Origin of the sequence: uncultured Parvibaculum sp., assembly GCF_963975745.1 — a bacterium.
Lineage (GTDB): Bacteria > Pseudomonadota > Alphaproteobacteria > Parvibaculales > Parvibaculaceae > Parvibaculum.
On sequence record NZ_CAXBIB010000017.1, the window covers coordinates 1 to 83,806 of the forward strand.

Sequence of the window (83,806 nt, forward strand, 5' to 3'; positions counted from 1 at the left end):
AACTGTTGCACTTCAAATGTGAATCCACACCCCGGCTTTCGCCGGGGTGACACTTTTGGTTTTGGCAAACGCATCAACACTATCCGGCGCGCAGCGCCAAAATCCTTTTCTTCTCTGCGTCTCTGCACCTCTGCGTGAACCATTCTTCCCTTCTCCGCGCCTTCCTCCTGCGCTGCTTCCACCTACGCTCCTTCCTCCTGCGCTGCTTTGCAGCTTCGGAGGACAGGTCGGAGCTTCGGCGGACGGGTCGCAGCTACGGCGGACAGGCCGCGTCTCCGCGTGCCAATTTCTTCCTTCGCCGCTTGCGGCGACGTGGATTGGGCCCCGGCTTTCGCCGGGGTGACACTTTTATTCAATGGTGAGAAAGAGGCGCGGCTCAGGCTTTTTGCGTGGCCTGCAGCGCGGCCAGCGTTTCCTCGGCGACGGGGGCTTCGAGGGCGCCGGCGATTTCGTCGAGGAGGTTGGCGACGAAGAAGGCGCGGGCCGCGGCGTCGGCCGTGGCGTCGCCGCGGCGGGTCCAGATCGCCAGCGAGGTCAGCGCCATTTCCAGCATGAAGCGCTGGCGCTGGACCGCGATTTCGGGCGGCAGGTCGCCCAGCGCCGCGACGACGAGCGCGTTGGCGCGGGAAATGCCTTCATAGCCGCTGCGCAGCGCGACCGAGGGCAGGTCGAAATCCGGATCGTTGAGCACCTGGGCGGCGAAGCGCACGAAGCGGACGCCGTCGTCGCTGTCGAGCAGCTCGGTGATGGGCTCGAAGGTGGCGCGCAGCACGGCGCGCAGCGCCGGCGCGGCGCCGGCGGCGGCCAGCGCGTCGAGCTTCTCGACGCGGCGGCGGTCGATCTGCCGGGCGCGGTGGGAAAGAATGGCGTCGACGAGTTGCGGTTTGGAGCCGAAATGATAATGCAGCGCCGATTCATTGCGCTGGCCGGCGGCCGCGTTGATCTCCTTCAGGGTGACACCATGCAGCCCGCGCTCGCCGAAAAGGCTTTCGGCGGCCTGCATCAGGCGCAGGCGCGTGTCGTTGCGCCGGCCCGGCTTCTGCGCGGTTTCGGGATCGTTCATGGGAGAGAGGGTAATGCGATGCATTAGGGGGGTCAAACGGGGCTCAGTCGAAGGGCCAGAGCCCGCGATCCCTTGCCGGCAGGCCGAGCCATTGGCGCACCTTGTCCTCGGCGGGGCGCGTTTTCTCCCAGACCGGCACGGCATCTTCGATCAGCTCGCGGGCCGAAGGCGAAAAGACCGAGGCGGCGAAGGCGAGGCCCAGAACCGTGACCAGGATTGTCAGCAGCGGGCGGAAAGCGCGGGCGATCATTTCGAGCCGTCTTTCATGGTGTTCTCCCGGCGGCGCTTCCGCTTGCCGGAGGGCGCCGGGGGCAGTGTCGCCTATCGGGGGATTGCCCGCCAGCGGAGAATGGGGGAACGGGGGGAAGCTGCTCACGCGGGAGGCGGAGAAAGGTGGATCGAGCGCCGGAGAGTGAAACGTTGGAAGGGAGGGCCGTTGTCCGGTTGTGACCCGAAGCGGACATACAGCATGCTGCATCTTCCTCAGAATCTCCACGCCAGTCTACCGGTGACGGCGTTGTCGCGGGAATGGCTGGACAGGAAGCCGTCGTAACCGAGATGCAGGCGCAACGAAGGTGCGATGAGAATATCCGCGCCGAGATTCACGGTGAGCGCATCCTCCGCAAGCGGGGTTCCGTAGAAGACGTAGGCCTGTCCCGTGTTGTTGACCGTTACGCTCTGGCGGGGACGGGACAGGCCGAAACCGCGCCGCCAGCCCAGATCGAAGCTCGGCCTCACCTTGAACGGTCCGGCCGGAATGCTGTCGACGAGCGCCCGGATGCCGAGCGTTGTAAAGGTGGCGGAGGCATCGCTGCCGGCGCCCGAGAAATTCGAGAGAGGTCCGCCGGTCTCCTGAAAGGAGCCGGTCGAGGCGCGAACATGCTCAAGGCCGAGATGCGGTTCGAGGCTCGCGCCCGCGATGTCGAAGGCATAGCCCGCATCCGCGAATACCTGTTCCGTCCGGAAGGGCCGGTTGCTTGTGTTGGTTTCGCCCACCGAGGAAACGCTGCGCGTGACATCGCTGCTGCCCCAGCCGAGCGCGGCGCCGCCACGCAGTGCGAAGGGCCCCTCCGTCCAGCTTGCATAGACGAGTACATGACCGGCATCGCCGTCGGCGCTGCCGTCATGGGCCGGGACGGAGGTGTCGGCGCTCGTATAGGCGGCGGCCACACCGGCGCGGAGTCCGTTGTCGAGCGGCAGATCGAAACCGGCGATGGCGCCGCTGTGGTGATGGTCGATCGTCAGCCCGTCGTCGAACTTGTTGTAGCCGCCGAAGCCCTGGCCCCAGAGCACCGTGCCGTCTCCCGGCGCAAGCAGGTGGTCCAGAACGGCGTTGCGGAGCATCCGCTGATCGGCGATGGCCGCCGTGGTTCCGCTCGCGTAGATCTGTCCCTCGCCGGAATCGAGATATTGCGTCAGGGTCACGAACACATTGTTCGGATCGTAGCTCACATCCGCGATGAAGCCGTAGGGCAGGTTCGTCGAGCTGACGCTCGCGAAAGTACCGCTCAGCCCGCCGACGGAACTGAGGAGCGTGTATTGGGTCCCCGCCGTATAGCTGCCGCCGGAATAGGTCGTGGTGAGGGTGCCCGCAATCGTTGCCGTTCCCGTCACGATCGTCATGTCGGCCGCGCTCGGCGAGACCTCCACGGCATAGGTTGAGCCGGAAGACAGTGTGAGATTGCCGGCGACCGTGATCGTGCCGATGGAGTTGCCCGGCGCCAGCGTGCCGCCGCTGGCGATCACGGTGTTTGCCACCGCGCCCCTGCCGCCAAGTATGCCGCCTGAATTGACCGTCAGCAGGCTGGAGCTGCCGAGCGATCCGTCGACGAACAGCGTTCCGCCGTTCACCGTCGTTGCGCCGGTGTAGGCGCTGGCGCCGGAAAGGGTCAGATTGCCGGTTCCCTCCTTGGTCAGCGAGCCGCCTGTGTCGGAAACGTAGCCGCCGGTATCCTGTATCGTGCCGGAGAAGGTGGTGTCGAGATCGTTGCCGCCCACCGTGAGGGTCTTGGAACCGAGATAAACAATGCCATCCCCCTCGATGGAGCCGACGGTCGTGCCACTGCTTGAGAGACCGGAAATGTCGAGATTGCCGGTACCGTTCAGAATGAAGCGCGCGGTGCCACCGCTGGCGGTATCGTAGAAGTTCGCGGAGGCATCGTTGTTGGTGATCGTTGCGTTGTCGGCCGTACTGGTGTTGGCAAAGGACAGGTTGTGATTGTTGACGATGGTAGCGTTGCCGGCCGTGCTGGAATCGCTGAAGTCCATGAACTGGCCGCTGGTGATGTTTGCGCTGCCGGCCGAGCTGGAGTCGTGGAATCCCAGGCTCCAGTTGTCGATGATGGTGGCGTTGGCGGCCGTGCTGTTGCCGTAGAAGTCAATGCTGTAGAGGGTACTGGTGAGGGTGGCGCTGCCTGCCGTGCCGGAGCCGATATACCGCAGAGTGCCGCCGCTTGCAGTGATCTGGCTTGACGCCAGCGATCCGCTGATCGCGAGGTTGCCAGCATTCACCGTCGTATCGCCGGTAAAGGTGTTCACGCCCGACAGCGTCAGCGTGCCAGCGCCCTTCTTGGTGAATGCGCCATCGCCGGAGATCACGCCGGAAAGCGTGGAGCTATAGCCGTTGGTATCGAAGGTGCCGCCGCCGCTGCCCAGAGCGATGTCGCGCGCAGAATCGAAAGCCGCTCCCCATTGCAGCGTGCCGTCGTCGAGCGTGACGCCGCCCGAGGAATCGCCGAGCCCGCTATCGGCCAGGACATTCAGCGTGCCGCCATTGACGATGGTGCCGCCGCTATAGGTGTTGATGCCGGTCAGCACGAGCGTTCCATCGCCCGTCTTTTCAAGCGCGCCGGGCGTCGCGCCGCTGTCGGAGATCACACCGGAGATGGTGTCGGTATTGCCGGTATCGACAAAGAAGGTCGGCGTGCCCGTCAGGCCGAAATTGTTGGCGAGGGTGAAAGTGCCGCTGGCAAAGCCGAGCGTCGCCGCTCCTGTCATCGTCACATCGCCCGTGCCGAGCGCATCGTCGTCGGCAACCGTAACCGTACCGGCATTGATGGCCGTGCCGCCCGTATAGGTGTTGGCGCCGGAGAGCGCCAGCGTGCCGCTGCCCGACTTGTTCAATACACCGGGCGTGACGCCGGTGTCGGAAATGATCCCGGAGAGTGTGCTGGCAGAGCCAGTAACGACGTTGAAGTAAGTATTGCCGGTCAGCCCGAAATTGTTGGCGACGGTGTAATCGCCGGCGAAGAACATGTTCGCTCCGCTCGCCATCGTGACATCGCCGGTCCCGAGCGCGCTGTCGTTGCCGATCACGACCGTGCCGCTGTTGATCGCCGTTCCGCCGGTATAGGTGTTGGCGCCACTCAGCGTCAGTACGCTGGCGCCCCCGTCCTTGGTCAGCGAACCGCCGGTGCCGCCGCCGTCGCCGCCGTCCTGGATCACGCCGGAAAAAGTGGCGACCACGCTGGTGCCGCCGAATGTCAGGTTCTTCGAACCGAGAAAGATGTCGCCGCTCCCCCCAAACAAGCTGACGGTGGTGCCGCTGTTCGCAAGGCCGGAGATGTCGAGTGAGCCTGTGCCATACATGTAGAAACGCGCGTTGCTGGCGCTGGCGGTGTCACCGATGTAGGTGGTGCCTCCGCTGTTGGTGGTGATGGTGGTGCTCAAGCTGCCGCCGCTCACTGAGCTGGCGCCGGAGAAGTCCAGCCTGCCCTCATTCGTGATGGCGAAGCTGTCGACGATGTTGGCGCCATTGTTGATGATGCCGGCACCGTCGAAAGTGAGGTGCTGACCGCTGCCGATCGTGAAATCGTAGTTCCCGCTGTTGAGCGTCCAGCCACCGACGCTGATCGGGCTCGATGAAAAAGTGACGCTCTGGTTGGTGGCGGTATTGTCGAAGGTGGCGGTGTCGCCCGAACCGGGGACGGTGCTCGTGTCCCAGTTGGTGCCGGTGTTGTAATCGGCCGTTGTGCCGGTCCAGGTGGCATCCGCCGCCGAGGCCGTGCCGGACATGACCGTCAGGGTCAGGCCGAGTGCCGTGAGCGACTGAACGAACCAGCGATTGTCCAAAAATTTCGCCCGGCGCGCCTTCCGCCGCGCCGCGAGTGCATTCAGATTTGCCATTGCCCCATTCGCGAGCCGCGATACATGACGACCCGTCACCCCCCGTTTGAAATTGCACGCGCTCTTTTCACGCGATCTTTTAAAGAGCGGACGCCCCCTTCCGCCGGATGGCGGAGCTCAAAGTCACGATGAACACTTCACTAATTTTGCATACTAGAGAAAATAATTATTTTTGTTCAAGAGTAAAAATAGTATCTGGTTAATTCGGGTGCCGACTCTGATAGTGTCTTGCGTCAAATGACCTTGCGTTCCCCCAAAACGCGCCAGAGGGCGCAGCAGAAGCGTGCCGAAGAGACCCGCCAGCGATTGCTGGCGGCGGCCATCGAGATGTTTGCGACCGTCGGCTTCGAGGGCGTGACTGTGGCTGCCCTGGAGGAAGAGGCCGGTGTCCAGCGCGGTTTGTTGAGGTATCACTTCGACAGCAAGGACGCGCTGTGGCGGGAAGCGGTGGATCTGGCCTTCGCTCAGTCGGAGACCGCCATCCGGGAATTGTTCGCAGATGAACTCCCCAAGCGCGGGGGCGACCAGCTGGCCGCGCTCATCGCGGCCTATATCCGCGGCAGCGCGCGCCATCCGGAAATGCTGAACTTCATCATGCGCGAAGCGAATGTGGAGTCCGGCCGCCGCGACTACATCGCCGAGAAGCATGTCAGCCGCTTTGCCGACATGATCTCGCAAGCGAGCGGCCGCCCGAAAAGCGTCTACGACTTTTATGCGCTGGCGGGAGCGATGAACTTCGTCTTCGTCTCGCCCGCCGGTGCGCGGCGCATCTGGAAGAAAGAGCCTTTTTCAGATGCCTTCGTCAAACGGCACATCGAAGCCGTCATCGGCATTTTCCGCCACGGCTGGGGTGAGAGCTGATCGCCTTAGGCCGTCGGCAAAGTGCTCGCGCGGATGGTGCCGGCCTTACCGACGAGCCGGGCGAAGGAAAGTCTGCTTCTGGCGCATAGGCGCCATGCGCCTTTTTCGCCCCGCCCCGCCCCCCTCCCCGCGCTTTTCTGCCATGATGGCCGCTTGAGCCGTCAAGGCGCGCGCTGCGGCGCCGGTTGCGGGCGGCGCGCGGGAAAATGAAACACGAGGAGCTTCCGATGACGAACACAGGCGCGATCAACCGCCGTCACCTGATGATGGGCGTGGCCGCGGCCGCACTGGCCGCCGGCGGCGCGCGCGCGCGGGCCGAAACGGCGGCGGCGGCGCCCGACCTTTCGGGCAAGTCGATCCTGATCACCGGCTGTTCGTCGGGCTTCGGCCGGCTGGGCGCCGAGCATTATGCGCGGCTGGGCGCCAAGGTGTTCGCGACCATGCGCAACCTGCCGCGCGCGGAAGCCGACGAGCTGCGGGCGCTGGCGGCCAGCGACGGGCTCGACATCAGCGTGATCGAGATCGACGTGACCTCGGAGGCGCAAGTTGCGGAAGGCGTGGCGCAGGCGCTTGCGGAAGCCGGCGGGACGATCGACGTGCTGGTCAACAATGCCGGCATGGCGCTGTCGGGGCCGATCGAGGTCCAGGACATGGAAGCGACGCGGCTGATCTTCGACACCAATGTGTTCGGCGCGCAGCGGATGTGCCGGGCGCTGCTGCCTTCGATGCGCGCGGCCGGCGCGGGGCAGGTGTTCAATGTCACCTCGCAGCTCGGGCGGCTGATCGTTCCGGGCGTCGGGCATTATTCGCCGACCAAGTTCGCGCTCGAGGCGCTGAGCGAGCAGCTCGCCTATGAGACGGTGGCGCAGGGGATCGAGGTGACGATCATCCAGCCCGGCGGCTATCCGACGAAAATCTGGGAGAAGCAGCTGGCGCCGACGGCGGCGCTCAAGGCGCGGACGCCGGAGGCGCTGCTGGCCGCCTATCCGCAGATGACGGCGCAGATGGGGGTTGCCGGCGGCGGCGGCGGCGACACCGACCCGATGGATGTGCCGCGCGCGATTGCCGATATCATCGCGATGCCGGCCGGCACGCGGCCGTTGCGGCGCGCGGTGCACCCCGTCGCGCGGCCGCAGGAGCCGATCAACGATGTCTCGGCGCAGCAGCAGCTGGCGATGCTGGGCGGCTCGCCTTACGGGCCGCTGGTCAAGGCGGTGCTGAAGCGCTGAGCGGGGGCGCCGATGCGGCGCGGACGGGGGGCTTCATGACAGCTTCGCAACCGGCACCGGTGGCCGTCGGCGCGATCGGCGGCAGCGGCACGCGGGTGGTCGCCCGCTTCCTTGACGATGCCGGCTACTACATGGGATCGGACCTCAACCGCGCCCATGACAATCTGTGGTTCACGCTGCTCTTCATCCGCCCCGACGTGCTGGTCGAGCCGCCGCATGTCTTCGAGCGCCTGGTGCGCATCTTCTATCGCCGGATGACCGGCGGCCTCGATGCCGATGCGCGCCTGTCGCGCATCGTGGAGGCGCTGGCGGCGCGGCCGCGCCCGCAGCACAAGGCCGACTGGCTGCGCGCGCGCGCCGCCTCGCTGCTCGACACGGCCGACATGGCGGTGCCCGCCCGCTGGGGATGGAAGGCGCCCAATACGCATATCGTCATCGACCGGCTGCTCGAACTCGACCCGAGGCTGCGCTATGTCCATGTCACCCGCAACGGACTCGACATGGCGTTCAGCGAGAACCAGAACCAGCTGCAGCTCTGGGGGCCGGTTCTTCTCAACCGCGACATCGCGCTCACGCCACGCGACTCGCTGGCCTACTGGTGTGCCGCGCATCGGCGGATGCGCGCCATCGCCCGGCGCCATCCCGAGCGCGTGATGTTTCTCGACTTCGACCGGCTGTGCCGCGAACCGGCGGCGGTGTGCGGCGCGCTCTGCCGCTTCCTGGGGCACCAGCCCCCCGAGGCGGTCATCAGCCGGTTCGCCGCCACGGTCGAGACCCCCGCCTCGAGCGGGCGCTTTCGCCGGCAGCCCGACGCCGCCTTCGACCCCGGCGATGTCGGCTTCGTCGCCCGATGGGGATATCCGACCTCATAGAAGCGCCCCGCGCCGGCGGCGAATGCCCCCTTGCCGCCATTTTCTGCCATTATGGCCCCTTAATGGTGAATTCGGGCGCCGGCGGCGCACGGCAAGTGGAGTGGCAATGAGCGCGGGCGGTGCCTCGGCGGCGGAGCGACCATGCGGGTGAGGGATGCCCGCATATGGGGCCGGCGCGGCCGGATGGCGGTGCCGGCCGCCCGGACGGGGCTGCGGGGCCTTTCGGCCTGGTTTCGTGCGGTGTGGTTTCCGGCCGGCGCTTCCCTCGGCAGAGATAAAGAAGCCATGCATCGGCGCCGCGCCGGGGCACGAACAATTCCGGCAACAAGCATCGACGTGGATTGGGTCCCGGGAATAAATCCCGGGATGACACTGAATGGTTGGGACGGGAACGGGCAACATGACGCCCGCCAATCACCGATAGCGGAGTCCCCCGCCCCAAACGATCTGCGATCGTTTGACGGCCCGGCCCTGCGCTTGCGCTCCGGGCGTTCGGCGCTCGAAAAGGTCCACCGGACCTTTTCGTTTGCGTGCCGCAAACCGCGCCTCACCCCACAAGGGGAGGGTGGGAAGAGAGGTGCGGTTGTTCTGGCGCTGGTCGCGCTGATTGCCTTTGCGGCGCCGGATGTCGCGCGCGCGGCAGACGCGGCCGAAGCGGCGGAGGCGGACAAGGAAGTGGCGCGCGACGCGGCGGCGGCGGCGCCTTCCTGGGAACGGGTGCCGGGCGAACTTTCCTTCACGACGCGGGTCAGCGGGCGGCGGGTCCCCGACGATCTGCGGCAGATGCTCGAAGACGCACGCGAACTCGACGCCGAGGCCGAAGACGGCGTGCCGCCGCCGACGACGCTGGCGCAATTGCGCCGAAGGGCCCAGGAAGACAGCCGGCGCCTGGTCGAGGTGCTGCGCTCGGAAGCCTATTACAACGGACGGGTGACGCCGGTCATCCGCGAGGCGGCGGGCGGCGGCTTCGAGGTGATCTATCAGGTGGTGCTGGCACAGCGGGCGATGATCCGCCGTTTCGAGATCGTCTATCCCGATCTGCCCGAGGGCGAGGCCGAGGCACGCGGGCTGCCGCGCGACGGGGCGGCGCTGGGCCTTGCGCCCGAGCGCGCGGTGCGGGCCGCGCGCGTCATCGACCTGACGCGGGCGGCGGTCGCATATCTGCACAATCACGGCTATCCGCAGGCCGAGCTTGCCGAAAGGCGGGTGGTGGTCGATCTCTCGTCGAGCCAGGCCGATGTGACGCTGACCATCACGGCGGGCCCGCGGCTGCTGTTCGGGCCGCTGCTGGTGCGCAACCCCGACGGGCGGACCGAGGCCGACTATGTGACCTCGCTGGCCAGGATCACGCCCGGCGCGCCCTACGACCGGCGCGCGGTCGATGCGACGACGGCGGCACTCAGGGACAGCGGCCTGTTCGAGAGCGTGTCGGTGACGTCGGGCGCGGTCGACGCCGATGGCCGCGCGGTGCAGGAAATCGAACTTGCCGAGCGGGCGCCGCGCACGGTGCGGCTGGGTGCCGCCTGGTCGTCGAGCGAGGGGGCCGGCGTGCGCGGCAGCTGGGAGCATCGCAACCTGTTCGGCCGGGCCGAGAAGCTGGTGCTGGGGCTGTCGATCGCCGAGATCGAACAGAAGGGCACGGCCGAGTTCCGCAAGCCCAACTTCCTGCGGCCGAAGCAGAGCCTGCTCGTCAGTGCCGAGATCGCCAATGCGCGCACCGATGCCTATAACGAATATCGCTTGCGCACCGGCGCCTCGCTGGAGCGCCCGTTCGGGGCGCGGCTGACCGGCAGCGCCGGCGTCAGTTTCGAGCTGACCGAGACCGAGGATGCCAACGGGCGGACCGATTATCAGCTGATCGGGTTTCCGGTGGTCATGCGCTACGACAGTTCCGACGATCTGTTCGACCCCGGCGAAGGCGTGCGGGCGACGCTGGCCGGCGCGCCCTATTTCGGCGGCGCCGACCGGGAAGCGACCAGCTTTGCGCGGCTGGAGGCCACGGGCGCGACCTATTTCCGCTTCGGGCCGGCGCTGACGCTGGCGCTCCGGGCGCGCTACGGCTCGATCCTGGCCGATGCCACCACCGATGTGCCGGGCTCGCTGCGCTTCCATGCCGGCGGCGGCGGCTCGGTGCGCGGCTATGGCTACCAGCTGGCCGGGCCGCTCAGCGCCACCGGCACGCCGCTGGGCGGGCGCTCGGTCGCCGAGGCCGGGGCCGAAGCGCGCTACCGCGTCAGCGAGACGATCGGCGTGGTCGGCTTTGTCGATGGCGGGCAGGCCTATGAGAGCCTGGCGCCCACCTTCGATGACGGGCTGTTGTGGGGCGCGGGGCTGGGCCTGCGCTATTACACGCCGATCGGGCCGGTGCGCTTCGACGTTGCGGTGCCGCTCGACCGGCGGCGCGGCATCGACGATGCCTTCCAGATCTATGTGTCACTGGGGCAGGCATTTTGATGGAAAGGGGCTGATGGCGGACACGACTCAGAATTTCGGCGGGATGCTGGCGCGGCGGGCGCTCGCCGTGCTGCTGTTCGCGCTCGGGCTGGGGCTCGCCGCGATCGCGCTGGGGCTGGGGCTCGTCAACATCGCGCCGCTGCGCGAGCGGCTGCTCGATGCCGCGCTGGCGGCGGCGCGGGACGGCGAGACGCAGATCGAGATCGGCCAGCTCGACGGCGTCTGGCCCGGACGGCTCAGGCTCGGCGATATCCGCGTTTCCGATGCCGAGGGCGTCTGGGCGACGCTCGAGAGCCTCGAACTCGACTGGCGGCCGCTGGCTCTGTGGCGCGGCGAGGTTCACGTCACGCGGCTCGACCTCAGCGGGCTCGATGTCGCGCGGGCGCCGCTGGCGGCCGAGAGCGGAAGCGAAAGCGAGGATTTCGTGCTGCCGCGCCTGCCGGTGCTGCCGGTCACGCTGCGGCTCGACAATTTCAATGCGCGCGACATGACGTTCGGTGCGGCGCTGGCCGGCGAGGAGATCCGTTTCACCGCGCAGGGCCATCTGCTGCATGGGCGGCGCGAAAGCGACATCGCGCTGCTGCTGCAGCGGCCGGATGGCGGCGCCGGCCATGCCGATCTGCAATACCGCTTCCTCGCCGGGCCCGAACGGGGCTTGCTGAAGCTCAGCCTTGCCGATGGCGAGGCCGGGCGGCCCAGCGCCCTGGCGCGGCTGGCCGGGCTCGACGGCGTCGGGCGGCTTGCCATCGAGATCGACGGGCAGAGCCTGGCCGGGCTGATGACCGGGCGGGCCGCGGTCGATGCCGGGCCGGCGCTGGTGCTCGAGGCCGATGCGCATGGCGCGCTGGGCGAGCGGGCCAATCTCCGTTTCCGGCTCGCGGCCGAGGGCGACACGGTGGCGCGCGAACTCGATTTCCTCGATGACGCAAGGGCGCTGACCGCCAGCGGGCGGCTGGCCCAGACCGGTTCCGACAGCTACCGGCTGGCCGAGGCGCGCGTGGCGGCCGGCGGGCTGACGCTGGCCGGCGATGCAACGGCGGTGCGGCGCGGCGGGCATTACGACATCGAGGCGGCGGGGACGGCCGAGGGCCTCGCGGCGCTGTTCGACGGCGCGGGCGGCGATGCCGGACCGGGCGGCTGGCAACTGACCGGCCAGGCCGATGCGGCGCTGAGCCAGGCGACGATCGCGACGGCGGCGCTGAGCGGGCTCGGCGGCACGGCGCATTTCGCCGGGCGGGCCGGGATCGATCTCGGCAGCGGCGCGGCGGAAGCCGACGGCGATATCGAGGCCGTGTTCGCCGATCTGGCGCCGCTCGGGATACTCAGTGGACAGACAATGTCGGGCGCGGTCGAGGCGCGCATCGAGGGGTTCCGTTTCGCCGATGGCCGGGGCAGCGGGCGGCTGACCTTGCGGGCCGGGCCGGTCGCGACCGGCGATGCGGCGCTCGACCGGCTGCTGGCGGCCGGGCTGACGGCCGAAGGCGATGCCGGGTTCGATGCAGGCGGCGGCTGGTCGCTCGGCGATGTCGCGGCGGCGGCCGGCGACAACCGGCTCACGGGGCGCTTCGCGATGACCGCGGCCGGCGCGATGGACGGCGCCGCGGTGCTGACGCTTGCCGAGATCGGCGATGTTGCCGGCGATGTGGCACGCGGCGCGCTGACGGCCGAGGCGCAGATCAGCGGCGCCCCGGGCGCGGCGCGGCTGGTGCTTGCGGCCGAACTCCGCGACGGCGCGGCAGCCGGCATCGACATCGCGCGGGCGACGCTCGACACGACATTGACGCAAGGCGGCAGCGGCCCGGCGCTGCTGCTGCTCGAGGGCGATGACGGGCGGGCGCGGATCGCAACGCAGGTGACGCTGCCCGCGGCCGGCGGGGCGCGTTTCGCCGCGATCGAGGCCGACATGTTCGGCGCGGCCCTGACCGGCGCGGTGACGCTGTCGCCCGACGGGATCGCCGCGGGCGAGATCGCCGGGCGGCGGGTGGCGCTGGCGCCGCTCGGGCGGCTGGCCGGGCTGGCGCTCGAAGGGCGCGGCGAGATGGCGCTGACGCTCGGCGAGCGGCAGGGGATGCAGGATGCCAGTCTGTCGCTGACGGCGCGGCGGATCGAGCTCGATCTCGCGGCCCTTGCCGGCGAGACGCTGTCGCTCGACCAGGTCGAACTGACGGCGGCGCTTCGCGACCTCCATGGCGCCGGCCGGATTGCGGCGCGGCTCGGCGCGGCGGGCGGCGCGGCCGGCAACACGGTCTTCAATGAAATCGCCGCCCGTGCGACGGGCCCCTTCGACGCCATTGCGCTCGAGGCCCGGCTCGCCGGCGAGCGGCTGACGCTGCGCAACGAGCCGGTCGCGTTTTCGGCCGACGGGATCTGGCAGGCGGACGCGCTGACGGTGACGGCGCTGTCGCTGACGCTGGGCGAGACCTCGATGGCGCTCGCCCAGCCGCTGCGGCTCGGGATGCCAGCGGGGGGCGGGCTCGAGATGCCGCAACTGGCGCTTGCATTTGCCGGGCCCGACGGCGCCGGGCGGCTCGACGGCGCGATGCGGCTCGGCCGCCGCGCGGTGCAGCTTTCCTTCGAGGCCGAGACGCTGCCGCTGGCGCTGCTGACGCCGCTGCTGCCGTCGGATGCGGCGGGGGGCACAATGAGCGGCCGGGTGCGGCTCGACAGCGGGCGCGAAAGCGGCGAGATGGCCTTGCGCTTTGCCGGCGTGCGGCTGACCGATGCCGGGCTCGACACGCAGCCCGCCTTCGATGCGACGCTCGACGCCACGTGGGCGGCGCGGCGGCTGACGCTGACGGCGCTGGCGCATGGCGTTTCCGAGGAGCCGTTCCGGCTCAATGCCACGCTGCCGCTGGTGCGCGATCCGGCCGGCGCCTGGCCGATGCTGGCGGCGCGCGGCGCGGTCAGCGGCGACCTGACCTGGCACGGGCCGATCGCCTCGCTGATGGCGCTGGCCGATCTCCCCGGGCAGCGGCTGACCGGCGATGCCGCGATCGCGCTCGGCGCCAGCGGCGATATTTCGGCGCCGCTGTTTTCGGGCCGCGCCACGCTCGACAAGGGCACGTTCGAGAATTTCGTCACCGGCACGGCGCTCCGCGACGTCACGCTGCGGATCGAGGGGGCACGCAGCGAGGTGCTGGATTTCACGCTGACGGCGCGCGACGGCGGCGCCGGGCGGCTCGATGCCGGGGGCACGATCTCGCTGGCGGCCGACCGCGCAGAGGCGGTGCGGATCGCGGCACGGTTTTCCGGGTTGCAGGTGGCGCGGCGGCGCGACCTGACGCTGGCGATCAGCGGCGATCTGGCCCTGACCGGCGCTGCGCTGCCGCCGACCCGCGAAGAGCCGTTCCGGCTCGGCGGCGCGCTGACGACGACCGACGCGCTGTTCGTCATTCCCGAGCAGCTGCCTTCCGGGGTGCCGCATATCGCCGTCATCGAGATCAACGGGCCGGACGACGGCGCGGCGCGGCGGACGGTCGAGGAAGCGGTGCCCTTCCCGGTCGCGCTCGACCTGGCGCTTGCGATCGGCAATCCGCCGGCGCAGCTTTCGGGCCGCGGCGTCAACGCGTTGTGGAGCGGCGATCTGACCGTCGGCGGCACGGCCGATGCGCCGCGCATCAGCGGCGTTCTGCGCAGCCTGCGCGGCACGCTCGACTTCGCCGGCAAGAGCTTCACGCTGTCGCGCGGGATCGTCACCTTCCGCGGCGCCAGCCCGCCCGATCCCGAGATCGACATCGCCCTCGATTACGGGCGCGGCGATTTCAAGGCGACCGTCGCGGTCAGCGGACGCGGTTCGGCACCCGTCATCGCGCTGCGCGCGCAGCCCGACATGCCGCAGGACGAGATCATTTCGCGAATCCTGTTCGAGAAGGGGGTCGGCGAGCTCAGTGCCTTCGAGGCCGCGCAGCTGGCCAACACGGCGGCGCAGCTTTCCGGCGCCGGCGGGATCGGCGGCTTCGGGCTGCTGGGCGAGATGCAGCGTTCGCTCGGGCTCGACGTGCTGCGCGTCGATGCCGGGGCCTCGGGCGGGACAACGGTGGCGGCCGGGAAATATCTGCGCGAGGGCTTCTATGTCGGCGTCGAACAGGGCGCGCTGGCCAGCGATTCATCGGTCAAGGTCGAGATCGACCTCAACGAGAATATCAGCGTCGATACGCGGATCGGCCAGGACGCCTCAAGCGGCGGCGGCATCAACTGGAAATGGGACTATTGAGACCGGTCAGTAGCGCGACCCGTCGGTGATGCCCTTCGTCGTCCGCGCACCGCTGGTGAAGTCGTTGATCTTGTCGAGCTGCTCGCGCTTGCGGCGCTCTTCCTCGCGCTTGCGGCGCTCATATTCCTCGGCATACATCTCCGCCTCGTGCAGGCCTTGCGTGTCGTATTCGGCGTCGTAGCCCGAACGGTAGTTGACCGGCGGCGAGTCGACCGGGTCGGACAGTTCGTAGTGGATGTCGCCATCGGCCGGCGGCGGCGCCTCCTCGGCCATGGCCGCCGGCGCGGCAAAGGCCGCAAGGGCCAGCAGCAGGGCCGCGATGCGCCCGAGCCCTGCAGGGGCAAATTCAATTCCGTTCATCCGACACCACTCTTTCTGCAACGCCCCCGACCGCGGCGGACCGTTCCGGAGGAGAACTATACAGGAAAGCCCGGCGGCCGACACAGCCGGATTCGGACCCGAAACGGCCAGGGTTAACGGCCCGGTCCGGCCCGGCCGACGTGCCCTTCTTCCGTCTACGGAGGGTCCGGCGGCGGCGCTTTCTTCGCTGCCGCACAAGAAATTCCTGCGCAAGTGCAGCAAAAAGGGCCGGACGATCTGCCGCACCCCGGCAAGCCCGGGCGGACACCTTGTCGCGGCGCCAGCGCGCCCGAAATAGGTACATTTTTTCTAGGGGCTTTGCCCTAATCCCGGCGCCGCGCCGGGAGCATCGGGAAACGACCGGCGGCGAGGAACATGACGAAGGTCACCTATATCGAGTTCAACGGCACGGAACACAATGTCGATGTCGCCGACGGGCTGTCGGTGATGGAGGGAGCGGTGCGCTACACCATCCCCGGCATCGAGGGCGATTGCGGCGGCGCCTGCGCCTGCGCGACCTGCCATGTCTATGTCGAGGAGGGCTGGTTCGAGAAACTCGCGCCGATGGACGAGCTCGAACGCGACATGCTCGATTTCGCCTTCGACGTGCAACCGAACAGCCGGCTTTCCTGCCAGATCAAGGTCGAACCATCGCTCGCGGGGCTCGTCGTCAAGACGCCCGCGCGCCAGTACTAGCGAGAACAGAGCACTAACGAGACCAGGAACCACCGGCCGCACAGAAGAGAAAACAAGCGGCCAACTCAGGAGGAAGACCATGAGTGCCAATGCCGGAGCAAAGGTCGTCTCGAAAGGCGACTGGAAAGTCTCGATGACGCCGGACGACATCTACCGCAATCCGATGGATATCGCTTGGACGTTCAACTACATCTTTTCGGAAGACAAGGTCGAGGATCTCTACAAGCGCGCCAAGCAGAATCAGTGGGATTCCGACGATCTGCTGCCCTGGGACACGGAAGTCGATCCGTCGCGCCCGCTGATCGCAAACGACAGCGACATCTATCACAAGATGCCGTTCTTCAAGAAGCTGTCGAAGTCGCAGCAGGAAACCTTCACCGCTCATTCGACGGCGCAACTGCTGTCGCAGTTCCTGCATGGCGAACAGGGCGCGCTGATGACGGCAGCCTGCGTCACGCATTCGGTGCCCGACGAAGGCGCCAAGCTTTATGCCGCAACACAGACCATGGACGAGGCGCGGCATGTCGAGGTCTATTCGAAATATTGCGACAAGATCGCGCTGATCTATCCGATGTCGCCCTGGCTCAAGCAGCTGATCGACGTGACGCTGCAGTCGGACCGCTACGAGAAGGTGATGATCGGCATGAACATGATCGTCGAGGGCCTTGCGCTCGGCGCCTTCAACAACATGTACCGCACCACCACCTGCCCGCTGCTGAAGCAGTTGACCTTCAACGTGATGCGCGACGAGAGCCGCCATGTCTCGTTCGGGCATGTGTTCCTCGGACCGGTGTTCAAGAAGATGCACAAGGACGATCTGGAGGAACTGGCCGATTTCGCCTTCCAGGCCGTCAACATTCTGGTCAAGGCGCAGACCGCCGGAACGATCGCCAACAAGGTCGATCCGGGTTTCATGGAAGTGCTGACCAATAGCGGCATCGATGCCGACGACTTCTTCAAGGGCCTCAAGGAGGCCGAGGAGCAGGGCATCACCCGCGACCTGCCGCCCGGACAGGTGCATGCGCTGAAGGACCTGATGATGCCGGCGCTGGCCCGTGTCGGCCTGCTGACGCCGACAGCACGCAAGAAGTACGATGAGGCGGGCATTCCGGTGTTCGACGACATCCGCGTGCTGCAGGCGATGGAAGGCGGTCATCCGACCGGCGAAGCGGCCGCCTAGGCGGCGCGAAGCGACAGGAGGTTCCGGCGGCGCGATGCCGCCGGAATCCTCACCCCCCGGGGGGCCGACGACGCGCAGCATACGAGGGAGAGAGAACGACATGAGCCAGACACCCCAGAGCGGTGCGCGCGACGACGAGTTGCCGGATTTTCACCGGGCGCTGGTCGAGGGCATTCCCGAGGCGATCATCGTTTCGACGCCGGACGGCGAAATCACCTATTTCAATCCGGCTTCCGAACGGCTGCTCGGCTACACGGCCGCGGAAGTCGTCGGCCGGAGCATCACCGTGCTGGTGCCGCAGCAGCCGGGACGGCGCGCCGACCCGGTCAAATGGCTGGCGCGCTGGGCGGCCGAGCCCGAGCACGAACAGTCGCGCTTTCTCGACCTGATCGGCCGGCGCAAGGATGGCCATGAAATGCCGGTCGATGTGCGCGTGGTCGAAGCGCGGATCGGCGGCGCGCCGCGCTTCCTGATCACCTTTCGCGACAACAGCGTCAGGCGGCAGGAACAGGTCGCCTACAAGGAACGCAACCTGCTGTTCTCGCGCATCCTGATGGTGGCCGAGGACGGCATCATCTCGGTCGATGCCGATCAGCAGATCACATTCTTCAACCTCAAGGCCGAGAAGATGTTCGGCTACCGCGCCGAAGAGGTGCTGGGACAGAAGCTCGACATGCTGCTGCCCGAACGCTTCCGGCGGCCGCATGCCGGCCAGGTCAAGGCCTTCGGAACGTCGAAGGAGGCCTCGCGCTGGATGAGCGACCGCGGGCCGGTGACCGGCCGCCGCAAGGACGGCACGGAATTTCCGGTCGACGCGACAATCACCAAGGTCGAGACCGGCGGCAAGATCACCTATACGGCGCATCTGCGCAGCAATGCCGGCAAGACGACCCGCGTCGCGCGAGGCGAGCCGACCGGCGCACCGCAGTGAGGCGTCAGGGTGCGTCGGCGACCTTGACCACCAGCTTGCCGATATTGCCGCCGTCGAAGAGCTTGTTGACAGCGGTCGGCGCCTGTTCGAGACCGTCGACAATGGTCTCGCGGTGCTTGAGCTTTCCTTCCGCCACCCATTGCGCCAGTTGCATCGTACCTTCGGCGAACTTCGCCATGAAGTCGATGACGATGAAGCCGCGAACCGTGATGCGGCGCATCAGGATCGGCGAAAAATCGGCACGCATCGGCTCGCCGGTGTTGTAGCCCGAGATCATGCCGCAGAGCGGCATGCGGCTGAAAAGGTTCATGCGCGCCATGACGGCTTCCATGATTTCGCCGCCGACATTCTCGAAATTGACATCGATGCCGTCCGGCGTCGCCGCCGCCAGCTGGTCGCGCCAGTCGGCGCGCTTGTAGTCGACGGCAGCATCGAAGCCCAGATCCTCGACGATGTGGCGGCACTTGTCGGGACCGCCGGCAATGCCGATGGCGCGGCAGCCCTTGATCTTCGCGATCTGACCGACGACCGAACCGACGGCGCCCGCCGCCGCCGAGACGACCACCGTGTTGCCGGGCTGCGGCTCGCCCAGTTCCAGCAGGCCGAAATAGGCGGTCAGACCGGTCATGCCGCAGGCGCCCAGCATGGTCGGCAGGCCGACCGGCAGGCCCTTCGGCAGCACGCTCATCGCGTTGGCGCCTTCATCGGCAATGCAGTAGTCCTGCCAGCCGGTCAGGCCGCTGACATGATCGCCTTCCTTGTAGCGGGCCGAGTTCGACTTCACGACGATTCCGATACCGCCGCCGCGCATCACCGCGCCGATCTCGACCGGCGGCATATACTGATCCATGTCGCTCATCCAGATGCGGTTGGTCGGATCGAGACTGAGATAGAGGACACGCACCAGCGCCTGGCCGGGGCCCGGCTCGGGGATCGGCTCCTTCGCGAGATCGAAATTCGAGGTCTCGATGCGGCCCGTCGGGCGCGACTTGAGGCGGAACTGGCGGTTGACGTCGTTTTTCATTTTCCCTCCCGTGCGCCTCACGGCATCACGATTTCAAACCAGAAGTCGAAACGATCGAGCAGCGACAGAAAATCGCCGAATGGTTTCGCATCGCCTTCAATCGCGACCTTTCCCGCTGCGGCTGCCGCCTCGAGCGTCGTCTCGCCGATCACCAGATCGGCCAGCGCCGTGCGCGTCAGCACAACTGCGACCGCATTCGGCAAGTGCCTGTCCTTGTAGTGGTGCAGCACCGCATTTTCCAGCACCAAGGCGAAGCTTTCGCCGCTGTCGGTGAAGGTCAGGTTGAAGGCCAGTTGGCGCGCACCGGCCTTGCCGCCATTGAGGCGCACCGAGAGCGAATCCAGCAGCTGCTCGGCCGGCAGCGTGCGCATCTGCCCGGCCGCACCCTGACGTGGCACGTCGGAGGGCGGGCGCGGATTGCGAAGTTCCATCGCCGCCGTCAGATAGAAGGCGCGCCACGGGCCCGACTCGGCCTGGTAGCCCATCTGTTCCAGCGCATCGGCCTGGAGATGGCGCGCCGCGGCATTGGCCGGATCGGCAAAGACCAGATGATTGGCGATTTCGGCGACCCAGCGATAGTCGCCCTTGTCGAACGCGGCACGCGCCTTGGTGAGCAGCGCATCGGCACCACCCGCCAGATCGACATAGCGCCTGCCCGCCTCGACCGGCGGCAGCTTGTGCAGATTGGCGGGATTGCCGTCGAACCAGCCAAGATAGCGCTGATAGACGGCCTTGGCGTTGTGATTGAGCGTGCCGTAATAGCCGCGTGTGTACCATTCGCTTGTCAATGTCGGCGGCAGCGTCAGTTCTTCGGCGATCTCGAGCGGCGTTGCCCCGTGATTGGCCATGCGCAGCGTCTGGTCGTGGACATATTTGTAGAGGTCGCGCTGCTTCTTCAGGAAGGCGACCGTCGCCTCGCCGCCCCAGCGCGGCCAGTGATGGCTGGCGAACATCACAGCCGTATGCGGCCCGAAAAGGTCGATCGCTTCATCGATATAGTGGCTCCAGGCCTTCGCGTCGCGCACCTGGGCGCCGCGCGGCGTGTAGAGATTGTGAAGATGGCAGGAGCAGTTCTCGGCCATGCAGAGCGCCTTGAATTGCGGGAAATAGAAATTCATCTCGGCCGGCGCCTCGGTGCCGGGCGTCACCTGGAAGACGATCTCGATGCCGTCGACCACCAGCATCGTGCCGGATTCGGCGATGCTGACGGTTGGCGGCACCAGACTGACCGAGCCCATCGAGACCGTCTTGCCGAGACCGGCATCGACATGGCCCTTCGGTCCGCGCGGCAGCAGCGCGCCATACATATAGGTGGCGCGGCGGCCCATCGCGTTGCCGGCCAGCACGTTTTCGCTGACGGCTTCCTCAAGGAAGCCCTCGGGCGCGATGATCTGGAGGCCGCGCGCGATGTCAGCGTCGCTCAGCACGCCATAGATACCACCATAATGATCGACATGGCTGTGGGTGTAGATGACGGCCGTGACCGGCTTGTCGCCGCGATGCTTGCGCATCAGCGCCAGCGCGGCGGCCGCCGGCTCGGCCGAGATCAGGGGGTCGATGACGATATAGCCGGTATCGCCCTCGATGAAGGTGATATTCGACAGATCGAAGTTGCGGACCTGATAGATGCCCGATGTCACCTCGAACAAACCGTGGATCGCGTTGAGCTTCGCCTGACGCCAGAGGCTCGGATTGACGGTGTCGGGACAGCCGGCGCAGCCATCATGTTCGGTGTCGATGAAATCGAAGGTGCTCATGTCCCAGACGGCGTGACCCGATGCATTCAAGACCTTCGCATCGGGAATCGTGCCGATGAAACCCTTGCGGGCGAGTGCGAAATCGTCGGGTGTGTCCGGCGGCAAGGTCGCGCGCAATGCTTCGTGAGCACGGCGCGTTGCCGCGGTTGCGTCTTTCGGAGTTTCCATCGTCCCGTCCCTGTCCTGCCTGCCGTTGACCGGCGGCACATCATGTTGGGGAGAGACTACAGCTTTGGCGGGCGGCGGCAAAGGCCGGGGCACAGGCGTCCGGCGGCGACGGATCAGGCGCCGATTTCGCGGCGCATCGAGAAATGCGAAACGAGAAACATCGTGTCGGCGGCAAGGTCCGACTCTCCGGATGCGGACGAACAGGCCGGGCGGGGGGCAAGGCATGCTCCTTGTTCACGTTCATGCCGTTTTCGCGACATCGAGCTTCAGTTCCGCGATCATCGCGTCGCGGATCTGGAACTTCTGCACCTTGCCGGTGACCGTCATCGGAAATTCGGGCACGAAGCGGACATAGCGCGGCACCTTGTAATGCGCGATCTGGCCCTTGCAGAAGGCCTTGATCTCTTCTTCGGTGGCGCTTTCGCCGGGCTTGAGCTTCACCCAGGCGCAGATTTCCTCGCCATATTTCGGGTCGGGGACGCCGACCACGGCAACATCCTCGATCTTCGGGTGGCGATAGAGATATTCCTCGATCTCGCGGGGGTAAACGTTTTCGCCGCCGCGGATCACCATGTCCTTCAACCGGCCGACAATGTTGCCGTAGCCTTCGGCATCGATGGTGGCGAGATCGCCGGTATGCATCCAGCCTTCGGCGTCGACGGCTTCGGCCGTTTTTTCCTTGTCGTCCCAATAGCCGATCATCACCGAATAGCCGCGGGTGCAGAGCTCGCCGGGCTCGCCGCAGGGCACGGTCTTGCCGTCGAGATCGACGATCCTGCATTCGAGATGCGGCTGCACCCGGCCGATGGTCGAGACGCGGCGTTCGAGCGGATCGCCTTCGCCGGTCTGAAAACTCACGGGGCTCGTCTCGGTCATGCCATAGGCGATCGTCACGTCGCGCATATGCATGCGGGAGATCACCTGTTTCATCACCTCGACCGGACAGGGCGAGCCGGCCATGCAGCCGGTGCGCAATGAGGAGAGATCGAATTTCGCGAAATCGGGATGGCCGAGCTCGGCGATGAACATGGTCGGCACGCCATAGAGACCGGTACAGCGCTCCTTCTCGACCGCCTGCAGCACCGCCAGCGGATCGAAGGCGTCGGCCGGGTAGACCATGGTCGCGCCATGCGTCAGGCAGCCGAGATTGCCCATCACCATGCCGAAGCAGTGATAGAGCGGCACGGGGATGCAGAGGCGGTCGCCTTCCTTCAGGCCGATCGAGCGCCCGACCATGAAGCCATTGTTGAGAATGTTGTGGTGGGAGAGCGTCGCGCCTTTCGGCAGGCCTGTGGTGCCGCTGGTGAACTGGATGTTGATGGCGTCGCGGCAGTCGAGCTCGTCGGCCAGCGCCGCGACGGCCTTGCGTTCGGCTTCGCCCGCCAGGCCCGAAATATCGTCGAAAGCGCGCCAGCCGGTGCGCGGGGTGCCGCCGATCTGGATCACGTGTTTCAGATGCGGCAGCTTTGCGGATGCGAGTTCGCCGGTCGATTTGGCAATTTCCGGCGCCAGCGTTTCGACCATCTCGACATATTCGGAGGTCTTGAAACGCTCGGGCGCGATCAAGGCTTTCACGCCGACCTTGTTGAGCGTGTATTCGAGTTCGGAGAGGCGGTAGGCCGGGTTGATGTTGACCAGAATGATGCCCGCCTTGGCGGTGGCGAATTGCGTCAGCGTCCATTCGGCGCAATTGGGTGCCCAGATGCCGACGCGGTCGCCGCGCGCGAGCCCGAGCGCCAGCAGGCCGGCGGCGAGCGCCTCGGCCTTGTCGTTGAGTTCCTTGTAAGTCCAGCGGATGTTCTGATGGACAGAGACCAGCGCCTCGCGCTCCGGCCATCTGGCGGCGGCGGCGCTGAGCGCCTGACCGATGGTTTCATCGCGCAGGGGCGGCGTGTCGGGCCCCCGCACATGCGACACGTCCGGCGTTACCGGCCTGCCCGCTTCGCTCTTTGCCATGGCGATCCTCCCGACCCTTGTACTTTCGTCAGCTTTTCAGGTCTGCGATGTCCTTGTAAAGCTCCAGCGCTTCGGGGTTCGCCAGTGCCTCGCGGTTCTTCACCGGGCGGCCATGCACGATGTCGCGCACGGCAAGCTCGGTGATCTTGCCGGATTTGGTGCGCGGAATGTCGGCGACCGCGACGATTTTCGCCGGGACGTGGCGCGGGCTTGCGCCTTCGCGGATACGGCCACGAATGCGGGCGCGCATCGGCTCGTCAAGCGCCTGGCCGGGTTTCATCACCACGAAGAGCACGACGCGGACATCGCCGGCGAAATCCTGGCCGATGGCCAGTGCCTCCTGCACTTCCGGCAGTTGCTCGACCTGGGCGTAGATTTCCGCCGTGCCGATGCGCACGCCGCCCGGATTGAGCGTCGCATCGGAACGGCCGTGAATGACGATGCCACCGTTTTCGGTGATCTCCGCGAAGTCGCCATGGCACCAGACGCCGGGAAAACGCTCGAAATAGGCCGCGCGGTATCTGGCCCCGTCCTCATCGTTCCAGAAGCCGACCGGCATCGAGGGGAAAGGTTTGACGCAGACCAGTTCGCCCTTCTCGCCCGTAACCGGCCGCCCCTCGTCGTTCCATACCTCGACCGCCATGCCGAGACCCCTGGCCTGTATCTCGCCGCGATGGACGGGCAGCATCGGGCTGCCAAGAACGAAACAGGAGACGATGTCGGTGCCGCCCGAGATCGAGCAGAGAGCGACGTCCTGTTTTACATCCGCATAGACATAATCGAAGCTTTCGGCGACCAGCGGCGAACCGGTCGAAAGGATCATGCGCATGGAGGCAAGATCATGCGTCTCGCGGGGCTTCAGGCCTTCCTTCTTGATCGCGTCGATGAATTTTGCCGAGGTGCCGAAGACATTGATTTTCGCTTCGTCGATATAGTCGAAAAGGACGTGCGGGCCCGGTGCAAAGGGCGAGCCGTCATAAAGCGCCAGCGTCGCGCCGGCGGCGAGCCCCGAGACCAGCCAGTTCCACATCATCCAGCCGCAGGTGGTGAAGTAGAAAAGACGCTCGCCGGGCCGCAGATCGCAATGAAGGCGGTGTTCCTTCAGATGCTGCAGCAATGTGCCGCCCGCCGAATGGACAATGCATTTCGGTACGCCGGTGGTGCCGCTCGAATACATGATGTAGAGCGGATGCGAAAACGGCAGGCGCGCGAAACCGAGCGGCGTGCCGGGAGCAGATGCCAGCACGTCCGGCCAGTCGCTTGATTTTGCGAGATTCTTTCTGCCCTCGCCAATGAAAGGCACGGTAACGACATGCTCGAGCGTCGGCAGGCCGGCGATGATTTCGGCGAGCTTGTCATGCGCGGGCAACACCTTTCCGGCATAGCGGTAGCCATCGCAGGCAATCAGCACTTTCGGCGTGATCTGACCGAAGCGGACGAGCACGCCCCTGACGCCGAAATCGGGCGAGCAGGACGAAAAGACCGCGCCGATGCTGGCGGCGGCCAGCATGGCGACAATGGTTTCGGGGCAATTCGGCATGAAGGCGGCGACACGGTCACCCGGCGCAACGCCCCATGATTTCAGCGCTGCGGCGAGACGCGCGACGTCGGCACGCAGTTGCGCATGGCTGATGGGTGGTGCGGCCATGCGTCCTTCGTTGTTGAAAAGGAGTGCGGGACCGTCGCCCGCGCCGCGCAGCAGGTTTTCGGCGAAGTTCAGCCGCGCTTCGGGGAAGAAGCGCGCGCCGGGCATACGGTCGGCATCGAGCAGCGTGACGCTGCCCTTGTCGCCGATGACGGCGCTGTCGTCCCAGATTTCGTTCCAGAAAAGCTCGGGATGCGTAACCGACCAGCGATGCAGCATGTCGTAGCCGTCGAGCGTCAGCCCATGGTTTGCATTGACGCGCGCCATGAATGCCGCCATGGCCGAGGCGGCGACACGCTCGGGCGTGGGCGACCAGAGCGGTGCGCTCATTTTTCCGCTTCCTCGAAGGCGACCAGCACGGCGCCGGCTTCGACCTGATCGCCGACGCTTACATTGACGGCCGCGACCTTGCCGTCGGCGGCGGCGAGCAGCGTCTGCTCCATCTTCATCGCTTCCATGACCACCAGCGCCGCGCCTCTCTTGACGGTTGCGCCGGCTTCCGTCAGCACTTGCACGATCTTGCCCGGCATCGGCGACTTCAGCGCGCCGGTGTCGGCGTCGGAGGCGACATCGACATCGAGCGGATTGACGACGGTGAATTCGGTCGCGATGCCTTCATGGATCAGCGTGAAACCGCCGGATGACGGCACGAAGGCGGCGGCAAGCCTTGCGCCGTCGACGGTCGCGGACAAGGTGCCGTCCGCTGTCATGCTGGCGTTCGTCACCACGGATGCACCGTCATCGATGCGGATAAGGGTGGGATCGGCGGCATCGGGCTCGATTTTCATCAGATGCGGCACGCCGCCGACGATGAAGTCGACGGTTTCGGCGCGACGGCCGCCCAGCACCCATTGATCGGTCGCCGACCAGGGCGAGGGATCGGCCCCGGCCGCACGCGCGCGCGCCTTCAGATGCGCGGCGGCGGCGAGCGCCAGAATGCGCGGCGAGGGTTCGGCCGGCGGTACCAGCGCCTCGAGATGACGGTCGATGAAGCCGGTGTCGATGTCGCCTTCGATAAAGGCGTCATGGCCCAGCGTTTCGATCAAAAAACCGAGATTGGTTTTCGGGCCCGCCACTTCCATGCGCGCGAGAAAGCCGCGCAGGGTGCGCAGCGCGATGCGGCGCGTTTCGCCATGGGCGATGATCTTGCCGATCATCGGATCGTAGAACATCGTCACTTCGTCGCCTTCGCGCACGCCCATGTCCATGCGGACATGGGGCATGTTTTCGGGCGCGCGCAGGCGGGCCAGACGGCCGGTCGAGGGAAAGAATTTCTTCGCCGGGTCTTCGGCATAAAGCCGCACCTCAACCGCATGACCGACAAGCGGAATGTCCTTCTGCGCCAGCGGCAGATGCTCGCCGGCGGCGACACGCAACTGCCATTCGACGAGATCGAGGCCGGTGATCGCTTCGGTGACCGGATGCTCGACCTGGAGGCGCGTGTTCATTTCCATGAACCAGAAACCGTCGGGTTTCAGCCCGTGGGAGGCATCGGCAATGAATTCGACCGTGCCGGCGCCGCGATAACCGATGGCTTTTGCCGCCGCGACCGCCGCATCGCCCATGGCCTTCCGCATTTCGGGCGGCATGCCGGGCGCGGGGGCCTCCTCGATCACTTTCTGGTGGCGGCGCTGCAGCGAGCAGTCGCGCTCATGCAGCGAGACGGCATTGCCATGACTGTCGGCAAAGACCTGGATTTCGATATGACGCGGGCGCGCCACATATTTCTCGACCAGCACGCGCTCGTCGCCGAAGGCGGCGCCCGCCTCGCGCATGGCGCTTGCGAGTTCCTTGCCGAACTGCGCCGGATCGTCGACGCGGCGCATGCCCTTGCCGCCGCCACCGGCGACCGCCTTGATCAGCACGGGATAGCCGATCTTTTCGGCCTGCTGGGCGAGAAAGCCTGCGTCCTGATTGTCGCCGTGATAGCCGGGGACCACCGGCACTTTCGCCTTTTCCATCAAGGCCTTGGCGGCGTCCTTCAGCCCCATGGCGCGGATCGCCCTTGGCGGCGGGCCGACGAAGACGATGCCCGCCTTCTCGCAAGCCTCGGCAAAGGCAGCGTTTTCCGAGAGGAAGCCGTAGCCCGGATGGATGGCGCCGGCGCCCGAACGCTGGGCGGCGTCGAGGATCGCGTCCATGCGCAGATAGCTGTCGGCGGCGGGCGCCGGGCCGATGCGCCAGGCCTCGTCGGCTTCGGCGACATGAAAAGCGTTGGCGTCGGCATCGGAATAGACCGCGATGGTCTTCAGCCCCATGCGGCGCGCGGTGCGGATGACGCGGACGGCGATTTCGCCGCGATTGGCGATCAGGAGGGATTTGAACATTTCTTTTCCCTCACATCCGGAAGACGCCGAACTGCGTCTCCGGTATCGGTGCGTTGAGCGCTGCCGAAAAGGCCAGCGCCAGAACACGGCGGGTTTCGGAGGGTGCGACGATGCCGTCGTCCCAGAGGCGGGCGGTGGCGAAATAGGGATGGCCTTCCTCGTCATATTTGGCGCGGATCGGCGCCTTGAAGGCGTCGGCCTCTTCGGGCGTCCATTTCTCGGCATCGCGGTGGACGGTCGCCAGTACGCTTGCCGCCTGTTCGCCGCCCATCACCGAAATGCGCGCATTGGGCCAGGTGAAAAGGAAGCGGGGCGAATAGGCGCGGCCGCACATGCCGTAATTGCCGGCGCCATAGGAGCCGCCGACGATCAGCGTGACCTTGGGCACATTGGCGGAGGCCACCGCCGTGACGAGCTTGGCGCCGTCCTTGGCGATGCCGCCGGTCTCGTATTCACGGCCGACCATGAAGCCCGCGATATTCTGCAGGAAAAGCAGGGGAATTTTCCGCTGGCAGCAGAGCTCGATGAAATGCGCGCCCTTCAGCGCCGACTCCGAAAAGAGGATGCCGTTATTGGCGACGATCCCCACCGGCATGCCGTGAATATGCGCAAAGCCCGTGACCAGCGTGGTGCCGTAGAGTTTCTTGAATTCGTCGAATTCCGAACCGTCGACAAGGCGCGCGATCACTTCGCGGACGTCGTATTGCACCGAGAGCGAGGCGGGCACGATGCCGTCGAGTTCGGCGGCGTCATAAAGCGGCGCAACGGGATCGCGCAGCGGAATGTCGATTGTTTTCCGGCGGTTGAGCGTCGCCGCGATGCGCCGCGCGATGGCCAGCGCATGGGCATCGTCCATCGCGTAGTGGTCGGTAACGCCGGATTTGCGCGAATGGACATCGGCGCCGCCGAGATCTTCGGCCGTCACGATTTCACCGGTTGCCGCCTTCACCAGCGGCGGGCCGCCCAGAAAGATCGTGCCCTGCTTGCGGACGATCACGGTTTCGTCGGACATGGCCGGGACGTAAGCGCCGCCCGCCGTGCAGGAACCCATGACGACCGCGACCTGCGGGATGCCCTTGGCCGACATGCGGGCCTGATTGTAGAAAATGCGGCCGAAATGCTCGCGATCGGGGAAGATATCGGCCTGGTTCGGCAGGTTGGCGCCGCCGGAATCCACCAGATAGAAGCAGGGCAGATTGTTTTCGAGCGCAACCTCCTGGGCGCGCAGGTGTTTCTTGACCGTGACCGGGTAATAGGTGCCGCCCTTGATCGTCGCGTCGTTGCAGACGATGATGCATTCCTGCCCCGAAATGCGGCCGATGCCGGTGATGATGCCGGCCGCGTTGATCGGCTCGCCATACATGCCATGGGCGGCCATGGGCGAGAGTTCGAGGAAGGGCGTGCCCGGATCGATCAGCCCGTGGACGCGGTCGCGCGGCAGGAGCTTGCCACGGGCCGTATGGCGCTCGCGGGAGCGCTGGTCGCCGCCTTCGGCTGCCCTGGCGCGCTCGGCGGCGAGGGCCGCCACGAGGCTTGCCATCGCCTCTGCGTTGGCCTTGAAGCGCGGGTCGCGCGCATTGACGTTCGACTTCAGAACGGACATGGGACGCTCACGCGGTTTCGTTGAAAAGTTCGCGGCCGATCAGCATGCGGCGGATCTCCGACGTGCCGGCGCCGATCTCGTAGAGCTTGGCGTCGCGCAGGAGGCGGCCCGTCGGGTAGTCGTTGATATAGCCGTTGCCGCCCAGGGCCTGGATCGCCTCGAGCGCCATCCAGGTCGCCTTTTCGGCCGCGTAAAGTATTGCCCCGGCTGCATCTTTTCGCGCGGTCTGGCCGCGGTCGCAGGCTTTGGCCACCGCATAAACATAGGCGCGGCAGGCATTCATCGTCGCATACATGTCGGCGAGCTTGCCCTGCATCAGCTGAAAGGTGCCGATGGGTTCGCCGAACTGCTTGCGTTCATGCACGTAAGGGATCACCGCATCCATGCAGGCCTGCATGATGCCCAAGGGCCCGGCGGCCAGCACCGCGCGCTCATAGTCGAGGCCCGACATCAAGACGCGCACGCCCTCGTTGAGCTTGCCCAGCACGTTTTCGGCCGGAACCTCGCAATCCTCGAAGACCAGTTCGGCGGTGTTGGAGCCGCGCATGCCGAGCTTGTCGAGCTTCTGCGCGGCGCTGAATCCCTTGAAGCCCTTCTCGATGATGAAGGGGGTGATGCCTTTCGGGCCCGCGGCCGGATCGGTTTTCGCATAGACCACAAGGACTTCCGCATCGGGCCCGTTGGTGATCCACATCTTGGTGCCGTTCAGCACGAAACGGTCGCCCTTCCTTTCGGCTTTCAGGCGCATCGAGACGACATCGGAACCGGCGCCGGGTTCGGACATCGCCAGCGCGCCGACATGCTCGCCACTGATAAGCTTCGGCAGATACCTGTTTTTCTGTGCATCCGTGCCGCAGCGGCGGAGCTGGTTGACGCAGAGATTGGAATGGGCGCCATAGGAAAGGCCGACGCTGGCCGAAGCGCGGCTGATCTCTTCCATCGCCACGACATGCTCGAGATAGCCGAGGCCGGCACCGCCGAATTCCTCTTCCACCGTGATGCCCAGAAGGCCCAGTTCCCCCATTTCCGGCCATAAATCGCGCGGAAACACGTTGGTTGCGTCGATTTCGGCGGCGCGCGGCGCGATGCGCGTTTGTGCGAAGGCGCGCACCGAAGCGCGGATCATGTCCGCCGTTTCGCCGAGGTCGAAATCGAGCGAAGGGTAGTCGTTATGGCCCATGGACTTTTTCCTTATCGCGATATAAAAACGATCATACGTTTGTTTCCAGCGGCGAGCAAGAGGCAAGAATGGCCGGAAAGGGCCGAAAATGAGCAGGACCGCCGGCTCCTCCGGCCCGAAAACGCTGGCCGCGATCCGCGAGGCCGGGCTCGACCTCATCTACCGGCATGGCTATGAGGCGATGAGCCTGAGGGGGCTCGCAACCGAGGTCGGCCTGCAGCCGGGCTCGCTCTACAACCATATCAAGACCAAGCAGGAACTGCTGTTCGTCCTCATTCACGACCACATGACGGCGCTCTTGGAACGCGTCGATGCGGCGCTTGAGGGGCTGGACGGGCCGCAGGCGCGGCTCGAAGCCTTCACCGCCTTCCATCTCAGCTATCATATTGAAAGGAAACGCGAAGTCTTTATCGGCTCGTCGGAAATCCGCAGCCTCGAGCCCGAGAACCGCGCGACGATCGTGGCGCTGCGGCAGGCCTATGAGAACCGGCTCTGCGCGATCCTCGAAGCGGGCGCGGCGCAAGGGCTTTTCGCGATCGGCGATGTGCGGGTGACAGCTTATGCGATTCTCGCCATGCTGACCGGCATCTGCACCTGGTACGAGCCGAAGGGCCGCATCGGCCAGCAGGAGCTGATCGACATTCACACAAGGCTGGTGCTGGACGGCGTCAGGCGGGGATAAGTCCGGTTTATCCCCGGGGCGCAGGGGCACGCGCGCGACAGCGCCGTCGACAGCGAAAACACGGCGCACCCCCCTTCTGTCACGCAACTGTCACAAAACTGTCATAAACGGGGACAAGTTTCATTCGTGTACGGATGAGCAAGAAAGTTATCCCCGGTTTCGGGGGATGCGCTTTTCGCGCGGCACGCGAATCGGGATGGTGGCGGCGGGGACAAGTCGGACCCGCCGACAGCCGGCGCGGTGCAAAAGAACTTATCCCCGGGGCAAGCATTTCGGTGGATGGGGAGAAGTTGGGATTATCTCCGGTCTGAAGGACATATTGCCGGACAAGGCGTCCTTCATACGAAATGATGACCGCCTTTCCTGCACTCGGAGTCGCGGAATCGTCATTGCGAGGCGCAACAACGCCGGGGCACATTCATTCGTATACAAACTTTCCTGTCACCAGATCGAACGCAACCCCCGCCCCGCTCTCGCCCCGGACGATCCGGTCCGTTCCGGGCCCGCCAGGCGCGGACTGGCGTTGCGGGGCGATTTCGCGGAAGATGATGCTTCGCGGACCGCCGGCCGCGCTTCATGTTCTTTCGGCGGCGCCCTGACTTCCCGGACCGGGCGCCGCGCCTCACGGAGTTCCGATTGACCCGAACGTTCTATCTTCTTGGCGGCTTTCTGGCGCTGGCGCTTGGCGGCATCGGCGTGCTGCTGCCGCTGCTGCCGACGGTGCCCTTCATCATTCTGGCCGCCTTCTGCTTTGCCCGCAGCAATCCGGCGCTGGAACAATGGCTTGTCGAGCATCCGGTTTTCGGCGGCCATATCCGCGCCTGGCGGGAGCGCGGCGCGATTTCGCGCAAGGGCAAGCTGGCGGCGACGGCCGCCTTTGCCGTCAGTTCGGTCTTCGCGCTGATCGTCGCGCCGCTGCCCTGGTCGCTGGCGCCGCTCGTCGCGGCGCTTGTCGGCGGCAGCTGGATCTGGTCGCGGCCCGAGGCGTGAGCGGTTGAGGGGCGCTCAGAGAATATAGGCGTCGCCGGCGGCGCGGATGGTGATATCGCCGAGCGAAACACCCCAGGGCTGGTCGATTGCCATGATCACGGCATCGGCGATGTAAGCCGGATCGAGAACGGCATAGGCGGTGCTGTCAGGATTGATGCGATCGTCCTGCACCTGGCCTTCGAGGATCGCCGTCATCGAACCGATATAGGCGGCGGTGTTCTGTCCGAGGATGCCGACAACGGCCTCGGGATTGACGATCGCGCCGCCGAGCCCGGTGGCGGGCACGCCTGTCGGCTTGATAATCGTGACCTTGATCCTGCCGGCCGCTTCAACGCGGAGCGATTCGGACAGGAAGTTCACTGCGGATTTCGTGGCGCCATAGACCGCGGCGCCGACGACCGGAAAATTTCCGTAGATGGAGGAGATGTTGATCACATGGCCGCGGCCTTGCGCCATCATCGGATCGTAGGCGGCGATGATGCCGTTCATGACGCCCTTGATGTTGATATCGATACATTTGCTCCAGGCCGCGCTTGCTGCCGCGTGATCGGCGAAGAAGGCGAGCGGCATGATGCCGGCATTGTTGATCATCACATCGACGGCGCCATGCGTCGCCACGGCATGCGCGACAAGCGCCTTCATGGCAGCAAGGTCGGTGACATCGGTCACTCTGGCCGACGCCTTGCCGCCGGCATCGGCGACCAGCTTCACCGTCTCGGCAAGCCCTTCTTCGTTGACGTCGCCGCAAACGACATTGGCGCCGCGCGCCGCGGCCTTCTGGCTGACCAGGCGCCCGAAGCCGCCGGCAGCACCCGTGATGACGATGGTCTTGCCTTTTACATGATCGGTCATTCGGCATTCATCCCTGCGTTCAGAGCTTGTTCAAGCCGGATTCTTCGGGAAGCGCGCCTCGGCGACCATCGGCGGAACCCAGGCTTGCGCACTGTCGCACCAGACCTCCGCGCCCGGCTTCAAACCCGATGTGTCGTCGAGCGTGCCGGCCTTGACGATGGCAATCGCCTTGTTGGTCGACAGAAGCGAGAAAATCGGCGAGCCGCAAGTTGCACAGAACTGACGCTCGACAGTGTTGCCGCTGTCGCCGCGATCCATGTAGCTCTTGAGTTCTCCTTTGGTGGCAAGAGATTCCGCGGGCACGACAACGTTGAGCGAAAACGCGGCGCCGCCCTGGCGCTGGCAGTTCTTGCAGTGACAGATGAGGGTTGCGAGCGGCACGGCATCGCTCGCATAGGAAAACTGGCCACAGAGGCAACGGCCTTCGAGTTTCGACATGATGGAATGGTCCCCGCGTTTTCCGATGGATGGTTTTTTTCGATCTCGCCTTGCGTTCCGGGCGGCGGCGGGACAGGCGAGAAGGAAGAAAGACCCCGGCCTTCGCCGGGGCAGGCGTGGATGGCCCGAATAAATCGGGCCATGACGATTTCGGGTTAGGGTGTGGCTTGAGGCGGACAATCGTCCGCCACCCTGCCCTTCGCTATCGCTCCGGGCGTTCGGCGCTCGGAAAGGTCCACTGGACCTTTCCGTTTGCGTTCCGCAAACCGCGCCTCACTTCGCCATGTTGATGATCTGGAGCTGGGTGAATTCCAGCAGGCCTTCCTCGCCGAGTTCGGTACCGAGGCCTGACATGCCGGCGCCGCCAAAAGGGATGTTGGGGGCGAGGTCGGCGTGCTTGTTGATCCAGACCGAGCCCGACGACATCTGCGTCGCCAGCTCATAGGCGCGGTTTGTGTCCGACGACCAGATCGAGCCGCCAAGGCCGTAGGGCGAGGCGTTGGCGCGGGCGACGGCATCCAGCGGGTCGGAATATTTGATGACCGGCAGGACCGGGCCGAACTGCTCCTCGTCGACGAGACGCGAACCGTCGGTGATGTCGCGGACGATGGTCGGCCTTATGAAATAGCCGCGCCCGGCCGGCGTCTCGCCGCCGGCGATCACCTTGCCGGTCTTCTTCGCGTCCTCGATCAGCTCGCGGACCTTGTCGAACTGCATCCTGTTCTGCAGCGGGCCGAGCTGGGTGCCCTGTTCGAGGCCGTCGCCGATCACCGCATTGTCGGCCAGCGTCGCGAGCTCCGCGCACATCTCGTCGTAGATCGATTCATGCACATAGAGCCGCTTCATCGCGATGCAGACCTGGCCCGAATTCTGGAAGGCGCTCTGGAAGAGTTTGGGTGCCGCTTCCTTGGGGTCGACGTCGTCGAGCACGATGCCGGCATCGTTGCCGCCGAGTTCCAGCGTGATGCGCTTCAGAAGTCCCGCCGCGCCCGCCATGACCTTGGCGCCGGTCGCGGTCGAGCCGGTGAAGGAGATCTTGCGGACGTCCGGGTGCGCAGTCAGGGCGGCGCCGAGATCGTTGGCGTCGGTGATGATGTTGAGGACGCCGGCGGGCAGGATGTCCTTGATCAGTTCGCCGAGCTTCAGCGAGGTCAGGGGCGTGGTCGGCGCCGGCTTCAGCACCACCGTGTTGCCGGCGAGAAGCGCCGGCGGCAGCTTGAAGGCCATCAGGATCAGCGGAAAGTTCCACGGCACGATGGCGCCGATGACGCCGAGCGGCTTGCGGTGCGCCTCGACCTTCTTGCCTTCGCTGTCCTCGATAACTTTCACCGGCAGATCGAGCATCGTGAAATAGCGGAAGAAGGCGGCCGTGCCATAGACCTCGCCGGTGGCGTCGCCGAGCGGCTTGCCCTGTTCCTGGGTCAGGAGGCGCGCCAGCTCGCCGGCATTCGCCTCGATCGCGTCGGCGATCTTCAAGAGCGCCTGCTTGCGCTCGGCAATCGGCGTTTTTGCCCAGGCCGGGAATGCGGCTTTCGCGGCGGCGACGGCCGCATTCAACTGCGCCTCGGAGGCGCGCGGGGCTTTCGCCAGCACTTCTTCCGTTGCCGGATTGATCACATCCATCGTCTGGTCGCCATCGACCAGCTTGCCGCCGATCAGAAGCTTGAAGGCGCTCATCGTTTCTCCTCCCCGGAGTTGTCTTTGTTATGCGGGCCGGTGGACGGCTCGGGATTTTATTATAACCGTCATTGCTTCGTCGCTATGGCCCTTCGCTTCGCTACGGGCGTTCGGGGTTCGAAAAGGTCCACCGGACCTTTTCGCTCGCGTTCCGCGAGCCACCCCTCACCTCGCAATGACGACGGTACTAGGCCGCGCGGTTTTTCTGCTTCGCGGCAACCGGCTTGCCTTCCTCCTTCGGCGAGAGACGGCTTTCGAAATCGCGGCAGGCGGTTTCGAGCTTCGCCAGCTGCGCCTCCGCCTCGTCGCGCAATTTCCTTACCGCTTCCATGCGGCGGCGGAAGATGCCCAGCGCATGGCGATACTGCCGCGCGGTGCCTTCCTCGTCGCCATCATAGAGATCGAGGATCGTGCGGATTTCGTAAAGCGTCAGGCCGACGTCGCGGCCGTTGAGGATCAGCTTCAGGCGGGCGCGGTCGCGCTTCGAATAGAGCCGGGCCTGTCCGCGGCGCTCGGGGCTCAGCATGCCCTTTTCCTCGTAGAAGCGCAGCGCGCGGGGCGTGACGCCGAATTCGGCCGAAAGATCGGTGATGGTCCAGGTCATGACGGAACCTCCCTCGAAAGAAAAAGGCGGACGCCTTTGCCGGCGTCCGCCCGATATGGATTACTGCATGCGTTCGATGATGACGGCGGGCGCCATGCCGCCGGCGGCGCACATGGTGACGAGGCCGTAGCGCTTGTCCTGGCGCTCGAGTTCGTCCAGCACGGTGCCGATCAGGATCGAGCCGGTGGCGCCGATCGGATGGCCGAGGGCGCAGGCGCCGCCATTGACGTTGACCTTGTTGCGGTCGAGCTTCAGATCGCGGATGAACTTCTCGGCGACCACCGCGAAGGCCTCGTTGATCTCGAAGAGGTCGATGTCCTCGACCTTGAGACCGGCCTTCTCCAGCACCTTCCTGGCGGCCGGCACCGGCGCGTTGAGCATCAGGGTCGGGCAGTCGCCCATATTGGCGGTGGCGACGATGCGGGCGCGCGGCTTCAGACCGTTCTTCTTCGCATAGGCGGGCGAGGCCAGCAGGAGGGCGGCCGCGCCGTCGACAACGCCCGAGGAATTGCCGGCGTGATGGATGTGGTTGAATTTCGTCAGCTGCGGATATTTCTGGCGGATCAGGTCGCCATAGGTGGTGCCTTCGGCATCGACCGGGATGCCGGCCCAGACTTCGAAGGAGGCCTTGAGACCGGCCAGTCCTTCCAGCGTCGTCTGCGGACGCGGGAATTCTTCCTTGTCGAGCGCCACCGAACCGTCGTCATTATAGACGGTGACCAGCGACTTCGAGAAACGGCCTTCCTCGATCGCCTTTGCGGCGCGCTGCTGGGAGAGCAGCGCCAGTTCGTCGACGGCCTGGCGGTCGATGCCTTCGAGCGTCGCGATCGCGTCGGCGCAGACGCCCTGCTGCGACTGCGGATGCTGCTTGCGCAAATGCAGATTGCCGGCATCCATCATCGGCGGGGTCTTGGGATCGGCAGTGGCCGAGGTGTAGCTCATCATCTCGGTGCCGCCGGCGATGACGAGATCTTCCATGCCCGACATGATCTGTGCGGCAGCGAGATTGACCGTCGTGATGCCCGAGCCGCAGAAGCGGTCGAGCGTGACGCCCGAGGCCTTGATCGAATAGCCGGCGTCGAGCGCCGCCATGCGGCCCATGTCGCCGCCCTGCGCGCCGCGCTGGGAGGAGGTGCCCCAGATCACGTCGTCGACTTCGTCCGTCTTCAGATCATTGCGTTCCGCCAGCGCGGCCATCACCGTGCGGGCCAGATGCTGCGGATGCAGATGGGCGAGCGCGCCCTTCCCCACCTTGCCGATGCCGCGGGGGGTGCGCACTGCGTCGATGATCCAGGCTTCGCTCACTTTGTCGTTCCTTCCTGTGTGGCTGCCATTTTTTCAGCGGCGGGGCTCGCTTGCGCGGCCTGCCTTAATGGCGTATTTAATTTCTTAAACGAGTATTTAAATCGAAAAAAGCGGAAGCGCAAGGAGGACCGGTGGAGCCGCAGGCAAAAGGCAAGGCCAAGGCGGCGCCGGAACGGCCTTCGGCGCGGGGGCAGCTGCTGGACGCGGCCGGCGCGCTGATGGGCGAGCGGCAGACGATCGACGTGCCGCTTTCCGAGATCGCGGCGCGGGCGGAAGTGAACGTCGCGCTTGTCAGCTATTATTTCGGCGGCAAGGAAGGGCTGCTGCTGGCGCTGGCCAAGCGCGACGCGGCGACCGCGCTTGACGAACTCGACCGGCTGATGAGCCTCGACCTGCCGCCGGCCGAAAAGCTCAGGCGGCATCTCGCCGGCGTCATCCGCACCTTTTTCCGCTTTCCCTATCTCTACCGGCTGCTCGGCGCGCTGATGCGCGATGCCTCAAGCGATGCGGCGCGCGAGATCGCCGAATTCTTCGTCGTGCCGCTGACACTGACGGCAAAAGAGCTGATGGAGGAAGGGGCCAAGGACGGCACCATCCGCCCGCTCGACCCGACGCTCTTCTATCTCGCCGCGCTTGGCGCCTGCGAACATATCTTCGCCAATCCGGCCATCCTCAAGCATGTTCACGGCATCGACAGGCTCGATGACGACACGCGGCGGCGCTACACCGAGACGGTGCTCGATACGCTGATGCATGGCTATCTGGCGAAGCAGGTTTAGGACCGGAGGACGGCAGTTCAGCGATCAAGTCGGGCTTTGTGAGGAAGTGGTTCGTGCTATGATTATTAGATGAGCAGAACGCCCACCAAATCCAGCAAACGTCCAGCCAAAGGCTTCACCCTTGGCCGACAGGGCTTTGCAAAAATCAGCGAAATCGAGGGCATAAAAATGTCCCGGGCGATGGCCGCGGAGTTCCGTGAGTTCGACCGAAAAGGGCTCTCTCCGGAAGAGCGGCGCAAGGCCATCGCTGCCAAATACGGCAAGACGCGATAGCCGCCCCCTCCATGTACGAAGCGGTCGCAGACCCTTATTGCTACCCCGGGACGAACGTCCTCAAGAATATTCCCGGCCTGCGCAGGCAAGCCGCGCTCGATGCGTTCGAGACAGCAAGTACGACGCAACGCGCCGATGAACCCCTGCCTTCAGGTCGGCTGAGCGTCACGCATTACCGCGCACTTCATCACCACCTGTTTCAGGATGTCTATGCCTGGGCCGGCAAGCTCCGAACTGTCCGCATATCCAAAGACGGCAGCGCTTTCTGCTATCCCGAAAACATTCAGCGGGAAATGTCCGCGCTCTTCGACGATCTGAAAAAGCAGCGCTATTTTCGCGATCTGACAGCAAACGGCTTTGCGAAAGCGGCGACGACGTTTCTCGCAACGCTGAACGCCATCCATCCCTTTCGCGAGGGCAATGGCCGCACGCAGGCGGCCTTCCTGGCGCTCATCGCCGATCAGGCCGGTCATCCGATCGATCTGCAAAGGCTTGAGCCGGAAATATTCCTGAAGGCGATGATCGCGAGCTTTCACGGCAATGAGAAACCGCTGCTCCGGCACATTCAGAGACTCATCGCGTCGTAAAGCCAATTGCATCCGCGGTCCGGGGAACTCACGGAATTTCCCTTTTATAGAAACTTTCAAAAATATCGTACGTCATTGGAAAAATGGTGCGCCCGGAACGATTCGAACGTCCGACCCTCAGATTCGTAGTCTGATGCTCTATCCAGCTGAGCTACGGGCGCGCCGGCACTTCATGGGGGCAGGCTCGAAAGCGGCACCCCGAAGGCGGCTCCCTCTTAAAGCTTCGGGCGCGCGAAGGCAAGGGTTTCGCGGGTTTGGCCGAGAGGCCCGGATCGGCGAGAGGTCCAGCCCCCGCCCCGAAAAATTCTGCGAATTTTTCGACCCGCCCCCCAGGGGCGGGTGGGAAGCACCCGAAAGCCGGCGAGAAACAAACTCAGCCGTTAAAGGCCGTGGAGATCGCGGAAGGAACGGATTTCGCCCAGGGTTTCGGCCTCCCAGAGCGCGCGGGCGACGGCGCGGGCGACGCAATCGGCGGCGATGGCGCCAAGCGCCGCGACAGCCATGTGACGCGGGCCGTCGGGCAGCGGCTGGCGGGCGGTCGCCAGGGTGAAGATCGCGTCGCCATCGACCGGGCTGTGGACCGGTCTTATGGCGCGGGCATATCCGTCCTGCGCCATGATGGCGAGGCGACGGCATTCGGCCGGCGTCAGGTCGGCATTGGTGGCGACGACGCCGATGGCGGTGTTGCCGCCGGGGGCGGCGCCGGCCTTGGTGCCGGCAAAGGGATCGCGGGCGGCAAGGCCCTCGCCCGCCGGCCCGCCAAGGCCGCCGAACTCGCCCTCCATTTCAAGATGCCCGGCCCAGAAGCGCGCCTCGCCCGGCACGACTGCCGCGCCGAAGGGATTGGCGGCCACCAGGGCACCGACGGCGAGGCCGTTTTCGGCGACGGCGGAAGCCGAGCCGAGGCCGCCCTTGTATTGTCCGGCGATGGCGCCGAGACCGGCGCCGGCATTGCCGAGGCGGAAGGTGCCGGCTGCCGCTTCGCAGGCGGCGCGGCCGAGCGCGCCATAGGGCGGCGCCTCGCCCCAGGCCTTGTCGCCGCCATTGGCCAGATCGAAGAGGATCGCGGCCGGGACGATGGGCGAGACCAGCGGGCTTGCGCCGACGCGGTAGCCGCGGCCGCGCGCACCGAGCCAGGCGGCAACGCCCGAGGCCGCTTCGAGGCCCCAGGACGAGCCGCCCGAAAGGACCACCGCATCGACCGCATCGACCAGGCAGACCGCATCGAGCAGGTCGGTCTCGCGCGTGCCGGGGCCGCCGCCGCGGATATCGCCGCCGGCGGTCGCCCGCGGTTCGGGCAGGACGACCGTGACGCCGGTGCGGGCGGCTGCATCTTCTGCATTGCCGACCGAAATGCCCGCAACATCGGTGATCAGGTTCAACGGGCCTTTGCGGATGGTGCCGAAGTGCATATGTGTGACCTTCCGGTTTGTGGTCTGCTCAATTCATATATCCTATTTGCGGGAGAGACCCTTTCTTTCCCCCGCGCCCCCGCCCCGGAAAATTCCCGCCGATAGCGTGAATTTTTCGACCCGCCCCCAGGGGCGGGTGGGCCCTTTCATCCAGGCCGGAGTCATGCAGGAGGCAACACAATCATGAAATTCACCCGTATCGCTCCGACACTGTCGGCGGCCGCCGCGCTGTTGCTTCTCGTTGCCGTGGCCGCGATCGCGCTTTTCGGGCGGACGGGCGCGCAGGCTTTCATGGTGGCGAGCGCGAGCCCCGATGCGAGCGCGGCCGGCATTGAAATTCTCGAAGCGGGCGGCAGCGCCGTCGATGCGGCGATTGCGGTGCAGGCGGTGCTGTCGCTCGTGGAACCGGAATCGTCGGGTCTCGCGGGCGGCGCCTTCCTGCTGCATTACGACAAGCGCACAGGCGCGCTCGATGCCTGGGACGGGCGCGAGACCGCGCCGATGGCGGCCCAACCCGAACTCTTTCTCGGCGACGACGGGCAGCCGCTCGATTTTCTTTCCGCCATGGTCAGCGGGCGTTCGGTCGGGACGCCCGGCGTGGTGCGGATGATGTGGGAGGCGCATCGCGAATACGGGGTGCTCGACTGGGCCGATCTCTTCGTGCCGGCGATCCGGCTGGCCGAAGACGGCTTTGCCGTGGCGCCGAAACTCGCACAGGCGATCGCGCGCGATCCGGTGCTCAAGCAGATGCCGGTGGCGCAGGATTATTTCTTCCGGCGCGCGGCAGACGGCACGCGGCGGCCGGTCGGCGAAGGCGAGATGCTGACCAATCCCGATTATGCGGCGACGCTGCGCGCGATCGCGGCGCAGGGCGCCGACGGTTTCTACAAGGGCGCGGTGGCGGAAGCGATCGTCGATGCGGTGCAGAACGCGCCGGCGCGGCCGGGCACGCTGTCGCTCGACGACTTCGCCGCCTATCAGGCGGTCAAGCGCGAAGCGGTCTGCGCGCCCTATCGGCGCTACCGCGTCTGCTCGATGCCGCCGCCGACCTCGGGCGGGCTGACGCTCTTACAGATTCTCGGCATTCTCGAGAATTACGATCTCGCCGGCATGGGGCCGATGACCGCGACCGCGGTGCATTTCATCGCCGAGGCCGAGAAACTCGCCTATGCGGATCGCGACTTCTATATCGGCGATCCCGATTTCGTCGAGGTGCCGCAGGCGGCGATGCTCGACCGCGCCTATCTGAAGACGCGGGCCGAGGAGATCGATGCCAGCCGGACGATGGGCAAGGCCCTGCCGGGCGTGCCGCCGGCGCAGATCCGCGGCGAATGGCGCGCCGGGCTTTCGCCGGAACGCGCCTCGACGACGCATTTCAGCATTGTCGACGGGCGCGGCAATGTCGTCTCGATGACCTCGTCGGTCGAGGGGCCGTTCGGCGCGCATCTGATGGCGGGCGGGATGATGCTCAACAACCAGCTTACCGATTTCTCCTTCGTGCCGGAGGAAGACGGCCGCATGGTCGCCAATGCGGTTCAGCCCGGCAAGCGGCCGCGCTCGTCGATGACGCCGGTGATCGTGTTCGACGCCGATGACAACTTCGTTCTCGCCATCGGCTCGCCCGGCGGGCCGCGCATCATCGGCTATGTGGCCAAGACGCTGATCGCGCTGATCGACTGGGAGATGGGCATGGAAGAGGCGGTGGCACTGCCGCATTTTCTCGACCGCAACGGCGCGCTGGAGATCGAAGAGGGCAGCACGCTCGAAGCGCTGATCCCGGTACTCGAGCAGCTCGGCCACAGGATCGAGGTGCGTACACTGACCAGCGGACTGCACGGGATCGCGGCGACGGCACAGGGGCTCGACGGCGCCGCCGATCCGCGCCGCGACGGCAATGTGATCAGCGGCCAGCGCTAGGCGGTTCGCCGGGCTCCTCGCAGGCCGCCAACGCGCCGCCGGTGTCGGGCATGCAGAAACGGAAATGCGTGCCCGCGGGGCCGCTGTCGACAAGCTCGATATGGCCGCCATGCGCGCGCACCAGCTCGGCGACAATGGCCAGGCCGAGACCGCTGCCGCCAGCGCGCACGCCGCCCGAAAAGGGCTCGAAGAGATGGGCGCGGGCCTTTTCGGGCAGGCCGGGGCCGGTGTCGACAATATCGATATGCACATGATCTCCGGCGCGGTGGGCGTCGATGCGGATCTCGCCGCCCTTGCCGCTTTCGGCCAGCGCCTGGGCCGCGTTGCGGGTCAGGTTCAGCAGGATGCGGAACAGATGATCGGGATCGGCATCGATCTCGAGATCGGGCGCGACACGGTTGTGCCAGCGGATGTCTTCGCTTTCGGGCCAGGCGGCTTCGGCGACCTCGTCGATCAGGCCGGCCAGCGCGAGGCGGGCCAGACGCGGCGGCGCTTCCTCGGCACGGCCGAATTTCAGCGTGTTGGCGCAGAGATCGATCGCGCGGTCGATCGAGGCGAAGAGACGCGGCGCCAGATGCTGCACCATCGGATCGTCGATCGCGCCGATGCGGTCGGACATCAACTGGGCGCTGGCCAGGATGTTGCGCAGGTCGTGATTGATCTTGCTGACGGCGCCGCCGAGCGCGGCCAGATGCGCCTTCTGGCTCAACGTGGCGCGGATCTCCTTCTGCATCAGCGCCAGTTCGCGTTCGGCGATTCCGATCTCGTCGGCGCGGCCGGAGGGCGCCATGACGCGGCGCGCGTCTTCCGGATCCTGGCGGAAGGCGACCATGTTGCCGGTGATGCGGCGCATCGGGCGGACCAGCACGAAATGGAGCGCGGTGAAGACCAGACCGGCGGTGATGATCGAGATCACCAGCGAGAGCAGGAAGATGTTCCTGCCATAGTCCAGCATGGCGTAGCGCAGCGGCGTTTCGTCGAAGACGATCTCGATCGACTCGCCGGCGCCGAAACGCGGATTGCCGGTGACCAGCACGACGCGGCCGTCGCCAGCCAGCAGCGTTTCGAAGGCGTCCATGATCAGCGTCATCGCCATGGCGCCGCGCAGGTCGAAGCTGGTGTCGACGGTGGGCGGCATCTCCTCGCTCAGCACCAGGCGGCGCGCCTCGTCGCGATGCAGCGCGACAGCATAGACCTGGGCGTTCTTCAGCAGTTCCTCGCGCAGGGCCGGCGAAACCATGTTGTCGGGCCGCGCCTCGAGCGCCAGCGAGGCGATCTGCGCGGCGGCGAGGCGCTGTTCGAGCCAGGTCAGGCGGAAATTGGCGATCGAGGGAACGAAGATCAGCACTTCGGCCAGCATCACGAAGAGGACCGTCAGCACCAGCAGGCGGCGCGACAGGCTTTCGCGCAAGGGCCGCGCCAGACGCGCCAAGCCGCCTTCCGCGCCGCCGTCCTTCTCCGCCGTCGCTCTCATGCTCGCCATCCCTGCCGTCCCGCAGGCCAGCCTAGCCGAACAGTCCCAGAAAGCGCACCAGCATTCGCGTTTTCGGACTGTACAGCGTCGGCGTGTAATAGGAACCGGCGACGCGCTTGCCGACTTCCGAGAAGGTCGGATAGGGCGCGACGACACCGGCCATGGCCGAGAGCTTCAGCGCATGGGTCCGGGCCAGTACCCAGGGCAGGATCAGTTCGCCCGCATGGGCGCCGGCAATGGTGGCGCCCAGCACACGGGCATGGCTGTCGGTGACGACCTTGATGACGCCCTCGGTTTCGCGTTCGGCCTGGGCACGGTCGTTTTCGGCGAAGTGCCAGCGCAGGACGTTGATCTTCATGTGGCGCTCGCGGGCTTCCGCCTCGGTCTCGCCGACATGGGCAAGTTCCGGATCGGTGTAGGTGACCCAGGGGATCGAACTGTGATCGGCCCTGGCCGGCACGCGGAACAGCGCGTTGCGGATGACGATGCCGGCGTGATAGCCGGCGACATGGGTGAACTGCAGTCCGCCCGCGACATCGCCGATACCGAAGATGCGCTTGTTGGAGGTGCGCAGGCGCTCATCGACGACGAGGCCCTTCGACGTGTAGTCGATGCCGGCCTTTTCGAGATCGAGCCCTTCGACATTGGGACGGCGGCCGGTCGCGATCAGCAGATGCGAGCCCTCGATGTCGCGCGTCCTGCCCGCCACCTCGACCGTCACAACGACGCGTCCCTCTTCGCCCGCCACGCCCGCGACCTTCGCGCCCTCGACAATGTCGACGCCTTCGCGGCGGAGGCGATCGACGACAATCGCCGAAAGTTCCGGATCGTCGCGGCCGAAGACGCGCATGCCTTCGAGCACCGTCACCTTCGCACCGAGGCGGCGATGGGCCTGCGCCATTTCCATGCCGATCGGTCCGCCGCCGACGACGATCAGATGCGCCGGGCATTCGGTATTCTCGAAGATGTTCTCGTTGGTGAAGAAGGGCACCTTGTCGAGCCCGGGGATCGGCGGCACGGCGGCGCGCGAGCCGGTGGCGATCACGAAACGGCGGGCGGAAATCTCGGTGTCGCCGGCGATCACCGTTGCGCCGTCCTTGAAGCGGCCATGATCCTTGATGACGGTGACGCCCAGCGCCTCGAAACGGGCGACGGAATCGTTGGGCGCGATGGCCGCGATGACGTCATGGACATGCGCATGCACTTTCGCGAAATCGACTTTCGGCTTTACCGGCGTGACACCGAAGGGTGCGCCCGCGCCCATGCGGTAGGCCTGTCTGGCGGCAGCCAGCAGCGCCTTGGAGGGCACGCAGCCGGTATTGAGGCAGTCGCCGCCCATGGCATCGCGCTCGATCAGCACGGTCTTCGCGCCCATCTGCGCGGCGCCGGCCGCCACCGACAAGCCGCCCGAACCGGCCCCGATGATGCAGATATCCGCCTTGATCCGCTTCGCCATGTTTTCCTCGAAATGTTTCAGACCGCGCTCAGGCTTTCGCCGCACCGGTCATGCGTTTGTAGATGACAGGCACCAGCGCCAGAACCGCCAGCGCCAGGACGGGACCGATGATCTGCGGCTCGAAGAAGAGGCCGAGATCGGGATCGCGGCCGGCATCGAAGACCGCACCGAGACCGTTGCCCAGACTGGCATAGACGAAAGTGCCGGGAATGATGCCGATGAAGGTGGCCGCAACATAGGTGCGCAAGGGCACACCGAGAAAGGCCGGGGCCAGATTGACCAGAAAGAAGGGAAAGACCGGCACCAGCCGCAGCACCAGCATGTAGTTGAAGGCATTTCTGCCGAAACCGGCTTCGAGCTTGCGCAGGCCCGGACCCGCCCTGGCGCGCAGCACGTCGCCCAGGGCCGTCTTCGCGGCCAGGAAGATCGCCGTCGCGCCGATCGTGGCGCCGACAACCGTCAGCGTGCCGCCGAGCCAGGTGCCGAAGAGAAAGCCGCCGGTCAGGGTGGCGACCAGCGCGGCGGGCAGCGAGAAGGCGACGATCGCGACATAGGCCAGCACATAGAGCAAGGCCGCCAGCAGCAGATGCTCGGCGACCAGCGCGCCCAGCGCCTGGCGGTTGTCGCGCAGCGTGTCGAGGGTCGCATAACGGTCGAGATCGAAGACGAAAAAGGCCACAAGGCCCGCCGCCAGCACCAGCAGCGGTGCGAGGCGGCGCAAGGCCAGGCCGCGCGCCGGGATTTCGGGAGGCGTTTCGGTCATTTCATTGTCTCCAGGCGGGCAGCGTCGTTGAGCGTCCAGTCATAGTCATAAGACGACACGCGCGTGGCGCCGGCCAGCGCGTCGGCAAGTTCGGGCCCGGCATATTTGCGCAATTCGGCCAGAACCCCGGCCTCGGTGCCGCCGAAATCCTTCCTGTACCAGTTGAAGATGCTCGACACGGTGAGACGGCCGCCACGGATATCGACGCCGCGCGGGCTGTTGATGTAGCGGCGGGCGGCCGTGTCGAGCATGGTATCGAGCGTCGCGGCCTCATAGGGTTCGGTGGCCAGGTCCGGACAGCTCCAGGAGGCGCAATTGACCGCGTAGTGAACGCGCGGATCGCCGAAATCGGGCCGCAGGATGCCGTGCTCGATGTCGTCCAGCGAGAGGTCGCGGCCGGCGACGCGGACCAGTTTCCGGCCCCAGGGCCCGCGGGCAAAGAGACCCGGCGAGATCGAGATGTCGCGGATCGAGGCCACCGGATAGTGCTCGACGACGACCTGAACCGTCAGCGCATTGTAGAGATTGACCCAGAAGGCGAATTGTTCGTCGCGCGACAGCAGGGCCGGATCGATCGCCGCGAGGCTGTCGATATAGGCAGCGAGCGCCGCGCGGCCCTGCGCGCTGGCCTTGAGGCCGGCATAGTCGACGAAATGCGGCGCCGCACCGCCGTCCTCCGGCGGCGGCAGAACCAGCCAGTCCTGCAGCAGCGCGCCCCAGGGGCCGTGATCGGGCTTCATGGGCGTTTCCGCGCCGGCCGGCGGCAGTTGAACGGCAAAAAGGAACATAAAAAGAACAAAATGGCGGACTCTCCCGAACATGGCGCTGATCCCCTGTGGCTGAGCGGCCGGACCATACGCGCAAAGCCGCGCGACGAAACGGGGGTATCACTCATTTGTGAGACATTGTCAGAGCGAGTGAAACAAGACCGGCCCGGCGTTGACTTGCGCGGGCCATATCGCTTATACACCCGCCTGACAGCCGTGAGGCGGCAACGCCTGCGGCTCTTGTTTTTATTGGCATTCGAGAGGCCGGCTCCCCTGAGCCGCCCGGTGCCGGATCTGCCGGAGAAGAGACGTGAAACGGACCTATCAACCGAGCGAACTCGTCCGCAAGCGCCGCCACGGCTTCCGCGCGCGCACGGCCACCAAGGGCGGCCGCAAGGTGCTCGCCGCGCGCCGGTCGAAGGGCCGCAAGCGGCTTTCGGCCTGACCCCACTCTGCAACGCCGCGGCCTGCCCGCCGGCGCCTGTCCGGGTTCGCGGTTATCCGGGTCCGATTGCGAGCAGCCCGATGGACCGCCAGATCGACAAACTTCGCAAACGCCGAGAGTTTCTTTCCGCCGCACGCGGGCGCAAACGTGCCATGCGCGGCCTTGTGCTGCAGGCGCTCGACCGGCAGGACGACGCGCCGCCGCGGGCCGGCTTTACCGTCACCCGCAAGGTCGGCAATGCCGTCACCCGCAACCGCGCCAAACGCCGGCTGCGCGCCGCGGCGGCCGAAATTCTTCCGCTCGCCGCAAAACCCGGTTACGACTACGTGCTGATCGGCCGTCAGGACACGCCGACGCGCAAATGGGCCGAGTTGCTTGCCGATCTGCGTGACGCGCTTGACGACGTTCACGGTCGCCGGTCTTCGAAGCCGCGCGGCCGATCTTCCGCACCACGCTCCGACTCCACGCGTTCCGATACCGGGAAAGACCTGCCACATGGGTGACAACCGCAACTTCATCATTGCCATTTTCCTGTCGGTGCTCGTTTTCATCGGGTGGCAGTATCTGGTCATCAATCCGCAGATGGAGGCCGAGCGCGCGCGGCAGGAAGCGATCGAGGCGGCAGCCGGTGCCGAGACGGGTGCAGGCGAGACCGCCGGCGGCGATGTGCGCCTGCCCTCGGTCGAGGCGCCCGCCCAGCCCGGCCCCGGTGGTACGATCACGGCCGAAGCATTGCCGCTCGATACGGCGCTCGCCCAGGCACCGCGCCTCGCCATTCGCTCGGCCCAGCTCGACGGTTCGATCTCGCTGAAAGGCGCACGCTTCGACGATCTGCGGCTGCGGCACTATCGCGCGACGACCGATCCCGACAGCGCCGAGATCGCACTGTTCTCGCCGGCCAGGACGCCCACTCCGTATTTTTCGGAATTCGGTTTCATCGGCCTGCCCGGCTCGAATGTCAGGCTGCCGGACGCCGCCAGCACGTGGCGCGTGGCCGAAGGCGAAACGCTGACGCCCGACACACCGGTGACGCTCGCCTGGGACAATGGTGCAGGCCTGACCTTCCTGCGGCGTATCACCCTTGACGAGAATTTCCTTTTCACGATTTCCGACCGCGTCGAAAACCGCACCGGCCAGGCCGTGACGCTTTTCCCCTATGGCCTGATCTCGCGCACGGGCAAGCCTTCCGGCAGCTCATTCTTCATCCTGCATGAAGGTCTGATCGGCATGTCGCCCGATGGCGGCCTGCGCGAGATCGACTATTCGGATCTCGAGAGCGAAGCGCCACAGACGTTCAAGGACTCGCAGGGCTGGCTCGGCATTACCGACAAGTACTGGGCGGCGGTGCTGGCGCCCGAAGACGGCCGCGCCTTCACCGCGCGTTTCAGCGAGGACCCCGATCCGCGCCGCGAAATCTACCAGACCGATTTCCGCTACGACCCGATCGTGCTGGCGGATGGGGACGATACGACGGTGCAGAGCCGTCTGTTCGCCGGCGCCAAGGTCACATCAGTGGTCGACAGCTACGAGGCGGACGGCATCTACAAGTTCGAACTGCTGATCGACTGGGGCTGGTTTCACTTCCTGACCAAGCCGCTCTTTCACGGCCTGCACTTCATTGCCGGCTATGTCGGCAATTTCGGCGTCGCCATTCTCATCATCACCGTGCTGATCAAGCTCGTCTTCTATCCGCTCGCCAACAAGTCCTATGTGGCGATGAGCAAGATGAAGAAGCTGCAGCCGGAAATGGAAAAACTGCGCGAGCGCCACAAGGACGACAAGCTGAAGCAGCAGCAGGAAATCATGGAGCTCTACAAGAAGGAGCAGGTCAATCCGCTGGCCGGCTGCCTTCCCGTGCTGATCCAGATTCCGGTTTTCTTCGCGCTCTACAAGGTGCTGTTCGTCACCATCGAAATGCGGCACGCGCCGTTCTTTGGCTGGATCAACGATCTGTCGGCACCCGACCCGACGTCGCTTTTCAATCTCTTCGGCCTGATCCCCTGGGATCCGCCGTCTCTGCTCGTCGTCGGAATCTGGCCGCTGCTCATGGGCTTCACCATGTTCGTGCAGATGCGCATGAACCCGCTGCCCGCCGATCCGATCCAGGCCCAGATCTTCACCTGGATGCCGGTGATCTTCACTTTCATGCTGGCAAGCTTCCCGGCCGGTCTCGTCATCTACTGGGCGTGGAACAACACGCTGTCGGTGATCCAGCAGGGCGTCATCATGAAGCGGCAGGGCGTCAAGATCGAAGTCTTCAGCAATATGGGCTTCGACAAAGTCGCGGGGCTGTTTGCCGGCGGCGGCGACAAGCCGAAAGGCTGAGCGATGACCGGGGCGCCGCGCGAGGAGCATGACGACGACGCGCCGGACATCGAAGCGGGACGCTGGCTCTTCGCGCAATCCTGTACATTCCTGCGCGGGGCCGTCGACATGGCCGGCCTGCCACCCGGGGATATTCCGGAGGTGGCCTTTGCCGGCCGCTCCAATGTCGGCAAGTCGAGCCTCGTCAATGCGCTGACCGGACGCAAGACGCTGGCACGCACCTCCAACACGCCGGGGCGCACCAAGGAACTCAACTTCTTCCTGCTCGGCGCCGAAGGCCGGCCCGCCATCATGCTGGCCGACCTGCCGGGCTATGGCTATGCCCGCGAAACCCGCACGCGCGTCGAACAATGGACCGATCTCGTGATGTCCTATCTGCGCGGCCGCGCGACGCTCCGGCGGGTGTTGCTGCTGATCGACGCGCGGCACGGGCTGAAGGCCAATGACGCCGAAGTGATGTCGCTGCTCGACGAGGCTGCCGTTTCCTACCAGATCGTGCTGACCAAGATCGACAAGCTCAAGGCCGGCGAGCTGGAGGAGCGGCTCGGTGCGGTCCGGGACGGCATCCGGACGCATGTCGCCGCACATCCCCGGATCATCGCCACGTCCAGCGAGACCGGCGCCGGCATCGCCGAGCTGCGCGCCGAGATCGCATCGCTGGCCGCGGCCGATACGCTGAGGTATAAATCACCGGCCAACTGACCAGGGACGGGAGCGCGAGGACAGATGCCCGACACCACAACCGACAAGAGCGCGGCATCGTCCGACGAGGCAGCGAAGCTTGAGCGTGCGCGCGTACTCTCGGAAGCGTTGCCCTTCATGCAGCGCTACGACAAGCGCACAGTCGTGGTGAAATATGGCGGCCATGCGATGGGCGACGAGGCGCTGGGCGCCGAATTCGCCCGCGACATCGTTCTTCTGAAGCAATCCGGCGTCAATCCGATCGTCGTTCATGGCGGCGGCCCGCAGATCGGCGCGATGCTGACGCGGCTCGGTATCAAGAGCGAGTTCTCGGGGGGCTTGCGCATCACCGACAAGGCGACGGTCGAGATCGTCGAGATGGTGCTGGCGGGGTCGATCAACAAGCAGATCGTGGCACAACTCAACCAGGCGGGCGGCCGGGCCATCGGCCTGTGCGGCAAGGACGGCAATCTCATCGTCGCGCGCAAGGTCGAGCACAAGATTCACGATCCGGAATCGAACATCGAGAAGATTCTCGATCTCGGTTTCGTCGGGGAGCCGGCCAGGATCAATCCGGAGATTCTCGACGTCATCCAGAAGTCGGACATCATTCCCGTCATTGCACCGATCGGCGTGTCGCCGGACGGCGAAACCTACAATATCAACGCCGACACCGCGGCCGGTGCCATCGCGGCGGCCATGGGTGCCGCACGCCTGCTGCTGCTCACCGATGTGCGCGGTGTGCTGGACAAGCAGGGCGAACTGGTGACCTCGCTTTCGCTCGAGAAGGCAAAGGCACTGATGAAGGACGGGACAATTTCGGGTGGAATGATTCCCAAACTCGAAACCTGCATCGAGGCCGTCGAAGGCGGCGTCGAGGCTGTCGTCATTCTCGACGGCCGCGTTCGGCATGCGGTGCTGCTGGAACTCTTCACCGAACATGGCGCGGGCACGCTGATCCGCAAGAACGCCGACTGACCGGCACAGAGCCTGTCGACGGAAAGCGCGAGCCGACGCCATGACATTTCGTTTTTCCGGACCTGCCCTGTTCGCGATACTCGTGGCGCTCGCGGCGACGCCCGCCCATGCCGACTATCAGCTGTGCAACCGCACAAGCTATGTGCTGGACGGGGCGATCGCCTTTGCGGATGCCGACGATTGGCGCAGCCGGGGCTGGGTGCGGCTGCTGCCCGGCGATTGCGGCGTCGCGCTGACAGGGCCGATTGCCGGCGAGGAATATTTCGTTTTCGCCCGGTCGATCGAGGCGCATCAGGGCCGAACCCAGTATTTTTCGGGCAATGAACGCTTCTGTACCGCCGACGGCCGCTTCGAAGTCCGCGGACGCGATCAATGCGCCATGCGCGGCTATGACGCCAATGAATTCCTGCCGGTCCAGACCGTACCTGGCCAGGACTGGGTCACCACCTTCTCCGAGGGAAGCGACTACACGGCCGAGCAGGCGCAGATCGCCGGTGCGCAACGCCTTTTGCAGGACAACGGATTCAAGCTGTCGCGGGTCGACGGGATCGCCGCGCGCAATACGACACGCGCGGTCGAGGCCTTTCAGCGCCTGATCGGCGCCCCGGCGGATGGCGGGATCGACCGCCCCCTGATCGAACTGCTGATCGAGGGCGCCGAAAAGGAGCAAGCCAAGGCCGGGCTCGACTTCTGCAACAGGACCGCGCATCTGGTCTGGACGGCGATCGGCTATCGCACGCTGGATGGAGAAATGTCGAGCGGCTGGATCCGCATCGAACCCGGCCAGTGCCGCAAGGTCATCAAGGGGAAACTGACGGAGCGCGAATATTTCGTTTATGCCGAGGCCGTCGACGAACATGGCGCCGCCTTGCCTTCCGATGCGGGCAAGGCCGTCTGGTCCGGCGACGTTCGCTTCTGCACCAAACCGACCCGCTTCGAGATCCGGGGACGCGACCGTTGCACGGCCCGTGGATTCGACGAACGCGCCTTTCTGCGCATCGATACGGGCGGGGCGCCGAAATGGGTGATGGATCTCGACTAGGAGCCGGCCCGGCGGCCCGTCAATCGCTCTCCGCTTCGATACCGAAGTACTGGAGATGCCAACGCATTTCGCTCGGCTCCATCGGATAGTCAATGCCGGCGCGCGGCAGCACAAGATTGTCTTTCGGGACGTGCGCAATATAGGTCTGGATGGCAAGCGCGGTTCGCATCGCCAATCCGGCCTTCCAGCAGAGCGCGGCGATGCCGCGACCGCTCTCGGCCTCAATGACCTGTTCGATACGCGTGCGTGGCACGCCGCTCAAAAGCGAAAGAGCCAGAACGATCATGGCGCGCTGACCGGTTGTCGCCGCGTCCATGACGATTTCATCGTCGAGTTTTCCTCTTTCATAGGCATCGGTGATGGCATTGCGGTCAAGGACCTGCCGCCCCGCCGGCTTGTCGGTCTCGATCTTTTCCTTCGCCCGGGCCTTCAGCCAGTTCGACGTTTCCTCGTCGAGGCGGTGGCGCAGTGCCAGCTCATCGATCAGCGCCCGGGACACGAAGGTGGCAATGCGGCGCACGGCACGCAGCGAGAGTTCGGGACGCATCACCAGCGGGAGATGCCAGGCCTCGATGCCGACCGCCCGGGCGATGACGGTTTCGAGGGAGCTCTCCCGGATATCCGCACGCGCATTGGTCAGGAGCTGCGCAACCGCCGAGACGTCAAGTGTCGCAATGACCGCCTCGGACACACGGGCACTCAGATTCTCGCGCTTGGCAATTGCCTCGACGGCACCCTGGACACGGCTGGTTGCCACCAGCTCGATCAGGTCCTCGTCGGACAATAGCGGCGAATATTGCAGGATCGGACCGCAAACCGAAATCTCGACGTCGCGCGCGAGCCGGACAGCCAGTCTTTTCGGGATGGTCGGACAACGGGCAATTTCCTGCGCCACGATTGCCCGGACCCGCGGCGCCTGATCTTCGGCGATCTTTTCCAGCAATTCGACCGTGCGCTGCTGGATCGTGCTGCGCTCGCGCCGCGGCATGTCGGGCATCAGGCGGGCAATCTTGCGCGCCAGTTCCTCGCGCACCTCGATATCGCTGTCGGTGCGAAGCAGTTCGTTGGCATGTATCGGCGTTGCCGGATTGGCCGCAACGAGGTTGCGGACGGCACGGTCGTCGTCACAAGCCAGATAATAGAGCGCCTCCGGCGGCGCATCCGCGCGGCCGGCCAGTTCGCGCTTGGCCGCCCGCTGATGGCCCTCGAGAACTTCGCGCGCGTCCTCGTAGCGGAGCTGCGCCGGCAGTCTCCGCCATCCCATCCATTTCGATAGCAGGCCGAAAGCCATCGGCGCTCCCTGAAGATCGGCATGTTGCGGGCCGTTGCTCCCGCGTTGCCCAGTTTCGGCGCCGGCCCTTAACACTCGCTTAATCTCCAGGATTATGGCGAGACGGGCGCTTGCCAAACGCGGCGCCGCACGGCACATAGAGGCCATGTCCGAGCACCGCGTTTCACCACCCGATACCGATCTGCGCCCCGGTCCGGGGTTTTCACATGTCGACAGCTGGATCTTCGATCTTGACAACACGCTCTATCCGCCGTCCTGCGATCTCTTTGCGCAGGTCGACCAGAAAATGACCGCCTTTATCGGGCGCTATCTGGATGTGGATGCGGTCGAGGCCCGGCGGATCCAGAAGGATTTCTATATCGAGCATGGAACGACGCTGTCCGGACTGATGAAAGTGCATGGCCTCGCACCGGAAGCGTTCCTGCAGTTCGTACACGATATCGATGTATCGGCGGTCGCACCGGATGCCGAAATGGGTGCCGCCATCGAGCGCCTGCCGGGCCGCAAGCTGATCTTCACCAACGGGTCGGTCGCGCATGCCGAGAATGTCGTTCGGCGCCTCGGCATCGAACATGTATTCGACGGCATCTACGACATCGTCACCGCGCGATACGAGCCCAAGCCCCGGCGCGCGGCCTATGAACGGCTGATCGAGGCAAGCGGCATCGAGCCGGCGCGCGCAGCGATGTTCGAGGATATCGCGCGCAATCTCGAAGTACCGCATGTGCTGGGCATGACGACCGTGTGGGTCCGGCCGGGCGCGCCCGGCCCGGAACGGCACCAGCAGATTTCACATGAAGGCGCCGACGGAGCGCATGTCCATCATGTGACCGACGATCTTCGGCGCTTTCTGGCTGCGCTTTCGCCGAGCACGTCAGCGGCGGCCGAATAGGCGCTCGATATCGGCCAGCTTCAGCTCGACATAGGTCGGACGACCGTGATTGCACTGGCCGGAATGTGGCGTCGCTTCCATTTCGCGCAGCAGCGCATTCATCTCGTCGGCCGTCAGGCGGCGTCCGGCGCGCACCGAGCCGTGACAGGCTATGGTGCTGCAGACGTCCTCAAGCCTTTCCTTCAGCGACAGCGCTTCGTCGAGTTCGGCAAGATCGTCGGCCAGATCGCGAACCAGCCCCGCCACATCCAGCTTGCCGAAGATCGCCGGCACCTCGCGCACGATAACGGCGCCCGCGCCGAAGGGTTCGAGGATGAAGCCCAGTTCGGCGAGTTCCGGCGCGCGCGCCACCAGCCGCGCGGCCTCCGCCTCGTCGAGATCGACGACTTCGGGGATCAGCAGCAGCTGACGCGCGACGCCGCGTGCCTCCATCGCCTTCTTCATGCGTTCATAGACCAGCCGCTCATGGGCGGCATGCTGATCGACGATGACGATGCCATCTGCGGTCTGGGCAACAACATAGGTTTCGTGGAGCTGGCCCCGGGCGACACCGAGCGGACGGCCGACATCGGTCTGCGTTCCGACATGCACATCTTCATCGGCTGCGGAATCGACACGCGCGCCGTGACCGCCGAGACCGGCGAAGGCGCCCTGCCAGTCGCCACGCGGTTCGGCGAAGCCGGACGACGGCGCCTGATACGGCGCGGCGTGCATGGCGGCGCCGGGACGCAGCGCGCCAAGTGCAGCGCCCGCCACGGTGGTCGAAGCCCGGTGCCCTGCCTCCGCCAGCGCACGCTTCAATGCACCGACGATCAGCCCGCGCACCAGGCCCGCATCGCGAAACCGCACCTCGGCCTTGGCCGGATGCACGTTCACATCGACGTCAACCGGATCGATATCGACGAAGAGTGCCACCGCCGGATGTCGGTCGCGGGCCAGGAAATCGGCATAGGCACCGCGCACCGCCCCAACGATCAGCTTGTCGCGCACAGGGCGGCCATTGACGAAAAGGAACTGCATCTGGGCCGTGCCGCGATTATAGGTGGGCAGGCCGGCGAAACCCGACAGGGCGACACCCTCGCGCAGGGCATCGATGGACAGCGCATTCTCGGCGAATTCGCGCCCCATGATCGCGCCAAGCCGCGCCAGACGGCCGCTCGCGCCCGGCAGTTCCGGATCGAGCCGCAACAAGGTGCGGCCGCCGCTTGTCAGGGTGAAACCGGTTTCGGCATTGGCCATGGCGATACGCTTCACAACATCCGACACGGCCAGCGTTTCGGCCCGTTCGCTTTTCAGAAACTTGAGACGCGCCGGTGTCGCATAGAAAAGATCGCGCACCTCGACCGTCGTGCCGTGCCTGCCCGACGCCGGCTCGACCGCCCCGACATGACCGCCCTCAACCGCAATGCGGTGGGCATCGGCTCCGTCGCGCGGGCGGCTGACGATCGCCAGGCGGGCGACCGCACCGATCGAGGGCAGCGCCTCGCCACGGAAGCCGAGTGTCTCTATGTTGTGCAGATCCTCGCGGCCTTCGCCATCGACGCCGAGCTTCGATGTCGCGTGACGTTCGATGGCCAGCGCCAGTTCGGCAGCACTCATGCCGAGGCCGTCGTCGGCAATCCGGATCAGGTCGCGGCCGCCGCCGTCGATCACGATATCGACATGGCGGGCACCGGCATCAAGCGCGTTCTCGACCAGTTCCTTGACGGCGCTGGCCGGGCGCTCGACCACTTCGCCGGCGGCGATGCGGTTGATCGTTCCTTCGCTGAGGCGGCGGATACGGGTCATGCCGGCGTCAGACGCTCCCCTCTGCCAGATACCGGCGCGCCAGGACCTTGCCTTCCTCGACCGCCGGCTGGTCGAAAGGATCGACGCCCAGCATGTCGCCGGCAATCATCGTTTCGAGCATGAAATGCATGAACAGGGCGCCCAGCGTGCGTTCGTCGAGCGCCGGGAGATGAAAGGTTCGCACCGGCCGTCCGTTCTTCGCCAGCGTGTCGGCCGTTGCCCGCTGCTCGGCATCGACGAGGTCGCCCACGGTGCGGCCACCCAGAAAGGCAAAGTCCGTGCCTTCGGCGACGGTCGCGCCGGCCGCCGGACCCTTGCCCCTGGTTTCGGTCATGAAGACCGTGAACATCTTGTCGCGCGGACCGTCGAGCCAGAGCTGCAACTGGCTGTGCTGATCGACAGGGCCCAGTGCCTTGACCGGTGTCGTGCCCTTGCCGTTCTTGCCGAGGCTTTCAGCCCAGAGCTGGCAGTGCCAGGACAGGAACCGTTCAAGCCGGTCGGCATAGGCCATGAGTACCGAGATGTTCGCACCCTTCTCCTGCGCCAGCGCGAGCGAGAGGGCGGCACCGACGGCCGGCGCCACGTCCCTTGCCGGTGCGCCGGCAAGGACCGGCGCCAGAACCGATGCCGCACCTTCGCGAATTGCCGCCATATCCAGACCCATCAGACAAGCCGGCAGCAAGCCGACACTGGTCAGCACCGCATAGCGGCCGCCCACCCCGGGATCGTGATCGATCGTCGGGAAGCCCTGCGCCTCGGCCAGCGCACGCATCGGATTGGGCTTTCCGTTCCTTGCCGGCTCGGTCAGCACCGCGAAATGATGCTTCATGTATTTGCCGCCGCCCGCCCTTTCGATGGCGCTCATCGCTGCCAGCGTCTGGATGGCGGGTTCGACAGTGCCCCCGGATTTGGACACGACCAGAAAGCGCGTGGTGCGCAAATCGGCATTCGACAGTGCCGCTTCCATGGTTGCCGCATCGAGATTGTCGGGCACATGGATACGGAGGCCCTTCTGGACATGGGCCTGGGTTCCCCAGCCGGTCAGTTGCGCCAGTGCCTGGGCGCCAAGCGCCGATCCACCGATGCCGAAGATGAAGAGATCGGTCGTGTTGTCGAGCAGCTTCGCGGCGACGGATTCGATGGCAGGAAAATCATCGCGGCGTGCCGGCACACGCAGCACCGGCAACGACCCGTCATCATGCGCGCGGCGAAGTCTTTCGAGCGCGGCCTCCGCGCGCTCCAGGCCCGCCTCGTAGCCGGCGCGACCGAGACCGCCCTCGCCTATCGCATCGCTGAAACAGGCATCGATCGACTGTAGATAGGGCGCGGCGGCCATGCGGTATTTTCCATTCGGGACCGGGATATGCCGGAATCGGCGCAGCAATGAAAAGCCTAACAAGAAGCCGCGCCGCCAGCCAGAAATTCGCCGCCGCCTTGCGACCCGTCAGTGCTGCCGGCCGGGCGCGGCGACCGGCGCCATGTCACCGGTTTCGGGCAGGCCTTCCGGCGCCGGGGCGAGATTGGGACGCCCGACGATCGTGACCACCAGATCGTCCGCCCGCAGCAGGCGGCGGGCAACGCGCGCAATGTCGTCCTGCGTCACGGCCTCGATCAGGCCGTTGCGGCGGTCGACATAGTCGATGCCCAGATTCTCGATCTGAATGCCGATGAGCTGGTTGGCGATGGAACTGTTCGACGTGAAGCGCAGCGGATAGGAGCCGGTGAGAAAGGTTCTGGCGTCGGCCAGTTCGTCGGCCGAGACACCCGCCTCCGCCATGCGCCGCAACTCGTCGCGAATAATCGACAGCGACTGGCCGACACGTTCATTGCGTGTCGCCACCTGACCAATGATCATGGCCGCGTTCCGCCGCGGCGAAAGCGATGTGCCGACCGAATAGGCCAGACCGCGCTTTTCGCGGACTTCTTCCATCAGACGCGAGGAGAAACCGCCGCCGCCAAGAATATGATTCATCATGAAGGCGGGAATGAAATCCGGATCGTCCCGCGCCAGGCCCTGCGCGCCGAAAATGACAACGCTCTGTGGAAAATCGCGCTCGATGACAATGGTCTGCGCGCCCGTTGCGATCTCGACCGCGGGAATCTCCGGCAATCCGGCTTCCGCAGGCAAGGCACCGAAGGTCCTGTCCAGAAGCATGCCGAGTTCGTCGGCCGATATCGGACCAACGACGGCGATTTTCAGATTGTCCCGTGCCAGCACATTTTTCACATAGCCGGACAGGTCGTCGCGCGAAATGCGTGGCAGCGACTCGGGTGTGCCCTGCCTGTTCAGCGCATAGGGGTGATCGCCCAGTGCCGCGCGATACCAGGCATCCGCCGCCAGCCATTCCGGCGACTGCCGGTTGCGCGCCACCGCCACGCCAAGCTGGGCGCGCAGGCGTTCGACCGCATCGTCGTCGAAGCGCGGATCGGAAATCGCCAGCGCGAAGAGTTCAAACGCCTCGTCACGTGCTTCCGCCAGGGTTTTCAGCGATGCATTGAAATAATCATCATCGACGGAAAAGGACATTTGCGCCGCGATATCGTCGAGGCGTGCCTGAAAGGCCTGCGACGGCAAATCGCCGGCGCCTTCACCCAGCAGCGACGCGGCCATGTTGGCCGTTCCGGCCTTTTCGGCCGTATCGGTCGCGGTGCCGCCTTCCCAGGCAGCCTCCATGACGATGACGGGGACTGTGCGTTCCTCGACAAGCCAGGCCTCGATGCCGCCGGGGCTGATCACCCGCTCGATCTCAAAGGCGGAAACCGGTGTTGCGAGGCAGAAAAGGACGAGCAGCAGCAGGGCGCCGAACGGCGCGCGGGCGCTCATGTCCCCTCTCCCGGCAGCAATTCGCCGGTGACGGCAACGCCGGCGAGCAACGCCCGCGCTGCGTCGAGCACGTCGTCGGCGGTGACGGCGCGAATGCGATCGGGCCATTCATGAATGTCGGCCATCGACAGGCCGGTCATCAGGCCCTCGCCATAGGCATAGGCCATGCTGCGCTGGCTGTCGCGCGCATAGATGGCGCTGGCAGCGATGACGGTTTTCGCGCGCGCCAGTTCCTCCTCGCTTACGCCGTCTGCAAGAAGAAGCCCGATTTCGGTGTCGATGGCCTTTTCGAGCTCGGCAAGCGAGCCGCCGACATGCGGCAGCGCGTAAAGGCCGAACTTGCCGGCATCGAGCCGGCTGCCTTCATACCAGGCGCCGACGCTGGCCGCGATTTCCTGTGTCACGACCAGATTGCGGTAGAGGCGGCTGGTCTGCCCACCGCCCAGCAGTTCCGCCAGCACATCGAAAGCGGCGCCTTCGCGCGCGCCGGCGTTGCTGTAGTCGGGTGCCGGATAGAACCGTAGCCAGGTCGGTTGCTGCACGCGGTCGTCGCGCCGGACGATGCGGCGATCCTCCGCCGGCCAGATCACCGGGACACGCGCCCGCTCGAAGGTCGGCGCACGCTGCGCGATGGATCCATAATATTTCTCGGCCAGCGGCCGCAATTCGTCCAGCGAGATATCGCCTGCGACGATCAGCGTTGCGTTGTTGGGCGTATAGAACCGGTTGTAGAAGTCGAGCGCGTCGTCGGTCGTCAGCACGTCGATCTCCTCCTTGTGGCCGATGATGTCGCGGCCATAGGGATGATCGCCGTAAAGCGCCGCGTTCATTTCGGCCTGCAGCAGCGACATCGGACTGTTCTCGACTCGCGTCCGCTGTTCTTCCATCACGACGTCTCGTTCCGGCAGAACCTCGGCGTCGGTGAGTTCCAGATTGATCATGCGGTCTGCTTCCATCTCCATGACGAGCGGCAGACGGTCCTTTGCAATGACCTGGAAATAGGCGGTGAAGTCGTAGTGTGTGAAAGCGTTGTCCTGGCCGCCATTGCGGGAAACGATGCGCGAAAACTGCCCGGGCGCGATCTCCGCCGTGCCCTTGAACATCAGATGTTCGAGGAAATGGGCGAGTCCCGTCTTTCCGGGCGTTTCGTCGGCGGCGCCGACGCGATACCAGACCATGTGGGTCACGACCGGCGCGCGATGATCGGGGATCGCCAGAACCTCCATGCCGTTGGCAAGACGGAAGCTCTGCAAGGCGCTCGATACGGCACCGTCGCCGTCGCGCCAGAACCATGCCGCCGCGAACGCTGCAATCAGGACAAGGGCAAGAGCGGGACCAAGGACGCGCGGCGCGAGAAATCGGGAACGGGGCAACACTTCACTCCAAAAGGCCGGGCGTCACGGCACCAGCCCCCAAAGCGGCGCGGCGTGCCGCTCGTTCAGAAAATGCCGGAGAACCAGCCTTCTTTCTTGGGCGTCACGCTGGGCGTTTCGCCTTCCGTCACGGGTTTGCCCTCGGCTTCGTTCTGCTGAATGCGCTGGGACTCCGCACGGGGATCGACCAGGCGCTCATCGGGCGGCGTGCCCGGCTTGCGCCAGAAAATCACATCATCGACGAAAGTCTTGTCCTGTTCGACCAGCGAGCGCGTTTCGGTGTTGACCACCTGACGGATGCGCGGATCGGCTGCATCGGCGCCGGTATTGGCCAGCAGCACCCGCTCGCCGTCGGTCATGCCCGACGCGCCGGTATCGACGGTTTCGACATCGCCGGTCAGGGCGCGCTGCGCGCCGGCCGAGGGCTGCATTTCCTGCGGACGCGGTGCACCGGGCTGCGGCGGACGCAGCGAGAAATCCGGCGGCATGACCAGCGGCGCCTTGGTGACGATCGTGAATTCGTCCGGCGCGGATTTGCCATAACCCAGCGTATCGCTGAGGCTGCCGCCACCGCAGGCCGTCAACGAAAGTGACAGCACGGCCACAAGGCCGGCGCCGCGGAGGTTCTTCGGTTCGATGATCACGTCGCTCAACTCCTTCGCGATGGCGCCCCGCTCAACCGGGCGTGCCGTCCGCTTTTCCGCCATTTTTCCCCGGGCCAAAGGCACCCGGCCAGACCGAATCCAGGAGGATCAGCATCACGCCCAGAGCGATCCAGATGTCGGCAATATTGAAGATATACCAGTAAAATCCGAAGGCGTGAAAACTAAAAAAGTCCGCCACGGCGCCATAGGCGATGCGGTCATACACATTGCCGACCGCGCCACCGATGATCAGACCGATGGCCACCGCAATCGCCCGGTGTTCGGCCCGCGCCAGCCAGAGGCCGAGACCGAAGGTGACGGCCAGCGCGAAGGACACAAGGATCAGGACGCCAAGCGAGGTCTCGGCCTGGAACAGCCCGTAGCTGACACCCTTGTTCCACGCCATCACCAGATCGAAAAAGGGCGTCACCTCGACACGGCCCCGCAGGCCGATTTCATAGATGTCGAGCATCCACCATTTGTGCAGGCGGTCGACCAGAAAGCCGGCAATGGCGACCGCGAAGCCAAGCAGCGACAGGGGACCCCAGAAGGTTTCGCGCGTCAGGTGCGCCATCGCATCATGCCCCTTTGTGCTGCGCGTCATACTCGCGGACGGCCGCCGCGTCGCGCAGGCTCAGATCCGGGAATTCGGGATCGGAACCGACCTCGGGCAGGACCCGCCAGGAGCGGGCGCATTTGCGGCCCTCGGCCCGTTTCGGCACCACGGCCACGCCGCGCACATCGTCGAGGCGGAAGGCCGTGGCCGGCCCCTCGCCTTCGATCAGCGTCGCCTGGCTGACGATCGTCAATTCGGCAAGATCGACGCCCTTCATCGCCGCCAGCAGATCGACGTCCGAGACATAGACCTCGGGCGCGGCCTCGAGGCTCGCCCCGATGCGCTTTTCGCGGCGCTCGACTTCGAGCGCGCCGGTGACGACGCGGCGCAGTTCGCGGATCTCGCGCCACTTCTCGGCCAGCGCCTCGTCGCGCCATGCGGCCGGAATTTCCGGAAAGATGCGCAGATGCACCGACGCGTCATCGGCCGGGAACCGCGACAGCCAGACCTCCTCGGCCGTGAAGCAGAGCACCGGCGCCAGCCACGCGGTGAGACAGGAGAACAGCTCATCGAGCACCGTGCGGCAGGCGCGGCGGCGCAGGCTCGACGGTGCATCGCAATAAAGCGTGTCCTTGCGGATGTCGAAATAGAAAGCCGAAAGATCGACATTCATGAAGTTCGACAGCGTATGCGTCACGCGCTTGAAATCGTAATCGAGATAGGAGCGACGCACGATCTCGTCGAGTTCGCTCAGGCGATGCAGGATCGAGCGTTCGAGTTCCGGCATGTCGGCGACGGCGACGCGTTCCTGATCCGAAAAGCCGGCGAGATTGCCAAGCAGGTAGCGGAAAGTATTGCGCAGCTTCCTGTAGGCCTCGACATTCGATTTGACGATTTCGTTGCCGATGCTGTGGTCTTCCCAGTAGTCGGTCGAGGCAACCCAGAGGCGCAGGATGTCGGCGCCGTTCTGCTTGACGATCGCCTCGGGCTCGATCGCATTGCCGAGCGACTTCGACATTTTCAGACCCTTGTCGGTCAGGGTCATGCCATGCGTCAGAACCTGCCTGTAAGGCGCGCGGCCGCGCGTGGCGCAGCTTTCGAGCAGGGAGGACTGGAACCAGCCGCGATGCTGGTCGGAGCCTTCGAGATAAAGATCGGCGGGCGACGGCATCCCGCGCGCTTCGAGCACGAAAGCATGCGTCGAGCCTGAATCGAACCAGACATCGAGAATGTCGGTCACACGCTCGTAGTCGTCGGCGCTGTATTCGCTTCCCAGAAAATCACTTGCCGGATGCTCGAACCAGGCGTCGGCACCTTCCTTTGCCACTGCCTCGACGATGCGGGCATTGACCTTTTCGTCGCGCAGCAGCGAGCCGTCTGACTTTTTGACGAAGAGCGTCAGCGGCACGCCCCAGGCGCGCTGGCGCGACAGCACCCAGTCGGGCCTTCCTTCCACCATCGAATAGATGCGGTTGCGGTTGCGCGCCGGCACCCAGCGCACTTTCTCGATCTCCTCAAGCGCGACCTGACGGAAAGGCTTGCCGCCCGCCGCTTCGATCTTCGCGTCCATCGAGACGAACCATTGCGGCGTGTTGCGGAAGATCAGCGGCGCCTTGGAGCGCCATGAATGCGGATAGGAATGCGTGACCTTGCCATGGGCGAGCAGCGCGCCCGCCTTTTCGAGTTCCTCGATCACGGCGGCATTGGCGTTGCCTTCCTTGCCCTGCCGGGTCAGGACGAACTTGCCGGCAAAGAGCGGCACGTGATCATAGTAGCCGCCTTCCTCGTTGACCGTTTCGGGAATATCCTTTGAGCCGAAATTCTCGACCCAGATCATGTAGTCGTCCTGGCCATGGCCGGGCGCGGTGTGGACGAAGCCGGTGCCGGCCTCTTCGGTCACATGATCGCCGGCCAGCAACGGCACATCGAAATCGTAGCCCTGTCCGCGGAAGGGATGCGCGCAGATGACACCACGCAGATCGCCGTCGGTCACGTCCGCCAGGCGCGTCCATGCCTCGATCTTCGCGTCCTTCTTCACCTGTTCGGCCAGCGCATCGGCCAGCACCAGCTTCTCGCCCGCAACTTCATAGAGGCCATAAGCGATCTTCGGCGAGTAGGAGATCGCGCGGTTGGCCGGGATCGTCCAGGGCGTCGTCGTCCAGATGACGATGGATGCACCTTCAAGCGCAGCGCCCTTCACCACCGGAAACTTCACCCAGATCGTGTGGCTGGTGTGATCGTGATACTCGACCTCGGCTTCGGCCAGCGCGGTCTTTTCGACCACCGACCACATGACCGGCTTCGAGCCGCGATAAAGCGAACCGTTCATCAGGAACTTCTGGAATTCCTCGACGATCTTCGCTTCGGCGTCGAAGGACATGGTGAGGTAGGGATTGTCCCACTCGCCGGAAACGCCGAGGCGCTTGAACTGCTCGCGCTGCACATCGACCCAGTGTTGCGCGAATTCGCGGCATTCGCGGCGAAATTCGAGCGGCGGTACCTCGTCCTTGTTCTTGCCCTTCTTGCGGTACTTCTCCTCGATCTTCCATTCAATGGGGAGACCGTGACAGTCCCAGCCCGGAACATAGGCCGCGTCCTTGCCCATCATCTGCTGCGAGCGGACAACGACGTCCTTCAGGATCTTGTTCAGCGCATGGCCGATATGGATGTCGCCATTGGCATAGGGCGGGCCGTCATGCAGCACGAAGGTCTCGCGGCCTTTCGCTTCCTTGCGCAGACGCTCATAAAGACCGAGCTTCTCCCAGCGCGCCAGCCATTCGGGCTCGCGGACGGGCAGGCCCGCCTTCATCGGAAAATCGGTCGTGGGCAGAAACAGCGTGTCGCGATAGTCGCGGCCGGTGGGGTTTTCTTCGGTGGACATGAATGGTCCCGGATAAAGGGGTTGCGCGATCTTCAGACAGAGACACCCGGCTCGTGCCGCGCGGAACCTTCATGGTTCCTCAGCGGCCGGCCGGGCCTGTAATTCGCGCTGTTATGCCGGGGCGGACCCCGTGAAAATCGGGCGTGCTCATGGACGGGTTTCTAGCAGCCGGTCTCCTGACAGTCCAGTAAAGCGGGGGTTTCGGGGCGCCGCCGACCCCCCTATAGTTCCGGCCCATGAACGCCTTCCCCCGCCTCCTTGCCCTTTCGGTCCTCACCTTCTTCCTCGGCCTCATCCCCGCGGCGGCGGACACGCTTGCCCGCATCGAGGCCACGGGCACCGTCCGGGTCGGCGTTACTGGCGACTACAAGCCCTTTTCCTGGGAAGAGCCTGCAGGCCATTTCGAGGGGCTCGATGTCGACATGGCCGAATCGCTGGCCGGCGATCTCGATGCCAAGCTCGTCTTCGTGCGGACCAGCTGGCCGACATTGATGGAGGATCTCGCGGCCGGGAAGTTCGACATCGCGATGGGCGGCATTTCGATCACGGCGGAACGCGCCCGGGTCGCGCTCTTTTCCGACCCGATCCTCGCCGACGGCAAGGCGCCGATCGCGCGCTGCGCGGACAAGGAGCGGTTTCAGACACTGGCGCAGATCGACCGTGAAGGCGTGACCGTGATCGTCAATCCGGGCGGCACCAACGAGCAATTTGCCCGCGCCAGCATTTCCCGCGCGACGCTGGTGCTCCACAAGGACAATGCGACGATCTTCGAGGAAATTGTCGAAGGCCGCGCCGACGTGATGATGACCGACGCCATCGAAACGCGGATCATGGCGCGCGAGCATCCCGAACTTTGCGCGATCAATCCCGACAAGCCCTTCACGCGCGCCGAGAAAGCCTATCTGCTGCCGCAGGACGCGCAATGGAAGGCGCGCGTCGACGACTGGCTCGGAAGGCTCGAGGCGATCGGTGCGTCGCAGGGAATCATCCGGAAGTGGACCGGCGTCACGCCGGAATGATGCGCTCCACTGCCCGCGCCTTCAGTGCCAGTTTGCCATCGCCATTGGTGAATGTGGCTTCCACATAGGCCTGCGTCTTCGAGACGTTCAGCACATGGCCTTCGCAGGCGAGCACGCCTTCCGTCACCGGACGGAAGAAATGCATCTGCAGGTCGCTGGTCGTGAAATTCCGGTCGTCCTCCAGCATGGTCATCAGCGCGAAGGAGCAGGTCTGGTCGGCCAGCGTCGCCAGATAGCCGCCGAAGACGGCCACCGGATTGAGGAAGGACGGATCGACCGGCCAGTCGTAGCGGATGCGGCCGGGCTCGATGACGGTGAGTTTCCCGGCATAAAGCTTCAGCGCCGCGACATGGGGCGGCGCCTTTTCCATCTCGCCCGCGGCGATGCGCTTCAGGATGTTCGACCAGCTCGGCATCAGTTTTCCGTCTTTTTCGTTATGGCCGCCGCGTCGGCCAGCATTTCCGGCAGCCCGATCAGGTCATTGTAGCGCTGGAAACTGACGCGCGCCTCGCCGGCCGGCAAGCCCTCGCCATTCAGCAGCGTCTCATAGACGCTTTCGAGCCGCGCGGTCACGGCGAGCAGCGCCGACACAGGGAAGAGCGCGATCCTGAATCCCAACTCCTGCAAAGCCTTCGCGCCGAGATAGGGTGTCTTGCCGTCCTCGACCATATTGGCGACCAGCGGCACGCCCTTGAACGTCTCCGCGACTTTCTGGAGCTCCGCCTCGTCGCGCGGCGCCTCGATGAAGAGAATGTCGGCGCCGGCCTCCACGAAAGCTTCTCCGCGCCTCAGCGCCTCGTCGAGATCATGCGTCGCGCGGGCATCGGTGCGCGCCATCACCTTGAAGTCGCGGCTCTCCCGCGCTTCCGCCGCCGCGCGGATTTTCGCCGCCGCTTCCGCGAGCGGCACCACTTCCTTGCCTTCCATATGGCCGCAGCGTTTCGGGGAAACCTGATCCTCAAGCTGGATGCATTGCGCACCCGCCGCTTCATAGGCGCGTGTCAGCCGCGCCGCGTTCAAGGGCCCGCCATGGCCGTTGTCGCCATCGGCAATCAGCGGCACCGGTGCGGCGGCGCCTGCAATCGCGCGCACGCGCTCCGCCATTTCGGCGGCACTCACCAGGCCGATATCGGGCAGGCCGAAGCTTGCGCCCGAAACGCCGAAGCCTGTCATGTAGACCGTTTGCGCGCCGGCCTTCGCGGCAAGCCGCGCCGAGAGCGCATCATAGGCGCCGGGCGCGACGATGATGCCGGGGCGGGCGAGAAGCGTTTCGAGACTGGCGGCTGCGGGCATGGAGAAACTCAGAAGCTTGGCGGCGTGCAGGCCGAGACGATGACACAATCGACGGTGCCGGGATTGCGGAAGCGGTGCGGCAGGCGCGAGTCGAAATAGTAAGCATCGCCCGCGACCATGCGCCGGACCTCGCCGCCCACCGTCAGTTCGAGCACGCCTGACACGACGATGCCGCATTCCTCGCCGGTATGCGACAGCATTTCGTCGCCGGTGTCGGCGCCCGGCGCATAGCGTTCATGCATCATCTGGATGGCGCGGCCGCGCGTGTCGCGGCCGACGAGACGGAAGCTGACGGCACCATTGGCGATCTCGCGCAGTTCCTTCGCCTGATAGAAGACCTTCTTGCGCGGCTTCAGTTCCAGTGTCAGGAAATCGGCGATCGAGATCGGGAAGCCGTCGAGCACCTTTTTCAGCGAGCCGACCGAGGGGCTGATGCGGTTCTTCTCGATCAGCGAGATGGTGCCGTTGGTGACGCCGGCGCGCTTGGCCAGTTCGCGCTGCGAGAGGCCGTGCATCTTGCGCAGCTCGCGCAGGCGCGTGCCGACATCCGGCCCTTTCTGTTCCCCCTCAGGCGGCTCCGCGGGCGGGGCGGAGCTGTGGGCGCGTCGGAAGTCCCCCGTCATTTGTTTAGAATACTCAACGGCTTTAAAAGAGTCACGCAAAGCCTGCTTGCTTTCGAATGGCTGTAGACTTTCAATTGTCGATTATCACAATCGCGCCAGGCGGTGACGCCGCGCGCCCGGAGTGCCGACGGATGACCACGATGACACCGAACGATCTCGAAGCCTTCTGGCTGCCCTTCACGCCCAACCGGCAGTTCAAGAAGGAGCCGCGGCTGATCGCCCGGGCCAAGGACATGCATTACTACAAGCCGGACGGGACGGCGGTGCTGGACGCGACGGCGGGGCTGTGGTGTTCCAATGCCGGGCATTGCCGGGAACCGATCGTCAAGGCGATCCAGGAACAGGCCGGCGAGCTCGACTTCGCGCCGTCGTTCCAGTTCGCCCATCCCAAGGTCTTCGAACTGGCGAGCCGGATCGCGGCGCTGACGCCGGCTGACCTCGATCATGTGTTCTTCTGCAATTCGGGATCGGAAGCCGCCGACACGGCGCTCAAGATCGCCATCGCCTATCACCGCGCCAATGGCGAAGGCACGCGCACGCGCCTGATCGGCCGCGAGCGCGGCTATCACGGCGTCGGCTTCGGCGGCATTTCGGTCGGCGGCATGGTGGCCAACCGCAAGTTCTACGGGCCGCTGCTTTCGGGCACCGATCATCTGCCGCATACCTACAACCGCGCCGAGCAGGCCTTCACGGTGGGCGAACCGGAATGGGGCGCGCATCTGGCCGATGAATTGCAGCGGCTGGTCGAGCTGCATGACGCCTCGACCATCGCCGCGGTCATCGTCGAACCGATGGCGGGCTCGACCGGCGTGCTGCCGCCGCCGAAAGGCTATCTCAAGCGGTTGCGCGATCTCTGCGACAAGCATGGCATCCTGCTGATCTTCGACGAAGTCATCACCGGCTTCGGACGGCTCGGCCACGCGACCGCGGCCGAACGTTTCGGCGTCGCGCCCGACATCATGACGTTTGCGAAAGGCATCACGTCCGGCACGGTGCCGATGGGCGGCGCGGTGGTGCACAACCGCATCTACGAGGCGTTCCAGACCGGACCCGATCACGCGATCGATCTGTTTCACGGCTACACTTATTCCGGTCATCCGCTGGCCGCTGCGGCGGCGCTCGCGACGCTCGATCTCTATCGCGACGAAGGCTTGTTCGAACGGGCGAAGAAACTCGAAGCGCATTTCGCGCAGGCGGCGATGGCGCTGAAGGGTCATGCGCTGCTGCTCGACATCCGCACCATCGGACTTGCGGCGGCCGTCGATCTTGCGCCGGTCGACGGGTTGCCCGGCAAGCGCGGCTTCGACGCGATGCGCGCAGCCTTCCACGCGGAGAACATGATGGTGCGCGTCTCGGGCGACAGTATCGCCTTCTCGCCGCCGCTGATCGTCGAGGCCGACCAGATCGACGAGATTTTCGCGCGCTTCAAACGGGTGCTCGACCGGGTCGGCTGAGGGTCCGGAAGGGCATTTGCGACAGCGATTGTGACAGCGAAAACGACAGCGGACCCCCCCTCTGTCACGAAACTGTCACAAATGCACTTATCCCCGGGGGATAACTACACTTATCCCCGGGGGGAAAGTTTTTTCGGAAAAACTTGTCCCCGGGGTGGGGCGAATCGCGCGCCACGCCCCCGCCCCAAACGGGCTTCGCCCGTTTGACCCTCCCCGAGGGGAGGGTGGGAAGAGAAGCGAAGACACACCATCAAACGTCGTTCTACCCCGCCTTCTTCGCCGACTCGCGTTCGGCCCAGCCGTAGATGCCTTTCGACATCAGCGAGAGTTCGGATTTGCGTCGGGCGCCATAGACGCGGGCGCGGGCGGCATGGGCGTCGCGGTTGTCGGGTTCGGCCAGCGCCGCGGCCTCGACCAGGTGGCAGGCGAGGCGCAGGTCGGCCTCGGCGCCGCTGGCCGACAACTCCTCCGCACGCTGAATTAATTTGCCGACACCGCCGGCGAGCGCGGCGAGTTCGCGGGCCAGGGCCGCATCGGGCGCCGGCTTCAGGTTGGCCGGGTTGCCGTCGTACCAACCGCCATAAAGCCGCCAGATATTGTGCAGGATGAATTCCGGCTCGTCATAGACGGGCTTCAGGTAGGGCTTGTCCATGTAGTGCGCGGGCAGGCGGACGCCATGAACGATGTCGTCGAGGCGGGCGCCCGCATTCATCATGTCGAGGGCGCGGGAAACGAGGAACTCAAGCGCCGAGGCAATCGTGTCGAGGACGCCGGCGATGCGGGCCTTGCCGGCGATGGGGAGGCCGTGGGCCGGCAGCAGCAGCTCCGGCTCGCGCGCGGCCATTTCACGCAGGGCCTTGGCCCATTCGAGCGGATAGCGCTGGACCTTCTGCGGATTGCCGGCATTGGGGAAAACCCAGGTGACGAAATCGCCCGAGCAGATCGCCTTGTGTTCGGGCACCCAGGCCCAGAGATGATCGTCGGTCTCGCCGATGGCGTGAAAAAGCTCGAAGCGGGTGTCGCCCGCGCGGAATTCCATCCGTTCCCGGAAGGTCGTGTCGGGCTCGACCCAGGGATCGGGGCCGAAGCGGCGGGGGCCCGGCCTGCCCTGCCCGCCCATGCGCAATTCGGTGGCCGGCGCGAATTGCCGCGCGTTGATGGTGAAGTTGTAGCCATTGGTCAGCTCGTAGCGGCGGAAGCGCGGGCTGACATTTTCATGGGCGAGAATCTGCGGACGGCGCGCGCCATTGTCGCAAGCCTCGCAGAGAAAGGCGCCGGTGCCGCCGACATGATCGGCATGGCCATGCGTGTAGCAGATATGGGAGACCGGTTCCTTCGTCCAGCCGCGCAGCGATTTCAGCACGCCCTGGCCGAAGGCTTCGAGGCTGGTGTCGAACAGCACCAGGCCGTCGCCGCTGCGGAAGGCGACGACATGGGAGAAGGCCTCGATCAGCGCGATGCCCGGCGCGATTTCCGATAGCTCGGTGGTCGGCCGGTTGACGAGGCCGGCGCCTTCGTAAATGTCGTTGTCGATGTAGCGCGCGGATGTCGCCAGAAGATCGGCCATGCGGGGTCTCCCTTGAGGGTTTTCGCGATGGTCGGACAGCGCGGCGGGTTTGTCGACAGGTTTGCGGGCGGATTCCGCGTGGCGGAAAGGGGGAGCTGTTGCCATTCCGGGCCGCGGCGGCGCATGGTTGCGCGGGCAGCGAGGGGGGCGGGAATTGCAGACGGTCAATATCGAGGCGATGCGGCTTTCGCCGGAGGTACTGGATCTCAGCCGGGCGGAGCTGCTGAAGGGGCGGGCGTGGAGTTCAGCGCTGGCGGTCTTCATGCTGCTTTCGCTCTATGCCGTCATTCTGACCTTCATGGCGCCTCTCCTCGATATCGCTATCTGGGCGGCGGGGGCGACGGCGATGATCGGCCTTACGCTGCTTCTGCCCGCACTCTATGAGAAGCGCGGCCTCTCCCTGGCCAATGCGCGCAACTATCTCTTCTGGCATACGGCGACAGCGGCGGCGACCGGGCTCGTCTGGGGCCTCGGTGCGGCGTGGCTTGCCGATCCCGGCGCCGACATCAGCATCTATTCGACCGGCATCATGCTGCTCAGCCTGACGCTGGGCGGCATCTCCCCCCAATCGGCCTATCGCCGCTCCTATGTGGCACTGGCGTCCTGCGCGCTGCTGCCCTATGCGGGGTGGATTTCCTTTGCTGCCGATTGGCCGCTCAGCGCCGTCGGCATCGGCACGCTATTCGCCTATGTCTTCTTCATGTCGGCCTCGGCGCGGGTCGAGATCGCGACGCGCGACGCCATCGCCGTCGAACACAATCGGCGCCTGATGGAAACGCTGTCGCGGCAACACGAAGCGCTGCAAAAGGCGAGCGAGGAAAAGACGCGGTTTCTGGCCGCGACCAGTCACGACCTCGCCCAGCCGCTGCACGCCCAGGGCTTCTTCCTGGCCGCCTTGCGCGAGCGAACGCAAGATGCAGCGCAGATCGAGCTTCTCGACAAGATCGAGGCGAGCTGGCGCGGGCTCGGCAGTCTGCTCGACGGGTTGCTCGACATATCGCGGCTCGATGCCGGCGCCATCGTTGCCGATTTCCGTCATGTCGACATGGCGGCGCTGGCGCGACGGATCGCCGACGAGTTTTCGGCCGTGGCAGAGAGCAAGGGCGTGCGCCTCGACATCGATGTCGTGCCGACGGCAGCGCGGACCGATCCGATGCTATTCGGGCGAGTCCTGCGCAACCTCCTGTCCAATGCGATTAAGTTCACCGATGCGGGCGGCACGGTGACGCTGGCGGTGCAGCCAGACGGCCAGCAGGCGAAAGTGAAAATCGCCGATACCGGTATCGGTATCCCCGCCGGACAGCAGCAGGCGGTGTTTCAGGAATATGTGCAGCTCGGCAACCGCGAACGCAACCGCGAAAAAGGGCTCGGACTTGGTCTTTCGATCGTGCGCCGTCTCACCGCGATGCTCGACATCGAGACGGTGCTGACATCCGAGTCCGGAAAGGGAACAAGCTTCGTTCTGACGTTGCCGGGCGCCGTCGTGTTACAAAACGCAAACGAAAAAATGCCGGAGCAGCCGCTGCCGGACCCGCGTGTCGATCATATCTGCGCTCTCATTGTCGACGACGAGGACGCGATCCGAAACGGCATGTCGACCGTGCTGTCGAGCTGGGGCTGCCAGGTCTATGCGGCGGAATCGGGCGACGATGCCGTGCGGCTTCTCGACCGCATGGACGTCATGCCGAACGTGCTGATCGTCGACCAGCGTCTCGGCGCCGGCGAAACGGGGATGCAGGTGATCGAACGGATACGCGACGAACTGAACGACGAGATCGCCGCGGTGATGATGACCGGCGACATTTCGGCGGACATGTCCGGTGGCGCGACGGGAAGCGTGCGCATTCTGCACAAGCCGGTCGAGCCGACGCTTCTCTGCCGCGTTCTCTGCGAGACCAGCAGTGCGGCCGCGTTCAATCGATGAGACCCATGGCGCGCGCCTTGCTGACGCAGGCGGTGCGGCGGGTGACGCTCAACTGTTTGAATATCTGCTTGATGTGGGTCTTCACCGTGTTCTCGCTGATGCCGAGAACTTCGGAAATGCTGCGGTTGGAGTAGCCTTCGGCAACCAGACGCAGCACTTCAAGCTGCCGGGCGCCGACAGGCCGCTCCTCACCCGCATGTTCCGGCGATCTGCCTTCAGGGAGGCGGGGTGAATGCGGATCGTTCTCGATGACGGACCAGAGTTCCGGCGGCAGGAATATCTCGCCACGCAGCACCTGTTCGATGGCCGTGCCGAGCACCTTTGCCGGCGCCGATTTCGGCACAAAGCCCATGGCGCCGATGCGCAGCACCTTTTCGACCGGCGGAAGCGTGTCGATGCCGGAGACGATCAGCACGGGGATCGTGCATTTGCGCGCCTGGAGGGCCGTGATGAGGGCGACGCCGTTCATCTCCTCCATGACGAGGTCGGAGACGATCAGATCGTAGCGGCGGCCGCTTTCGATCTCGGCCAGAAGATTATGCGGCGAGGCAAAGCCCGTGCAGCGATAGGCCGGGTCGAGCGAGACGATGACCTCGCGAAGGCCATCGAGAAACATGCGGTGGTCGTCGACGAGGGCAATCTCGACGAGCTTGCCGGTCAAGGATGCAACTCCAGATCGGCATAGCGCACATTCGCGCCGCTTTGCATGTCGATGCAGGGCGCCGGCGCTCCGCGCGACGCGACGCACAGATAGAGACCGGCCGATGTGCGAACCCAGATGCCGCCTTGCGGGTTGGGCAGGTAGGCGGTGCGCGGCTCGCCGGCGGCGATCAGAACGGCGGCCGCGATCAGAACCGCGCCGGCAAGAACGGCCCAGGGCGTGTTGAACACCTTCGCCGCCGACCGGACCGATGCAGGAATTTCCATGTGCGAGACTCTTTCGTATCCGTTCGCGGCCCGCGCCGCCCATGCGCGCATACTGCCCGACGCGGCGCCTCCCGGTCCAGACGTCTTCGCGGGCCGCAGGCGCTCCGCCGCCGGACAGTTTGACAAGTCTTCCCGAATTCCGTTGCCTTGAACTGCCGCATTTCGTTTATTCCCGTTTGCCGCGACGATCGATCACCCGAAAGTATGAGCCGCCATGTCCGAGACCCAAGCCGCGCCGAAGGCCGGAACACAGATTTCATGTTCGCGAGGCTTCGCAAACTGGCTCCAGCAGAACAATGTCAGCTTCGGGCTGACCTCCTACCAGTCGGGACGGCTTTACCTGGTCGGGCATCAGGCAAACGGCGTGTTGAGCTTTCACGAGCGGCATTTCGTGCGCGCAATGGGCGTTTCCGCGACGCCGCAGCGGATCTTCCTCGCTAATCATTTCCAGATCTGGCGGCTCGAAAACGTGCTGGGGCCGGGTCAGATGGAAGGCGAATTCGACCGCAATTACGTGCCGCGCAATGCGCAGACGACGGGCGATCTCGATGTTCACGATGTCGGCGTCGAGAAATCGGGCCGCGTCATCTTCGTCAACACGAAATATTCCTGCCTCGCAACACCGAGCGCGACGCACAGCTTCAAACCGATCTGGAAGCCGCCTTTCATCTCGCGGCTGGCGCCGGAAGATCGCTGCCATCTCAACGGGTTGGCGATGCAGGACGGCGAGGCGCGATACGTAACCGCTGTCTGCCGCAGCGACGTGGTGACGGGGTGGCGCGACCGGCGCGCCGAGGGCGGCCTGATTGTCGACGTGAAGACCAACGCGTTTGTGACGCAGAAGCTTTCGATGCCGCATTCGCCGCGGCTTCACAACGGAAAGCTCTGGGTTCTCGATTCGGGTCGCGGGCGGCTCTGCACGGTCGACGAGAGGACCGGCGAGACTGAAACGATCGCCTTCCTGCCGGGCTTTTTGCGCGGTCTCGCCTTTCACGGGCCCTTCGCGTTCGTGGGCCTGTCGCTGCCGCGCGACGGCAGCTTTTCTGGGCTCGAACTCGACGGCGAACTCGAGAAGCGGGACGCAGAACCCTGGTGCGGGGTGCAGGTGATCGATACGCGCAGCGGCGACGTGGTGCAGTGGATCCGGTTTACCGGCGAGATCCGCGAACTGTTCGACGTGTTCACGCTGCCCGGCGTGAAGAACCCGATGGCGACGGGACTGCTCGACCCGACGATCCAGTCGCTGATCACCATCGAGGGATGGGATGAGGCCGACAGACCGGCTTCGTCGTGAACGGCCTCGCGATTTAACCAAGTTTCACATTTTCCTCAGCGCCGAATCCGCCGGAATCCTCTGCGACTCCGGCTTCGCTCACCATTTCGGGTGATTGGCGGCGTTTACCGGATTCCCTAAGCCGAAGTTGCAGTCGGTTGCGGAGCGCGCGACCGCACAGGGCGATGCAGTGTACATGTGGGGAATGCGATGACGTCCGGAGCCAGGATCGACAAGGCGGCGGAAGCCGCAACATTCCGCGAGCAGTTGAACAGCAACGCCTATAGCTACTACAGCATGGCGGTCGCGGAGACTTCCGGCGACGGCGGGGCGGCGAAAGGGCTGAAGCGTCTGTTTGCGGCGGCGCTTCTCTCGTCGACCTCCGTGATGGCGTTCGGGATTCCCGCCGGGGCAGCTCCGGCCGCCTGCGCGCAGGACGGCTCGCCGACGACCTATATCTGCAGCGGCGACAATGGCGACAGCAGCGTTCTCATCATGGGCAACGGTGCGACGGTGACGGCGGACGAAACCTTCAGCATCGAGACCACGGGCGAAGCCTTCGCGGTGGGCGTCAATGCGGGCATTCGCGTCACCGGCGACGGATCGACGATCAAAAATTACGGCTCCGTCATCACCGGCGTCACGCCGAGCCACTACACCTATGCCCGGCACGACGCACTGTCCGCCAGTGGCACGACGGGCACGTCGCGCGTCGAGAACAAGGAAGGCGGTTACGCATCGACCACGAGCGAGACGAGCTTCGCGCTTTACGCATTTTCGGGCGGCACCGCCGAAACCGGCAACGCTGGCACCGTGGTCACGACCGGGGATCACAGCGACGCCCTTGTCAGCCGCGGTGGAAGTTCGGCGCTCGCCGAAAACTCGGGCAGCATCACCGCCGGAGGGCACAGCGCCAACGGGCTGACCGCCACAGCGACCAACGGCACGGCCGAAGCGAACAATCTCGAAGGCGGCACCGTCACGGTCAACGGTGAGAGCGCCGCGGGGCTCTATGCCCAGGGCAGCATCGCCAACGCGACAAACGACGGCACGATCTACGTCACCGACAATTACTCGACCGGCATCGCGCTCAGCGGCGACACGGTGACGGGAACGAACAACGGCACGATCGAGGTGAGCGGCGACTATTCGACCGCCATGTTCGGCACCTCCTACGGCCTCGCGACGACGAACCTGACCAACAACAGCACGATCACGGTCACGTCGGAATATTCGACCGGCATTGTCGGCACCGGGCCGACGGTCAACATCACCAATGCGGAAGGTGCGACGATTTCTTCCGGCGCTTCGGGCATCGCCGTTGTCGCCGGCGGCGCGAGGTCGGGCACGATCAGCAATGCCGGCACCATCACGGGCGATGTGAATGGCGGCGGCAGCAGGCGGATCGCGGTCAAGGCCCGGGCCACCAGCGGCATGACGGTTGAGAACACCGGCACGATCGACGGCACCATCGACTTCGCCTATGCCACGGATACGACGGTCAACAATATCGGGGGCACGGTCGGCGACGGCGAGGTCGCCATTTCCGTCGGCAATGGCGAGAATGTCGTCACCATCAGCGGCGACGGCAACGCGATCGACGGCGCCATCGTTTCCCGGGGCACGAGGATCGTAATGGGCGTCGTGCCGTTCGACGTCGATATGGACCCGGAGCCGGAGCCCGCGTCCACGCTCAATTTCCGGCAGACCGATACGCTGGTTCTGAATTCGGGCTATTCCGGGCGCGCCATCGAGAACTTCCAGACCGTGAACTTCTTCGACGGCGTGACGGAGTTCTACGGCGTCGACATCTTCAACTCCGCAGGGGCTCCCGACGTCAATATGACCGGCGATGGCGGTGTCCAGCAGATGTCCATGGAGGCGTCCGGCACCCAGGTGAACGTCTACAATGGCGCGACAGCGCATGTGTCTGGCGGGTATGTGAGATTCGATGCCCACACGGTGAACGTGACCGGGAACAGCGAGGCCCCTGCCGCCGAGCAGGTTGCGACGCTCTCCGTTGCCGCCGATTCCGAGATCCATGTCAGCGGCGACGTGACCTTCGGCGCGCTTGGCCGGTTCACGGTCGGCGTCGACGAGCCCTATGCGGTGGAAGATAGGAACGTGCAACTCAAGAAGAGGGTGCGCACGAACGGATTCCTCAGCAGCAGCACGCTCACCTTCGCTGACGGGTCGCAGATCTATGCAGATGTGACGCGCGGCATCGAGCTGACGGATGGAAACGAGATCCAGATCGCCGATGCCCATGACGGCATTTCCGATTACGGCGTTTCGGTTTACGACAACACGACGCTTTTCGACTTCACGCATGAAATTCGCAGCGGCGATCTCGGCGATCAACTCTATCTGATCGTCGAGCGCGTGCTGACGGCCTCGCAGGCGACGGACAACAACAATGGCCGCACGAACGCGAAAAGCATCGCCGACGCCATCGACCGCTTCATCGAGAACGCACCGGCGGACAATCCGATCGTTATCTACCTCGCGCGGTTCCCGGTGGAAGAGCAGGAAGCGCAACTCTACAAGCTCGTGCAGGACAGTCTGCCTTCCGAGTCAGGCTCCGATGGCAGCAGCACGATCGTTTCAACCGACATGGTGCTCGACCTCGTGATGGACCGGCTGTCGGGCGGCGGTTTCGCTGTGGTCGACAGCGGCACGGGCCAGACCGGCGTCTCGGCGGGCGACATGGCCCTTGGCGGTGTCGGCAATGTCGCCCTCTGGGGACGCATCGGCGGCAGCATGGCCGAGTATACGCCGGACAATGTGAACGGCTTCGACAGCGACACGTTCGCCGCGTCGATCGGCGTCGACGGCGACATCAGCGCGCGGTTCCGCGCGGGCATCGCGGTATTCTATTCAAACACCAAGGTGGACGAGAACGGTGCGGGCGCCAATAGCTCGCAGGACATCGAAGGGTTCGGGGCGCTTCTCTACGGCACGTATCGGCCCTCCGACTTCTACGTCAACGCCACTCTCGGCTACGGCATCAACGCCTATGAGAGTCGACGCACGGCGCTGGGCGGCGTCAACTCGGCCGATTATGACGGTTCGCAGGTGATGGCGCGCGTGGAAGCAGGCAAGGTCTTCACCCACGGTTCATGGGATGTCACACCGAATGTCGGCCTGCGGTTCAATCATGTGTCGATCGACGGCTACACCGAGACGGGACCGCTGCCGACGACGGTCGGCTCGCAGGAGGTGACCTCGCTCCGTGCGGCGCTGGGCGTCAACGCGCGCTACACGCATGTGATGGATAATGGTGCGAAGCTCATTCCGGAAGTCTATATCCGCGGGCTCGAGGAGCTGGCCGATCCGAACGAGGCGCTGACCGGCTCGATCGCGGGGGGCGGCACCTTCGTCAGCCAGTCCACGCCGAGAGATCGCTTCAGCCTTGCAGCGGGTGCGGGTCTCACATACGAGCTCGACGACAAGGTTTCGGTGCGGGTGCTTTATGACGGTGAATTCCAGAGCGACTACCAGGAACACAGCCTGACGGCGGCCATTCGCCTCGCCTTCTAGTCTAGGCCGCAGGTTTTTCGACAGGTTTGCGGGCGGATTCCGCGTGTCGGGAAGGAAGGAAGGGGTTCACGCGGAGGCGCAGAGAAGAAGAGAAAGACTGGCGCCTTGCGCCGAAGTACAAGGGCGCCCTTCAGCGTTTCTCCGCCTTGCCGACGGTTTCGACATAGGCGCGCAGCACCGCGTTGATGCGGGCCTGATAGCCGGGGCCGCCACGCTTGAAGAAGTCGATCACCGAGCGGTCGAGGCGCATGGTGACCGGCTGCGCTTCCTCGGGCATCAGCATTTTTGCGGCGCGAAAGAATTCCGGGCCGAGTTCGGGGATGTCGGAATAGTCGATCTCGCTGTCGGGCTTCGCCTTCAGCCGCGCGAGCTCATCCGCCCGCCTGGGCTTCGCGCCATTCCTTGTACGCTTTGCGCTCATTCCTGTCGGCCTTCCGTGCCGAGACGATCCGTCTCTTTTCGCCGCGCCAGGTGAAGACGACGACGATCACGACGATGCCGTCGATCTCTCCGATGGCGATGTAGCGCCGCTCGTCCGCTTCACAAAGAGATATTGTTATTTGTATGTACGATTATCAATAATTTCAACAGCGGCTTCCGCGCCGGACGATGCAGGGGTTTAATGGGGCCGGTGGTGTGGGGGGTTTTCGATGAAACATGCGGCGGAGGAGCTGAAGGCGCTGCCCGGGGGGTCGATCCTCGGGGCGCTGGGGGACAGCGAGCGGGCGGAGCTGGCCGCGATCGCGCGGCGGCGGCGGCTGGCGGCCGGCGAGACCGTGTTCGCGCAGGGCGATCCGGGCGAGGCGATGCTGGTGGTGCTGACGGGGCTCTTGCGCATCCACATCCTGACCGCCTCGGGGCGCGAGGTGGTGCTCGATTATGCGGGGCCCGGCCAGGCGATCGGCGAGATCGCGGTGCTGGATGGCGGCCCGCGCGCCGCCGGCGTGACCGCGGTCGAGGCCTCGGAAGTGATGATGCTGACGCGGCGCGACCTGCTGCCCTTTCTGGCGCGGCATCACGATGTGGCGCTGCGGGTGATCGGCGTGTTGTGCGCGCGGCTCCGGCGCACCAACGATCTCGTCGAGGCGAGTTCGACGGCGCTCGGGATCGGGCCGCGGCTGGCGCGCGGGCTGCTGCGGCTGGCCGGCATTGCGGCGAACGGGGATGTGGATGTGGATGAGGGGCCGCATCCATTGAAGATCACGCAGGGCGAGCTCGCCGCGCATGTCGGGCTGGCGCGCGAGAACGTCAACCGGCAGTTGCGCGAATGGGAAGAGGCCGGGCTGCTCGAACTCGGGCGCGGGCGGCTGTCGCTTCGCGACGCGGCGGCGCTGGCCGAGATCGCCGAGGAAAGCGACTAGAGTCTTTGTCTTGTCGCGTTTCCGGACGGTGAACCGGCTTCCACTTCATCTGGAAACGCTCCAGCGCCGGCCGTCGCTTTCTTCAATCGAAAACAATTCCGCTCAAAAGCGGGCGCGGGTTTCGTATTGCAGGGCGCGGACGCGCTGCGTGCCGAAGCCCTTGACCTCGATCCCGCCGAGATCGGCGGTGGCGAATTCCTGGCCGATCAGCGCGAAGGTCGGTTCGTCGATCAGGATCTGCATCGGTTCGCAGAGCGCTTCGAGACGGGCGGCCAGATTGGCCGCCGGACCGAAGATGTCGTAGACATATTTCTGGATGCCGACCATCGAACCGATCAGCGCGCCGGTCGAGACGCCGATGCGGCAATGCCATTTCGTCGGGTGGGATTCGTTGCGCTTTTCGAGATAGCGGCGCATGCGCAGGGCGACCCGGGCGATGTTGGCCGCGTGATCGGGCACGGCTTCGGGCACGCCCGAGACCGCCACATAGGCATCGCCGATGGTCTTGATGCGCTCGCAGCCGAAGAGTTCGGTGATGCGGTCGAAGGCCGAGAAGATGTCGTTGAGTTCGGAGACGACCGAGCCCGGATCGCTGGCGATCGCCATGTCGGTGAAGCCGATGAAATCGAGCATCAGCACCGAAGCGGAATCGAAACGCTGCGGCGTGGTGGTGCCGAAATCCTTCAACTCGTCATAGACCGAGCGCGGCATGATGTTGAGCAGCAGCTTCTCGACGCGCTCCTTTTCGCGCTGCAGCTCGCGGGCGTTCTTTTCGGCCATGCGCGAATAGGAATCGAGCATGTATTCGGCTTCGCGCTGTTTCGAGACGTTGCGCGCCTCGACCAGGACGGCCGGGCCCTCCTCCGTGTCGATGCGGCGCAGATCGAGTGCGAGGCTCAGCGTGCGGGCACCGGCCTTGACGTCGGTGTCGCGCGAAAAGACGCGGCCGGCCGCAAGGCGCGTGGCCGCCTTCTCAGTATCGAGCGCGGAAAGGCGGCGCGGCAGCGGCGCGTCGGGGTCGTCGTCTCCGGGCGGGAACCACTGGAAGAAGCAGGCGTTCTCGAAGCGGATCTCCCAGCTTTCGGGATCGGCGATCGCCACGGCGGTGCCGAGGCTCTGAAGCGCGGTGCGCAGCATTTCCTGTCCGGCGGTCATGGCGCGCCCTCTCAGTCGTAGCGCACGACGATCAGGGATTCGCGCCGCATCACCTCGCGATGGACATGGGCGACATCGTCGGCGGCGAAATCGAAATCCTCCAGCGTCTCCTTCAGCAGGCCGGCCAGTTCGGCATATTCGGCGCGGGAGATGCCGAGCGGCGCATGGACGCGGCGCAGCACATCGTCGGAGACGGTGGCCGGACCGCCGGTGATCGAGGCGATGAACTGCGTCTGGTGGTCGACCAGGCGGCGCATCTCGATATCGGCGAAATAGCGCTGCAGGCCGGGATGGTCGAGCACCTTGTCGTAGAAGGCCGAGACGATCTTGCGGATGGCGGCAAAGCCGCCATTGCGTTCGAAAATGGTCTTGCTCACGCGCCCGCGCCCCCGCTGCCGTTTCGTTCCGGGGCCGGAGTATAGTCCCATCATCGCTTCTCCTGTCCAAAAAAATGGGGGCCGGCGGAAGATCCGCCGGCCGCCTGTGTCAAAAAGGGAGGGCCACCTGTTCAGCTTTCGACCGAGAGCGCGGCCTGCATCGCGATCGGGCGCGAAAGGTTGAAGTAATTGGGCGAGGTCCGCATCACCGTCTCGTGGATCTCGCGGAAATCGGCTTCCGAGCCCGAGCCCTTGATGCGCACCGTGTAGTGCAGCGTCTCGTAGCCGGCCGGCACGGCCGCATCGAGGCCCAGGAAACCGCGCAGGTCGAGCGTGCCATGGGTCTCGATCTCGAGTTTCTCAATCACGATGCCCTTCAGCGCGGCATTGGCGACATAGCCGACCGTCATGCAGGCATTGAGCGCGGCCATCAGCATTTCCTGCGGATTGGCGTGGTTGTTTTCGCCGAGCAATTCGAAAGGCTCGTCGATGGGCACGGTGAAGCGGCGCGGCACGCGCACACCGCCCATGGTGAAGGCCTCGACGGTCGTCTCGCTCAGCGTGCGGCCGCGCCAGGCGGTGTTGACGCGGAACTCGACCATGCCTTTCGACACGTCCTTGCCGATTTCGCCGGCCAGTTCGCCGAGGGCGGCGAGATCGAGGCCGTTGACGCGTTCGACATCGCCGCCGATCTTTTCATGCTTGCTCATGTTGGTTCTCCGTTTCATTCAGGGTTGGGGGAGCGGCGCCTTCAGCAGAAAGCCGGCGCCACGGCTTCGACTTTCGCCCGCCCGCCGGGGAAGATCGCCTCGACGGTTTCGAGCAGCTTCGGATGGGTCATGCCGGAGCCGAGATAGGTCCAGCGGATGGCACCCTGCTGGGCGGCCGCGATCTCGTCGCGTTCGGCGGCCGAGAAGCGGCGGTTGCAGGCCTGTTCCAGCGCGGCGATGTTGAATTCGCCCTGCTGGGCGAGACCTGCGTCGAGGAACATGCCGATGGCGAAATAGTCCTCGATGCCCTTTTCGATCTCTTCCGGCGCCATCGAGGCGGCCAGCGCCTTGACGATCTCGGTGTCGAGCTGGGCGTGCTGGCACTCTTCCATCCAGTGATGCTTCAGCAGGCTGCGGAAGAGCGGATCGAGATCGCCATTGTCGCGGACGCTTTCGTTGTAGTGGCGCTGCGTCATCCATTCGATGTGAAGGATGGTCAGCGCGACGCCGAGCGGCGTATGCGACAGCACCTTGTCGGCGACCGCCGATGCCGGGCCGATCACCTCGACCGGCGTGCCGAAGCCCGACAGGAAAGCTTCGCGGAAGCATTTGAAGAGATGGATGTGCTTTGCCTCCTCGGCCGCGAATTGCAGCAGGGCGCGGTCGCGCCAGTCGTCGGCGCCGAGTTCGGGCCGGGCATGATCCATCACGAAGGGCAGGATGAATTCCTCGACCAGGCCGAAGATGTAGAGATATTCGTGGCCGCGGATCTGGTTGAAGGCCAGGCGCTCGGCCGGCGAGAGGCAGGCAATGTCAGACGTGCGCGCCAGCGCCTCGGGCATGAAGGGGCGGGTGAAGTCGAGCATGCGGCCCGGACCGATCAGGTCCTCGACGCGCCAGTTGACGCGTTCGGAAGCGGCCAGGGCATTGCGGAAGGTCGAATTGTCGAGGGGAGCGTTCATCGGAATGGTCCTTTCAGGGGGAGGGAGCGTTGAATCTTTCTCTATCGGGGGAAGACGGCGCCGCCGCGGGGCGATACGGGCGGGAGGGGACCCGTTTCCGGTCGGGGGTTACCGGGGCCCGCGGCGGTGCGCGTCAGGCTTGCGCATGGACGATCGGGGGTTCGATCCAGCGCATGGCCGGGAAGTCCCGGCCGAGGGGGACGGCGATCACGGACAGCATGCAGACCGTCGCGACGATCATGGCGGCTTCGTTTGCCATCCGGGGAAGGCGTGTCATTTCGATATCTCCTGTCTTTCTGTCGAGGGGCCCGGGGGGCCGTTGCATCGGTGTCGTCCGATGGGTCCTTGATAGGGCAGACAGGCGCGGCGCTCCGTGACGGGCGTCACACAAGCGAAAAAGAACTGGATTTTTTTTCGGGGGGAGCAGGAAGGAAGAAGATTTTGCACGCCCACGGGTATCGCCTTCGGCGATCCCGAGGACAGGCTCCGGCGCGGAGGCGCGGAAGAAGGGAAGAAAGGAATTGTTCACGCAGAGGCGCAGAGGCGCCGAGTATGCGGGTCCGTCAGGGGCCGACGCGGGGCCGCAGTAGATGAGAAGAAAGACGTGAATGGCCCGAATAAATCGGGCCATGAGGTTTGGGGGATGGGGTGTTGGGTTTCTCGACCGGTGGGGCAAGAGGCGTTGCGAGTGGGCCCCGGGGACAAGCCCCGGGGTGACACTTCCATTTTTTGTCGGCGTCGAAACTCAAGCGGCCGCTCGCAATGACGGCTGGAGAGAACGGGCCTCGCTATTTCGGCGTCAGCCCCAGCATCTTCGCGATCATCCTGTCGAGGGTGCGCTTCGAGGCGACGGCCATCAGGATTTTTTCGGCGAGGCGGCCCTTGACGGCGGCGTAGCGGACCTTCGGCTTCGGCGTCGTCAGTGCCTTGTGGATCAGGCGGCCCAGCGTTTCGGCCGGCAGGCCCTCGCGGCCCTGGTCGATGAAGACCTTCTGGAATTTCTCGAGGATCGGCAGCCAGGGCGAGTTGCCGTAGCGGGCGATGTCGATCTCTTCCGCCTTGTCCCAGATCGCGGTCTTGACCGGGCCCGGGCCGATGACGATGACGTCGATGCCGAACAGCATCAGCTCGCGGCGCAGGCTTTCCGAAAAACCTTCCAGCGCGAATTTCGATGCCGCGTAAGGCCCGATGAAGGGCATGGCGCGGATGCCGCCGACCGACGAGATGTTGACGATGCGGCCGGGCGGGCCCTTCAGCGATCGGTCGGCGCCCAAGAGCGGCGCGAAAGCCTGGGTCACCAGCAGAGGGCCGGTCAGATTGACTTCCATCTGTGTGCGGAAATCGGCCGGGTCGATTTCGAGCAGCGGGCCCGAGACCGCGATGCCGGCATTGTTGACGAGGCCGGCCAGCGTTTCGCCCTTCAGCGCGGTGCGGACTTCCGCCGCGGCCGCGCGGATGGCCGCTTCGTCGGTGACGTCGAAGACCAGGGGCGTGAAGCTCGCGCCGAATTCCTGCCTGAGTTTGTCGGCGTCCGCCTGCTTGCGGACCGAGCCGAAGACATGGAAGCCCTTTTCGATCAGGACCTTTGCGGCGGCATGGCCGATGCCGGTCGAGACGCCGGTGACGACGATGGATTTCATTTTGCTGGTTCCCCGGTTGGCGCCCCCGCCCCAAACGGGCTTCGCCCGTTTGACCCTCCCCGAGGGGAGGGTGGGAAGAGAAGAAAATCGTCAAACCTAGATAGAGACTCGACCCTTAAAGGTCCAGATCGTATCTGACCCAGTTTCGCGGTTGGGCGAGTTTGTCGTAGAGGGCGCGGGCGGTGGCGTTGGCGATGTCGGTCTGCCAGTAGAGGCGCAGCCAGCCGTCGGCGCGGCCTTTGGCGGCCAGCGCCTCGATCAGCGCGCGGCCCGCTCCTCGCCCGCGCGCTTCTTCCTTCACATAGAGGTCTTCGAGATAGCAGACCGGCTTCGGGCTCCAGGTGCCGGGATGGAGGAGCGCATGGGCGAAGCCGAGCGGGCCGTCCGTGCCTTCGGCGATCAGGCCGATATGGTTCGGCGCGGGCGCGAGGAAGCGTACCCATGTGTCGGCGCTCACCTCGGGCGGCAGCGATGTTTCGTAGAAGGCGAGATAGGAAGCCCACATGGTGTCCCAGCCTTCGTGGTCGGCGGCGGTGAAGGGACGTGTGCGGATGGTTTTTGCAGACAAGACGGCAGCCTCCTTCCTACCACCCTCCCCTTGGGGATTCCTCTGCAAAACACAGTGTGCTTTGGTCGTCAGA

The 83,806-nt window shown here is 65.3% G+C and carries 71 protein-coding genes and 1 tRNA gene; 27 read left to right on the forward strand and 45 right to left on the reverse strand.

From position 1 onward, the window contains the following. The 4 genes from AAC071_RS13270 to AAC071_RS13285 form a co-directional block, all read right to left on the reverse strand. Positions 1 to 182, reverse strand: a 182-nt coding sequence (locus tag AAC071_RS13270) for a hypothetical protein (RefSeq protein WP_339833207.1), incomplete at its 3' end; no start/stop codon positions are given. Between the two features lie 194 nt (positions 183 to 376). Beyond that, positions 377 to 1,087, reverse strand: coding sequence for a helix-turn-helix domain-containing protein (locus tag AAC071_RS13275; protein ID WP_339833210.1), 711 nt, complete (start codon positions 1,085 to 1,087; stop codon positions 377 to 379). 19 nt (positions 1,088 to 1,106) lie between these two features. Further along, on the reverse strand, positions 1,107 to 1,313 hold the full coding sequence (locus AAC071_RS13280; protein ID WP_339833213.1) for a hypothetical protein: 207 nt from the start codon (positions 1,311 to 1,313) through the stop codon (positions 1,107 to 1,109). Positions 1,314 to 1,546: 233 nt separating this feature from the next. Further along, positions 1,547 to 5,188: an autotransporter domain-containing protein gene (locus AAC071_RS13285; protein ID WP_339833216.1), complete on the reverse strand. Its 3,642-nt coding sequence runs from the start codon at positions 5,186 to 5,188 to the stop codon at positions 1,547 to 1,549. 306 nt (positions 5,189 to 5,494) lie between these two features. On the opposite strand from AAC071_RS13285, the gene AAC071_RS13290 reads away from it, so the two are divergent. The 5 genes from AAC071_RS13290 to AAC071_RS13310 all read left to right on the forward strand — a co-directional run bounded on the left by AAC071_RS13290 (position 5,495) and on the right by AAC071_RS13310 (position 14,817). Further along, a complete protein-coding gene (locus AAC071_RS13290) occupies positions 5,495 to 6,049 on the forward strand; it encodes a helix-turn-helix domain-containing protein (protein WP_339833219.1) in 555 nt (184 codons plus the stop codon). Between the two features lie 227 nt (positions 6,050 to 6,276). After that, positions 6,277 to 7,278 carry an SDR family oxidoreductase gene (locus AAC071_RS13295; protein WP_339833222.1) on the forward strand — a complete coding sequence of 334 codons (1,002 nt, stop codon included), beginning with the start codon at positions 6,277 to 6,279 and terminating at the stop codon, positions 7,276 to 7,278. 35 nt (positions 7,279 to 7,313) lie between these two features. After that, entirely contained in the window at positions 7,314 to 8,150 is an 837-nt protein-coding gene (locus AAC071_RS13300) for a sulfotransferase (RefSeq protein ID WP_339833224.1), read from the forward strand. A gap of 477 nt (positions 8,151 to 8,627) precedes the next feature. After that, a complete protein-coding gene (locus AAC071_RS13305; protein WP_339833227.1) occupies positions 8,628 to 10,604 on the forward strand; it encodes a BamA/TamA family outer membrane protein in 1,977 nt (658 codons plus the stop codon). Positions 10,605 to 10,617: 13 nt separating this feature from the next. Then, positions 10,618 to 14,817 (forward strand): translocation/assembly module TamB domain-containing protein, encoded by a 4,200-nt coding sequence (locus tag AAC071_RS13310; RefSeq protein ID WP_339833230.1) that lies wholly within the window; start codon positions 10,618 to 10,620, stop codon positions 14,815 to 14,817. Between the two features lie 6 nt (positions 14,818 to 14,823). On the opposite strand, the gene AAC071_RS13315 is transcribed toward AAC071_RS13310, so the two are convergent. Then, positions 14,824 to 15,177: a hypothetical protein gene (locus tag AAC071_RS13315; RefSeq protein ID WP_339833233.1), complete on the reverse strand. Its 354-nt coding sequence runs from the start codon at positions 15,175 to 15,177 to the stop codon at positions 14,824 to 14,826. A 375-nt stretch (positions 15,178 to 15,552) separates the two neighbouring features. Between AAC071_RS13315 and AAC071_RS13320 the strand changes: the two genes are divergently transcribed. The 3 genes from AAC071_RS13320 to AAC071_RS13330 all read left to right on the forward strand — a co-directional run bounded on the left by AAC071_RS13320 (position 15,553) and on the right by AAC071_RS13330 (position 17,984). Further along, entirely contained in the window at positions 15,553 to 15,873 is a 321-nt protein-coding gene (locus AAC071_RS13320) for a 2Fe-2S iron-sulfur cluster-binding protein (protein WP_339833235.1), read from the forward strand. Positions 15,874 to 15,952: 79 nt separating this feature from the next. Then, positions 15,953 to 17,053 carry a ferritin-like domain-containing protein gene (locus AAC071_RS13325; protein ID WP_339833238.1) on the forward strand — a complete coding sequence of 367 codons (1,101 nt, stop codon included), beginning with the start codon at positions 15,953 to 15,955 and terminating at the stop codon, positions 17,051 to 17,053. A 100-nt stretch (positions 17,054 to 17,153) separates the two neighbouring features. After that, the gene (locus AAC071_RS13330) at positions 17,154 to 17,984 is read left to right on the forward strand and encodes a PAS domain S-box protein (RefSeq protein WP_339833241.1); all 831 of its coding nucleotides are present in this window, start codon (positions 17,154 to 17,156) and stop codon (positions 17,982 to 17,984) included. Between the two features lie 4 nt (positions 17,985 to 17,988). On the opposite strand, the gene AAC071_RS13335 is transcribed toward AAC071_RS13330, so the two are convergent. The 7 genes from AAC071_RS13335 to AAC071_RS13365 form a co-directional block, all read right to left on the reverse strand. After that, positions 17,989 to 19,008 (reverse strand): NADP-dependent oxidoreductase, encoded by a 1,020-nt coding sequence (locus AAC071_RS13335; protein ID WP_339833244.1) that lies wholly within the window; start codon positions 19,006 to 19,008, stop codon positions 17,989 to 17,991. Between the two features lie 17 nt (positions 19,009 to 19,025). Then, entirely contained in the window at positions 19,026 to 20,933 is a 1,908-nt protein-coding gene (locus AAC071_RS13340; RefSeq protein ID WP_339833246.1) for an alkyl sulfatase dimerization domain-containing protein, read from the reverse strand. Positions 20,934 to 21,173: 240 nt separating this feature from the next. Then, positions 21,174 to 22,889, reverse strand: coding sequence for an AMP-binding protein (locus AAC071_RS13345; protein ID WP_339833249.1), 1,716 nt, complete (start codon positions 22,887 to 22,889; stop codon positions 21,174 to 21,176). Positions 22,890 to 22,917: 28 nt separating this feature from the next. Next, positions 22,918 to 24,864: an acetoacetate--CoA ligase gene (locus tag AAC071_RS13350; protein WP_339833251.1), complete on the reverse strand. Its 1,947-nt coding sequence runs from the start codon at positions 24,862 to 24,864 to the stop codon at positions 22,918 to 22,920. Continuing rightward, entirely contained in the window at positions 24,861 to 26,861 is a 2,001-nt protein-coding gene (locus AAC071_RS13355; RefSeq protein ID WP_339833253.1) for an acetyl/propionyl/methylcrotonyl-CoA carboxylase subunit alpha, read from the reverse strand. The genes AAC071_RS13350 and AAC071_RS13355 overlap by 4 nt, the downstream gene beginning before the upstream one ends. 10 nt (positions 26,862 to 26,871) lie before the next feature. Further along, on the reverse strand, positions 26,872 to 28,464 hold the full coding sequence (locus AAC071_RS13360; RefSeq protein ID WP_339833256.1) for a carboxyl transferase domain-containing protein: 1,593 nt from the start codon (positions 28,462 to 28,464) through the stop codon (positions 26,872 to 26,874). A 7-nt stretch (positions 28,465 to 28,471) separates the two neighbouring features. Next, entirely contained in the window at positions 28,472 to 29,644 is a 1,173-nt protein-coding gene (locus tag AAC071_RS13365) for an isovaleryl-CoA dehydrogenase (RefSeq protein WP_339833259.1), read from the reverse strand. 88 nt (positions 29,645 to 29,732) lie between these two features. On the opposite strand from AAC071_RS13365, the gene AAC071_RS13370 reads away from it, so the two are divergent. Together AAC071_RS13370 and AAC071_RS13375 are read left to right on the forward strand one after the other, a co-directional pair. Next, on the forward strand, positions 29,733 to 30,326 hold the full coding sequence (locus AAC071_RS13370; protein WP_339833262.1) for a TetR/AcrR family transcriptional regulator: 594 nt from the start codon (positions 29,733 to 29,735) through the stop codon (positions 30,324 to 30,326). Between the two features lie 636 nt (positions 30,327 to 30,962). Further along, complete coding sequence (locus AAC071_RS13375; protein ID WP_339833265.1) at positions 30,963 to 31,316, forward strand: YbaN family protein; 354 nt, start codon at positions 30,963 to 30,965, stop codon at positions 31,314 to 31,316. Positions 31,317 to 31,331: 15 nt separating this feature from the next. Here AAC071_RS13375 and AAC071_RS13380 read toward each other — a convergent pair whose 3' ends face one another. From AAC071_RS13380 to AAC071_RS13400, 5 genes are all read right to left on the reverse strand, one after another. Further along, positions 31,332 to 32,168: an SDR family NAD(P)-dependent oxidoreductase gene (locus tag AAC071_RS13380; RefSeq protein WP_339833266.1), complete on the reverse strand. Its 837-nt coding sequence runs from the start codon at positions 32,166 to 32,168 to the stop codon at positions 31,332 to 31,334. A gap of 30 nt (positions 32,169 to 32,198) precedes the next feature. Continuing rightward, positions 32,199 to 32,606: a GFA family protein gene (locus AAC071_RS13385; RefSeq protein WP_339833267.1), complete on the reverse strand. Its 408-nt coding sequence runs from the start codon at positions 32,604 to 32,606 to the stop codon at positions 32,199 to 32,201. A 273-nt stretch (positions 32,607 to 32,879) separates the two neighbouring features. Continuing rightward, positions 32,880 to 34,283, reverse strand: a complete 1,404-nt coding sequence (locus AAC071_RS13390) for an aldehyde dehydrogenase family protein (RefSeq protein ID WP_339833269.1) — start codon at positions 34,281 to 34,283, stop codon at positions 32,880 to 32,882. Between the two features lie 187 nt (positions 34,284 to 34,470). Beyond that, positions 34,471 to 34,887: a MerR family DNA-binding transcriptional regulator gene (locus AAC071_RS13395; RefSeq protein WP_339833272.1), complete on the reverse strand. Its 417-nt coding sequence runs from the start codon at positions 34,885 to 34,887 to the stop codon at positions 34,471 to 34,473. 60 nt (positions 34,888 to 34,947) lie between these two features. Next, positions 34,948 to 36,192 carry an acetyl-CoA C-acetyltransferase gene (locus tag AAC071_RS13400; protein ID WP_339833274.1) on the reverse strand — a complete coding sequence of 415 codons (1,245 nt, stop codon included), beginning with the start codon at positions 36,190 to 36,192 and terminating at the stop codon, positions 34,948 to 34,950. Positions 36,193 to 36,323: 131 nt separating this feature from the next. On the opposite strand from AAC071_RS13400, the gene AAC071_RS13405 reads away from it, so the two are divergent. From AAC071_RS13405 to AAC071_RS13415, 3 genes are all read left to right on the forward strand, one after another. After that, entirely contained in the window at positions 36,324 to 36,971 is a 648-nt protein-coding gene (locus AAC071_RS13405) for a TetR family transcriptional regulator (RefSeq protein ID WP_339833277.1), read from the forward strand. 69 nt (positions 36,972 to 37,040) lie between these two features. Further along, complete coding sequence (locus tag AAC071_RS13410; protein ID WP_339833279.1) at positions 37,041 to 37,244, forward strand: hypothetical protein; 204 nt, start codon at positions 37,041 to 37,043, stop codon at positions 37,242 to 37,244. An 11-nt stretch (positions 37,245 to 37,255) separates the two neighbouring features. Further along, positions 37,256 to 37,831, forward strand: a complete 576-nt coding sequence (locus AAC071_RS13415) for a Fic family protein (RefSeq protein WP_339833281.1) — start codon at positions 37,256 to 37,258, stop codon at positions 37,829 to 37,831. Between the two features lie 84 nt (positions 37,832 to 37,915). On the opposite strand, the gene AAC071_RS13420 is transcribed toward AAC071_RS13415, so the two are convergent. After that, positions 37,916 to 37,992: transfer RNA gene (locus AAC071_RS13420), tRNA-Arg, on the reverse strand. A 219-nt stretch (positions 37,993 to 38,211) separates the two neighbouring features. Next, a complete protein-coding gene (locus tag AAC071_RS13425; RefSeq protein WP_339833285.1) occupies positions 38,212 to 39,243 on the reverse strand; it encodes a P1 family peptidase in 1,032 nt (343 codons plus the stop codon). A 183-nt stretch (positions 39,244 to 39,426) separates the two neighbouring features. On the opposite strand from AAC071_RS13425, the gene ggt reads away from it, so the two are divergent. Beyond that, positions 39,427 to 41,160, forward strand: a complete 1,734-nt coding sequence (gene ggt, locus AAC071_RS13430) for a gamma-glutamyltransferase (RefSeq protein WP_339833288.1) — start codon at positions 39,427 to 39,429, stop codon at positions 41,158 to 41,160. Here the strand turns inward: ggt and AAC071_RS13435 are convergent. The 4 genes from AAC071_RS13435 to AAC071_RS13450 are packed head-to-tail and all read right to left on the reverse strand — an operon-like array spanning position 41,144 to position 45,593. Next, positions 41,144 to 42,643 carry a HAMP domain-containing sensor histidine kinase gene (locus AAC071_RS13435; protein ID WP_339833290.1) on the reverse strand — a complete coding sequence of 500 codons (1,500 nt, stop codon included), beginning with the start codon at positions 42,641 to 42,643 and terminating at the stop codon, positions 41,144 to 41,146. The two genes, ggt and AAC071_RS13435, sit on opposite strands and share 17 nt — an antisense overlap. Before the next feature lie 22 nt (positions 42,644 to 42,665). Further along, positions 42,666 to 44,090, reverse strand: coding sequence for an FAD-dependent oxidoreductase (locus AAC071_RS13440; RefSeq protein ID WP_339833292.1), 1,425 nt, complete (start codon positions 44,088 to 44,090; stop codon positions 42,666 to 42,668). A 28-nt stretch (positions 44,091 to 44,118) separates the two neighbouring features. Continuing rightward, positions 44,119 to 44,853: a TVP38/TMEM64 family protein gene (locus AAC071_RS13445; RefSeq protein ID WP_339833294.1), complete on the reverse strand. Its 735-nt coding sequence runs from the start codon at positions 44,851 to 44,853 to the stop codon at positions 44,119 to 44,121. After that, positions 44,850 to 45,593 carry a DUF547 domain-containing protein gene (locus AAC071_RS13450; protein WP_339833295.1) on the reverse strand — a complete coding sequence of 248 codons (744 nt, stop codon included), beginning with the start codon at positions 45,591 to 45,593 and terminating at the stop codon, positions 44,850 to 44,852. The genes AAC071_RS13445 and AAC071_RS13450 overlap by 4 nt, the downstream gene beginning before the upstream one ends. A 337-nt stretch (positions 45,594 to 45,930) precedes the next feature. Here AAC071_RS13450 and rpmH point away from each other — a divergent pair, with 337 nt between their 5' ends. The 6 genes from rpmH to AAC071_RS13480 all read left to right on the forward strand — a co-directional run bounded on the left by rpmH (position 45,931) and on the right by AAC071_RS13480 (position 51,091). Beyond that, entirely contained in the window at positions 45,931 to 46,065 is a 135-nt protein-coding gene (rpmH, locus tag AAC071_RS13455; RefSeq protein WP_339833298.1) for a 50S ribosomal protein L34, read from the forward strand. 80 nt (positions 46,066 to 46,145) lie between these two features. After that, positions 46,146 to 46,568, forward strand: coding sequence for a ribonuclease P protein component (gene rnpA, locus AAC071_RS13460; RefSeq protein ID WP_339833300.1), 423 nt, complete (start codon positions 46,146 to 46,148; stop codon positions 46,566 to 46,568). Further along, positions 46,561 to 48,390, forward strand: a complete 1,830-nt coding sequence (gene yidC / locus AAC071_RS13465; protein WP_339833303.1) for a membrane protein insertase YidC — start codon at positions 46,561 to 46,563, stop codon at positions 48,388 to 48,390. Before rnpA ends, yidC begins: the two co-directional genes overlap by 8 nt. 3 nt (positions 48,391 to 48,393) lie before the next feature. Continuing rightward, positions 48,394 to 49,092, forward strand: a complete 699-nt coding sequence (gene yihA, locus AAC071_RS13470) for a ribosome biogenesis GTP-binding protein YihA/YsxC (RefSeq protein WP_339833306.1) — start codon at positions 48,394 to 48,396, stop codon at positions 49,090 to 49,092. Positions 49,093 to 49,116: 24 nt separating this feature from the next. After that, the gene (gene argB / locus AAC071_RS13475) at positions 49,117 to 50,049 is read left to right on the forward strand and encodes an acetylglutamate kinase (protein ID WP_339833309.1); all 933 of its coding nucleotides are present in this window, start codon (positions 49,117 to 49,119) and stop codon (positions 50,047 to 50,049) included. 40 nt (positions 50,050 to 50,089) lie between these two features. Next, positions 50,090 to 51,091, forward strand: coding sequence for a DUF1036 domain-containing protein (locus tag AAC071_RS13480; RefSeq protein WP_339833312.1), 1,002 nt, complete (start codon positions 50,090 to 50,092; stop codon positions 51,089 to 51,091). A gap of 19 nt (positions 51,092 to 51,110) precedes the next feature. Here AAC071_RS13480 and AAC071_RS13485 read toward each other — a convergent pair whose 3' ends face one another. Beyond that, positions 51,111 to 52,382, reverse strand: a complete 1,272-nt coding sequence (locus AAC071_RS13485; protein ID WP_339833314.1) for a DUF2336 domain-containing protein — start codon at positions 52,380 to 52,382, stop codon at positions 51,111 to 51,113. Between the two features lie 145 nt (positions 52,383 to 52,527). Between AAC071_RS13485 and AAC071_RS13490 the strand changes: the two genes are divergently transcribed. Beyond that, positions 52,528 to 53,274, forward strand: coding sequence for a pyrimidine 5'-nucleotidase (locus AAC071_RS13490; RefSeq protein ID WP_339833317.1), 747 nt, complete (start codon positions 52,528 to 52,530; stop codon positions 53,272 to 53,274). Here AAC071_RS13490 and mutL read toward each other — a convergent pair. The 7 genes from mutL to ileS form a co-directional block, all read right to left on the reverse strand. Beyond that, complete coding sequence (mutL, locus tag AAC071_RS13495; protein ID WP_339833320.1) at positions 53,257 to 55,062, reverse strand: DNA mismatch repair endonuclease MutL; 1,806 nt, start codon at positions 55,060 to 55,062, stop codon at positions 53,257 to 53,259. The two genes, AAC071_RS13490 and mutL, sit on opposite strands and share 18 nt — an antisense overlap. Before the next feature lie 7 nt (positions 55,063 to 55,069). Further along, positions 55,070 to 56,398 carry a glucose-6-phosphate isomerase gene (locus AAC071_RS13500; RefSeq protein ID WP_339833323.1) on the reverse strand — a complete coding sequence of 443 codons (1,329 nt, stop codon included), beginning with the start codon at positions 56,396 to 56,398 and terminating at the stop codon, positions 55,070 to 55,072. A gap of 108 nt (positions 56,399 to 56,506) precedes the next feature. Next, positions 56,507 to 57,886 carry a pitrilysin family protein gene (locus AAC071_RS13505; RefSeq protein ID WP_339833326.1) on the reverse strand — a complete coding sequence of 460 codons (1,380 nt, stop codon included), beginning with the start codon at positions 57,884 to 57,886 and terminating at the stop codon, positions 56,507 to 56,509. Then, positions 57,883 to 59,259 carry a pitrilysin family protein gene (locus tag AAC071_RS13510; protein ID WP_339833329.1) on the reverse strand — a complete coding sequence of 459 codons (1,377 nt, stop codon included), beginning with the start codon at positions 59,257 to 59,259 and terminating at the stop codon, positions 57,883 to 57,885. The genes AAC071_RS13505 and AAC071_RS13510 overlap by 4 nt, the downstream gene beginning before the upstream one ends. 65 nt (positions 59,260 to 59,324) lie before the next feature. Further along, positions 59,325 to 59,966: a DUF3035 domain-containing protein gene (locus tag AAC071_RS13515; protein ID WP_339833331.1), complete on the reverse strand. Its 642-nt coding sequence runs from the start codon at positions 59,964 to 59,966 to the stop codon at positions 59,325 to 59,327. After that, positions 59,935 to 60,507 carry a signal peptidase II gene (gene lspA, locus AAC071_RS13520; RefSeq protein ID WP_339833333.1) on the reverse strand — a complete coding sequence of 191 codons (573 nt, stop codon included), beginning with the start codon at positions 60,505 to 60,507 and terminating at the stop codon, positions 59,935 to 59,937. Before lspA ends, AAC071_RS13515 begins: the two co-directional genes overlap by 32 nt. Beyond that, a complete protein-coding gene (ileS, locus tag AAC071_RS13525; protein WP_339833335.1) occupies positions 60,482 to 63,340 on the reverse strand; it encodes an isoleucine--tRNA ligase in 2,859 nt (952 codons plus the stop codon). Before ileS ends, lspA begins: the two co-directional genes overlap by 26 nt. A gap of 236 nt (positions 63,341 to 63,576) precedes the next feature. Between ileS and AAC071_RS13530 the strand changes: the two genes are divergently transcribed. Then, the gene (locus AAC071_RS13530; protein ID WP_339833338.1) at positions 63,577 to 64,359 is read left to right on the forward strand and encodes a transporter substrate-binding domain-containing protein; all 783 of its coding nucleotides are present in this window, start codon (positions 63,577 to 63,579) and stop codon (positions 64,357 to 64,359) included. Here the strand turns inward: AAC071_RS13530 and AAC071_RS13535 are convergent. The 3 genes from AAC071_RS13535 to AAC071_RS13545 are packed head-to-tail and all read right to left on the reverse strand — an operon-like array spanning position 64,346 to position 66,275. Further along, positions 64,346 to 64,774, reverse strand: a complete 429-nt coding sequence (locus AAC071_RS13535) for a PaaI family thioesterase (RefSeq protein WP_339833340.1) — start codon at positions 64,772 to 64,774, stop codon at positions 64,346 to 64,348. The genes AAC071_RS13530 and AAC071_RS13535 overlap by 14 nt on opposite strands. Then, complete coding sequence (locus AAC071_RS13540) at positions 64,774 to 65,652, reverse strand: isocitrate lyase/PEP mutase family protein (RefSeq protein ID WP_339833342.1); 879 nt, start codon at positions 65,650 to 65,652, stop codon at positions 64,774 to 64,776. The genes AAC071_RS13535 and AAC071_RS13540 overlap by 1 nt, the downstream gene beginning before the upstream one ends. Positions 65,653 to 65,660: 8 nt before the next feature. Further along, positions 65,661 to 66,275: a cupin domain-containing protein gene (locus AAC071_RS13545; protein ID WP_339833344.1), complete on the reverse strand. Its 615-nt coding sequence runs from the start codon at positions 66,273 to 66,275 to the stop codon at positions 65,661 to 65,663. 131 nt (positions 66,276 to 66,406) lie between these two features. On the opposite strand from AAC071_RS13545, the gene AAC071_RS13550 reads away from it, so the two are divergent. Then, positions 66,407 to 67,729 (forward strand): aspartate aminotransferase family protein, encoded by a 1,323-nt coding sequence (locus AAC071_RS13550; protein ID WP_339833346.1) that lies wholly within the window; start codon positions 66,407 to 66,409, stop codon positions 67,727 to 67,729. Positions 67,730 to 67,991: 262 nt separating this feature from the next. On the opposite strand, the gene AAC071_RS13555 is transcribed toward AAC071_RS13550, so the two are convergent. Then, a complete protein-coding gene (locus AAC071_RS13555) occupies positions 67,992 to 69,296 on the reverse strand; it encodes an alkyl sulfatase dimerization domain-containing protein (protein WP_339833349.1) in 1,305 nt (434 codons plus the stop codon). A 154-nt stretch (positions 69,297 to 69,450) separates the two neighbouring features. On the opposite strand from AAC071_RS13555, the gene AAC071_RS13560 reads away from it, so the two are divergent. Continuing rightward, complete coding sequence (locus AAC071_RS13560; RefSeq protein WP_339833351.1) at positions 69,451 to 71,220, forward strand: hybrid sensor histidine kinase/response regulator; 1,770 nt, start codon at positions 69,451 to 69,453, stop codon at positions 71,218 to 71,220. On the opposite strand, the gene AAC071_RS13565 is transcribed toward AAC071_RS13560, so the two are convergent. Next, on the reverse strand, positions 71,210 to 71,881 hold the full coding sequence (locus tag AAC071_RS13565; RefSeq protein ID WP_339833353.1) for a response regulator transcription factor: 672 nt from the start codon (positions 71,879 to 71,881) through the stop codon (positions 71,210 to 71,212). The genes AAC071_RS13560 and AAC071_RS13565 overlap by 11 nt on opposite strands. Next, positions 71,878 to 72,147, reverse strand: a complete 270-nt coding sequence (locus AAC071_RS13570) for a hypothetical protein (RefSeq protein WP_339833355.1) — start codon at positions 72,145 to 72,147, stop codon at positions 71,878 to 71,880. The genes AAC071_RS13565 and AAC071_RS13570 overlap by 4 nt, the downstream gene beginning before the upstream one ends. Before the next feature lie 214 nt (positions 72,148 to 72,361). On the opposite strand from AAC071_RS13570, the gene AAC071_RS13575 reads away from it, so the two are divergent. Beyond that, positions 72,362 to 73,441: a TIGR03032 family protein gene (locus AAC071_RS13575; RefSeq protein ID WP_339833358.1), complete on the forward strand. Its 1,080-nt coding sequence runs from the start codon at positions 72,362 to 72,364 to the stop codon at positions 73,439 to 73,441. A 189-nt stretch (positions 73,442 to 73,630) separates the two neighbouring features. Beyond that, complete coding sequence (locus AAC071_RS13580; protein WP_339833361.1) at positions 73,631 to 76,960, forward strand: autotransporter domain-containing protein; 3,330 nt, start codon at positions 73,631 to 73,633, stop codon at positions 76,958 to 76,960. A gap of 130 nt (positions 76,961 to 77,090) precedes the next feature. On the opposite strand, the gene AAC071_RS13585 is transcribed toward AAC071_RS13580, so the two are convergent. After that, a complete protein-coding gene (locus AAC071_RS13585; protein ID WP_339833364.1) occupies positions 77,091 to 77,381 on the reverse strand; it encodes a BrnA antitoxin family protein in 291 nt (96 codons plus the stop codon). A 229-nt stretch (positions 77,382 to 77,610) separates the two neighbouring features. Between AAC071_RS13585 and AAC071_RS13590 the strand changes: the two genes are divergently transcribed. Beyond that, the gene (locus AAC071_RS13590) at positions 77,611 to 78,321 is read left to right on the forward strand and encodes a Crp/Fnr family transcriptional regulator (RefSeq protein WP_339833367.1); all 711 of its coding nucleotides are present in this window, start codon (positions 77,611 to 77,613) and stop codon (positions 78,319 to 78,321) included. Positions 78,322 to 78,423: 102 nt separating this feature from the next. Here the strand turns inward: AAC071_RS13590 and AAC071_RS13595 are convergent, their stop codons facing one another. The 7 genes from AAC071_RS13595 to AAC071_RS13625 all read right to left on the reverse strand — a co-directional run bounded on the left by AAC071_RS13595 (position 78,424) and on the right by AAC071_RS13625 (position 83,733). Beyond that, the gene (locus tag AAC071_RS13595) at positions 78,424 to 79,476 is read right to left on the reverse strand and encodes an adenylate/guanylate cyclase domain-containing protein (protein ID WP_339833370.1); all 1,053 of its coding nucleotides are present in this window, start codon (positions 79,474 to 79,476) and stop codon (positions 78,424 to 78,426) included. 11 nt (positions 79,477 to 79,487) lie between these two features. Next, positions 79,488 to 79,853: a group 1 truncated hemoglobin gene (locus AAC071_RS13600; RefSeq protein WP_339833373.1), complete on the reverse strand. Its 366-nt coding sequence runs from the start codon at positions 79,851 to 79,853 to the stop codon at positions 79,488 to 79,490. A gap of 131 nt (positions 79,854 to 79,984) precedes the next feature. Next, the gene (locus AAC071_RS13605; protein WP_339833376.1) at positions 79,985 to 80,563 is read right to left on the reverse strand and encodes an OsmC family protein; all 579 of its coding nucleotides are present in this window, start codon (positions 80,561 to 80,563) and stop codon (positions 79,985 to 79,987) included. Between the two features lie 41 nt (positions 80,564 to 80,604). Then, complete coding sequence (locus AAC071_RS13610; protein ID WP_339833378.1) at positions 80,605 to 81,525, reverse strand: hypothetical protein; 921 nt, start codon at positions 81,523 to 81,525, stop codon at positions 80,605 to 80,607. 133 nt (positions 81,526 to 81,658) lie between these two features. Further along, positions 81,659 to 81,802 (reverse strand): hypothetical protein, encoded by a 144-nt coding sequence (locus tag AAC071_RS13615; RefSeq protein WP_339833382.1) that lies wholly within the window; start codon positions 81,800 to 81,802, stop codon positions 81,659 to 81,661. Between the two features lie 511 nt (positions 81,803 to 82,313). Next, positions 82,314 to 83,165: an SDR family oxidoreductase gene (locus AAC071_RS13620; protein ID WP_339833384.1), complete on the reverse strand. Its 852-nt coding sequence runs from the start codon at positions 83,163 to 83,165 to the stop codon at positions 82,314 to 82,316. Between the two features lie 115 nt (positions 83,166 to 83,280). Next, positions 83,281 to 83,733: a GNAT family N-acetyltransferase gene (locus tag AAC071_RS13625; RefSeq protein WP_339833386.1), complete on the reverse strand. Its 453-nt coding sequence runs from the start codon at positions 83,731 to 83,733 to the stop codon at positions 83,281 to 83,283. Between the last annotated feature and the right edge of the window lie 73 nt (positions 83,734 to 83,806).

Excerpts from the sequence above, each read along its gene's own strand:
- AAC071_RS13330 (WP_339833241.1), top strand. The coding sequence starts at position 17,154 with ATGAGCCAGACACCCCAGAGCGGTGCGCGCGACGACGAGTTGCCGGAT.
- AAC071_RS13550 (WP_339833346.1), top strand. The coding sequence starts at position 66,407 with ATGACCACGATGACACCGAACGATCTCGAAGCCTTCTGGCTGCCCTTC.
- AAC071_RS13340 (WP_339833246.1), bottom strand. The coding sequence starts at position 20,933 with ATGGAAACTCCGAAAGACGCAACCGCGGCAACGCGCCGTGCTCACGAA.
- AAC071_RS13415 (WP_339833281.1), top strand. The coding sequence starts at position 37,256 with ATGTACGAAGCGGTCGCAGACCCTTATTGCTACCCCGGGACGAACGTC.
- AAC071_RS13335 (WP_339833244.1), bottom strand. The coding sequence starts at position 19,008 with ATGAAAAACGACGTCAACCGCCAGTTCCGCCTCAAGTCGCGCCCGACG.
- AAC071_RS13500 (WP_339833323.1), bottom strand. The coding sequence starts at position 56,398 with ATGGCCGCCGCGCCCTATCTACAGTCGATCGATGCCTGTTTCAGCGAT.
- AAC071_RS13490 (WP_339833317.1), top strand. The coding sequence starts at position 52,528 with ATGTCCGAGCACCGCGTTTCACCACCCGATACCGATCTGCGCCCCGGT.
- AAC071_RS13300 (WP_339833224.1), top strand. The coding sequence starts at position 7,314 with ATGACAGCTTCGCAACCGGCACCGGTGGCCGTCGGCGCGATCGGCGGC.
- AAC071_RS13555 (WP_339833349.1), bottom strand. The coding sequence starts at position 69,296 with ATGGCCGATCTTCTGGCGACATCCGCGCGCTACATCGACAACGACATT.
- AAC071_RS13345 (WP_339833249.1), bottom strand. The coding sequence starts at position 22,889 with ATGGCAAAGAGCGAAGCGGGCAGGCCGGTAACGCCGGACGTGTCGCAT.
- AAC071_RS13545 (WP_339833344.1), bottom strand. The coding sequence starts at position 66,275 with ATGACGGGGGACTTCCGACGCGCCCACAGCTCCGCCCCGCCCGCGGAG.
- AAC071_RS13530 (WP_339833338.1), top strand. The coding sequence starts at position 63,577 with ATGAACGCCTTCCCCCGCCTCCTTGCCCTTTCGGTCCTCACCTTCTTC.
- AAC071_RS13450 (WP_339833295.1), bottom strand. The coding sequence starts at position 45,593 with ATGAAGCCCGATCACGGCCCCTGGGGCGCGCTGCTGCAGGACTGGCTG.
- AAC071_RS13355 (WP_339833253.1), bottom strand. The coding sequence starts at position 26,861 with ATGTTCAAATCCCTCCTGATCGCCAATCGCGGCGAAATCGCCGTCCGC.
- AAC071_RS13410 (WP_339833279.1), top strand. The coding sequence starts at position 37,041 with ATGAGCAGAACGCCCACCAAATCCAGCAAACGTCCAGCCAAAGGCTTC.
- AAC071_RS13590 (WP_339833367.1), top strand. The coding sequence starts at position 77,611 with ATGAAACATGCGGCGGAGGAGCTGAAGGCGCTGCCCGGGGGGTCGATC.
- argB (WP_339833309.1), top strand. The coding sequence starts at position 49,117 with ATGCCCGACACCACAACCGACAAGAGCGCGGCATCGTCCGACGAGGCA.
- AAC071_RS13445 (WP_339833294.1), bottom strand. The coding sequence starts at position 44,853 with ATGACCGAAACGCCTCCCGAAATCCCGGCGCGCGGCCTGGCCTTGCGC.
- AAC071_RS13610 (WP_339833378.1), bottom strand. The coding sequence starts at position 81,525 with ATGAACGCTCCCCTCGACAATTCGACCTTCCGCAATGCCCTGGCCGCT.
- AAC071_RS13515 (WP_339833331.1), bottom strand. The coding sequence starts at position 59,966 with ATGGCGGAAAAGCGGACGGCACGCCCGGTTGAGCGGGGCGCCATCGCG.
- AAC071_RS13380 (WP_339833266.1), bottom strand. The coding sequence starts at position 32,168 with ATGACCGATCATGTAAAAGGCAAGACCATCGTCATCACGGGTGCTGCC.
- AAC071_RS13615 (WP_339833382.1), bottom strand. The coding sequence starts at position 81,802 with ATGACACGCCTTCCCCGGATGGCAAACGAAGCCGCCATGATCGTCGCG.
- rnpA (WP_339833300.1), top strand. The coding sequence starts at position 46,146 with ATGGACCGCCAGATCGACAAACTTCGCAAACGCCGAGAGTTTCTTTCC.
- AAC071_RS13540 (WP_339833342.1), bottom strand. The coding sequence starts at position 65,652 with ATGCCCGCAGCCGCCAGTCTCGAAACGCTTCTCGCCCGCCCCGGCATC.
- AAC071_RS13395 (WP_339833272.1), bottom strand. The coding sequence starts at position 34,887 with ATGACCTGGACCATCACCGATCTTTCGGCCGAATTCGGCGTCACGCCC.
- AAC071_RS13605 (WP_339833376.1), bottom strand. The coding sequence starts at position 80,563 with ATGAGCAAGCATGAAAAGATCGGCGGCGATGTCGAACGCGTCAACGGC.
- mutL (WP_339833320.1), bottom strand. The coding sequence starts at position 55,062 with ATGACCCGTATCCGCCGCCTCAGCGAAGGAACGATCAACCGCATCGCC.
- AAC071_RS13480 (WP_339833312.1), top strand. The coding sequence starts at position 50,090 with ATGACATTTCGTTTTTCCGGACCTGCCCTGTTCGCGATACTCGTGGCG.
- AAC071_RS13570 (WP_339833355.1), bottom strand. The coding sequence starts at position 72,147 with ATGGAAATTCCTGCATCGGTCCGGTCGGCGGCGAAGGTGTTCAACACG.
- AAC071_RS13425 (WP_339833285.1), bottom strand. The coding sequence starts at position 39,243 with ATGCACTTCGGCACCATCCGCAAAGGCCCGTTGAACCTGATCACCGAT.
- AAC071_RS13575 (WP_339833358.1), top strand. The coding sequence starts at position 72,362 with ATGTCCGAGACCCAAGCCGCGCCGAAGGCCGGAACACAGATTTCATGT.
- AAC071_RS13535 (WP_339833340.1), bottom strand. The coding sequence starts at position 64,774 with ATGCCGAGCTGGTCGAACATCCTGAAGCGCATCGCCGCGGGCGAGATG.
- AAC071_RS13620 (WP_339833384.1), bottom strand. The coding sequence starts at position 83,165 with ATGAAATCCATCGTCGTCACCGGCGTCTCGACCGGCATCGGCCATGCC.
- AAC071_RS13585 (WP_339833364.1), bottom strand. The coding sequence starts at position 77,381 with ATGAGCGCAAAGCGTACAAGGAATGGCGCGAAGCCCAGGCGGGCGGAT.
- AAC071_RS13365 (WP_339833259.1), bottom strand. The coding sequence starts at position 29,644 with ATGGGCCATAACGACTACCCTTCGCTCGATTTCGACCTCGGCGAAACG.
- AAC071_RS13360 (WP_339833256.1), bottom strand. The coding sequence starts at position 28,464 with ATGTCCGTTCTGAAGTCGAACGTCAATGCGCGCGACCCGCGCTTCAAG.
- ileS (WP_339833335.1), bottom strand. The coding sequence starts at position 63,340 with ATGTCCACCGAAGAAAACCCCACCGGCCGCGACTATCGCGACACGCTG.
- AAC071_RS13325 (WP_339833238.1), top strand. The coding sequence starts at position 15,953 with ATGAGTGCCAATGCCGGAGCAAAGGTCGTCTCGAAAGGCGACTGGAAA.
- AAC071_RS13285 (WP_339833216.1), bottom strand. The coding sequence starts at position 5,188 with ATGGCAAATCTGAATGCACTCGCGGCGCGGCGGAAGGCGCGCCGGGCG.
- AAC071_RS13295 (WP_339833222.1), top strand. The coding sequence starts at position 6,277 with ATGACGAACACAGGCGCGATCAACCGCCGTCACCTGATGATGGGCGTG.
- AAC071_RS13320 (WP_339833235.1), top strand. The coding sequence starts at position 15,553 with ATGACGAAGGTCACCTATATCGAGTTCAACGGCACGGAACACAATGTC.
- yidC (WP_339833303.1), top strand. The coding sequence starts at position 46,561 with ATGGGTGACAACCGCAACTTCATCATTGCCATTTTCCTGTCGGTGCTC.
- AAC071_RS13580 (WP_339833361.1), top strand. The coding sequence starts at position 73,631 with ATGACGTCCGGAGCCAGGATCGACAAGGCGGCGGAAGCCGCAACATTC.
- AAC071_RS13485 (WP_339833314.1), bottom strand. The coding sequence starts at position 52,382 with ATGGCTTTCGGCCTGCTATCGAAATGGATGGGATGGCGGAGACTGCCG.
- AAC071_RS13595 (WP_339833370.1), bottom strand. The coding sequence starts at position 79,476 with ATGACCGCCGGACAGGAAATGCTGCGCACCGCGCTTCAGAGCCTCGGC.
- AAC071_RS13275 (WP_339833210.1), bottom strand. The coding sequence starts at position 1,087 with ATGCATCGCATTACCCTCTCTCCCATGAACGATCCCGAAACCGCGCAG.
- ggt (WP_339833288.1), top strand. The coding sequence starts at position 39,427 with ATGAAATTCACCCGTATCGCTCCGACACTGTCGGCGGCCGCCGCGCTG.
- AAC071_RS13315 (WP_339833233.1), bottom strand. The coding sequence starts at position 15,177 with ATGAACGGAATTGAATTTGCCCCTGCAGGGCTCGGGCGCATCGCGGCC.
- AAC071_RS13435 (WP_339833290.1), bottom strand. The coding sequence starts at position 42,643 with ATGGCGAGCATGAGAGCGACGGCGGAGAAGGACGGCGGCGCGGAAGGC.
- AAC071_RS13385 (WP_339833267.1), bottom strand. The coding sequence starts at position 32,606 with ATGTCGAAACTCGAAGGCCGTTGCCTCTGTGGCCAGTTTTCCTATGCG.
- AAC071_RS13310 (WP_339833230.1), top strand. The coding sequence starts at position 10,618 with ATGGCGGACACGACTCAGAATTTCGGCGGGATGCTGGCGCGGCGGGCG.
- lspA (WP_339833333.1), bottom strand. The coding sequence starts at position 60,507 with ATGACGCGCAGCACAAAGGGGCATGATGCGATGGCGCACCTGACGCGC.
- AAC071_RS13370 (WP_339833262.1), top strand. The coding sequence starts at position 29,733 with ATGAGCAGGACCGCCGGCTCCTCCGGCCCGAAAACGCTGGCCGCGATC.
- AAC071_RS13280 (WP_339833213.1), bottom strand. The coding sequence starts at position 1,313 with ATGATCGCCCGCGCTTTCCGCCCGCTGCTGACAATCCTGGTCACGGTT.
- AAC071_RS13440 (WP_339833292.1), bottom strand. The coding sequence starts at position 44,090 with ATGGCGAAGCGGATCAAGGCGGATATCTGCATCATCGGGGCCGGTTCG.
- AAC071_RS13505 (WP_339833326.1), bottom strand. The coding sequence starts at position 57,886 with ATGAGCGCCCGCGCGCCGTTCGGCGCCCTGCTGCTGCTCGTCCTTTTC.
- AAC071_RS13350 (WP_339833251.1), bottom strand. The coding sequence starts at position 24,864 with ATGAGCGCACCGCTCTGGTCGCCCACGCCCGAGCGTGTCGCCGCCTCG.
- yihA (WP_339833306.1), top strand. The coding sequence starts at position 48,394 with ATGACCGGGGCGCCGCGCGAGGAGCATGACGACGACGCGCCGGACATC.
- AAC071_RS13390 (WP_339833269.1), bottom strand. The coding sequence starts at position 34,283 with ATGAGCGCCTTCAAGCTTCTGATCGGCGGCAAGCTGGTCGATGGCGAC.